The 87,838-nt window shown below is 65.1% G+C and carries 79 protein-coding genes and 3 pseudogenes; 39 read left to right on the top strand and 43 right to left on the bottom strand.

Annotated features, from left to right (window positions below):
• A partial coding sequence (locus AAHS21_RS15610) for a hypothetical protein (RefSeq protein WP_342928511.1) occupies window positions 1-215 on the bottom strand: 215 nt, incomplete at its 3' end.
• Window positions 216-444: 229 nt separating this feature from the next.
• Here AAHS21_RS15610 and AAHS21_RS15605 point away from each other — a divergent pair.
• Complete coding sequence (locus tag AAHS21_RS15605; protein ID WP_342928510.1) at window positions 445-786, top strand: hypothetical protein; 342 nt, start codon at window positions 445-447, stop codon at window positions 784-786.
• Window positions 787-864: 78 nt separating this feature from the next.
• A complete protein-coding gene (locus AAHS21_RS15600; RefSeq protein WP_342928509.1) occupies window positions 865-1,506 on the top strand; it encodes a hypothetical protein in 642 nt (213 codons plus the stop codon).
• Between the two features lie 366 nt (window positions 1,507-1,872).
• On the opposite strand, the gene AAHS21_RS15595 is transcribed toward AAHS21_RS15600, so the two are convergent.
• Window positions 1,873-2,448, bottom strand: a complete 576-nt coding sequence (locus tag AAHS21_RS15595; RefSeq protein ID WP_342928521.1) for a hypothetical protein — start codon at window positions 2,446-2,448, stop codon at window positions 1,873-1,875.
• 344 nt (window positions 2,449-2,792) lie between these two features.
• Between AAHS21_RS15595 and AAHS21_RS15590 the strand changes: the two genes are divergently transcribed.
• Both AAHS21_RS15590 and AAHS21_RS15585 read left to right on the top strand, forming a co-directional pair.
• On the top strand, window positions 2,793-3,401 hold the full coding sequence (locus AAHS21_RS15590; RefSeq protein WP_342928508.1) for a hypothetical protein: 609 nt from the start codon (window positions 2,793-2,795) through the stop codon (window positions 3,399-3,401).
• A 744-nt stretch (window positions 3,402-4,145) separates the two neighbouring features.
• Window positions 4,146-4,601 (top strand): hypothetical protein, encoded by a 456-nt coding sequence (locus tag AAHS21_RS15585; protein WP_342928507.1) that lies wholly within the window; start codon window positions 4,146-4,148, stop codon window positions 4,599-4,601.
• Between the two features lie 988 nt (window positions 4,602-5,589).
• On the opposite strand, the gene AAHS21_RS15580 is transcribed toward AAHS21_RS15585, so the two are convergent.
• A complete protein-coding gene (locus AAHS21_RS15580) occupies window positions 5,590-5,847 on the bottom strand; it encodes a hypothetical protein (protein WP_342928506.1) in 258 nt (85 codons plus the stop codon).
• 214 nt (window positions 5,848-6,061) lie between these two features.
• On the opposite strand from AAHS21_RS15580, the gene AAHS21_RS15575 reads away from it, so the two are divergent.
• Window positions 6,062-6,616, top strand: a complete 555-nt coding sequence (locus AAHS21_RS15575; protein ID WP_342928505.1) for a hypothetical protein — start codon at window positions 6,062-6,064, stop codon at window positions 6,614-6,616.
• Window positions 6,617-6,631: 15 nt separating this feature from the next.
• Here the strand turns inward: AAHS21_RS15575 and AAHS21_RS15570 are convergent, their stop codons facing one another.
• From AAHS21_RS15570 to AAHS21_RS15490, 17 genes are all read right to left on the bottom strand, one after another.
• Window positions 6,632-7,666, bottom strand: coding sequence for an FtsK/SpoIIIE domain-containing protein (locus AAHS21_RS15570; protein WP_342928504.1), 1,035 nt, complete (start codon window positions 7,664-7,666; stop codon window positions 6,632-6,634).
• 226 nt (window positions 7,667-7,892) lie between these two features.
• Window positions 7,893-8,225 carry a hypothetical protein gene (locus AAHS21_RS15565; protein ID WP_342928503.1) on the bottom strand — a complete coding sequence of 111 codons (333 nt, stop codon included), beginning with the start codon at window positions 8,223-8,225 and terminating at the stop codon, window positions 7,893-7,895.
• A 52-nt stretch (window positions 8,226-8,277) separates the two neighbouring features.
• Entirely contained in the window at window positions 8,278-9,006 is a 729-nt protein-coding gene (locus AAHS21_RS15560) for a hypothetical protein (protein ID WP_342928520.1), read from the bottom strand.
• A gap of 2 nt (window positions 9,007-9,008) precedes the next feature.
• The gene (locus AAHS21_RS15555; protein WP_342928502.1) at window positions 9,009-10,901 is read right to left on the bottom strand and encodes a hypothetical protein; all 1,893 of its coding nucleotides are present in this window, start codon (window positions 10,899-10,901) and stop codon (window positions 9,009-9,011) included.
• A gap of 3 nt (window positions 10,902-10,904) precedes the next feature.
• Window positions 10,905-11,195, bottom strand: coding sequence for a hypothetical protein (locus AAHS21_RS15550; protein ID WP_342928501.1), 291 nt, complete (start codon window positions 11,193-11,195; stop codon window positions 10,905-10,907).
• Between the two features lie 81 nt (window positions 11,196-11,276).
• Window positions 11,277-12,059: an HNH endonuclease family protein gene (locus AAHS21_RS15545; protein WP_342928500.1), complete on the bottom strand. Its 783-nt coding sequence runs from the start codon at window positions 12,057-12,059 to the stop codon at window positions 11,277-11,279.
• Between the two features lie 95 nt (window positions 12,060-12,154).
• Window positions 12,155-13,534, bottom strand: a complete 1,380-nt coding sequence (dnaB, locus tag AAHS21_RS15540) for a replicative DNA helicase (protein WP_342928519.1) — start codon at window positions 13,532-13,534, stop codon at window positions 12,155-12,157.
• An 8-nt stretch (window positions 13,535-13,542) separates the two neighbouring features.
• On the bottom strand, window positions 13,543-14,235 hold the full coding sequence (locus AAHS21_RS15535) for a hypothetical protein (RefSeq protein ID WP_342928499.1): 693 nt from the start codon (window positions 14,233-14,235) through the stop codon (window positions 13,543-13,545).
• 1,071 nt (window positions 14,236-15,306) lie between these two features.
• Entirely contained in the window at window positions 15,307-16,386 is a 1,080-nt protein-coding gene (locus AAHS21_RS15530; protein ID WP_342928498.1) for an alpha/beta hydrolase, read from the bottom strand.
• Window positions 16,383-19,442, bottom strand: a complete 3,060-nt coding sequence (locus AAHS21_RS15525; RefSeq protein ID WP_342928518.1) for a Helicase associated domain protein — start codon at window positions 19,440-19,442, stop codon at window positions 16,383-16,385. Before AAHS21_RS15525 ends, AAHS21_RS15530 begins: the two co-directional genes overlap by 4 nt.
• A 277-nt stretch (window positions 19,443-19,719) precedes the next feature.
• Window positions 19,720-20,649: an NUMOD4 domain-containing protein gene (locus AAHS21_RS15520; protein WP_342928497.1), complete on the bottom strand. Its 930-nt coding sequence runs from the start codon at window positions 20,647-20,649 to the stop codon at window positions 19,720-19,722.
• Window positions 20,650-20,677: 28 nt separating this feature from the next.
• Window positions 20,678-21,304: a DUF1643 domain-containing protein gene (locus AAHS21_RS15515; protein ID WP_342928496.1), complete on the bottom strand. Its 627-nt coding sequence runs from the start codon at window positions 21,302-21,304 to the stop codon at window positions 20,678-20,680.
• Window positions 21,301-21,639, bottom strand: a complete 339-nt coding sequence (locus AAHS21_RS15510; protein WP_342928495.1) for a hypothetical protein — start codon at window positions 21,637-21,639, stop codon at window positions 21,301-21,303. Before AAHS21_RS15510 ends, AAHS21_RS15515 begins: the two co-directional genes overlap by 4 nt.
• Complete coding sequence (locus AAHS21_RS15505; protein WP_342928494.1) at window positions 21,636-22,211, bottom strand: transcription elongation factor NusA; 576 nt, start codon at window positions 22,209-22,211, stop codon at window positions 21,636-21,638. The genes AAHS21_RS15510 and AAHS21_RS15505 overlap by 4 nt, the downstream gene beginning before the upstream one ends.
• Window positions 22,212-22,584: 373 nt before the next feature.
• Window positions 22,585-23,241, bottom strand: coding sequence for a WhiB family transcriptional regulator (locus AAHS21_RS15500; RefSeq protein ID WP_342928493.1), 657 nt, complete (start codon window positions 23,239-23,241; stop codon window positions 22,585-22,587).
• Window positions 23,242-23,583: 342 nt separating this feature from the next.
• Window positions 23,584-24,291, bottom strand: a complete 708-nt coding sequence (locus tag AAHS21_RS15495; RefSeq protein ID WP_342928492.1) for a helix-turn-helix transcriptional regulator — start codon at window positions 24,289-24,291, stop codon at window positions 23,584-23,586.
• Window positions 24,292-24,392: 101 nt separating this feature from the next.
• Entirely contained in the window at window positions 24,393-24,701 is a 309-nt protein-coding gene (locus tag AAHS21_RS15490) for a type VII secretion target (protein ID WP_029371741.1), read from the bottom strand.
• Window positions 24,702-24,958: 257 nt separating this feature from the next.
• On the opposite strand from AAHS21_RS15490, the gene AAHS21_RS15485 reads away from it, so the two are divergent.
• The 16 genes from AAHS21_RS15485 (at window position 24,959) to AAHS21_RS15410 (ending at window position 46,814) form a co-directional block, all read left to right on the top strand.
• Entirely contained in the window at window positions 24,959-26,146 is a 1,188-nt protein-coding gene (locus tag AAHS21_RS15485) for a hypothetical protein (protein ID WP_342928491.1), read from the top strand.
• A 640-nt stretch (window positions 26,147-26,786) separates the two neighbouring features.
• Window positions 26,787-27,752, top strand: a complete 966-nt coding sequence (locus AAHS21_RS15480; protein ID WP_342928490.1) for a conjugal transfer protein — start codon at window positions 26,787-26,789, stop codon at window positions 27,750-27,752.
• 63 nt (window positions 27,753-27,815) lie between these two features.
• On the top strand, window positions 27,816-28,067 hold the full coding sequence (locus tag AAHS21_RS15475; RefSeq protein ID WP_029371744.1) for a hypothetical protein: 252 nt from the start codon (window positions 27,816-27,818) through the stop codon (window positions 28,065-28,067).
• A gap of 28 nt (window positions 28,068-28,095) precedes the next feature.
• Window positions 28,096-28,548 (top strand): hypothetical protein, encoded by a 453-nt coding sequence (locus AAHS21_RS15470; protein ID WP_225332286.1) that lies wholly within the window; start codon window positions 28,096-28,098, stop codon window positions 28,546-28,548.
• On the top strand, window positions 28,545-31,106 hold the full coding sequence (locus AAHS21_RS15465) for an ATP-binding protein (protein ID WP_342928489.1): 2,562 nt from the start codon (window positions 28,545-28,547) through the stop codon (window positions 31,104-31,106). The genes AAHS21_RS15470 and AAHS21_RS15465 overlap by 4 nt, the downstream gene beginning before the upstream one ends.
• Entirely contained in the window at window positions 31,103-33,235 is a 2,133-nt protein-coding gene (locus AAHS21_RS15460) for a hypothetical protein (protein WP_342928488.1), read from the top strand. Before AAHS21_RS15465 ends, AAHS21_RS15460 begins: the two co-directional genes overlap by 4 nt.
• A gap of 3 nt (window positions 33,236-33,238) precedes the next feature.
• On the top strand, window positions 33,239-34,471 hold the full coding sequence (locus AAHS21_RS15455; protein ID WP_342928487.1) for a hypothetical protein: 1,233 nt from the start codon (window positions 33,239-33,241) through the stop codon (window positions 34,469-34,471).
• Window positions 34,468-35,889 (top strand): NlpC/P60 family protein, encoded by a 1,422-nt coding sequence (locus AAHS21_RS15450; RefSeq protein WP_342928486.1) that lies wholly within the window; start codon window positions 34,468-34,470, stop codon window positions 35,887-35,889. The genes AAHS21_RS15455 and AAHS21_RS15450 overlap by 4 nt, the downstream gene beginning before the upstream one ends.
• A gap of 38 nt (window positions 35,890-35,927) precedes the next feature.
• Window positions 35,928-36,737, top strand: coding sequence for an ESX secretion-associated protein EspG (locus AAHS21_RS15445; RefSeq protein ID WP_342928485.1), 810 nt, complete (start codon window positions 35,928-35,930; stop codon window positions 36,735-36,737).
• Between the two features lie 162 nt (window positions 36,738-36,899).
• Complete coding sequence (locus AAHS21_RS15440) at window positions 36,900-37,112, top strand: hypothetical protein (protein ID WP_342928484.1); 213 nt, start codon at window positions 36,900-36,902, stop codon at window positions 37,110-37,112.
• Entirely contained in the window at window positions 37,109-39,379 is a 2,271-nt protein-coding gene (locus AAHS21_RS15435) for an FtsK/SpoIIIE domain-containing protein (RefSeq protein ID WP_342928483.1), read from the top strand. The genes AAHS21_RS15440 and AAHS21_RS15435 overlap by 4 nt, the downstream gene beginning before the upstream one ends.
• Window positions 39,380-39,461: 82 nt before the next feature.
• Window positions 39,462-40,898, top strand: coding sequence for a hypothetical protein (locus AAHS21_RS15430; protein WP_342928482.1), 1,437 nt, complete (start codon window positions 39,462-39,464; stop codon window positions 40,896-40,898).
• A complete protein-coding gene (locus tag AAHS21_RS15425) occupies window positions 40,888-42,162 on the top strand; it encodes a hypothetical protein (protein WP_342928481.1) in 1,275 nt (424 codons plus the stop codon). Before AAHS21_RS15430 ends, AAHS21_RS15425 begins: the two co-directional genes overlap by 11 nt.
• Before the next feature lie 2 nt (window positions 42,163-42,164).
• Window positions 42,165-43,409 carry a C40 family peptidase gene (locus AAHS21_RS15420; RefSeq protein WP_342928480.1) on the top strand — a complete coding sequence of 415 codons (1,245 nt, stop codon included), beginning with the start codon at window positions 42,165-42,167 and terminating at the stop codon, window positions 43,407-43,409.
• 406 nt (window positions 43,410-43,815) lie between these two features.
• On the top strand, window positions 43,816-45,261 hold the full coding sequence (locus AAHS21_RS15415; protein WP_342928479.1) for a chromosome partitioning protein ParB: 1,446 nt from the start codon (window positions 43,816-43,818) through the stop codon (window positions 45,259-45,261).
• Between the two features lie 689 nt (window positions 45,262-45,950).
• Complete coding sequence (locus tag AAHS21_RS15410) at window positions 45,951-46,814, top strand: ParA family protein (RefSeq protein ID WP_342928478.1); 864 nt, start codon at window positions 45,951-45,953, stop codon at window positions 46,812-46,814.
• A 454-nt stretch (window positions 46,815-47,268) separates the two neighbouring features.
• Here AAHS21_RS15410 and AAHS21_RS15405 read toward each other — a convergent pair whose 3' ends face one another.
• Entirely contained in the window at window positions 47,269-49,167 is a 1,899-nt protein-coding gene (locus AAHS21_RS15405; protein ID WP_342928477.1) for a DUF87 domain-containing protein, read from the bottom strand.
• Between the two features lie 349 nt (window positions 49,168-49,516).
• Between AAHS21_RS15405 and AAHS21_RS15400 the strand changes: the two genes are divergently transcribed.
• The 7 genes from AAHS21_RS15400 (at window position 49,517) to AAHS21_RS15370 (ending at window position 56,993) form a co-directional block, all read left to right on the top strand.
• Window positions 49,517-49,696 (top strand): hypothetical protein, encoded by a 180-nt coding sequence (locus tag AAHS21_RS15400; protein ID WP_005113661.1) that lies wholly within the window; start codon window positions 49,517-49,519, stop codon window positions 49,694-49,696.
• A 56-nt stretch (window positions 49,697-49,752) separates the two neighbouring features.
• The gene (locus AAHS21_RS15395; RefSeq protein ID WP_342928476.1) at window positions 49,753-50,394 is read left to right on the top strand and encodes a hypothetical protein; all 642 of its coding nucleotides are present in this window, start codon (window positions 49,753-49,755) and stop codon (window positions 50,392-50,394) included.
• Window positions 50,395-50,617: 223 nt separating this feature from the next.
• Window positions 50,618-50,854, top strand: coding sequence for a helix-turn-helix transcriptional regulator (locus AAHS21_RS15390; RefSeq protein WP_029367852.1), 237 nt, complete (start codon window positions 50,618-50,620; stop codon window positions 50,852-50,854).
• Window positions 50,855-51,230: 376 nt separating this feature from the next.
• Window positions 51,231-52,673, top strand: a complete 1,443-nt coding sequence (locus tag AAHS21_RS15385) for a site-specific integrase (RefSeq protein ID WP_342928475.1) — start codon at window positions 51,231-51,233, stop codon at window positions 52,671-52,673.
• Window positions 52,670-54,454 (top strand): hypothetical protein, encoded by a 1,785-nt coding sequence (locus tag AAHS21_RS15380; protein ID WP_342928474.1) that lies wholly within the window; start codon window positions 52,670-52,672, stop codon window positions 54,452-54,454. Before AAHS21_RS15385 ends, AAHS21_RS15380 begins: the two co-directional genes overlap by 4 nt.
• Window positions 54,451-56,592 carry an integrase gene (locus AAHS21_RS15375; protein ID WP_342928473.1) on the top strand — a complete coding sequence of 714 codons (2,142 nt, stop codon included), beginning with the start codon at window positions 54,451-54,453 and terminating at the stop codon, window positions 56,590-56,592. Before AAHS21_RS15380 ends, AAHS21_RS15375 begins: the two co-directional genes overlap by 4 nt.
• A complete protein-coding gene (locus AAHS21_RS15370) occupies window positions 56,589-56,993 on the top strand; it encodes a hypothetical protein (protein WP_105389238.1) in 405 nt (134 codons plus the stop codon). The genes AAHS21_RS15375 and AAHS21_RS15370 overlap by 4 nt, the downstream gene beginning before the upstream one ends.
• A gap of 388 nt (window positions 56,994-57,381) precedes the next feature.
• Here the strand turns inward: AAHS21_RS15370 and AAHS21_RS15365 are convergent, their stop codons facing one another.
• The 11 genes and pseudogenes from AAHS21_RS15365 to AAHS21_RS15315 all read right to left on the bottom strand — a co-directional run.
• Window positions 57,382-58,818, bottom strand: coding sequence for an aldehyde dehydrogenase (locus tag AAHS21_RS15365; RefSeq protein WP_342928472.1), 1,437 nt, complete (start codon window positions 58,816-58,818; stop codon window positions 57,382-57,384).
• A gap of 6 nt (window positions 58,819-58,824) precedes the next feature.
• Window positions 58,825-59,043 carry a 2-hydroxymuconate tautomerase gene (locus AAHS21_RS15360; RefSeq protein ID WP_105389240.1) on the bottom strand — a complete coding sequence of 73 codons (219 nt, stop codon included), beginning with the start codon at window positions 59,041-59,043 and terminating at the stop codon, window positions 58,825-58,827.
• On the bottom strand, window positions 59,043-59,852 hold the full coding sequence (locus AAHS21_RS15355; RefSeq protein WP_342928471.1) for a fumarylacetoacetate hydrolase family protein: 810 nt from the start codon (window positions 59,850-59,852) through the stop codon (window positions 59,043-59,045). Before AAHS21_RS15355 ends, AAHS21_RS15360 begins: the two co-directional genes overlap by 1 nt.
• Complete coding sequence (locus AAHS21_RS15350; protein ID WP_342928470.1) at window positions 59,849-60,235, bottom strand: hypothetical protein; 387 nt, start codon at window positions 60,233-60,235, stop codon at window positions 59,849-59,851. Before AAHS21_RS15350 ends, AAHS21_RS15355 begins: the two co-directional genes overlap by 4 nt.
• Entirely contained in the window at window positions 60,232-61,032 is an 801-nt protein-coding gene (locus AAHS21_RS15345; protein ID WP_105389243.1) for a fumarylacetoacetate hydrolase family protein, read from the bottom strand. Before AAHS21_RS15345 ends, AAHS21_RS15350 begins: the two co-directional genes overlap by 4 nt.
• A gap of 76 nt (window positions 61,033-61,108) precedes the next feature.
• Window positions 61,109-62,176, bottom strand: coding sequence for a 2Fe-2S iron-sulfur cluster binding domain-containing protein (locus tag AAHS21_RS15340; RefSeq protein ID WP_342928469.1), 1,068 nt, complete (start codon window positions 62,174-62,176; stop codon window positions 61,109-61,111).
• Window positions 62,177-62,223: 47 nt separating this feature from the next.
• Window positions 62,224-63,072, bottom strand: coding sequence for an alpha/beta hydrolase (locus AAHS21_RS15335; RefSeq protein WP_342928468.1), 849 nt, complete (start codon window positions 63,070-63,072; stop codon window positions 62,224-62,226).
• Window positions 63,072-63,554, bottom strand: a pseudogene (locus AAHS21_RS15330) (4-hydroxy-2-oxovalerate aldolase); the annotation flags it as partial. The gene AAHS21_RS15335 and the pseudogene AAHS21_RS15330, both read right to left, overlap by 1 nt.
• Window positions 63,530-64,237 (bottom strand): site-specific integrase, encoded by a 708-nt coding sequence (locus AAHS21_RS15325; RefSeq protein WP_342928467.1) that lies wholly within the window; start codon window positions 64,235-64,237, stop codon window positions 63,530-63,532. The pseudogene AAHS21_RS15330 and the gene AAHS21_RS15325, both read right to left, overlap by 25 nt.
• Before the next feature lie 77 nt (window positions 64,238-64,314).
• Window positions 64,315-64,629: an integrase core domain-containing protein gene (locus AAHS21_RS15320; RefSeq protein WP_342928466.1), complete on the bottom strand. Its 315-nt coding sequence runs from the start codon at window positions 64,627-64,629 to the stop codon at window positions 64,315-64,317.
• A 4-nt stretch (window positions 64,630-64,633) separates the two neighbouring features.
• Window positions 64,634-65,137, bottom strand: a pseudogene (locus tag AAHS21_RS15315) (IS30 family transposase); the annotation flags it as partial.
• A 200-nt stretch (window positions 65,138-65,337) separates the two neighbouring features.
• On the opposite strand from AAHS21_RS15315, the gene AAHS21_RS15310 reads away from it, so the two are divergent.
• A complete protein-coding gene (locus tag AAHS21_RS15310; RefSeq protein WP_342928465.1) occupies window positions 65,338-66,543 on the top strand; it encodes an IS110 family transposase in 1,206 nt (401 codons plus the stop codon).
• 14 nt (window positions 66,544-66,557) lie between these two features.
• Here the strand turns inward: AAHS21_RS15310 and AAHS21_RS15305 are convergent.
• The 3 genes and pseudogenes from AAHS21_RS15305 to AAHS21_RS15295 form a co-directional block, all read right to left on the bottom strand.
• Window positions 66,558-67,232, bottom strand: a pseudogene (locus tag AAHS21_RS15305) (helix-turn-helix domain-containing protein); the annotation flags it as partial.
• An 89-nt stretch (window positions 67,233-67,321) separates the two neighbouring features.
• Window positions 67,322-68,176 carry an IS3 family transposase gene (locus AAHS21_RS15300; RefSeq protein ID WP_342928464.1) on the bottom strand — a complete coding sequence of 285 codons (855 nt, stop codon included), beginning with the start codon at window positions 68,174-68,176 and terminating at the stop codon, window positions 67,322-67,324.
• Entirely contained in the window at window positions 68,173-68,463 is a 291-nt protein-coding gene (locus AAHS21_RS15295; protein ID WP_342928463.1) for a transposase, read from the bottom strand. Before AAHS21_RS15295 ends, AAHS21_RS15300 begins: the two co-directional genes overlap by 4 nt.
• Window positions 68,464-68,641: 178 nt before the next feature.
• Here AAHS21_RS15295 and AAHS21_RS15290 point away from each other — a divergent pair, with 178 nt between their 5' ends.
• The 4 genes from AAHS21_RS15290 to AAHS21_RS15275 all read left to right on the top strand — a co-directional run bounded on the left by AAHS21_RS15290 (window position 68,642) and on the right by AAHS21_RS15275 (window position 71,327).
• Window positions 68,642-68,980: a helix-turn-helix transcriptional regulator gene (locus tag AAHS21_RS15290; RefSeq protein WP_342928462.1), complete on the top strand. Its 339-nt coding sequence runs from the start codon at window positions 68,642-68,644 to the stop codon at window positions 68,978-68,980.
• 162 nt (window positions 68,981-69,142) lie between these two features.
• Window positions 69,143-69,808, top strand: a complete 666-nt coding sequence (locus AAHS21_RS15285; RefSeq protein ID WP_342928461.1) for a hypothetical protein — start codon at window positions 69,143-69,145, stop codon at window positions 69,806-69,808.
• A gap of 62 nt (window positions 69,809-69,870) precedes the next feature.
• Window positions 69,871-70,344, top strand: a complete 474-nt coding sequence (locus AAHS21_RS15280; RefSeq protein ID WP_342928460.1) for a hypothetical protein — start codon at window positions 69,871-69,873, stop codon at window positions 70,342-70,344.
• Entirely contained in the window at window positions 70,341-71,327 is a 987-nt protein-coding gene (locus AAHS21_RS15275) for a hypothetical protein (RefSeq protein WP_342928459.1), read from the top strand. The genes AAHS21_RS15280 and AAHS21_RS15275 overlap by 4 nt, the downstream gene beginning before the upstream one ends.
• A 316-nt stretch (window positions 71,328-71,643) precedes the next feature.
• Here AAHS21_RS15275 and AAHS21_RS15270 read toward each other — a convergent pair whose 3' ends face one another.
• Window positions 71,644-72,477: an FCD domain-containing protein gene (locus AAHS21_RS15270; protein WP_342928458.1), complete on the bottom strand. Its 834-nt coding sequence runs from the start codon at window positions 72,475-72,477 to the stop codon at window positions 71,644-71,646.
• 272 nt (window positions 72,478-72,749) lie between these two features.
• Entirely contained in the window at window positions 72,750-72,911 is a 162-nt protein-coding gene (locus tag AAHS21_RS15265) for a hypothetical protein (RefSeq protein ID WP_342928457.1), read from the bottom strand.
• Window positions 72,912-72,999: 88 nt separating this feature from the next.
• On the opposite strand from AAHS21_RS15265, the gene AAHS21_RS15260 reads away from it, so the two are divergent.
• Window positions 73,000-74,121: an adenylate/guanylate cyclase domain-containing protein gene (locus AAHS21_RS15260; protein WP_342928456.1), complete on the top strand. Its 1,122-nt coding sequence runs from the start codon at window positions 73,000-73,002 to the stop codon at window positions 74,119-74,121.
• 131 nt (window positions 74,122-74,252) lie between these two features.
• Here AAHS21_RS15260 and AAHS21_RS15255 read toward each other — a convergent pair whose 3' ends face one another.
• The 5 genes from AAHS21_RS15255 to AAHS21_RS15235 all read right to left on the bottom strand — a co-directional run bounded on the left by AAHS21_RS15255 (window position 74,253) and on the right by AAHS21_RS15235 (window position 79,731).
• Window positions 74,253-75,065: an enoyl-CoA hydratase-related protein gene (locus tag AAHS21_RS15255; RefSeq protein WP_342928455.1), complete on the bottom strand. Its 813-nt coding sequence runs from the start codon at window positions 75,063-75,065 to the stop codon at window positions 74,253-74,255.
• Window positions 75,062-76,231: an acyl-CoA dehydrogenase family protein gene (locus AAHS21_RS15250; RefSeq protein WP_342928454.1), complete on the bottom strand. Its 1,170-nt coding sequence runs from the start codon at window positions 76,229-76,231 to the stop codon at window positions 75,062-75,064. The genes AAHS21_RS15255 and AAHS21_RS15250 overlap by 4 nt, the downstream gene beginning before the upstream one ends.
• Before the next feature lie 11 nt (window positions 76,232-76,242).
• Complete coding sequence (locus AAHS21_RS15245) at window positions 76,243-77,388, bottom strand: acyl-CoA dehydrogenase family protein (protein WP_342928453.1); 1,146 nt, start codon at window positions 77,386-77,388, stop codon at window positions 76,243-76,245.
• Between the two features lie 3 nt (window positions 77,389-77,391).
• Window positions 77,392-78,579, bottom strand: a complete 1,188-nt coding sequence (locus AAHS21_RS15240; RefSeq protein ID WP_342928452.1) for an acyl-CoA dehydrogenase family protein — start codon at window positions 78,577-78,579, stop codon at window positions 77,392-77,394.
• A gap of 273 nt (window positions 78,580-78,852) precedes the next feature.
• Window positions 78,853-79,731, bottom strand: a complete 879-nt coding sequence (locus AAHS21_RS15235) for an SDR family NAD(P)-dependent oxidoreductase (RefSeq protein ID WP_342928451.1) — start codon at window positions 79,729-79,731, stop codon at window positions 78,853-78,855.
• A 389-nt stretch (window positions 79,732-80,120) separates the two neighbouring features.
• Here AAHS21_RS15235 and AAHS21_RS15230 point away from each other — a divergent pair, with 389 nt between their 5' ends.
• From AAHS21_RS15230 to AAHS21_RS15210, 5 genes are all read left to right on the top strand, one after another.
• Complete coding sequence (locus AAHS21_RS15230) at window positions 80,121-81,719, top strand: AMP-binding protein (RefSeq protein WP_342928450.1); 1,599 nt, start codon at window positions 80,121-80,123, stop codon at window positions 81,717-81,719.
• 260 nt (window positions 81,720-81,979) lie between these two features.
• Window positions 81,980-83,134, top strand: coding sequence for an acyl-CoA dehydrogenase (locus AAHS21_RS15225; RefSeq protein ID WP_342928449.1), 1,155 nt, complete (start codon window positions 81,980-81,982; stop codon window positions 83,132-83,134).
• Window positions 83,135-83,271: 137 nt separating this feature from the next.
• Window positions 83,272-84,456 (top strand): thiolase family protein, encoded by a 1,185-nt coding sequence (locus AAHS21_RS15220; RefSeq protein ID WP_342928448.1) that lies wholly within the window; start codon window positions 83,272-83,274, stop codon window positions 84,454-84,456.
• Window positions 84,453-84,857: a Zn-ribbon domain-containing OB-fold protein gene (locus AAHS21_RS15215; RefSeq protein WP_342928447.1), complete on the top strand. Its 405-nt coding sequence runs from the start codon at window positions 84,453-84,455 to the stop codon at window positions 84,855-84,857. Before AAHS21_RS15220 ends, AAHS21_RS15215 begins: the two co-directional genes overlap by 4 nt.
• A gap of 191 nt (window positions 84,858-85,048) precedes the next feature.
• Window positions 85,049-85,765 carry a transglutaminase family protein gene (locus tag AAHS21_RS15210; protein ID WP_342928446.1) on the top strand — a complete coding sequence of 239 codons (717 nt, stop codon included), beginning with the start codon at window positions 85,049-85,051 and terminating at the stop codon, window positions 85,763-85,765.
• A gap of 416 nt (window positions 85,766-86,181) precedes the next feature.
• Here AAHS21_RS15210 and AAHS21_RS15205 read toward each other — a convergent pair whose 3' ends face one another.
• Window positions 86,182-87,369: a lipid-transfer protein gene (locus tag AAHS21_RS15205; RefSeq protein WP_342928445.1), complete on the bottom strand. Its 1,188-nt coding sequence runs from the start codon at window positions 87,367-87,369 to the stop codon at window positions 86,182-86,184.
• Window positions 87,370-87,838 lie beyond the last annotated feature (469 nt).

Genomic DNA, 87,838 nt, shown 5'->3' with positions numbered 1-87,838 from the left:
GCCGGAGGGAGGACCGCCGGCGTTGCCGGCGAGCGCACACGGCGGCTCACGCCGCCTTGCTCGTGTTCTATGGTTGCGTTCTGTTGTGCGCCTTGCGTTTTCGTCGTCACCGGCTTGTTCCCGCTCGGGCTTCGCCCTTCGCTCTGCCGGATCGAATCTCTTTGCATATCAATCACTTTCACTACCCGCATGGTCGCGACTTCGTCGCTATCCAATGTCGTTATTCTACAGTCTAGTTCGTGGCTCCGCTCGTCTTCGCCGCGCTTAACATCAATACTACCAACACTTTTCGGGATATCGCAATGTCTATCCTCATCACTCAATACCCGTTCATACCAACCAAATACGACCACACCAACGCGGCACCAACGCGGCGGGGCTCACGCCCCACCGCCCACCCCTGCCGCCTTACCCCTCAATCCAACAACACACACACCACACCTGATGTTGAATCCGGCGGCCCGCACCCCGCACACTCAACACCATGCGACTGCTCGACTGCTCGTCCTCGCCGACACCGAACCCCCCTGGACCTCCATCCCCCACGCCATCACCACCCACCACGCCGACACCCTCATCACCGCAGGAGACCTCAACCACACCTGGCTCAACAACGCCCACATCACCGACGCACCCGTACCCACCATCGGCATCTACGGCAACCACGACAACGGCACCTACCTCACCACCCTGGACATCACCAACCTCCACCTCACCCCCACCACCATCAACAACACAACGCTTGGTAGACAACATGATTCATGGCAGCGCCTACCGGACTGGTGACACGGTGGCACTCAGACCTTCGCGCCACGCGGGCACTCCTCTTGCAAACACTGAACCGGCGGCCCGACGATAGAACGCGTGATTGACCAGGCCGAAGTGTGGATACAGCGTGCACGGCAGCTCCTAGGCACCTCAGTGCCGCCAGAAGTCACCCTCCCACGCTGTGGGCCGGCTCCGCAGCACCCCGACGCGTGGACCGGTGAGGCCAGCGATCGGGCACGTGACCTTGACGAGACACTCGCGGAGCGGCGCCAGCGTTTACGATCCGCCCACTCCTCAGTCGCGGATACGGTTCGCCAGGCCAATCTGCTCACCCAGAAAGCTCAGAGTGAGCTGGCGGCCGTCGAGCAGGCTTGGCAGCGGGATAAAGCGGCGTTCGCACACATATCGGGCACCGCCGAAGGCCGAGCAGCATTATTGCGGGCTGCGCAGTCACGGATCGATGAAGCGAGCCACGTCGTCAGGGACGCTGCCGCGCAGTTCCAATTGGTCGCCGCCCAGGTGCATACGGCCACAAGCAACGTCACGGCGCTCGATAATTACGTGTCGACCGGCACCTCGCACATTCAGAACGTAGGCGCGGAAGCGCTTGGTGTGCGGTCAATTCCGCCGAAGACCGGCGACGACTGGGATCACATCGAGGAGATCCTGGAGCATTGGAACCGTACGAGCAACGCCGGCCTGCCGGCTATGCCCGATCCTTGGCCCCCCGAATTCTAAACGGCCGCCTGAACCCTATCGTTTGGGTCAGCGGTTAGCGACGCGCATCCGCTCGATGATGTCGCGCCGGACCCCTTCCCCGCCGCGCCAGGCCCGGAGCCGGCCGACGTGGTACTCGTCCTCCCCGCCGCAGGTTAAACCGGCCGGCGCCTCACACACTGGGCACTCGATTCCATATGGAACGCCCACTCCCGGAACCCCCATGTCGTCCACACCCTTTCGCAGCTTCCCGGGCCGACCCTGCTGACCTGCCCCAACACCGTTCATACTAATGAGCCCCACCGACAGAACCGCCCACCGATTCGGGCTACCTCTGCTGCCACACAACGTGATTCACTGGTTTAGCGTCTACCCAGGGCCCGCTGTTCACCACACCGCTGGAGGCGCGAAGTATTCTGCATCCGGATCCTGCTCATCGGCGTCAGTCACCCGAAGCACGCCGCGCTCCACGAACTCGCACCCATCGTCATCCAGGCTTGCCAACTCGTTGGCCAAATCACAGCGCTCCGGCTGGAAATCCCGTGGCACGTTGACCCGAACCTCGTGGTGAGACTCCTCTACAAAGCCAATCACTACTGTCTTCCACGGTGCTGCACCGTCGACGCCGTGGCGAGCACCATCGAGGTAGGCATCCAGGTCTGACAACCTCAACGTAAAGTCGCCCCGGTTATTCAGGCCGCCACCAAACACTCGGCGCGGCAACAATGGAACCGCCACAGCAAGGCTCGCATTGCTATCAACCAATCCACCAGCCGTAGCAAGGTTCCCCGACACATCCACCGACAACCAGCTCCGTTCGTTGACCACCATCCACGACCGCACAAGAACGGCCGCCCGGCGCTCGATTCGCCTAAGTACCCGATCACGATCACCTAGCAGCGCGCTTAACTGCTCGTCGACATCACCGGCATCGTGGCGACGCTCCCCGCCATCGCGAGTCATCACCACGGCACACCCAGCCGCTCAGCCACGATGTCGCGCGAACACGGCCCAATTCCGGCCGCTCCAAAGACTGCTGCCTTCATGACCAACAAACCCTTCTAACTGAACGGGCCCACCCCGGCTGGCGTGCCCTTACAACACCTGATTCTACCGATGACGACCGACACATCACTCCGCTCTCAAACAGGTGTGCCCTCAATGCAATACGGCACCCCCTCCCCAACCCAGCGGCGGGCAGGGGTGCCGTCATCTCGGGATTGCTTGTCGGTGCTCGTTGCGATACTTGAAAGGCAGCCGACGGGAGCCACACCCGAACGAGTTTCAGGAGACAACAGACGAAGCCCATGAGAGGGGATCAGACGATGTGGGACGCGGTGGTATTCCTCGACACCGAGACGACTGGCAAGGGGCCGCGTCGCCGAGCGTGGGAGATCGCCATGATTCGACGCGACGCCACTGGGGACCGCGAGATCACGCTCTACGTCGACGTCGCCGACCTGGACTTGCCTCACGCGGATCCCAAGGCGTTGGCGATCGGCCGCTTCGACCAGCGTCATCCTCAGCGCGATGGCGTCCTGACGACGCCGAACGCTCACCTCCTGCCGGCCTCTACAGCGGCCGCGGTCGTCCAGCGTTGGACCGCCGGCGCCCGGGTATTCGGGGTGGTGCCCTCGTTCGACACCGGCTGCCTGGAAGCGCTGCTGGAGCGCCATGATCGGGCGCCGCGGTGGCACTACCAGCCCTGGGACATCGCTGTCCTGGCCACCGGCTACCTCATTGCCCGCCAGATCCCTGTCCAGCGATCGGCAGAAGCGACGTCGCGGGCCTGCGGAGTCGCCACGCCAGGCCCTCACGAGCGTCACACCGCACTCGGCGACGCGCGGTGGGTCCGGCGCCTGCACGACCGGATCTTCGCGGAAGCGACCTACCCGCAGCCCTGCGTTGCAGCTTGAGCTCGTCGACCACCTCATCACTGTCCGGCGACGGCTGGCTCGGCGTGCTGCTCCCAGCAGCGATCGCAGACGTATGCCCGGTGAGTCGGCAGGAATGGCCGGCGCACTGGGTGCGGGCCGCAACACACCACGCAGGAGTCACCCGAAGCTGCAGCGGCGCGGACAGCCGTTGTTCGGCCCAACCCGGTTGGCGCTCCCTGCGTGACCCCGGTGAATCGGTCGCTCTCACGACTGGGGTCGGCGGTGGCGGAATTGCTCCGGTGGATGGCTTCTTGGCCCGTGGTTGTGCGGCCGTGTGGAGTGCTCTTGTTGGCCCGTTTGGGCAAGAGCCGCAGTCTCGATGCCAAGAACGCCCCTGGGCTGGCGATTTCGTTCGGCCATGACCATCCTCGGGCCCGCATATCGCGGTTGAGTGCTTCGGTGATGGCGCGGGCTGACCAGACAGCCGGGTCGATCCCAGCTGACGCGATTGCATCGCAGATTGCCCCGACATGTCCCTGATCAAGGCCCCGACACAACGGGTCACGACGACCGGCCGGGGTGACGAGCTCGGCCGCAAGGCGCTGCAGGGCCAACGGCCTCGGCGCAGTCCGTGCCGGTGGTTTGTTTTTCTTCGTGGGGGGATGAACTTTCTTGGCGGGCGCGCCCGGGCGCGCCTTTGGTGAGTTCGAACTAACTGGACTTAACCGCCTATCCCTTCGGGATGGCGGTAGGTGGACAAACTCCACAGGCCGGCCGATCTCTGTGGACTCCACTTTGCGGCTCACCAGATGCCAGATCGAGGGCCGGTTGCCGCAGCTTGCCGTCGAACTGGATCCGTGGCCGCGCGCTGCTTCGACTGCCCAACCGGCCGCGCCGAGAACCGTCCACGCCCTGGTAACCGTCCTGGGGTCGCAGCCGGCCGCTGCCGCCACCCGTACTCGCGTCACCGCCGCATTGCGGCCGGTGCCGTGGTCGGCGAACTGCGCCCAGGCCGTCGCCACGGCAGCCAGTGTCGAGCTGGTGATCGAGACGTTCGTCGAGGCACACACAGCCTGTAGTTCATCGCTTTGCGCCCACGCCTTGACGCTGCTGATCCAGCCGGCGCGCGACGTCCACATCGGCGTCGACGGGGCAGTCTCGCCGGCGCGCTGCACCCAGTTCCGCCGTTGCTCGCGGTTCCTGATGCGGCGCAGCCGCTGTTGGACCGCAGCCGACTGACACTGTTCGGCGTAGTCGCCTGCGGCTCGCCCAATCGGGCTCGGGGCAGAGCCAATTCTGAGATCACGGTTTCGCGCGGCGCCTAGACGGTGTCGAGGGTATGCACTACCGTGAGACGAGTCCTGATACGACATCGTCCCTTCCAAGGGGCACTGGGTGCGGACCTGGATCTGAGCGCCAACTCAGATCGAACCCTTGACGCGGCCCCGCTTTCGAGCGGGGCCTTCGTCGTGTCACAGTGGTTGGCCCACACCGATATTCACGTTTTCTGGCGTTGGCCCACTCCGCTCCGAATAGTCGCTGGTGGGCTCTACACGGCTTAGGCGATCACGGGCGCCCCCTCTCGCGCGGCAGGAACTGTGCCGCGGAACGTTCGCCGATCTGTGGACGCAGTCGGGTTGCCGGCCGGCTGGATTGCCTGCGATGGGCGGTGCGTGATGTCAGGGATCTAGTTGGGCGGCATACGTTTCCGCCGTCGATTGCGCCGAACGGCGCAGGCCGGTCAGACACCGAACGAGTGGCACTGTCGAGTATTGCGGACATCATCGACAGATCCGCCGCGTGTCGGCTCGATCTACCAAGATCTGCACGCAGACATGCAGTATCCTGAGACGTGTCATCAGACAGTCCCTTTCCTAGGGGGATGGCACGCATGACAAACCCAAGGGTCGAGTGACAGCCCGACTCCGACGTAGCCCTCGGTAGCCGCCGGGGGCTTGCGTCGTTTTAGTGGGGAATCCGCGTGAAAAGTGTTACGAGAACACCTAATTCGAATGCGGCGTGTGCATCGATGGGCGCTCGCAGATGATGGCCGTTGGCCAGGAGTTCGACTGCCGCGGCATAGGCGGCCTCAGCGCATGGAACCTCCTTTCAGCAGGTGTGACTGCTGGGAATCGTCCCACGCGCATCATGGTTAACCATGATGCGACACGCACATGGTTAACCATTCCCTCGTCAATACGACGAGGGGGTGCTTTATCCGATCACATCAGCCTGCGAGGCTGGTTCCCTCCATGTGCTCGTCGTACTCGTCGAAGACGGGTTGCAAGTAATCCCGGATGAAGTACTGCGCCGACTTCTTCTTGCACTGGTCGGCCTTCCATTCCAGTGCGAGAAGTTGACGTCCGGTTAGGCGCAGCCCCATGAGCTCGTCGAGCTCGCGGCTCTCGACCTTCGACTCCTTCGGAACCGCGGCCTGACGAGGTGCGCGATCCTGGCGCTGTCGAGTCGCTCGCGAGGATGCCATTACCTGCTCCTAAATACGCTCAGTGCTCTACACGCCGCCGCCTGACACTGTAACCCGCACTGCCCTTAACTGCCCTTAGGTGCACAGTGAAGGTTGCCCGTGTCGCACGGGCCGGCGCGTCTTCTAAGATCAGTGAAGTACATATTGGTGCATCTTGGGACGTTGCGGGCTACCTTCGAGGACGATCGACATCCAGGAAGGGGGGTTGTACACCGTGTCCGATAGACTCAAGTACCCCCCTGACGGCGTCGAAACCGCTCCCACCAGCCGTGACGTTGTCGGGCTGAGGGAAGCTGCCAGGCTGCTCGGCAAGGATCCCAGGACCGTACGTAATGCGATCGTCGCCGGCCGGATTCGTGGCGGCGCTGAGCCGTATCCCCAGCGCTTGCGCTGGTATGTCTACCCAGACCAGCTCCCCAACCATCCACAAGAGCAGGTGGGCCAGGCCCCGGGCGGTCTGGCCGAAGCTGCGGGCGCCGGCGCCCCGGAATCGACTACGCGTCTCATCGCCGAACAGCAGGCCGTTATCGCTGATCAACGCGCCCAGATCGTCGCCTTGGAGCACAACAACCGGCTCCTGTCCACGGCCGTCGATGACCTCCTGGACGCACTGGAGGAGTACAAGGCCGGCGGCAACAGCTACCGGGAAGCTGCCGGCCACTTCCAGTCCGCGGCCGACGGAATCGCCTCGTCACTGCGTAAGCATCGTGACGCGCTCGCCCAGTACACCACCCCTGGTCACCTTGGCGACTTGATCACACCGGACTAGCACCTCCGCCGGGCGTTAGTCCGCTGTTGTGGCTGCCACCGTGAGCTGTCGGCCGACGGACTCGATCACCGAGTCGGAGAGCGGCGGAAACATACGGAATGCCACCGGGTCATTGCTGGAAGAGGTAGCGAGGAACCCGTGGCCCGGACCGGTCAGGAAGTATGCTGCGTCGGCACCAAGGAGGTACCGCGAAGCCTGGCCTGTGATCGTTTTGAAGACGATTCTGTAGGTGGAGTTTTCGAGAATTCGCCACATGTAGCCCCGCTGGAGATCCTGCGCGGAGACCAAGACGCGCACGCCCAGCTCTCGTCCGTGGCGTAGCACGTGGAACACGGCCGCGGCCGTTGGCTCGTCCTGGGGTAGCTCGTCGACCATGATCACCGTATAGGGCATCGGCGGCAGCTCGGCGCCGGCGTCTCGTGCCTTGTGGTAGGCGTGGACGTCGCGGAACCTTCGGCCGGTGAGTTCCATGCCGGCGTCGGTCAGCGCCTGGCTGCGCTGCTCGATCAGGCGGTCCAGTGCCTGCGCGATGTCGCCCGCCTTAGGTTCGCTGCCAGCCTCGCCCGCGGGCTGGATGGTGACGTGGGGGTAGTTAGCGAACGCGTCGAGCGCCGATTCTTTGTACCCGCTCACCGGAATTACATGAAGAACCTCGGGTGAATGCAGTGCGCATAGCCCTAATACCATCGTCTGCAGGGCTGTGGATTTGCCGCTTCCGGTCATTCCGATCATCACTCCGTGTGGCCCCTGGCCGCCGAGCGGCGCGTCTTTGAGGTCCAGCCAGATCGGGTTCCCCTCGGGCGTCAGGCCAAGAGGGGTACGTAGCAGCATCTGCCGGGTCGCGCCGGCCGGTCGACGGTGTGGCTCCCACAGCGCCTCGACGTCGAGGCTGTCAGGGTTCTCGATACCAAGCGCAGACAAAAGCGTGTCAGCATTCACCCGGCTTTGTGCGTCGTACTCGCGATCGACCTCGCGCCTGGCGCGGGTGTAAGAGACGCCGTTGGCGATCTGTTGGCGGCGAGCCTTCTTCTTCCACGAGTTGTTCGTCATCGCGAGAGTCACATCCCATCCAAAGTGGTTGTCGCAGCAGCCCACATCTGCGTTGCGACAGTCTCTGAAGGGTTGGTGCGCGGAACCCCGTGGGTCTTGTCCCGATCGCTCGTGAACGAATCGATGTGGGCGATCCGTCGTTTGTCGGGATTCCGGCCGCCACGACAGCGGCACAAGTTTCAGCATAAACACCCCGGATGCCACCTACCAGAGGGCCCGAGGACCGCTATTGGAATCGGTCGGGCTGCCCTTCCCGTTCAGCGACAGCCTGTGTGAACACGCCGGCGGCGTCCGAGGACATCCCGAGCATCTCCCCGAGGGCCTGGTTGCGAGACTCGACCGCTGAGGCGCCGTCGCCCTGCGCGAGCAGCTTCACGGTCTTGCCGCCATCCTGGACAAACATCTTCCAGGAGTCGGCCCAATATTCGGTATAGGTGTTGTCGGCGATGATGACGACCCGGGTGGCATCCTCGAACGCCTGGTCGCCCATGTTTGTGCGGTCGTGTTCCCGCTTCTTGTCGGCAAGAACGTCGTCCCAGTCAGGTACCTGCTCGGCCACGCTGTTTTGTCTCCCTCACCCTTCCGGGGGCGGGCTCATTCCGCCCCAGTGGTTATGTCTCGGGCCTGAATTCCAGGATCTCGTCGACGATGTATCCGACCTGGTAGGTCGCCGGCAAGTTGGACCACGTCGGGATGATGATCTGCATCGCGATCTCCTCCCCGAGCAGCTCCTTCAGCTTGTCCTCGTCCCCGTCGAAGAACGCTTGCATCAGCTCTCCTGCCGGATCAACCGTGATGGTGTCGTACTCGGCGTCGGGGTTGGTTGGGATGTCCTTCGGATATTCCTTGCCGTTGATCACCACAAAACCCTTCACCCTGATCCGTACGACGATCCCGGCGGCTGGGATCGGGGGCGCGCCTCGGCGCTTCCCGATCGGAAGTTCTGCGTCGGGATCTGGTGAGTCCCGCCACCGCCGTACCTGTCCTTCGCTCGCGCCGATCTGGCGGGCGAGGTTTTCGATCCCTCCGGCCCTGTCGATCGCCGCCCACCTGTCCAGCCACGCTTTGTCCACGCCGGGGGGCGGATCATCCTGTCGAGCGCGCCGGGCGATCGTCCGCTCCGATAGCGGCTTCTTACCTGTGTGCTGGGCGACACGACGAGCCATTTCTCGGCGAGCTCGACGAGCGGCTTCGGCCCTCTGTAGGCGCTCCGGTAGCAGCCGCCATCCCGCACCGAGCTCGTTGAACCGGCGCTGCGTCAGGGCATCCAGCGCGTCGCGGAAGCCCTCTCCTTCGGGTTCGGGCTGGGAACTGTCACCAGGCAGATCCCAGAACTCCATGCTCACGAGTCGTCGGCTTCAGCGTCCGGTGGGCCGTCAGGGGTCTCTGCGGCGGGTGGAAGAGCTTTGAGCCGGTAGCTGCCGTTTTTGCGGAGACCAGTCTTCTCGTCGAGCGGATCCTCCAACTGGTGCGGTTTGAACCCTTCTGGCACGCGGTAGAACCACGCGTCGACCATGCACTCGGTGGGGTAGAGGTTGAAGTCACGTGCGATACGGCATGCGTATCGCATCGCGCGCCACCGCGTGAGCCCCTCGATCGCGCCGAACCATGCCGGCTGCTGTAGCTGCAGATATGGATAGCTCCAGGCGCTATCCCCCACAGCGGCGCACCGCCCGAACACGCTCTTGTACAGCGCCTGGCACATCTGCTGATAGTCGAGCCTGTCTACGGCTCTCGCCTCAGCAAGCTTGGTGCGCAACAGGATTGCGAACTGCTTGAGCCACTGGTGCTGTTCTGGCCACACGTAGGCAACGTGGAAGTCGATCTCGGCGACGGTCAGGCCGGCGCCACCGTTTTCCACTGGGGCGAGCAGCTGCTGAATGTCGATGGTGGTCGCGGGGAAGGTTGATTCCTTCGTCCAGGACATACCCGGGTGCGGTACCGGCAGTTTCGGTGAGATCCCGTCGCACTTGTTCGCCGGCGGCACCGTGATCTGGGCTACCAGAAAGGGCGGTCGCTGCTGGTCGAACCACTCGGGATCGGGTGTCACGAATTCTGGTGTCCCCCAACCTAGATAGACGCCCTCAGCGGAGGGCAGGTACGCGGCCTGCTGATCGACCTCCACGTCGACGCCCGGATTGTTGGCCCGGTGCTTGCGGTTCCAGCTGTCTTTGGTCCACCATGCGTACGGCAGATTGCCGCTCTTGGACAGGCGCGACGGCAGTGGGCACGGCACGAGCTTCGCGCCGGGGTCGTTCTTGATGGTTGGGCGGGCCTTGCCCATCCGCACCCTGGCGATCTTGCCTCCGACGCGAGACCATCGCGGCCCCGGCAGTGCGCCTTCAAGCCCGTACAGCCAGGCGATGCGATCACCTAGCAGATGTGCTGCTTCGGATTCATCGGCCGGCAGGATCGTCGGTGTTCCGACAATGCCCAGTATTCCGCGGTCGTCGGGCCGTGACTTCGAAGGTTCGGAGTGCGTGTAGGGCATCAGGACAACGTCGACTTTGCGGTCTGGCCAGTTCGTCGGATCCGGTGTCGGAAACGCGCAGGTGAAGAACCCGGATTTCTGGTAGGTGACCTCGCAGCCGAAGAAGTCCCCCACGATGTCCTCGAGTTTGGCGGTCGAGCCAGCGCCCGGTACCGGGAAGTCGAGCTCGCGCAGCGCCTGCCCGGTGATCCAGATCTGTGGGTCGGCCTCGCCCTCTCCGGATGCCCACGGATACTTGACGGCCAGCTTCAGCAGATTGCCGGGCTCGCCGAGCGGGGGCTTGACCACCGCGCCGGCGGGATTCACGATGCCGAATGTTGTGACGATGAGTACGCGATCGTCGGCGCCGGAGTACTCCACGTCGTCCCACTGCCGGCTGCGTAGTGGCCAGGCATCTGCTCGCCCGGGCGTGTGGTGGCCGGCGGGCTCGTCGACGTCATCAGCAGGTGCGGCCGCGGAGGTGCGCACGCCGGCCAGGTGGTTCTGTACCGTCGTCTCCCACCAACCGCGCACCCCTCCCTGGTCGGGATCACCGGTGACGACGTCGTGTTCTGGGAAATCCGCCGGGATGCCCTTGCCGAGTCGGCTGACGATCTGCTGGCGCGACAGCGCTAACATCGGGCCGTCCGCGCTCTGGTGGCACTTCTCGTCGATAATCCAGTTCAGCAGGTCGGCGAGTTCGCCATCCGGGTCATCGCGCAGCTGCCAGGTTGTCCCGTCACGCGTGATCGCATAGCTACTCATCACTTAGTTGGCCTCTCCTCGTGTGGGGGCGCGTGGTGGTGGTGGCACCTGGTCGGCGAGCCCGGCGGCAAGTTGTCCAAGCCGCCATTTCCTGCGCAGGTTCTCGACGGCTGTCGCGGTGCGCCCTACCTGTACCGCGGCTTCTGGCACGCTGAGTGAGAGATCCAGCGCCACGCGCGCGTCGGTGATTGTCCAGCGCATCTTTGTGTTGTTCGCGGTCGACGCCGTCCGTTCGGCGCGCCGGCTGGTGTAGCTGCGCCGCTCGGCCGGGGTGCGTTTCTGTGCCTCTGGCATGGATGGACCCTCCTGCGGCTGCCACGGTCAACGATGCCCTCACTCTAAGCACGTGGTGACAATGAGGCTTCCGACGGTGGGTCACGTCGCGCCTCCGGTGGTCGCCGGGCACTGTCGGACCGCGATGTCGCGATCGTTCGTGGTGATGTTCAGGTCATAGGTCACCGCCACGGCGAGGTACCGCGCGATGTAGGTGCACTGGAAGTCTCGGTTCGGGGGTAACCACTCAAGCCCTGAATCGGACTTGTCGCGGTTGGCCGGACCTGAGACTGCGAACAGATTCACGGGGTCGTTAGCAAGCGCCACGCGCTTGGCCTCATCCCAGAGGGATGCGCCGGCGTCCCAGCTGCGCCCGAGGGCGAATACGTGGTCCAGCTGCACAGCGGACGGGTCGCGACCGGCGTCGTAGGCGATGATCTGGCCAGTGTAGGGATCATGAAGTGTGCCCGAAAGTACCTTGCAATTATGGGTATTCGGCTTCACGGTGACATCGGTCAACTGAGCCTGCAGGATGCGCGAACGGGTGTCGCAGCCGGAGTGATTTTGCGGATCATTCCAAGCTGGTCCAAACGAGCATGCCTGGCCGCGCTTGCAACCACGTTCGTATCCGGGCACGTTTGGCAAACTGTCCACGACGTGAGCGTGGTCGAGGAGGTCGGCGATGACGTTGCCCGTCTCCGACGGGTCCAGGGGCGTGGCTGCCGGGGCGGTGGAGTCAATCGTTGCCCACATCGACTTCAGTGCCGACGTAAACGACTCGGTCGACCAAGGCTGCCCAACAGCGGCCGCCGTGGCGATCGCTACGACGCTTAAAAATAGCACCCGTCGAGCGACTTTCATACAAACCCCTCGTTCTTCCTTCACGGACTATGCCTGCGTGATCAGGGCGGCGTTCTCAGTTTCTCCGCGGCTCGTCACATAGTGTATCACTCAATCTAAATACGTAAATAGATTGAGGGCTAACCTGGTCGCGCCATGTCGACAAAACGGGATAGATGCAGTTGGTGCGCGACGGTCACCGTCCGCGTGGGCCCGTTTCGATGTTTTGCCAGAATCAGGTCTGCTTCACCGCCGCGGGGATCGTCGCGCTCGAACGCATCGGGGCGATGCAGCAGGATCACCATGTCGGCATCCTGTTCCTGGCTACCACTTTCGCGAAGATCAGACAGTTGCGGCTTCTTGTCACCCCGCTGCTCGGGCCCGCGATTAAGCTGACTGAGCGCCACGACGGGCACCTCAAGCTCCTTTGCCAGCAGCTTGAGCGACCGGGAGAAATCAGAGACTTCCTGCTGCCGGGACTCATAGGCCTTGCCTGAGGTCATGAGCTGCAGATAGTCGATGACGATCATCCGCAACTCGGCCTTCTGCTTGAGTCGGCGCGCCTTGGCCCGGATCTCCATCATCGTCAGATTGGGCGAATCGTCGATGTAGAGGGGTGACTCGCTGATTTCCCCGAGCCGCCGCGCCATCTGGGCCCAGTCGTTGTCGCTCAGCTTGCCCGACCGAATGTCCTGCAGCTTGATACGCGCCTCAGCAGACAGCAGCCGCATCACGATTTCGGACTTACTCATCTCAAGCGAGAAGATGACACTGGCCATCTTGTGCTTGATGCTGCATGATCGCAGAAAATCCAGTGCCAGAGTCGATTTCCCGAGACCGGGACGGCCGGCGACGATTACAAACTGGCCAGGGTGCAAGCCGTTGGTGACGTCGTCCAGGTCAGCGAAACCGGTCGGCACACCGCGGCTGTTCGCGCCCGAAGCGATCGCGTCGATCTCATCAAGAGTCGGCCCCACGAGATCTTCAAGGGCAACGCAGTCGTCACTGCGTCGCTGTTCGGTGACGTCGTAGACTTCGGCTTGGGCGCGGTCCACCACCTCAGAGACGTCCGCTCCGTCGACGCCTGCATATCCGTATTGCACGATGCGGGTGCCCGCCTCGACCAGCCGCCGCAGTAGCGCTTTTTCCGCGACGAGGTCGGCGTAGTAACCCGAGTTCGCGGCCGTCGGCACTGTGGCGATCAGTGTGTGCAGATACGGTGCGCCACCGATGCGTCGGAGGACGCCACGCCGATCGAGCTCGGCGGCCACAGTCACCGCATCCGCCGGTTCACCACGGCCGTAGAGGTCCAAAATCGTATCGAATATCACCTGGTGCGCGGGCCGATACAAGTCTCCCGGCCGCATCCTCTCCAGCACGTCAGCGATCGCATCCTTGCTGAGCAGCATGCCGCCCAGAACTGACTGTTCTGCGGCCTCATCCTGCGGAGGCAGCCGTGTCTCACCCTCAGTTGGCCCGGGCGTCGATCGCTTCCCTGATCGTGCCGGTCTTTCCTGCATGGTTGTCATTACGCGACCGCCTCGAATTCGTCAGCGGCAGAGTCGAACTCGGCCTTGACCCCTTCCCAGCACGCGTCGCACACCGGCAGAGGTAACGGCATACTCGACCGCAACACCCCAGGCTGGGAATCACATTTGACGCAGCAGCCGGCAACAACCAGCTCCGTCACCAGGCCGCTGAGCGCAGGCGTCGGTGCCGACACGTCGATGGGTGTCCCGCCAGCCGCGGCCCTGCTTGCGAGCACATCATCGGCCCACCGGATCAACGCAATCTTGAGATCCACACCAGGAAACAACCTGCTCACACGCCGACCCGCTCCAGCCAGGGCGGCGACGGGCATGTCGACAGCGCTGCATCCGAAGAACGCCGAATGGGCGCGCAGCAGCCGCGACCGTTCGGCGTCGGTGGTGACGGCGCAAACCTGGTCGTACCAGCGTGCGTCTCGTGCGTCGGCGGCGCGGCGGCACGCCTGTGATTCACGTCGGTCCCACGCGGACTGCAGGGGCCGCAGCCGCGGCCCTGAGCCGATCAGGTTCTGCGTCAGGCGCCACATGGCCAACTTCCACGGTCGCTGCAGTTCCGTTGGGGGTTCAGCACCGAGAACAGCAAGGATCTGCTGCGGCGTGAATCCCCGAGATAACCGCAACCGGATCGCAGCACCGAGCTTCCACCGCAGATGCGAAGGAAGCTGCTGCAACATCGTTGGCATTTCGCGAAGGACGTAGCGAACCTCGTCCGGGCGAACGTCTACCTCAGTCGGTCGGGCGGAGTGTTTTGCGGCGGCGCCACGGGAGCTGCGGAGGGTAGGGAGGTTAGATTTTTGGCTTATAGAGGGATGCTGGTCGGAAAAGGTGACGGATTTGGTGATGACGTGGCCCTGGGCGTCCCGCTGCAGGGGCTCAATGTTGTCAAGAAACCGTGGGTGAATTGCGACGCCAGCAAAGCCTCCACGGCCCTGTGCGGGGCGGTAAGTGACAAGTTCAAGGGCGGCCAGTCCAGCCAATGCGCGGCCTACCGTCTTGAGGTGGTAGCAGCGGCCGCCACGCGAGGTGATCTCTTGCGCGAGTTGTGTGAGTCGCATTCTGTCGTCGGTGACCCTGGACCACCGTTCGCACAGCATCGCCAGCACCGCGGCGAGCACCAGTCGCGGCGCACCCCGCAGGCCCTGGGCGGCGGGGTCATTTTGCACTCTGCTGATGACGCGTTGAGCATCAGCGAACAGCACCCGTTCGCGATGGCCACTTGGGCGGCTGAGGCCGGTATTCGGCTTACAGCCGACCGTGGTAATTGCGTGGGAAGGAGTCTGGTGATCGCGGTGTTGGTGTGCAACACACGAGCCTCCAGCTGGTCTTGCCCCTGCTTGAGACAGCAAGCTAGTATGAGAGCTACCTGGCACGGTATTCCCTTCACATTGAGGGGACCCGAGATCGAAGTTGGTCCTTCGGTCTCACGCGAGAGAGAGTCGGAGTTGGTCCTCCGCGGATCTCGTTTCTTCTAAATCAGAGCCCCCCTATTTGGGGGGTATCTCTGCCCTCGTCGAGTCCCGGTATGGAGTTGTCAGCAAACGGCCCTGACGGGCCTGTCTAGGTGGCGATCGGCAGCTCCTCTCCCCCGCCGGCGGTGAACGAGTGGCGGGAATCAGCGCGATGAGGTCGGACGCCGAATGCAGGGGGCCACATAGCTGGCCAGGGGCGCCAGCACGCCATTGCGGCTTGAGCCGTGGCTAGGGCTGGTCGAGGAGCTCGGGTATCTCTCGTGCGGAGTGTTGCCATTACGCACGTGCCTCCGCCAGACGTGGTGATGGTGCGGAAACCATGCAACGGCCCTCGGCGATCACGTCTGTGATGACTGCCGCGATCGCTGCGTCGAGCTCGTCGTGGGCCTGTTGAACCATGTGCCCGCAGTGCGGCAGGTGTAGATGGCGGCTACCGGGGATCCTCGCGGCGATGTCCTCCGCGAGTACGGCCGGCGTGAGGAGATCGGTGCCGCCGCTGATCACGACGGTCTTAGCCCGGATAGAACCCAGCGTGGAGTACTGGTCAAACTGCGCCAGTGCCGGCAAGAATCCAACGGCAGTGCGCAGGGAGGTCGTCGCCAGAGCGTCAGCGGCTACTGCGGCCAACGCGCACCCGGAACGTGAACCGTGCCAATGAGATACACATCGGCAGACGGGACCGGCCAACAGCCTCCGCAACGGCTGCAGCGTCGGGCCTGGAGCGCTCTGAATGAGTCGAAGCAACGTCGACACCCCTGGTGCCGTCAAGAGTTGGCCAAGCCCGAACTGGGTGAGGTGCCCGGCTGCGGTCGCAGCGAGGACAAGTCCGTCGACCCGCCGGGTGTGAGGACTCGCATGGCGGGCGCAATGAGTGAGGGCGGCCATGGCGCCCATGGAGTGACCGATTACCACGACTGAACCGGTTGGGGCTACTGCGTGTAGGACCGTATTGAGGTCATCGGCGAGACGGTCGATGGTATAGCTGTCGGCCGCGGCGGCCATCGAGCGGCCGTGGCCGCGATGGTCGTAGCACACGGCTTGCACCATCGGCCCGAAACTGTCTACTACAGAATCGATCTGGAGTGCCCACGACACTTGGGAGAGGCATAGCCCGTGGAGAAACACCACGGTGCAGGGGGCGCTGCGTGCGCCGTGCACCGTGAGGTGAAGTGTTACCCCGTCGTCCGTTCGCACAGACAGCTGCCGTGGTTCCCGGCGCGACCGCGGCACCTCGGCCGCTGAGCCCACTGCCCTGTCGCCGCGGCTCCTTGCTGGCAACGGTGTGACCGCGGTCTGGACCGGCAGCACTTGAGCCGGCCCGATATCAGTAGTAGTCACCGCCCCTGCTCCTCTCATGATGCGACTTGCGCCTCAGCAATGTCGGTGTCCGCCAACGCAGTAACTACGTCAACCGGTAGACCGCTACGCTGTGCGACTCGGTCGATGCGGTAGCCCTGTTCCAGCAGTGCACGCGCCCAGGAGTAGGAATCCGGATCGACGGTCTGCGTTGAGGTGGCCTCCTGGGCGAGTACTTCACTCAGCGTGGGTACCGGCTGGCGGAACCTCTTGGCGGGCGCGCGACGTGTCCCGAGGCGCTCCGCGAGATTTGCGATGCGCTCGGCGCTAGCGGCTGTGATCGTGTCGCGGCGGAGCTGCAGGGACGTGCCGAGGCCAGCTTCACGGGCGATCCACGACTTTGGCCAGTTCCGTGCGATCATGTCGTCGAGCAGCTCCCAGGTGGGGCCGGCATCGACGCGGCTACCGGGTGCGGCCGCCGTGCGCACGTCGTTCAAAGTGGCCGCCAGAATCACCGTCTCGGTCTCCGGGAGAATGCGTTTCGTCTCCGCGGAGAGGATCTCGACGATCGTTTTGACGTTGAGGTTGCAGGCCCGCGCTAAGGCTTTCTTGGTGGCCCCGGCGGCCACTAGTCGTTCAAGGTGCGTCCGAGCGGATCCTGCATCAACCAGATCTGTGGTAGGTCCGCCGGCGGCGGCGCGGGCGGCACGTTCGGCCTCTTTGGCGCGGTTGGCGTCCGTGCATTCTTGGCATGTGCAGCCCTTGACGTAGCCGGTGCGCGTGCCGTGACGGACATCGCCGATATCACGCAGAACACGCGGGGTGGGCTGACGTTCCCACTGCCAGCCTGGGACTGCGGCGAGCAGGCGGGCACGTTCAGCGACCATATGGCCGTGCCGGTACAGATGCCGTTGCCGCGTGCACCAGTCATATAGCGGGAGGGAGAAATCGGGGAGATCCTCGTAGTGCGAATATGGTGGGCGGCAGTGACCTTCGCGTGCCACAAACTGGCGCAACGCTTCCAAACCGAGCAGCCATAGGGTGGCACCGCGGTACCAACGCAGAGCCCCCTCGGCCGCGCGCGACGGTGTGACGCACTCAATCTCATCGAGCAGACCCTGCGTCAGGGCGCCGGTAACGCGGCGCCTGCGGACGGTATTGAGCCACTGACCGAGTGCAACGCCGTCCTCGACCACATCGGCCGGCGGATTTGCGTGCCCCTTCCACGCCACGTATTCACCGAGCAGGTCAACCGCGCGGGCATCCTCGGCGGAGACGACGCTCCAGGACCAACCGGGGATCTCATCGAGGCGTAAGCGCCGACGGTCATCGAGTTCCCCACGCCGCGCCAACTGCCGCTGCCACGCGCACCACCGGCCAACCGTGGTCACCGCCGAACGATGTTCGACTCGCTGCAGGGCAACCTGAGCGATCTGCGGATCCTCAACGCCCAGACTCTGGCCAGCAACGGCGAGATCGTGGACCTGCCTCCACTGATCTAACCAGCGCTGTTCAGCCAGATCCCATGTCCACCCGGGAAGGGAGGACAGCTGATTTACGCGCTCGGGAGCAAGCATTCCGCGCCGGTAGGCCCGCCGCTGACGTTCGCACCACTCCCCCAGCCGTGTACCACGACCGGGCCGCGCATGGCCGTGCTCGGCAATGAACTGGTGCACCTCAGCGAGCGCCAAATCCCATGCTGGCGAGAGGAATTCGACAACGCGGGCGTGGAACCGCTCCGGTTCGGCCAGAGAATGAAGGTCAAACTCAATGTGAGAGCCGCGCGACCCGTCACAGTCTCCGCGCCTCGACCGTTGCCGTGTGATCTCAGAGATCTCGGCGCGTAGCCGCGAATCCATGCTGCGCAGTCCGCGCAGGATTCGCCAGACCGCGGCGAAATCGCCGCTCGACAGAACCGTGTCATCGTCAAGTCCTGCGGGAACACATACCGGGATCATCACCATCCCGACGGTCTTGGACGGGGCGGTGCGCAGCGCGCGTCCCACCGACTGGATGACGTCGACGTCGGAGTTCTTCGGGTCGGCGAAGAGCACCCCATCGACGGCGGGAATGTCAACCCCGACGCTCAGGCAGCGTGCGCTGCTGATCACGATGAGCTGATCAGGACGCGCCGACGACAGCAACTCCAACGCGTCCTCACGCTGGGTCGTGGGGTCTATCCCGGCGACGGAGCGGGCCACCACGGTGCGGCCGTCTTCGAGACGATGCCCGTCGATAGCATCGGCAAAGGCACGGGCCTTGGCGACGCGGCCGTGAAAGCTCAGCACACTGGCGACACCTTGACGGGCCGCGACTGCCAGGGCAGCGATGGGATCAGGTGTGACCCCTGCCTGGGGTGTTTCATAGACCATTACCCGGTAATCGACCAGGAGGCCGCGCGCGATCGCTTCGGCGAAGTCGAGCCGATAAGCCACTGGCCCGAACAGCGCAGCGTCGTCCATTGACAGGGGTGATGAATCCTCTTGCGCTACACCTCCGTTGGAGGAAACAACAGGGGTGGCGGTCATAAAGACGCGGCGTTTGGCTGGCAATTTGTCGTCGAGAGCGACGCGGAAGTCCTCCCGCGACTGCCCCGCCAGGGTGTGCGCTTCGTCTGCGATCACGATGTCAATGACCACCTTCGCCGAGCGGGCAGCCTCGGCGACGACGTGCAACGAGTGATAGGTCGAGAAGATCACCAATGGCTGCAGGGCGCTGTGCCCGGATAGCCGGGCGGCGACCACCGCAGCGTCGGTTGTCACCCGCGCGCGAAGCCGTGTCCAGAAGGACTCGGAAATGTCTTGTCCGTCACCATCAGCCCGTTCGCTCACGCCGTCTGCGGTGCTCGGATCCGAGCACGTGATGAGTGCTTGGAATGGCCAGCCGCCACCCGATCTCCACTCGCGCACCGTCTGGGCAACCAGACTCAGTGAGGGCACCACCACTACGGAGACGGCGGCGCCAACGCGCTCGGCATACCAGCGGCCGACGAGCGTTTTTCCAGTGCCGCACGCCATCACCAGCTGCGCCCGGTCATGCCTCTGTAGAGTGTTGTCTAATGCCGAGAGCGCCTCGACTTGGTGGCCTCTAGGCGCCCGGATCGCTGATGTCTGCATGGCTTTCATGACCGCGCACCGCGATAAAGCCGGCCAGGACTGTGGTCGACGAGGGGTACCGCAGGTTCACATCCGCAACGCGCAGCGTGGGTCAAGGCATCTAGGACAGCAACCGAGCGCAGCAGGCGTCGGCGAGACGTCCATCGGCGGCATGTGCAGTGGCCGCGCCACCGCCATCCCCATCGCGAAACCGACACCACACCGTCGGAGGGCGAGCTCTTGAAAACCTCATGGGCTTCGTGCCGTTCGACGCCCAGTCGATGGGTGTGAGGCATCGTCATGCCGCCCCCCGGTCCGAGTGTGAGGCCGCGGCGATCGCGCTGTCGAAGAGGGTGCAGATCTGATCCCGCGTCGCACCCAAGTTGAACTCCATCAGGCCTTTTCCGTCAGGAAGGACGGCGTGCAGTGCCTCGATCACCCGACGGTGCGGTAGCCGGAGTCCAGTCGCCTTCCATGCCTCACTGATGCATTCGTAGGCGTTGAAGCGCTGCCAATGCCACGACTGGGCGGCGACCGCGCGTGCGTGGCTTAGTACGTCGACGAGCGCACTTCTGGTGTCGGCGTCGGGAACATCAGGTGCCGCGTTCGGAGCAGCGGGTGGTGGTACTCGCGAAGCGGTGCGACGCTGGGCTAGCAGGGTGCGTGCGGCGTTCAGGCACATCTCCAGATCGGCGACGGAGCCTCCTACCGGAACGGCCTGAGTGGGGATGACCAGAGTCGCCCCGGCGAGATCGACCGCCCAGCCCCGAAATTCGACGCGGGTCACTCGGTGCTTGGTTATCGGGTCCGCGGCCACGCGGACCTGGACGTCACCTCTGGGCGTCGGGGCGGGCCGGTCCATCGGGCCTTTATCTCCACTGTCGAGGGTTAAAGGACCGTTGGTGCGGGGCGCCCACATCAGGTTGGTCAGACGCACGTCGTTGCGCCGGCCATTCTTGGGGCGCGCAACGTGGCCTTCTGGTGCCGGGCCAACGAATGTTTCCAGGACTAGCGCTGCGATAGGGCGGCGTTTCTCGGATCCATTCCGAAACAGCGAGACCTGTGGGTACTCGTCGCTCTTGATCGGTGTCAGTAGGGCAAGGCGTGTAAGAGACCACACCCGCCCGTAGTCGGAGATCTCGTAGAGGCCTTCATATCCGAGGACTGGGCGCCAGATCTCACGGATATTTGTAAGCGGCGGCGGGCATTTCAACGTCTCAACGGTCATGGAATTCGCACCCCTCTTCGGCGACGGTTTAAGCGACCAGATGATGGGTATCGGCGAGTAGGGCCGACCAGCGCGGATCGACATCGCCAAAATCGGTGTGGGCATGCGCGGTGACTGTGGACAGCACGGTGTGAGGACAGGCGAGGCCAGGGCGGTGTCGATCCGGCAAACCACAGGGGTGGCCTTCGGCGGTCCAGCCCACGACTGCGACCGCGGCGCTGGTTTCCTGGCAGATCTGCCAGATCCGGCTGGCTACCGCATTGGCCCTGGCGGCCGCAGCGTCGCCACCCCATGCGAAGACGATGACGTCGTGGCAGTAGGCCGCCCGCTCGATCCACCAGTCGTTGTCCGGGCCCACCGGGTCGGAGGTACTCGTCAACAGGTGCGCGTCGTCAGCCGCAACCGCGGCGTACAGGCAAAGCGATGTGTAGCCGCCGTAGCCAAATCCACGAGCGAACGCTGCCGCGCGGCGGGAGGCGTCGTCGTCGTGGTGCTCGTTGGCCCCCGAGGGCCGCAATTCGATGATCATCAGGGACGGCCCGTCATCCCAGCGTCGGTGCAACCGGTATCGGTAGGACCTATCAGCCGAGAACTGGGCCCCTCCCGCCCCCGTGCCGTGCCACGTCGGTAGATGCAGGTCCAGGGACAGTGTCATGACGCCACCGCCACTGGGGGGAAAACCTGTGGGCAGGCCGGTGCCGCGGGTCCGTGAGAATGCACCTGGGAGCACTTGGCTTCATCGGCGCAGCAGATCGCGCACACATGGAACAGGAGTCCTCGTTCGCAGGTAAGGCCTACCCCGTCGATGACGAAATGGGTTTCCATGTAGTCGATCTCGGCCGGATCGCAGCGGCACTGCTCATAGACGCCGACCGGATCATGAAGTGCCCGAGCCGAGATGCCGTCGATGTGCGGGCCGTAAGTGCCATGCTTTGCTTCCGCGTTCCGACTGATCAACGTCGGTTCGGTCTGAGTGTTTGGGAATGTCACAACGAGCTCCTTGCTGCGTGGCCGGAAAGGGTCGATGACTCCCACACCGACGCTCCAGCTGCGCTGTCGAATCGTGGATGGATGTGCCGGCGGGCGGTGCAGCGCGCCGTACAGATGGCGATGCGCCAGCCGGTCAGATCGCTGGCCAAACGCACGTTGAGCGCGTCGCGTCCGATGGCTGTGGCGAAGTTGTGGACGGACACGATGACGCGGATATCGCGTGAGGCGGTGGAGACAATGTCGGCCGACTCAATCTTGACGGCGAGCGCGTTGACGACATATCCGACGGGGTCCGAGTCGTAGTTGACGACCGAGATGCGTTCACCAGGAATCAGGGCTTCCACTTCGTGGACGCGGACGCCCCGTTGCCCAATGCACGTCGAGGCAGCGTTAATGCCACCAACCGTGGCCGTCACCGCGACCTTTGCGTAGCGCCCGGGGTCGCGAACCGCATCGACCACTCGAATAGCACCGGTGGCGACCTCAGGGATACGGCGTGCGAACAAGGCGGAGAAGAACGCGCGGTCGGATCCGATGCTGTGGCGGTATGCGGGATCTCGGAAACTGGTCATGAGATGAACCTCTCGATAGCCGCGGCGGGGTGGCTGTTCGTGCTGGCGTTGTTGACCCAATAGACCGAACGTCCTCGGCTCGCGACGCGCTGCGCCTGACCACGACGCTCCAGGGTGACGAGGAGCCGATAAGTACCCTCGACAAGCAGGTCGGAGAAGCCGTGTTCGCTAGCCCGGTGGCGAAGCTCTGATGTGGAGACTGCGCGATCAGTGGACCGCAGCTGCACCGCAAGAAAGTCCCGCAACGCTGCGGTCGTTAAACCCATTGGTAGGCACCGTGGTTCGGCGGCGAAGCGCAGATGCGGCGCCGGGTCGTTAGGAGATACGCTCATGAAGGACAGGCCGATCTGTATGGGCGGCGAAGAGGAATGCGTTATCCGGCGTGGGCGGGTGAGAGGTGACCGAATGCCAACGCCAGCTGAACCGGCGAGTTGGAGCACTGGCGCACCAGCGTGTGCCGATTGGTCAGCGAGATGACCGCGGATTGGTCGTCGCGGATGTCGTCATCTTCGTCGAGGTCGTCGTACACGGATTCCGGCGCTGGCGTGATGTCTGGCGTGATGTCGATGTCGTCGCATGCGATTCCGTCGACAGTGGTGCCCTCAAGTGCGGGGTCTTCGACCCGTTCGCCCGCCAGAACAGCAGAGGTTTCAGGGCCAGGCGAGAGGGGAGGGCCCATTTCCTGGCCGGCGATGATAGCTAGCTGCGCCCGACTGACCTCCAGGCCTGGACCGGGGGCGAGCCGGTAACCGGCCCAGATGCCGAACTCGGCGCCGGTCTTCAAAGCTTTGATGGCGCACTGTCTTTGGAAGAAGCATCCCCAGCAGGCGGCCATAGCCTCGGGATTGGGCTTCTGCTCGTCGGGATGCCAGAGTTCTGGGTCGTAATAGCAGGGCGTGGGCCGCTCGGGTTCGTCGTGAAGCTTCGGAAGAACCGCCTGATGAGGACGACCTGGTGGGCGTCCACGGCCTCCGGCGTGTCCTGATGCCCTCGGTGGGGCCTGTTCCGGGGCGAGTCGGGAAATAGACACAGAACTACTCCTCAAAGGTGTGACGAGTGTGGGAACTCACCGGCAGTGGATGAGTGAGCGCAGCAACGACCCACGCAACGGTGGTAGGTGGTTCGCGATGCCGCGAAAAGAAAGGATGTTGCCGTGCGCGCCGGAGGCGCTACAGGGCCGAAAGGTGAAGTTACGGAACCAAAGTGGCGAATTGGGCGCTGTGCGAGTTGTAGTCGCCGGCGCCAGCTCCGCCGGGTGCAGTTACTGGCAAGTCCTCAGGGGTGGCTCCCTTCGTTCCGGGTAGGCCCCAGTGGTAATGCGGGGCGGCCTGACAGAGTCAAAGTAACATGGAGTCACGACTTGCGACAACATTTACTTTGAAATTGCCGCCTCGTGTACTTCTGCCAACCGTCCGACCAGGCGAACAGCCCTCGGACGCGTCTCTGGTGCTAGCTGCGGAATCAAAGTAGACAAAAGCGTCAGTGCTTGTTCTGCGCGTTCGCGGATCTCGGTATCCATCTGATCGCGGGCGGCCGGGGGCAGTGACTCGGCCATGGCTGCCGCGCTGGCGGCGAAGCCTAAGACCGTCTCGGCGAGAGTCTCGGCCAAGGACAAGGTCTCGTTGGCCGAGGTGGTGTTCGGTGCAGCCGCCGCGGGCGGCGCCGATCCCAGCACTGCACGCAGCTGATCATCAGGTATGCCGAACAAATGAGCCATCCGCGGCACAAGAGCGGCCCCCGGCGGGTACTTACCTAGCTCCCACCCGGACACGGCCGACGGCGTAACTCCCAGCTCGTGGGCGAGGGCGGCCTGAGTCAAACCAGCGGCAACGCGGTAGTGCTTGAGCTCCCACTGCTGTCTGGGCGGCATTTCCAGGAAATCAGCCAGACTGCCACCGAAGAAATCCACCATCCGGACCAACAACTTCATCGACGGGGTGGATCGGCCGTTGAGCAGACTGCTCAACGTTGTCGGGGTAACGCCGAGCTCGGCCGCGATGGCCTTCTTTGTCGTCCCAGCCTGCTCGCACGCACGGCGAAACGCCTTGGCGGAAAAGAAGTCTGCGGTGTTGTCAGCCATCGCCATCCGAATCCAGAGGCCGCGGCATTACACACCAGATCGCGCTACCCGCTCGGCAGCGGCCAACCACCGATGGGAGCGCCACGCAGGAATCGCCTACGTCACACCGAAGTGCTGCCGGCTACATCCTCTGCCCCGGCCTGGTCGGCGCCGACATACCGCCCATGCGCGTCGCGCAGATCCTGGGCGTGCGACGAGTAGCGGCCCGCGAGCGCCGTTCCTGACTGGTAAAACGCTGTCTGGAATTCAGCAACGGCGGCGGTGAACTCGGCGCCGACGGGACCGTAGCCGGTCGTCATCTGTTCGAGCAGATCAGGATCGGGCTGGCAGCCTGCCTCGACTTCGCCAGCGACTCGATCGTTGGCGGTAGCGAACTGAAGGATCTCGTCCTCGTTTACCCGTAGTGCCATGTCAAAAGGGTATAGCGGCAGTGGAAGGACGAGCAAGACCACCACTTGATCCACCGCGTACCAGCTGGACCGGGCGGACGACAACCACCGGCGGCACTACCGCCTGGTAACCACCGCTACTACCGAGCTACCAGTGCAGGTCAGCGACGTAAATGAGCCACCGCGCGGCCGTGTGAGCGAACCCACTGCCAGGCGCTTACCGCGGCTCCTACCTCAAGGCTCTGGAGAACAATAAAAGCTGCTGCCAGCATTGATTCATGACCGACTTGCTGGACAAGCTCCTGGCCGACCCGGAGCTGCTTGAATGGCCTCGATTCACCACGCCGGCGGCGGACGACCCCGGTGGGGCGCCCGCTGATGATATGGCGCCCGCGGGAATGGCGTCGCACATGACGGGCGCCGCATCCGACGACCGCGAGTTGGCCGTCGAGAAATTGCGGTCATACATCGATGAGACCGCTCCCGGAGATCCAACAGCCAGCGACGCGGAGTTCGGCCGACTCGGATTCGATGCACCGCCGGCCGGCGACGATGCCGTCGATGCCGCCCAGCGCACCACAGACGACCAATATGCGGCAGAGACGACCGCAGATTCGAAATCCGCGGCACATTCAGGAACTGCCGAAAACAGCGAAGACCACGATCCGGCAGACAACAACGAAACGCCCTTGGCTTTCGACGATATTGCCGCCAAAAACAATGCCCTTTCCTCCGGCGTCGGCGCTGTCGGACAATGGCTCAAAGACCAGAACTGGAAGAGCCCCCGCACACTGGGTATAACAGCGGCCTCAGTTATCGCGGCAGCGGTCCTCGGGCAGTGGATACTGCAAGGCGCTGGCGACCACACCCCGACAGCCCAACTGGCCGCACCATCGACCAGCCATACGGCAGCGCCGGCAGCGCCGGCGGTCCCGGCGGACGGTCCTGTCCAGGTATTGACCGCAACAGCGCGTTGCCCAGCGCCGAGCTCGGACCCGATGAACGCTCTGCGCGTGGAAAGCACCCAGCCATGGATCTGCGTGCGTGCGTGGCAGATCGACGGTCAGATCCTGGAGGTGACCTTCGACAAGGCCTACGTGATTTCAGCGGTGTCGATCATGCCGGGCGCCGACAGCGAAGAGGGCGGCGAGGACCAGTGGGCCAAGTTCCGCACGGTCCAGTTGCTCAACTGGTCATTCAATGACGTCGGGAGGACCAACTGCGACCAGGACACCCGCAACGAGCGCAAGACAGCCACGTTGGAGATCAACGCGGCGAACTGCTACCACCAGGGGCCTTGGCAGCCGGTGGTAGCTAGCTCTGTGACGATCACGATTCGCCACACCGATCAACCGTCTAACCCGAACTCCGTGGGCACACCCGCCGGCGATCCGAGTGCCAATGCGGACTACACCGCCTTCGCGGTAAGCCACCTCGAACTCATAGGGCACCCCTCGGGCGGCTAAAGCCTCCTACCGCAATCGAGATAGCCTGCTACCACGCTGATCTGGTAGCAGGCTATCTCTGTGTGGAAGCCATGTTGGTAACAACCTATCAGTGCTGGTCAGCTAGCTGCATAGCAGCGCTGGAATGCCAGCGGACACCCAAGTTAGGCCCCTGACAACCCCACTTGCAGGCTCAGCTACCTACTCAGAAAGCTAGCAAGTTATCAGCTAATTTTCCTAGCGAACCTCTCGGCGCTCCTTCGCCTGGCGGCTCGTCGCGCCGAGCTTAGCAGGGGTTGTCAACCACAGCAACATCGTGTAGGGGGCCCGACGAACTTGTCGCTTTTCTCGCTAACGTGTCACTCCAGGGCCGTTGCGGTGGGAAACCCCAGGCAGACACCCGATTCCGTCGAAGCGCCCGGCTCACATGCCGCACGACCCAGCCGCGTGCCAGAGGGGCGACCCTTGCCGGCGCCCTGCTCGATGCGGAGCCGATCCTCGACGAGGTTGGGGATGGGCCTGGCCCGGAACGGCTGGTCAGGACAGCGCCGAACCCCGCCGCAGACCCGAACGCCACTCCGGCCGGGTTCGAAACCAGCGTTCCCGCACCTCAGAGGCGGTCCTCTGGAAAACGGGTATTCCCCTCTGCATCGTTTGACCTGTGAGTTTCCGCCCCAGCACCGGCGACCGGGTCCGCCACTGGACCCAACAACACCGCCCTAGTCGACGCACCGTGTCTCGCGCCGGTGTCATCGCCTGCCTAGCCCTCGGCGCCCTCGGCGGCTTCAACGCGATCGCCACAAGCTGCGCCCCCGACCACACGGTCACCGTTGGCCAACTCGACACGACGCTCAACCGCGGGACGTCGGTCAGCGGCTTCGCCGACGCCTACGTCAACGTCTACCTGACCACGACATCGGCGAGCGCCCTGACCGCCTTCACCGGTGCCCGCATCACCCCGACTGCCGTGCCGGTAAGCGTGATCAAGACCGCCCCCTGGTCGGTGACGCGTCAGCCCAGCGGATTCGCCAACGTCGACTACTGGTCAGTGGTCATCGGCGCATTCGTCAAGCCCATCTCGAAGGCACCCGAACTGCGCTTCTATCAAGTCCCCGTCGCCGTCGTTCAGGGAAACCCCCGCATCACCACCGCGCCAGCCATCGTCAACGGCCCCGACATCGGATACGACATCGACCTGGACTACCCGTCCCAGGTCTCGCAGGATTCCGACGCCTATAAAACCGTAGCCGACTTTTTGGACACCTGGCTGAAAGGAACGGCCAGTCATCCTGCAAGCGGCGATATCAGCCGCTACAGCATTTCTCCCCGGATCCGCCCATTCGACAACGCTCCATTCACCAAGATCGGTATCGACTCAATCAACGCGCAGGCCGACATCCCAGCCGACGCGCAAAACGGATTCACCACGAAAATTCTGGTTACCGCGGAAGGGTCGATAAATGACAAGTCAAATCAAACATTGACCTATCCATTAGTCATTGTGCGCCAGAGCGACAAATGGTTTATCTCCGATATCGACCCGGCACCTCAGATTGCAGGCCGCATCGCCAAGCCGACTGAAACGACGCAGCCGCCATCCAGCGCGTCCACCAATGCCCCCGGATGACGAGAAACAACTCGCCCCGGAAAAAGAAACCGCAATTCCGCGAACAGAAAAGGAGGGTAGAAAATGAACTACCTCAACCAGGTGCTCCTGAACACCATCACTCAGGGCAAGACCACCATCATCCTGGTCATCACACTGGTGGCCCTGGGTCTCATCGCCCTGCTCTACGCCAAGCACCACGGCTCGATCACCAAAGTGATCGTGGTGGTCGCCAGCGCCATCGGCGCCGTGATCATCGTCGTCATCCTTCCGGACCTGCTGCGCGGTTCGGCCAGCGACACCGGCGGACTCACCGGTATCACCAGCCGCTACTGACACCCGACACAGGCACCAGAGGGACCGCATGAGCTCTGACGAATCATCCCGCGGCAGCGCCGACGTTGCCGAGCGCCGGGATCCGCCCATATTCGTCTCGATCTACACCCTGGCGCGCAAGTTCCCGAAACTGATCGGGAAATTCCCGAACGGACAGCCCATCCCGTTCGGTCCGTTCACGCGCATCCAATGCGGCGTCTTAGTCGCGGCGGCCGGGCTCATTCTGCTGGTGTTCAAGCTGCTGGACCCGCCGATCCTGCCCACCCTCTTCGTCGGAGCTGCGATCACCATCCCGTCGGTCATCCTGGCTCGCCGGATCGGGTTCTCCATGGCCCGTACCAGTTCACGGCTGATCTGGCTGGTGCGACCCCGCCTGTACCGCGCCCCGTTGAGCACCGGTGGTCGCCCACCGAGTAAGCACCAACGTCCCGCCACTACCGGGAAGAGCGGCCACGTCCTGGACCTGGAGTTCCTTCAATGATCGTGACCCTGCAGCAGCCCACCCTGGCCGTTACCGACAACCTGCGCTGGACCCGAAGCGGAGTCGTCTACGCCGAGTGGCTACTCGGTGCGCTGCCGAACGGTCATGAGGAACGCAGCGAGAAAACCCGGATCGACAACCAGCACCGGCACCTGTTCTCCGACCTCGGTACGACGATTCTGACCAGCGTGGTTGCCCCGATCGCGATCCCGACGATCGCCGAGAAGATCACCTCCTCGGCACGTCGGGCCGCGCACCGCTACGTGGCCGCCCACCGCGCCGCCCCCAGTTCCGGGGCACGAAGCGACTTCCTGACCCTGTTTCCCGACGCCGCCATCGAGGCCTCCGCGCGGCTCGCCGAGATCGAGACCCAGGATCCGCCGCCGGCCGAGCGACTGCACTGGTTGTCAGTCCCGCTGTGCGGTCCCGCCCGTGGCGGAGACCTGCCCGACGGCTATCAGCCCACCGCTAAAGATGTGAAGGCCTTCACCGTCCTCGCCGCCGACACACAGCGCAAGATCCCCGGGATCTTCCGACCCCAACGGGTCAGCGAGCATCAGATGCACTGGCTGTGGGAGCGCAGCCACACCCGTGGCGTCGACTATCGCGCATACTTGCAGGCGCTCAACGGATCCGAACCCAATCCGTCGGCCCCCCGCCCTTTCCCCCACCGCGCCGCCGGCCCGCACTCGGTCCGCCGCCGCCGCGGCTTTCGGCTCGACGGAGAAGTGGACCCACGGCTGTCACGCGCGGTCAAAGTGGGATTTCCCGACAGCGATATTCCCCCGAGCTACCAAACATTCCTGCTCGTGGATGACTTTCCCGCCAAGCTTGCCTGGCCAGGCGTAGCCGACCAGGTGTTCGCGCTGCTCAATCACTTCGAAGGCGCCGGGGTCGATTACACTCTGCACACCTGGGTCCGCAACCGCGCCGACGCTCTGGCGCACAACGCGAGCTCGCTCAAGCAGCTGGCTGAGCAGATGGACGAACGCGACAGCGAAGTGAGCTTCGCTCAGAACTTCCTTGTCACACGCGGCCAGCAGCTCGCCCAGTACAACACCCACCTGGAAGGCAATCCGGCCGAGACCGAGATCCACTTCTGCCCGATCATCGCGGTGTCCGCGCCCAGCTACGAGGAACTCCGCGACCGCGTCCAAGACGTGCACCGCACGTTCAAAGACATCCCGATCAAGCTCGTCGATCCCGCCGGCGCTCAAGAAGAAGCCTGGGCCGCCTGCCAACCCGGGTATGCCACGCAGCGGGTGACCGCCGATTACACCCATGTCACCGCTACCGACTACTTCTCCAAGTTCACGCCGATCACCGCCGCCAAGATCGGCGACGACGCCGGACCCTGCATCGGCGAGTGCCGGCTCTCCGGGTTCCACGAACCCGTGTACTTCGATCTGCTGGGCGTCACAGAGAAAAACAAATCCGCCAGCTTCGCGTTGGTCGGCGACCTCGGATCCGGCAAGTCGGTGCTGCTGAAAGTCTTCGGTGGTCTCACCGTCGATCACGGCGGCCAGGTGTTCGCCATAGACCGCTCCCCCATGGGCGAGTACGTGTCATTCGCCGAATCCGTAGCCAACGCGGTCGTCATCGATCCGACCAACCCCCAGTACACGCTGGACCTGCTGCGGGTGGTGCCCGGCGCCGACGTCGCCGAGCGCATCCTGCCCGTCCTCATGCGCCTCTTCCAAATCAAATCGGGCAGCCCCGAATCCACCCTGCTGTCTGATCTCATCGAGCCGAATTACCGGGCACGGCACAAGATCAAAGGCCTGCCGGAACTGGTCACCCACACCGCCAACCTGGTCCGCAACCCCAGCCTGGCCACCGGAGCTGTCGCTGATGCCGCACCCGCGGTGATCGCGAAAGTCGCTTCCCAACTTCGCTTCTGGTCGCAACGCACCTACGCCCGTGTCCTGTTCGCCAACGACCTGCCACCGCTGCCGCTGGACGCACCGTTCGTGGTGCTGCGCACCAACAGACTCTCCCTACCGGACGAGAAGAGCAGCCTGGCCGACGATCCCACCAAGCTCTTCGGCGACGTCATCTACACACTGTTTGCCACCATCGCCCGGCAGGTGCTGTTCTCAGAGCCCGATGATCCCGATCCGCGCTTCGGCCTCTTCCTGCTCGATGAGGCTCGCCATCTGACCCGGTCGGCCATCGGGGACGGGATCATCGAGGACTTCGTCATCGACGGGCGCAAACACGACTGCGCGATCGGATTGGCCTCCCAGGATCCAGCGCACTTCCGACGGTTCACCCACCTCATCCCGACCCTGTTCCTGTTCCGCCAAGTCGACGAAACACTCGCCACCGAGGAACTGCGCATGGCCAGCAAGGACGCGGCCCGCGACCGCAACCTGGTCAAGCAACTGATGACCGACACCAGTCCCGGGACCGGCGAGGACGGCGAAACCCCTCCAGAGCGTCGCGGAGAATGCCTGATGAAGGACATCCGCGGCCGGCTCGTCGAGATCAAGATCAAGCTGCCGGCGCGCGGCGACCGCGCCGCCGCGGTGAGCACGACTCCTGGGGCGGCCGCATGAACCGCAATCCATTCCGCATCGCCGCCCGAGCCTGGCGCCGCGTTGTGCTGCTGCTGACTCCAGCGATGATGAGCATCATCAACGCGGCCCCCGCCTGGGCCAGCACCGGCGCGACCGCGGCAATCCTGTGGATCGGTGTCACCGACAGCGCGCATGTGCCACTTGGCTCCTACGGCTTATCGCTGAACAACGGCTCGCTGACCGATCCCGCCGCCGCACCGCCAGCCCTGAGCATGCATTGGTTCTACAGCCTGTTCCTGGGCATCATCGCCACGCCGATCTGGCTGGTGAACAACGTGCTGTCCTTCAAGTGGCTCAAGGTCATCTCACAGCCGTTCGACTTCATCGGCCACCAGCTGACCGTGATGGTGCACAACCCTGTGGTGCTGACCGCAATCGGCCTGATCGCCGCGTCCATCATCGCGGTGACGTTCGCGCTCGGCAAAGTCGGGAAAGCGGCAGCGCAGATCACCACGGCCATCCTGCTGGCTTACATCTCGATCGCTCTGGCCAACAAACCGGTCAGCGAACTCCTCGGCCCGAACGGCGCGCTGACGATGGGCCGCGACATCGGCGTGGAAATCAGCAGTGAGCTGTCCGGAAAGCCCCTAGAGGGGCAACAAGCGGTAGATGCCCTGTCGCAGTCGCTCGCCGACCACTTCGCCCGCACCCCCACCCTCATCTGGAACTTTGGACAAGACCTCGACGCACCGCCCTACAACTGCGGTCAAGCATGGTCCACAGCAATCACCAGCGGACCCGTCGACAAGGTCAAAGACGCCGTCGCCCAGAACTGTCCAGGCGGACAAGACCTCCACGACTACGCCATGAGCGATCCCACCAGCAGGAAAATCATCGCCTTCGTTGCGATCATCTTCGCGCTGGCCGTCGCGATCGTCTTCACCTACCTGTGCGTCCAGGTCGTCATCCTCGCGCTATCGGCAGTGTTCTGGGCGATCGTCGGCATCGTCGCCCTCATCACCGGATGGATCCCCGGCGCGAGCCAAAACCTCGCGCTCAAAGCCGCCCTCGATGCGGTGTTCTCCTTCGCCGGCATGACAGGGATGGTCGCCATCGTCGGTCTTACCGGGACACTTGCCGGTGCCATGTTCTCCGCGGCCGGCGGCGATCTCGTCGTCGCTATGCCCCTGGTCTCGCTGATGCTTGTCGCGATCTTCATAGCCCTGCGCAAGGTCCGCAAAGGCATCCTCAAGGCCCGCGAGCGCACCGTCCAGGCCCTGCAACGATTCAATGGATCCCAGGGTGAAATGTCCGGGGCCACAAACATTCTCGAACGCCTCGACCCGCTCACCGCAATCCCGAACGCGACCCACCGAGTCACCAGCCTCGCCCGCCACGGCGCCACCACTGCCGCAAAGCTCGGCATCGCCGCAGCGGCCCCCGAGGCCGCGCCGTTCCTCGGCGCTGCCGACCAACTGCAAAACAGGGCGAGCATCAGGAACCTCAAGGGATCACGCAGAGCCAAGGCCGAAACATCAGCTCAGCAGACCCCTGCTGCCACGGAACTTGAGACGCCTGCTTGGGACGCAGAAACCGTCGAAGTAGGTGACCGGATCCGTTATTCGGGTGGTTGGGACGTCGTTGGCAGGGTGAACGACCAGTCCGTGCGCCTGGTCAACCTGGACGATCGGCTGCCCTTCGATCAGATCGAGGAGGTAAGGACGAGCGCCGGCGCCGGGGTCCGCGTGGTCAGTGGCCAGCGGTCGATCATTGACCAGGTCACCGCCACGGGCGCCCATAACAGCTATTCCCAATCGGGAGCGCCGGCGCCGCCAGTCGGTGGCGGGCAGGCCGCCGAGCCCATCCTGGCCGCCCCTTCTGAACGCCTCTATGGCGCCGAACGCATTCCTGGCCCTACGCTGCCCCACGCTGCGAGCGTCGCCGAGCACCGTCAGCGATTCCCGCACCTGTGCGGAGCACCTACCACCCGCGGCGGCTATTGCATCAACGCGGCTGACTCCTGCCGGCACCACGGCGGCTCGGCGCCGGCGATCCACCCGGCGATCGCCGCGCTGGCTCACCAGAGCGGCGAACCGCGCACCGACGATCCCGACGCCATGCCGGAGTTCTACGCCGACATCCGAGGCGAACTGATGGGACGGCGATAGGTGATGACCACCGCCGTCAAAATGGCCCTGGCCGCGGCGGTTGCCGCGCTTCTGTGCATGCTCGCCCTGCCGATTGCGATCACCATGATGGCCCTGCCAGGTCAGGGAACCCAGCAGTTCTTCGCAACCTGCACCGCGGCGCTCGGCATCCGGGGGGCCATCGTGGCAAACCCCCCCAATGACGCCCCATCTGCGCAGGAAGTCCTGTTGAAGATCGAGCAGACCGCCGAAACACTGGGATTTGGCAGACAGGGGGCAACCGTGACCGTGGCGATCGCTATGCGTGCAACTGGGCTGGCTAACGCCGCAAACGCCAGCGACGCCGACACGCAGCGCTATGCGCATAGCGCAGTTCTCAACGACGGCGGCGCCGGCGCCCTTGGGCTGCCGCTGTCCTGGGGCAGCGCCGCCGATCTCATGACCCCAGAGGTATCCACCGCACTGGCCCTCGACCACATGGTCGACACGGAACCCCGCTGGCGCGATACGGATCCCAGCCAGCTGGCAGCACAAATCACCGGACTGACGGCCGAAGACTTCACCCAGTACATCGCCGACGCCCAAACCCGCCTTGGGGCACTGCCCGCGCCAGCCGAAACCTCCAGCACCGCTGCTACTGCACTGACCTCCGCCGCCCCGACCACCACCCAGCAGACAGCCCAACCCGCACCCCCGACCACAATTGCCGCGACCTCAACGGCAACCACCGTGCTCAACCCGGACCAGGCCAGCTCGGCCATGTCCACCGCGCCCGCCGCCGCGAACTGCCTACACGCACTGACCACGCCGTTGCCGGCTGCTGCACCCGGCCACAACCCCGCCGGACCTGACATCGCTGCCGCCGCCCAGCGCAGTGTGGGCACCGACCAGACCGCCACCACCACCGCCGCACAATCTGCGACCAACGAGCCCATCCCGGCGCAACCGACCACGCAGCCAGCCAACACCGCCGACTCCGCCGGTTACGTCGCCTCGATCCTGTCAAGCACCCTAGGAACCGCCATTCCCACCACCATCGCCGAACAGCTGCAGATCGGATACCGCGTGGTCGCCGACCCCGAACCGGGTGACGCCGTCTACATCGACATCAGCGCGGGCGCGGGCCCACACCTGGCCGGCATCGCCATCGACGCCGACACCATGGTCACGGTGCTGCCCGGGCACTCAGCGCCGGAGTGGACCCGCATCGGGCCGAACCGCGTGATCCGACGCATCGAGGGAGGCCCCGCCGCATGACCCAACCCTCCGCACCCATCGCCACCGCCGAAGATCCGGCCACCAGCGAGGCCGAGAATCATCCCTCCACCGCGAATCCCCCGCACCCCGCGCAGGCCACCGGTCAGTCCGAGGGCCCGGTGCCGGTCAAGCCACCACCGTTGCCCGGCACGTCGGCGCCAGGCACGACACCACCTCCCACCACTACCGCCGCTCCTGCCGCGCCGGGCGCCACGACACCAAACGGCCAGAGCCCCAATGGCACCGGAACCGTCCCGGCCACCACTGCAACCCCCTCGGGCGACACCAAACTGGAAGACGACAAAAAGGATTCGGAAGCCGATCACAAAGGCGACCACAACAACGCCGACAGCGACTCCGACAGCGACGCATCAGCCGACACTCCACCGGATCCAGGTCCGTCACCAGACGCCCTCGGCCAACTGGCCAGTCTCGGCCCCCAGCTGGCGAGCCCGCTCATCAACGCCGCCACCGGCATCCCCGCGGCCGCACTCCAGGGCGCCGGAAGCCTCATCCCGGCACTCGCATCAGCCGTCATGCCCCAACTCGCCGCGCTCGCAAACCAACTCGGCACCGGCGCACCCCCCGGAACCCCCTCGGGCCGCGTCAACACAAGCGGCGCCGACAGTCTCGCCGGCCCCCTAGGCTCCCTGGTCGGCGAAGGCCCCGCCGCCGACGCGGCCCGCAACAAGAACGAGGCCCTGGCCCGCCAAGTCGGCGCGATGCGCGACGTCGAACGCCAACTCGGCGAGATCCTGGGCCTGTCGTCTGCCCGCACCGAAGAAGATCGCGCGAAAATCCAAGGCGTCATCGACGACGTGGAAACTGCCCTCATGTCGGCCGGTGTCCAGGGCGACACCCCCGAGGCGCAAACCGCGGTCATGACGGCAATGCGCAAGGCGCTCGACGAGGCCGGCAGCGTGGTTAGCTCCTCAGCACGCGACAAACTCACCGACGCTCAGTTCGTCCGATCTCTCATCCACAACTACCTGGCAGCAGCCGGCTCGACCGACTCGCTGCACGCGGGAGTCGCCGGTAGCGGCGCTGGCGCCAACGCCGCACGTATCGCCCATGACGCGCTCGGCCTCCCCTACGTCTGGGGCGGCGGCGGCGCGCTAGGGCCCACCGGCGGCGGATTCGACTGCAGCGGTCTTACCCAGTGGGCCGTCGCCCGCGCATCCGGCGGCCGCGTAATCCTGCCCCGCACAACCTACGAGCAGATTCACGCCGGAACCGCGGTACCGCTCAACGCACTCGCCCCAGGTGACCTGGTCTTCTCCAATTGGTCGTCGCCGGGTGTCCCCGAACACGTCGCGATCTACATCGGAAATGGGCAAGTCATCGAAGCCCCGCAGCGAGGTGTACCGGTGCACATCAGCAACCTGCCTTCCGGCGCGCAGGCCCGCCGCGTTCTATAACTGAACAGAATGCATTGACCTCAGGAAAGAGTGTCTAGATGATGGCTAATGACACCACTACGGACGGATTCGAGATCAGCGTCGACGAGGGCGCCTACCTCGTGGAACACCTCGACCTCAGTGGCCGCTTGCCCGAAGTCCTCGCGCTGTACAACCCCATGACCGGCCCCGACCTCGCCGAACCGTGGAAACAGCTGCAACGAGATCGCCTCACCGAACGCGGCATCCTCACTGCCAACGGAACACTGCCCGAAGTCACCAGTCTGGTTCGCACCATCGCGCATGCCGAAGAAACACTCGCTATCCGGATCATCCCGCTCCACGAGCCCAACACCATGTTGCGCGTCGCCATCGCCTCCCGCTTCGGCCAGTACGTCGTCGCCAGCCGCACCCGCCACATCTTTCTGGTCCAACAGGTGCCGGCCGCCGACTGGCTCACCGCCACCACAGCAGTCCTCGCCGTCAACCTAGGCACCATCGAACCGGCCCCCCTCACAGATCTCATCCAGCTCACCGCCGCGGAGGCGGCACGCATCGCCGACACAGCCCCCGGACACGCCACCGACCGACTCATCGAACACGGCCTCGACCCCCACGACGCCGCCATCCTCAACGCCTCGTCCAAACCCGACGTCGTCACAGAAATCACCGCAATGCGCCGCGTCGACGACGTCACCCGCCGCACCAAAACGGCAGTGTCCCTCCTCGACACCGAGAACTACGGACGCGTCCTCGCCTGGCCTCACGTCGGCGTAGATCGCCAAACCCATCTGACCTACGCCCCGATGTCCAACCAACGCCTCGACGGTGCACTGCGGGCACTGTGGGGCTCACTCGACGACCGCTAGCCCGAACATTCGCGTTACCTAAGGGACGTCTTTCTCCTGACCATCGAAGGCGCCTTCCTAACAGCTACCTAGCCTGGGTCAAAACCGCTGCAGGACAACCTATAACGCTCCGGTGAACTGGTCCTCTTGAGAACGGGGCGAACGGCCTCAAAAGTGGATGAGGTGAGATCATCGCTGTTCGCTCGCCTCGCTGCCGTCGCCAACTCGCCGCGTCCGCGGCCCAAGCCGGTCCGCGAATTCCACGTGCCCGCCGAGCAGCTCCCCCAGCAGGTTCTTGATCGGTTGCGCCACCCCAGCGCGCCTACCTATGTGGTGGCCTGGGACCGCACCGCCCATGACGCCGTATTTCGCCCCAGCGAGGTTCCCCTGAGGTGACCAGTGGCCAGACGCGCAAGACCGCAGATGAGGAGAACCCCGCAGCTGTGCTGCTGGGCATCCTGGTCATCGTCGGTGGTGCCGGCTACCTGGGATACCGGTACCTACGCAAGAACACCGACCTGGCGGCCTCCGTGGACATCCCGACTGCGGCCGCGGTCATCGGCGCGACGCTGATTGCCCTCGTTACTGCAGGCATCGTGTGGCACGGCGCACGCCCCGGTGAGCCGTCGGCGGCCGAGCCCGAAAAATGGACGCTTGCACTGCCGGTGGGCCCAGCGACCATCGGCACCGCATCGGCGGCTTTCGCAGTGACAACCGGCGCCGCCCGCTGGCTTCTCGCGATGCCATTCGTCACCGCGATTGGAATCGCCCTGGCCGCCGGCATCGCCACCGCCGGCCTCACCATCGAGCCCTACCGACTGCGGTGCGCCCGCCTGCAATTACGCGGCACCCTAATCCAGGCGCTCTACGCCCCGCTCGGCCACAAGCAACCCTCACTGCAGGTCGTCCCACAGGCGAAATGGGACGCCAAAGCCGCAGCGCCCCAGACGATCACCATCCGAGCAGGCCGCCCGATGACAGCCACACTGCCCTCTAACGACGACCGGCTCGAACTCGACGACGCCATCGGCACGACAACAACCACCACCGCCCGACGCCTCGATCCCGCCACCACCATCCGCCGCGCCCTGCGCACCCATTGTGACGCCCACTATCGCGTCAGCGCCGACCCGTCAGCGCTGGTATTCACCGCCACACAGTTCGTCCCCGAGCAGATGGATGAGGAGCTGGCCGACCTCACCCGCAAGGCCCGCGACATCTTCGAATCGTCTGCCACCGTGACAGGAACTCTCGCCGACGGGTTCACCATCAAGCACGCGATCGCCAAGAAACTGATGGGCGACTTCCGTAAACGGGTCGCCGAACAGAACCTCACCGAACTTGTTGGTGGCACTTGGCGGGTCAAATGGGACATGCCGGCATCGACTGTGACGTTCACCCCCAAACCGGTGCTCCCATTCCCGCTGTTCACCAAGCCAATTCCCGCTGTCCGGACGATCGAAGAAGCGATCGGCCAATACCGCCAGACACGGTTCGCCTACGGTGTCGACCTCGACCTGGGCATCCAGGAATGGGATCCGCTGGATTCGCCCCACACCCTCGTCAGCGGAAAAACCGGCGCTGGCAAGACGGTCTACCTCCGCGGCCTGATCATGATGGCCGCGCTGCGCGGCTGGGCGGTGGTTCTCGTCGACTTCAAGGGCGGCTCGTACTCCGACTTCGTGGGCTGGCCCAACGTGCACATCATCAGCAGCGACCCGTTCGAGTCGATCGCCACCATCCACCGCATGTACATGCTCATGGAGGACCGCAACGCGCGAGCTCGCTGGGACCAATCGCAGTGGGAGCACAACCTGCCGTACCTCATCGTCGTCGACGAGGCAGCCCAGTTCAAAGTTGTACTCGAACGGCTGTGGGCCAACCTGAAACCGAAGAACGGCGCCAAGGAATGCCCGACATTGACAGAGCTCGGCGAACTGGCGCGCCTGGCGCGGACCGCGCGGATGCACCTTGTGGTCGGCATGCAACGGCCGGACCACACCCTGATCGACACCGAGGCCCGCGACAACTTCGGCAACCGCGTGTCGGTCGGCCCGATATCACGGATCGCGGCCGAAATGCTCTGGGACGACAGCTATGTCGGCCGCTACATTCCTCGGATCAAGGGTCGCGGCATGTCCACGGGCACACACCAAGATCCACGGGAGACCCAGTACTACTTCACTCCAGCGGCCAACAGCACGGTCCCCGAGGAGGCCGCCGTCATCGAACAACTCCGGCCCCCCGTGACGCTTGTCCCCCGATACGTGCCGGAGCTACCGCTGATGCTCGACGGGATTTCGTGGAACGAGATCGCGGATGCGCCGTGGTTCGCGCTGTCGGAGCGGCCCGACCTCGATCCCACCAACTTCTTCCGGAAAGTCACCTCGTTCGATGGAGATTCACGTCTCGGATTCGATGTCGCTGAGATCATCCGGGAAGCCGAAAACGAGGGTATGGAAGAACTGATGCTGGCGCCTCGGGATCTGCAGCCCAAGGATGTCGTGTCCTTCGACGATGGGCACGTCGGTGAGGTTGACGGCATCGATGTCGCCGACGATGGCGTGGTCACGGTGATGTGGCAAGACGACAACGATGGCCGCCTCTGCGTGTCCAGCTTGTCGCCGACGAGCCGTCTGGCGGTCCAGCGCAGCTCCTCTTGAGAACAGCCTGCGTACGGCCTTAGCGTCGTAGGCAAACCCGCTGTATTCGCTGGCGGGACCAGGAAAGGGGCGCAAGCAGCTCATGTCTTTTGAGGATCTGCTCGATCCGGGCGACATCTTGAGCGCCGCCGCTGGGGCTCCATTTGGGCCGGCGGGGCTGGTGGTCGGCCCCGTTTTCCGGGAACTGTTTGACATCGGACGCGAACTTTTCGGCTCGGGTGACCATCCGAAGATGCCGCCGCCGCCCCAACCTCCACCGGCGACACCACCGCCCAACGGGCAGGGGCCAACACAGGAGCAGATCGACAAGATCAACCAGGTGCTCGCCGATATGCAGAAGCAGATCGAGGAGATGCACAAGGCTGGCGAGACCGCGGCCGATGAGACCGGGAACAATTCCGATGCCGGCCGGACAGCGCATGATCAAATCCTCAGCGGCGGCGGTGATCTGGGTCCGGCACTCGCGGCACAAGGTGGCACCCCGGAGGCCGACGCGGGCAGGCTCGCCGCGCTGCAGCAGCAACTCGACGAACTGAAGCAGAACGTGCAGGAAAAGGCTGGCAACGCCGACGGCATCGCTGACAGCCTGCGCAACCTGGGAATGGGAATGCCTGGAATGGGCATGCCCAGCCTGGGCGGCGGGCCCGGCCTAGGCATGCCCAGCCTGGGCGGAGGAGGCCTCGGTGCGCCGGCGGGTCTTGGTGCACCGCCTCCGCTGAGTTCCCCCGCGCGCAACAAGGACGATCTGAAGCCAGCGGACCTGTCCAAGCCCAGCGATGCGCTCAAGCCCGCGCCGGTGACCGACCCAGCCGCACCACCGCCGACGGTGGGGACACCAGCCGGTACCGGTGCCGCTCCTCCGCCGGCAGGCGCCCCGCCCGGCCCAGCTGCGGCTCCCCCTGCAGGTGCTGCGCCGCCACCAGCCAAGCCTGCGCCCGATGCTGCGGGGAATGCACCCGCGAGCAAGGACGTCACGCTGCCAAGTGGCCAGGTTGTCACCGCGCGAACACCTCAGGGCGCGGCCGCGGTACGCCAGGCACTCACCCGGACCCCCGACAGCGGCGATGTCGCGACGGCCGCATACGCCGGAACTGGTGTGGAGCTTCCCACCGACGGCGCCGAACTCGGCAAGAAGGTCGACCCCGCCGACGTGAAACCCGGTGACATCGTGGTCTTTTCCGACCACACCGCGATCGTCGCCGGCAATGGCCAATTGATCGGCCCGGACGGAAAGCTGCAGCCGCTCGGCGTGATCAACGACATGCCCGGCTTCAAGGGATTCTTCGATCCGACCGCAACCGCCGATGCACCCGCCCCGGCGACCGGCGCCACACCCGGCGCGCCAGGAAGCCCGCCGGTAACAGCGCCGACGGCCCCGCACGGCTCAGACCCGAGCAGCTCGACTCCCACATCGGCCGTGATGGCCAGCCCGGGAACCACGAAGCCCACCACAGGACCAATCAAGCCGCCGAGCGATCCGGGCTTCGGACTGCCCGCCCAACCCAACCATGACAGTTGAGCAGGTCGTCGACGACTACCTCAAAGGCGTACGCGAAATCGTCGGAACGACACCCGCACCGACTACCCCGACGTCGCCGTCACCATCGGCGCTGCCTGAATTCCCCAGCGCCGACTGGACGGGCAACGCTCACGACGCTGCGATCGCCGCTGGCACCTCGCTGCAGCAGGCGCGACAGAACCTGAACACCGCCGCGGGCGGCGTGGCCACCGCCACCGAATCGGCCAACAGGATCGCCGGGGACGCCACGACCCAGCTCGACGTGATCGCCGTCGAATGGGAACACGCCAAGGCCGCCGCCGGCGTACTGCCCTCCCCCGGCCCGCGCGATGCCGCGCTGATGCCTCAAGCGCAGATGACCATCGGTGAAGCCGTTGTCCTCATCTCAGCGACCACCGCCAAGTACGCCGACGCTGCCGCTGAGGTGCGCAAACACACCGCTACCCTGCCCAATCCCATACCTGTGCAGAAGCAGCCGGATCCTGAAGGCGACGGCGGCGCACCACCCTCGCCCGGCCTGTCGACGACAGCGACCCCCGGCCCAGATGTAGCGCTGGCCGGAGGTGCGCCGATGCCCACTGGCCCGATGGACGGTTCGGTGGGCGCGAATTCAGCACCCACCGCAGCAATGTCCAACATGCTGCCCGCTGCGGCCGGGATGATCCCGGCCGCAATGGGTATGCCCGCAGCGTTTATGCCGATGGCCTCCGCGCTCCCGGCGGGCGCGGCGCCCCTCGGCGGGATGCTCAGCCCGTTCATGCAGGCCGCCGCCGGCAGCCCCTCGCCGTCCACCACCGCCACCGGTGGCGCCGAGGACATCCCGAGCAGCGGTGCTCAACCCTCCAAACACACCGGACAACCGCGCACGATCAGGGAGGCGATCGACGGAGCCCTCGACGCGCTCGGCATCACCGATCCACAAGCGCGCCAGCGCTGGCAAGAGGGCTACCAGACGCTGATTGACCGCGAGTCGAGCGGCAGAGTCCATGCGATCGCCAACGGCGATTCGAACGCCGTTGGTCCGATGATGGCCGACGGGGGGCATCGAGGATCCTCCCGCGGCCTTGCGCAGGTCACACCCAGCACCTTCGAAGCCTTCTGGGTGCCTGGCACCAGCAAGGACATCTTCGACCCGGTCGCCAATATCGCCGCATCCATGAACTACGTCATCAGCGACCCCAAATACCACGTTTCCCCGAGCGGTGTCGACCTCGCTACGAAGATCGCCCAGGCAAACCCCCGTTCCCAGGGCGGAGGTTACTGACCATGACCAGTGTCGTCGAGGCGGTGGACGCCGTCATCCGGGAAGCTCGCACCCTCCTGGGTAGCGGACAAGGAGCGGTCCCCAGCGCCCCAACCCAACCCGGTGCTCCCGAGAATCCTCAGGGCTGGAACGGCCAGGCCGCCGGCGCCGCCGAAACCACTTCCACTCGCCTACTCGGGCTTCGCGGCAAGCTCACCGACGCACACACGGCGGCCATCACCGCTATGTCGGTAGGGCCCGACATCGCCAGGAACGCCCACAACGGTCTGGACGCCATCGAAACCGGTTGGCAGACCGACAAAGAACAGCTCGAACCTTTCGCCGGCACCCCGGAAGGCAAAGTTGCGCTCGCCGTCGCCGGCCAGGGGCGCATCGCAGAAACACAATCGCTCGTATTCGATATCGCTACCCAATACGGCGACGCGGCCGCCAACGTCGACGACGCCACCGCGAACCTCCCCGAGACCGAGGAACACCCCACGGGGACCGACCCCACCGATCCTGAGCACAAGCACCCGAAAGACGGCAGCGATCCGCTGACCGACCAGAGCGAGGACTTGGAAGGCGATCACACCGACGACCTACTGGCCGGCACAGCCTCCCCCGACCCAACCGCAAATCCCCTCTTCGGTCAGGCCAAGATGGCGGCCGAACCTGCCGGCCTGCCCGCGCAGCCGATGATGCCGTCAGGCATGCCCATGGGCATGCCGACAGGTGGCATGCCCACCGGCGCGGGCATGCCCAGCGGCGCAGGACTCAGCTCCCTCCTACAACCGCTGACCCAAGCAGCAACTACTGCGGCCAGCGCCGCCGACACCGCGCCGCAAGGCGACGTCGACGACAACGACCAACCCGACCACGACGCGAGCACCGGCGCGCGCGTGGTGAAGAACGCCGACCGCGCCCTAGGGCTGCCGTACATCTGGGGCGGCGGCGGGGCCGGCGGACCCACCGGCGGCGGCTTCGACTGCAGCGGCCTTTCCCAATTCGCCGTCGCGCAGGCTACTGATGGCCGAGTCCTGCTGCCCCGCACCACTTATGAGCAGATCCATGTCGGTGAACGCATCGACCCATCGAACGCCCGGGCCGGTGATCTGATCTTCTCCAACTTCTCGTCCCCAGGTGTGCCGGAGCATGTACAGATCTATGCTGGCGACGGAAAAGTCATCGAGGCGCAGCAGTCTGGTGTGCCGGTGAAGTACAGCGATGCACCCACAGGGTCCATCGTGGTCAAGAGAGTCGTCTAGGGCTGCATCGCCGCAGCTCACAACCGGCAACGTTCTCACGCCGCCACAGACGGCCTAACAGGCTGCTGGTCGATAGAGCACACCGGGGAATGCGGCACATGCGTCTACGTGCGAATCAAGGGCCAATACGGCGTTTTCGCCATTTCAACGACGCCAGCAACCGCTGATTCACCGTGAATCGACTGCCGCGTGGGCGTGTCCCCTGGAACACGACCCAAACCCCCGATACATTCCCTACATGTACCGATTGCTGAAGGGATAACCTGTGGCCACCAACTCATCAGAGACAACCGACATCCAACTGCCGAAGGCCCGCACGATCAAACGTAGCGCCGGCACCACTTCACGCCGATCCGTCACGCGTGTTCGAGCAGACGCATCCACAACGCCGGCCTCTCGCGCCGGAATGCTTAGCGGACTGACCCCAGACGAGGCGATCGCCCAAGGTTTGAGCGTGGTGCAGATCGAGCCCACCGCCCTCATCCCCCACCCCTTCAACGACGCGAGCCGCTCCATCGTCGATGACGACGATGAAGGCTGGAAAGAGCTTCTTGTCTCTGTCGAGGAAAAGGGTGTCCGCATCGCCGCAGCCGCGGTGACACGCAAGGCATTCACAGCGCGGTGGCCACACTCGCTCACGGGCGACACACACGGCGAGTACGTCCTCATCTACGGACACCGCCGCAGGGCGGCCGCACTGGCCACCGATACCGCCGCAATGCCAGTCATCGTCGACGACACGATCCTCGACACTCCAGACGGTGGACTCCTGGAGATGTTCAAGGAGAACCACGCGCGCGAAGGCCTCTCGCCCCTGGCCGAGGCAGAGTTCCTCGCCAGACTCGCGGAAGAGCTGCACATCTCGCAACGCGAGATCGGCAAAGCGGTCGGGATCAGCCAACCAACCGTGCAGCGCAGGCTATCGCTAATCTTCCTCGAAAAGACACTGCAAGACGCGGTCCGCGACAAGCAGCTCTCCCCCACCGAAGGGTCGACGCTCGGCTCACTCCTGCCCTATGGACCCGTCCGGTCCTTCCAGAACGACCCCGACCCCGACCAAGACACGGATGCGCGCCGAGAAGAACAGTTCCGCGCCTTCGATCTCACCCAGAAGAGCGGCATCCTGATGAGACAGGCCGCAGAACGGGTGATCGCTGAGCGGCGCTCCCGCGCCATGGCCAACGACCAAGGCATCGAACTCATCGACCCCTCGACACACTTCGGAGATGCGGCAACCGCACGCCGTCATCGCATCTACGACACCGTTACGGACCCCAGCACGGTGGTAGCGGCGATCGACGATACCGGCGCACTCGCCTACTACAGCATCGAAGCGCCTACACCAGTCGATCCAGAACCACTCCCCTCCCCCACCGCGCCAACGGGGACCGGGTCGACATCGACCCCCAACGCCCAGGACGGGGCGGAGCCCACCGCGCCTCCGACGCCTACAAAGCAGAAGACCGAGAAGTCGACTGCAGGCCGCGCGGCGGCAACGAAAAGTCGCCGCGCCGCCGCGGAACGTATCGCGCTCGAACCGCCACCCAAGACCGATATGCTTCAGATTTTCGCCGACCTCTATGCACTGAATACCATCGCCGAAGTCGACTGGTCAGCGGTCGATGCCCTCGCGAACAAGTGGGGACTCGACACCATGCCAGCACCGACGAATGCCAAAGCGCGGCTAGCACGAGCGTGGACGACCGCTCTGGCCACCTACGAGATCCACGCGGGGGCAAAGTCGCAGTGGGGCGAGGTCGACAAGCTCTACTACACGCTGCTTCGGGATCGAGCCAAATATGAGCCAGGACCGTGGGAGCGCGAGCAACTCGACAACATCACCGAGAACTGATTCACCGTGAATCACCGACGCTGCTATCAGCACGCGCCTCTTCTTGTCCGCCGTGGCCCGATTCACGGTGAATCAGACCCTGCTGCTGCCGACACGGTGGTGGGTTGGGATGCCGCGCCGATATCGATGTCCCTAGGCCGCCTGATTCACGGTGAATCAACTGAGCGGCGCCCACGGTTCCTGATTCACCGTGAATCGGATGTGGGGGAGGTCGGGCACTCTGCCCGCCGGGACGCCTCCGGTCTCCGTAGCTTGCGGGACCGAACCCGCCGCATGATTCACCGTGAATCATCTCCATCGAGGGGCGAGAATCTGATTCACCGTGAATCAGGCATGGGGGAGTACGACGAGTACGAGCACTCTGCCTGCCTGTGGAACACCTCCCGTCTCCCTGGCTTGCGGGACCGTTTCCGATACCTGATTCACCGTGAATCGCCCATTGGGGACGCCACGGCCATACCCAGGTATGTCGGGCACCCGCAACTCGGGAAAAGCGCGGCTACATCGATCGCGCGTTATCCCCACATCGTCACGCGGCGCCGCCTCTCAGGAATATCGATTCACCGTGAATCGCCTATCCCGCATATCCACCGCACCGCATCCAACAACACCGCGTCGATGCCGACGCATCTACTCACCTCGACACCGATTCACCGTGAATCAGAACATCCAAAGGAAGGCCCTACATCGTGAGCATCTATGCCACTGCGACTATCGCCGGGTCGGCCGGCAAGACAACCAGTGTCACCTCGTTGGCCGTACTGTGCGCCAGTAGAGGTGCCAGTGTCCGCGTGATCGACTTCGATCCACAGGGCAATGCCAGCCGACAGCTCGGATACGCAGACCTCGACGAGAACGAACTGACCGTGGCTGACGTGCTCGCCGAGGCGGCAACGATCGCCGACGTGGAGAGGCCAGCACTAGCGCCGGCGGGAATCTCAGAGGAGGGGCTGCCGATCTTCGACGACGAGTCCGACATCGAGAACCTCACCGTTGTCCCAGCCTATTTCCCAACTCTTGATGAAATGAAGGAACGCTTGGGACACATCACCGGGGGAGTGACGCGGCTACGCCGGGCAATATCCGCAGCGCCTCCAGTAGACGTCACGCTGATCGACGCACCGGGTGTGAAGGGTGCGTTGACACTGTCGGCGATCTTGGCCACCCAGGTCGACCAGACGAACGGTGCCTCCGGTGTCCTAACGTGCACGCTGCCCAAACCCAAGGAGATTGAGGGGATCGGCAAGCTGGAGAACCTTATTGCCGCCGTGAACGAGGATCGCGATCTCGCCATCACGCTGAAGGGAATCATCGTCTGCGACGTCCCCACCAACAAAAGGAAGCTCTACCAGGAGAGCGTCGCAGACCTGCGAGAAGGCTACGGCGACCTGGTGGCCCCGTCGATCGGCCAGGCCGTCGGCGTCCCGGAGGCGTACAGCTTCTACACCCCGGTCCCACTCTTCCGGAACGCCCGTAAGACAACCCTCGAATACATCAAGGTACTCGACCATTTCATCGCCATCGGACTGTTCCCCGAGGTGAAGGCCATCTGATGGTGCGCCCGCACAGTACCGTCAATGTCGACCATGATCGGCATGAGATGGCCCGCGCTGCAGTACGCCTAGTCGCCCGGGAGACCGGGCGAGAATACCCACTCGCACAATTCGTCCGCGATGCATTCGACGCCCAGCTAAAGCTCATCTGGGACGAGTACAACGAAGGCCGGCCAATACGACCCGACGCCACCCGACTTCCAACGCGCCCGGAAACCGACCTCGCTGCCTCCACCGGCGAAAGAGCCGCGGCGCCCTCGGGCACCAATGGCGATGATTCACGGTGAATCGCGACCGGAGACCGGAATACCGTCTGTTGACGGGCGGCATACCGGTGGGGGAGGGGAGTGGTGCAGAACACGATCGGCCGCGCTGCCCTTACTACATGTTTAACATGTAGTAAGGGTCCGCGGGCCCGGACGCTAAGACTTCTCAATGGGGCACCGGACGAGAATCAGCGAACGGACCCCGAGCCATCCATCAGGATGTCGCTGGCCGTCAAGGACGAACCGTTCTGGACGACGAGTCCGTTACGCACCAGTTCGCCCCAGTACGTCGAGAACGTCCCCGAAGACGACACAATCCCGGCGCGGGCACTGATCTCCTCCCGCGACAATCCGGCGGGATACGCGTCGATCACCGCTTGCAGCATTCGGCCGGCACCCGCTCGAAGAATCCCTAGATAATGCTGCCGAAGCTCGTCACCGCTCATCGGCTCCGGCCGGCCACCGAGGAATGCGAATCCCGTCTCGGTAAGCGTGAAACCGTCCGGGGTCTCGTCGATCAGGCCGGCCCGACGCAGCTCACCGAAATATGTCGACCAGGTGCCCGAGGTGTGCCGCATCTTGGCGACCACCGCCCACTGCGCCTTGGTGAGTCGCCGCGGAGCCATCCGCCCGAGAGCCTCAATCATCCGAAGAGCGCCCGCGCGAAACCGCAGCGGCTCATCACCGGCGAGAGTCCGGGGACCGCCGGCTCGCCCGGCGGGAGCCTCGCCAGGGGCCGCAGCAGCGACCTTCGGCTGACCGTCGGCCCGGATCTGCGGCGCCTGATCCGGTGCGGGTCCGGTGGCCTGCCTACCTATGGGCCGCGCCCGCTCGATCACCTGCAGGACATCCGCGATGCGGTTTGCAGCGGCGCGCAGCGACTCGTCGAGCCCCTGCCCAGATACCACCGCTTCCAGTTCGGCCAGGCGGCTGCGTAACGTCGCGATCTCAGCGTCACGTTCACGCACCGTCTGTTCGAGCACCCCAATACGCGCCTGAACAACGTCATCAGCGGGCGCCGGCGCACCACTCTTGCCGCGGGCTGCTCTGCCTCCGCCGTGCTCGGCGGCCTTGGCGGCCGTCGCCGCGATCTCCGCAGTGAGCTTCTTCAGATCGATCTCGGCGCGTGTCTTGGGGATGACGCGCGCCTGGCCCGGCCGCGGAGTGGCGTGTGAGTCGAACGTCTCAAAGAGTGGCAGCTGCACGCGCTGGAGGAGGCTCAAGAATGCCGGGCTCCACACCCAGGCCTCGCCGACCCTCAGTGTCGGTAGGGACTCGACAACCTCACGGGCCCGCGTCCCTGTGGAATCGGCGTTCACGCTGATCCAGTCCTGGGCGGCTTTGATGGAGCGCGGGCCGGTCGTGCGCAGCAGGATCACCGTCTCCATTAGTTCGAGCACAGACTTGGCGACTTCTTGGCCGCGCTGGGTGGCCACCGTCATCCCCAGGCCGCGGCTGCGACCTCGCTTGGCGAGATCCTCCATCGCGCCGAGTAAGCGGGCGGTGTCTGCGGTCGCACGCTGGGGGATGAGAACATCAGCCTCGTCGATCACCACGTGAAGAGGATCCCGGTTGCGGGCATAGAGACGTTCCACGAAAGCGGTCGCGAACGCGCGCGCTTTGGCCTTACGCATGTGCGACAGATCCAGGACCGCCGGTAACCGGTCATCGACGATCAGGTCGGCCAGAAGCTCGCCGGCGGTTGGTTCGAGGGGAACATCGGCGTGATCGCCGCCGAAGATGACGAAAGGCAAGCCCGGCCCGGCGCCGTCGGCGGACGATCGGATGCCCCACCAGTCGCCTTTGACGTCGATGACCACTGTCGGCAGGCCGGCCTGGTAGAGCTGCTCGACAAGGCGGTGCGCGGTAGCGGACTTGCCGCTTCCGCGTGTCGCGAGGATGGCGAAGGTCTCCGTGACCGCCTCCGGCGGAAGGATCAGCGTCTCGGCAAGAACGATGCGGTGACCGTCTTCGATCGATGCGTCCGAAGGCATAGATGCGGTGGGGGAGCGCCCGACGTCGAACGCTGGCGCACTGTTCACTGTCTGCTCCCCGGTTTCGTCCCGTCCCTGGTCAGCGGTGGTCATCAACCAGCTTCGGTGTCGCGGTGATTGGTTGCAAGGGGATTCGCCTGACCCAAGGCTTGATGGAAAGCGAGATAGCTGTAATGCTAGCAAACAAGTAAGACAGCAAACACGTAATATGTTAAGCTAAGACACCAGTGAACTATCTAGCAGATAAATTAGGAAGATATGTTGACTGCTAGATCTGAAACTTGTAAACGAGGAACTAAGTAACCAAGTAGTACAGCAAGAGAGTTAGTAGGAAAGCCAGCGTGTGAGTCCTCTAGCAATCAATCCAAATAGGGAGTACACATGCAGGAAAGCAAGCATTCCGGGAGGGCAACCATCCCGGCCCGCGAAACGAGATGCGCGTATGGCCGACTACGACCAGATCAGCTTCAGGGTGGATCCAGACCTCAAGCGCCAGTTCGAGCTCGCCTTGGTGTATCGATCGGTGCGACAGAAGAGGAAAGCCACCGCCGTCGGCGTCCTCACCCAGAAGATCGAGGAGTTCATCGCCGAAGAGGAAAAGGCGCGGGAGGCTGCACCATGATCCGCCGACCACCCGCAGGAAGCATCACAGCGGCCATCACGCTGATGGTCGCTGTGATGCTGACACTCGTTTCTGCACCCATCGCGGCCGCCAGCGCAGGAAGCCCTCTGGTGTATCCCGGGATGACCATCATCCAGGGCAGCGCCAAGTGCACCCTCGCGTTCATCGACACCATCCGTCGAATCGGCTACTCGGCCGGACACTGCAACGACGGCAGTACCGTGACCGATGAAACCGGCACCCCAATCGGCACCGTGATGGCATCCCACAACAACCGTGCCGGGCAGACCTCCACCGGCCCGGACGACACCGTCATCGACTACGAAACCATCAGCCTCAACGATGATGCGGACCTGACCAGCCAGCTCGGCCCCGCCCTGACCCGACCGATCATCACCCAGCCCGGCGTCACACCAACGGCAGGAATGGTGGTCTGCCACCGCGGCGCCACGACCGGAGCATCATGCGGCGAAATCGACGATGTCCACGACGGCTGGTTCACGATGAAACCCGGCACCCTCACCAGCGACCACGGTGATTCCGGGGGACCGGTCTACACCTACACCGACGCCACCGGATCCACACCGGTCATCGTCGGAATCCTGCGGGGCCGCAACGGTTCCCGCACCGCAGCCGTCAGCTGGCCCGACACCCTGCGCCAGGCAGCCTACGACGCTGCCACACTGATCAACGGATAGGCCGAGGCCTGCGCGCACCACGCCTTCCGACGACGGAAGATGGTGGGCGCTTCGCGACATCAAGACTGGAGCGATCCTCCATCCATGACCGGGTCCGCGAGTTGACCCGAGAACAGCCCGGCTATGTGACTGAGTACCGTCGGAGCGATCTTCACGTGAATCGGCGCAACGGCGTGGATATGCTTAGCGGCAATCACCGACGAGTGAAGGACGCCGCCAACGGATGCCTGGACAGATACACGCCCTCTGCGACGATGTGCGGGCGCAGCTTGCCGAGGCGATCAACCAGCAAATCACCAACAACGGCTGGACCCAGGCCGAAGCTGCAGTGCGACTCGGGGTCAAGCAGCCGCGAATCTCACATCTGGTCAACGGCCAGACTGAACGTTTCACCGTCGACGCATTGTTGAATATGGCCACACTGGCGGGCCTGAAGGTCGAGGTCCGCGTCAAACACTGACCAACCACAGAGGACACCTGGGGATGGCAGGTCAGGAATGCCGTGTCCACCAGTCGTAGAGCTGATCGAGTGTTGGGACTGGATTTCCGCCGTGAATGGTACTGATTAGCAGGTCGCTGTCGGTTGTCCACGCGACCGTTGGCACGCCCGCCTGCATTCCGCACACCACGGTCCCTGCCACCCGGTCGGGAGTGGCCAGGCGACGCCAGGGACCGGGTGTTCTCTGCCCGACAGGCGTGTCGAACGCGTTCGGGGATTCGGGTCGGTGATGATGAGGGCAACGCCCGTGAGGTGAGAGGGAAAACCGGTGATGGCTGGTGACATGGCTGATGGTTGGACTCTTCATTTCTACGATTTCCGGCAGCGGTTTGCGCCCGTGGACGATGTGGTTCCTGGCGTGGGCGATATCCCGGCGTGGGCGAAGCGCAACGGTGCGCGTGACGGCACCCCGTTCTTTCTGGATCCCTGGGGCCGCGCGGATGCGCTGGTGAACGCCTACTGGCGGGATCCGCTGGTGAGGGGACGGGCTACCGCGACTGTGCGCCGTTACGCCTTGTCGTTGAAGGTGTGGCTGGATTTCCTGCACGTCCTGGGCGTCGGATGGGGGCAGGCGACGCGCTCGGAACTGGCTGCCTTCAAGGAGTGGCGTCTATCGGCGCGGGAGAACCCACAGCATGTGAGCGCCGATACTTTTTGCGTCGATCGCGCGGCGATCCGCGGGTTCTACTGGTGGGCGGCCGAGCAGCACGGAATCGACAACCCCATCCGAGCCCGTGCAATAGCGAGATCCGGAGGTATCGGGGGTCACGCCGCGCTGGAGAGCACTCCCGCCGGGATGCGCAGATCCGACGTGAAATGGCTGACGCCGCAGGCATTTCGGTTGTGGCGGAATCTGGGGTTGCGTGGGTTCACGGTGGAAGGCTTGCCGCGCCACGATTGGCGGGGAGTAACTGAGGATCGCGATGTCGCGTTCGTGGAGGGGTTGTTCGGGACGGGTTTGCGAGTCGGCGAGTGGGCTGCAATGTTGACCATTGAGGTGCCGCAGCCGGGATCTGAGGGACTGCTGCGTTCGCGCGTCGCGTCGCGTTGCGCGAAGAATGGGAGCGGTCGCACCTTCTGGATGCGCCGTCGTGTGGTCCAGCACGTTCACTTCTATCTGCAGGAAGGTAGTCGCAGAGCCGCTATCGCTCGCGCGCAGGACGCCGGTCGGTATGAGCACATCGCAGACCGATGGGTCCTTGAGCGTGTGCGGCGGGACGGGCAACTGGAGGTCGTCGCCGAGAATGGATCGCTTCGTAGGGTCCGTCTGGACGCACTGGGGCCATCGACGCGAATGAAACTGTTCCGCCGGGGCACTGATGGTCTGGAACCGATGTGGCTGTGGCTCAATCACGACGGGACACCTCGGCGGAAAGAGGCCTGGTACAAGACGTTCGACCGCGCGAACACCAGAGCCGCGAAAGCGCTTGCCGAAGCTGGAAGTCCGCCGCTGTGGTGTCGACCCCACATGCTGCGGCATTCCTTCGCGCTGCGCTGGTTTTGCATCGCCACGTTCGTCGCGTGGCGCCGGACCGACATGTTGACCAGGGAGGAGCAGCGCGACTTCCGCAACCAGCTTGGTGACGTCTGGTTTCTCCTGGCGACACTCCTCGGACATCGCAGCGGTGAAGTAACGCGCAGCGTCTACCTGGAACCGTTCCAGGTATTGCAGGTCGAGGAGCTCATCGCGCTGATGGACGCCGACGATCGAGAAGCCTTGGAACGTCTCGTCGCAACAGTGGGTATCGGCGAGTCTCGCGTGTTGGCGGTCCAACCATGACGGGTCGCCCCGCGGCGCAGCCGGATCCGTCGTGGCGGCCGGTATCGCGGCGTCGCGGGCTGATCGTGACGTTCGTCAGCGAGGACGGCACGCAGCGCAAGGACTTCGACTTCGGCTCTATGCCGGGCACCCACGGAATCCGCCACGATTTCGCGGTTGCGTTCGAGGACGCCACCGGTGTGCTGGGATCATCCAAGCGATTACGGGGCGCCGCCGCGCTGTGGCAGGCCGCCCGGCATGGCTGCTGCTGGCTGGCCGACAACCGGCCAGGCATACGAGGGCTGGCTGAAATGTCCGCTGCGGATGCCCGGCTTCTCGCTCTGTCGTGTCGGGTACCCAGCGGCCCTGGCTCGTTGCATGGCCTGAAGACTCTGCTGCGCTGCAGTCCTGTTGTCTCCCAGCCGGCGCGTCAGGCGTTCACGCGCGTGCGTCACCCAAAGACGAACACGGCGCGACAACCGTATTCCGCTGATGAGCTTCGCCGCATCACCGTGGTGGCACGGGGAATGGTTCGGCGGGCGCGGACCCGGTTAGAGACTCATTGGGCAATGGTCGCCGATTATCGTGGGGGGCGTTTCGATCACCTTCCCCGCGCCGACCCGCGCCGCAGTCTGGCCGAGGCGCTGGATCATTGCGCTCGTGAGGGTGACTTCCCCCGCACCGCGTCGGGTGCACGGGCGTTCGTGACACGGCGGGCGGTGACCGCAGCCGGTGGATGCCGCCTGATGTCGTTGCTGCATCTGACTCCCGGTGAGGCATGGGCGTTCGGTGTTCTGCTGGCGGCTTTGACCGGGCTGAACCTGTCGACGCTGGACTCGTTGGCTGCCCCGCACCGACATGCCAGCAGTCCTGCCGAACCCGGCATCGTGTTCGTCGGCGCCGACAAGCCCCGCCGTGGGCGGCGGTCGGTGATGACGGTGCCGGTGACCGCGCTGCGCCCCGAACTGCGCCCGCTTGCTGGCCAGGATCGGCGCACCGCGGTGGCCAACACGTCGCTCACCACGGCCTATGGGGTGTTCATGTCGCTGCTGGAGTTGACCGACCCGGCCCGCACGCTGACCGGAAACCAGCAAGCGTTCATCTACTACAGTGCCCAGCCCGACCGCTGCGAACAGAAACTGTTCGGCTACGGAATCAGCAGCACCGCTTCCGGATTCGATGCGCGACGGCGGTGGATGACGCCGTGGCTGACCGGCGATCCCGGACACGACGAGTTGCTCTTGGGGATCAGTATGGATCGGCTGCGCAAGACCTATCTGGAGCAGGTCCGCCAGCCCATCGCGCACACCCCGGCGACGTTGGCCGGTTATCTGGGGCGTATGGAGTCTGTGCGCAACGAGGGGTTCCAGATCGTTCGCGAGGCCCTCGATGCCCAGGTCACCCAAGCACTGGCCCGCCGTGCCATGACGACACATCCAGACAACCAGGACGACGGATCCGGGCGCGACGCGGTGCTGGGCGCCTGCGCTGATTTTGACCACTCACCGGTCGACGGGAAGCGGTGCCGGCAGTCGTTCATGACGTGTCTGGACTGCAGCAACGCCCGCGCCTTCCCGCGGCATCTGCCCGTTCAACTGGTCGTTGCCGACCGGCTTCGCGAACTGCGCACGCAGATGCCGCTGGGGCAGTGGATCGCCGATCACGCGGGTCCGCTCGCGCAACTGGACGACATCTTCACCGAGTACGAGCAGGCCCAGCTGAGGGCGGCGCGCGCCGAGATCACCGACGGCGATCATCGAAAAGTGGATCTTTTGCTGGCCGGACACCTGGAAGCGTCATGACCCGCGCGGCTGTAGCACTCGACGTCGTGGCCGGTATCGGCATCGGCCCAGGAACGGAGGTGCTGCTGAACCGCACCCTGCACGTGGAGGGGGTCCGGAGCCGATTCGGTGACCCGGTGTGGGATCTGTCCGGGGCGATCAAAGACCGGCACAGCGCCCGGCAGGCCGTGCACTGGGGCCGGTTCCCGGCGCCGTTTCGCCACGCTTGCAAGCTCTACCTGTTTGCTCTACTCAACCTCGTTGATGACGCACCTCGGCTCGACAGTGCGCGATCGCTTCATCCGCACGTCAAGACGATCTTGGGCGAGCTGGTGCCGCTGCGGCGGTTCACGACGTGGCTGAGCGACGCGGGTGTGACATCGTTCGACCAGGTCAGCACCGAACACCTCGACGATTACCTGCATTACGTCACCGACGCCACCGGTGAGAGCGCCGGAACCAAACGCTGCGCGCTGCAAGCCATCAAACGGCTACACCTCTATCGGGAGGAGTTGCCCGCCCAGTGCCGGCTCCCCGCGGGCCCGCTGTGGGGCGGTGCGAGTGCACGAGGACTCGCCCACTACGAATCCTCTTGGGGCAAGCCCAACACCACCCCCCGCATCCATCCGGATGTGATGGAACCGCTGCTCTCCGGGGCGATCGCGGTCACCCACACGATCGCAGCCGACCTGCTTCCCGCCGCACGCAACCTGCTCGCGATGCGCCATCTTGCCCACCAGATCGCCCCCGCCATCCGCCGGGCGCCCACGCGCACGGTGTCGGTATTCGAGACCACCAAGGCCCAACTCGAATGCATGCTCGCTGCACTCGACCGCAACGACGCCGCACTTCCCGGGATCCGGACCGGTGAGGTGACCAGTGTCGACCTGATGGGCCTGGCGGTGGGCGGATGGATGCACCACACCGAACTGAAACGCATGAAGGAGACGCCGGTCATGTTGGCGGTATCCGGATTGCCGATAGACGTTAATCTGTTGCGTATCAACACATTCAACCACATCGGCACCAAGCCCTGGCGTGACGAGCCAGTCGATGCGCGAGAACTCGTCGGGCTGCTGCGTCATGTCACGGTTGCCTGTTTCCTCGTGATCGCCTACCTCTCGGGTGTGCGGACCGGCGAGGCCCTGAACCTGCGGCGCGGATGCATCAGCCGCGACCCCACGCTGGAGTTGACGTTCATGTCCGGGCTGCAGTTGAAGGCTGATGATGGGCGCCGACAGCGGTCACCTGCCACGATCCCGTGGGTCGTCACCGACGAAACCGCCCACGCCGTCACCGTCCTGGAACAGATCACGGTCAGCGACCTGCTCTTCCCGGCATTCAGCGTGTGCTCCCAGCAACGGTTCCTCTTCGGGGCCACCCGTACGAGAACACCCGGCTCCATCAACACCGACATCACTCGTTTCATCGACTGGTTCAACCAAGAGGTCGCTCCGGTAGTCGATCATCCGCTGATACCTGCTGATCCGTACGGCAGCATTCAAGTGCCGCGCCTGCGACGGACCCTGGCATGGCACATCGTCCGGCGGCCAGGCGGAACCATCGCTGGCGCAACGCAATACGGCCACCTGCACACACAAATGATCCACGGCTATGCCGGTGGAGCTGATTCAGGATTTCCCGACGACATCACCTTCGAACGATTTCTGCACCGCGCTGAGACCATCCACGACGATGCCCAGCGCCTCGAGGCCGGTGAACACGTCTCTGGTCCGGCCGCCGAGGAATACCGGGCTCGCATCGCGCGGGCACGCACGTTTGCGGGACTGACGGTGACCACCACCGGTCAGGTCAACGCCGCGCTATCGAACCCCGCCCTGCAGATCCACCACGGCGCGGTCCTCACCTGCGTGTTCCGACGCGCCACCGCGGCCTGCCTGCCACCCAGCGATAGTTCCGATGAACCCTCCTGGACCCGGTGCCGGCTCGGTTGCGTCAACGCCGCCCGCACCGACCGCGATGCCGTCAACCTTCGCGAGCACGTCGGCGCACTCCAGCAGGACATGGCGGCGCCCGGACTGCCCGAACCGCTGCGACAACGCATTCAGACGCGTTTGATCGAGCACCTGAAGACCCTCGCGGACCACGAATCCAGCCGCCCGACGCCAAACCCAGACCAGGACGGGGACAACGAATGACCACCGTGCGCGTTAGCGCCGCCCGAAACGAGGAGGAACGCCAACTGGTTCAGGCCGCCATCGGCCGCCTCCGCGACAACCATGCCGAGCGGAGCACCGGTGCACGCACCGTCGTGGCACTGGCGGTCGAATCGGGCGTACCACGGCAAAGACTCTACGAACATCACAGCGATTTACTCAACGAGTTCAAGGCGGCGGTCGGGTGCGGACCCGTTGCCCCGAGCATCGAGGCCGTGCAACGCCAACTCGCACACGCCCGCGATCACAATCAGCAACTGGCCGCCGAGAACACTCAACTACAAGCCAAGATCAGAACACTTGCAGCGGTGATCACCGAACTCACCCACGATGCCGCCGGGACCACCGTCGTTGTTCCGATGCCACGGGGACTGTCCGATTAAGGGCAACCCTCGGGCGACGCACTGGTCGCTGCCGCAATAGACCTGGACGCGACAGTGGTCCACCGACAGGTCATCTCTGGACCGGATGAGGGTGCTGGCGCCCGGGAAGTAGCACGACGCGGGATTCTCCCGGGAGTTGCGCCTCGCAGCACGAATGGACTGAGGCGCCGACGACCCGAGGCAGGACGGCGCTTCGCGCGACAGCGCGCTTCGCCGCGGCGAAAGTGGTTCCGGATGCTCACCCATGAACGTGCGTGCAGCTTTCTTGGTGGGATGAGGGTCTGCGAGGAACCGTCACTGCTGGAGTGGCGGCGGGTACAGGGCGCTGCCGACTATTCAGTACACGGAGAACAGATTATGTGTGCCACGGCGGGCGGCCCGGCCGGGGTCAGCTTGGCTGTATTTGCATGACTACGGCCTTGGGTTCGGTGAAGAATTCGCGGCTGAAGGTGCCGCCTTCGCGGCCGATGCCGGAGTCGCCGACCCCGCCGAAGGGTGCGCGCAGGTCGCGGACGAAAAAGCAGTTGACCCACACGGTGCCGGCCCGCAGGGCGGCGGAGACCCGGTGGGCGCGGTGCAGGTTTTCGGTGAACAGCATCGCGTTTAGGCCGTAGCGGGTGTCGTTGGCCAACCGGATCGCCTCGGCCTCGGTGTCAAACGGGATCACCACCGCCACCGGGCCGAAGATCTCCTCGCGGCTGCAGCGGGCCTGCTGGCCCAGTCCGGTCACGACGGTGGGCAACACACCCCAGCCCTCGCCGAGCCCACCGGTGACGATGGAACCGCCTTCTGACTCGATGGTTTCGACGTAGCCGCGCACCTTGCGGTAGTGCTCTTGAGAGGCCAGCGGGCCGATCTGGGTGGTTTCCTGTTTGGGGTCGCCGACCACCATCGCCTGCGCCGCTTGGGTGAACCGGCGCAGGAACTCGTCGTAGATGTCGCGCTGCACATACAACCGGGACCCCGCCAGACACACCTGGCCGGTGTTGGTGAAGATCGCCTTGACCGACCACTCCACCGCGGTGTGAAGGTCGGCGTCGGCGAACACCACGTTGGCGCCTTTGCCGCCGAGCTCCAGGCTCACCGGTGTCAGGTTGCCCGCCGCTGCCCGGGCGATGATCCGGCCGGTGCCCGATTCACCGGTGAAGGTGATCCGGTCGACGTCGGGGTTCTCGGTGAGCGCCTGCCCGGCAGAGTCGGGCCCGTAGCCGTGCACCACGTTGAGCGCGCCCGGGGGCATGCCGGCTTGGATGGCAAGCCTGCCCAGGATGGTGGCCGAGGCGGGGGTGTCCTCGGCGGGTTTGAGCACCACGGTGTTGCCCCACGCCAGCGCCGGGGCGATCTTCCAGGTCTCCAGCATCAGGGGGAAGTTCCACGGCGCGATGGCCGCCACCACCCCGGCCGGCTCAAACCGGGTGTAGGCGTGGTGGCTGCTGTCCATGGGCAGCACTTCCGCGGTGGCCAGCCGCGCATGGTCGGCGAAAAACCGGAAGTTCGCCGCAGCACGCGCGACGTCGTTGCCGCGGGCTTGGCTGATCGGTTTGCCCATGTCGCGGGTGTCGGCCATGCCGAGTTCATCGGCGTGCGCCTCGATCAGATCGGCCAGCCGGTGCAGGATTCGGCCCCGCTCGCCGTATCCCAGGCGCGGCCACGGCCCTTCGTCAAAAGCGCGTCGCGCCGCGGCCACCGCGCGAGCGGCATCCGTGGTGTCACCCAAAGCGACCTCGGCCCACTGCTGGCGGGTGTAGGGATCAATAGACGCAAACGTCGCATCCGAGGCCGACTTGACCTCATCGCCGTCGATGATGTGGCCGAAAAACTCCATGCCCGGTTAGGCCTCCGTGGTCGTTGTCGATGTCGTGGTGGCGCGTTCGGCCAGGGTCATCCCGCCAGCCGACCAGTGGGTGGCCGGGACCTCCCGCACCACCACCCGGATATTGGGCTCCGGGGCGCCGATCGCCCGGTGCACCGCGGCGTGCACCTCGGCCAGCAACGCCCGGATCTGGTGGGCGTCGCGGCCTTCGGTGAGAGTGATTTCCACCAGTGGCATCACTCACACCTCAATGTCACTGAGCCGAGATGACAGAATTCGGCGCTGACCTGGCTGCCCGGCTCGGCGAACACCGCATCAGTCAGACCGCCCGTCAACACCACCCAGCCCGGCTCCAACGCCAGCTGCCGCGTGGCCAGCGCGTTGGCCGCCAACGCCAGGGCCTCACCGGGATGGCCCTGCACCGCAGCGCCGGTAGCGGAGTCGACGACTTCACCATTCACCGACAGCAGGCACGCCTCCAGCGCGAGGTCTATTTCGTCGGGTTTGCGAGCCACACCCCCGATCACGAACCGCGCCGAGGAGGCGTTATCGGCCACCACATCGGGCAGGGTGAACGTGAAATCGGTGTAGCGGCTGTCAATGACCTCCAACCCGCCGTACACATGCGACACTGCCTCCATCGCCCGCGCCGCGGTGACACCGGGCCCAGACAGCCGCTCGCCGAGGACGAACACGATCTCGGGCTCCACCCGCGGATGAATCAGCTGCTCGACGACCAGCGGCGCGCCCGCGGGCAACACCATCCGGTCGGTCAACCACGCGGTCGACGGCGAGTCCACCCTCATACGCTGCTGCTTGGCCCGTGACGTCAGTCCGAGCTTGACCCCGACGATATGCTCACCGGACTCCACCCTGCGACACACGATCTCGTCCTGCACGCGATAGGCGGTGTCCAAGTCCAGCCCAGCCCACTCGGCCGTGATCGGGCCGCGGTCAACACGCTGCGCCTCCGCGTCCATCAGCACCGCCGCCGCCCGCGCGACATCCCACACGTCCGTTTGCTGGCTTGCGTATTGGTCGGTCATTGGATCGCCACCTCCATGTCTTCCGCGAGCGTGCGGGCACGCGCACGGTCGCGGTCGTGTTCTCGGCCCCAGTTATTGACGCCGACGGGGCAGTGGTCGGCTCCGTTCAACCAGAACCAGACTCCGACCCGGACGCGACTGTTGGAACTTTCGTCGGGTGAATCGAGCGGTGGGTCGGTGCCAAGCGTGATGCCCGACACGAAGCGACAGCCCTCACCCGCCGGCGCCGGGTCGCTGCAATCCCGAACCACCGCGGACGTGTCGTCGCCGTGGATGTGCAGGCGTCGCTGTGATTGGGCCAGTGCGCCGGTATCGGCATTGCCCGGTCTGATGGGCGCCGGCGATGTGCGCGACCAATAGGTTGCGTAAGATGCGCGTGTCATCGAGTTCTGTTGTGTTCTGTGAATCTGGCTGTTACCGAGCCCAGCCCGCCGAACGTCGCGGTGACCACATCTCCCGCGGTCACCGGCACCGCGGCCGTGACCGAGCCGGGCAGCACCACATGACCGGCTTCGAGTACGACCCCGCGGGGCCCGAGGGTGTTGGCCAACCAGACCAGCGCGTTCAACGGCGAGCCCAGCACCGCGCCGCCGGCGCCGCTGCCCACGAGCTCCCCATTGCGGTGCAGCACCCCGCCGACCAGCCGGACGTCCACCTGCGTCAGCGGGACGGCGGTGCTGCCCAGCACCACCGCGCCCGAAGACGCGTTGTCGGCGATGGTGTCGACCAGTTTGATCTTCCAGTCCCGGATCCGCGAGTCGATGATTTCCAGCGCCGGGGTCACGAACGCCACCGCGGCCATCGCCTCGGCGACTGTGACTCCCGGCCCGGCCAGCGGCTTGCCGAGCACGAACGCGATCTCGGGCTCCACCTTGGGCGCCAGAAACGTCGACGAGTCGATCGGCTGCGATTCCAGAAAGAACATGGTGTCGGTGAGGTGACCGAAGTCGGGCTGATCCACCCCGATCTGGCGCTGCATAACTGCCGAACTCAATCCCACCTTGTGCCCCTTGATCACCGCGCCCTCGGCCAGCCACCGCTGCACCTGGCCCACCTGGATCGCGTACGCGTCGTCGACATCAAGGGCGGGAAAGTGTTCGGTCAACGGATCGATCGGCTCGCCGCTGCGATACGCGGCTAGCAGTAGGTCGATCGCGTGGGATCGCGCCTCGGTCGTCATCGTGTGCCTCGCTTGTGGTGGTCGTGGGTTCGGCGGGGCTGGCCGCCTGTTGGTGTTGTGCGCTGGTAGGCGCGGGTCACAGTGTTTGAGCGACCCCGGGGTAGCGGGTGATGAACCGGTCGGCGTAGAAATGTTCGATGTCGGTGCGGATCTCGCCGATAGCGGCCTCGAGTGCGTCGATCATCGCCGGCGGTCCGCAGGTGTAGATGTGGCAGTCGTGCAGGAGCTGGGTGGGGAGCTGGTGTATGGCGTCGGTGACGAATCCACGCGCACCGGTCCAGGCCGATTCCGGTGGCTCTTCCGACAGGACGGCGCGGAACTCGAACTGACCGTTCCAGCCACGGCGTAGGTCGTCGATTTCGGCCAGGCAGTATAGGTCGCGCTGTGTCCGTGCCCCGAACAGCAGGACCGTGGGACGCGCACAGCCCCTGCGGGCGGCGTCTTCGAGTAGCGCCTTGATCGGTGCCAGCCCGCTGCCGCCGGCGACGCAGAGTAGGGGCTGCTCGGCGGGGCGTAGCCAGAGGTCGCCGAACGGGCCGGCTAGTTGTAGACGGGCGCCTTCCCTGTTGCTGTCGAACAGCCAGTCGCTGAATTGCCCTCCGGGTACGTGGCGGACGTAAAAAGTGGCGCGGCGCCGGTCGGCGTCGTCGGGGGCGGTGGCGAAGGAATATGACCGGGGGCCGGTTAGGCCGTCCATCCGTAGTTCGGCGTACTGGCCGGCGGTGTATTCCAGGTCGTGCTCAAGTGTGACGGTGATCTCGGCGATGTCGTGGGTGAGGGCTCGGTGTGCGCTGATTACCGCGCCGGTGTGGACGAGGGGGTGCTCGGGCATGTCCGCCAGCCCGGCGACGTCGAGTTCGATGGAGGTGCGGGCGATGCTTTGGCAGGGCAGGATGTAGCCGTCGCGCAGTTCTTGCGCGGTCAAGGCGATGGCGGAGTCGACGATTTCGCGGACTCTGCCGTGGAGGAGTTTGGATTTGCAGGTGCCGCACGTGCCGACGGTGCAGCTGTGCGGGAACGCGATGCCGGCGGCCAAGGCCTCGTTGAGGATGGAATCTTTGCCGGGCACCTCGAACTGTTTGTTGGTGCCGATGATTGTGGCGGTGCGCGGTCCCTGGTTCTTGCTGCGGGAGAAGAGTTTCACGGTGGGTTGTCCTCGGGGCGGTGGCCGGTTCGGCTCTGGCGGGTGGGTTATTGCTCGTCGGCCAGAAACGCCGCGACCAGACGGTTGAAGGACGCTGCGTGTTCGATTTGGGTCCAGTGCCCGCACCGTCCGAACAGGTGCAGTTCGGCGTTGGGGATCAGCTCGAACAGCCGCCGCGAGGTGTCAGGTGGTATGACCTGGTCTTCGCGGCCGTGCACAATCAACGTTGGACATGGGATGTGACGGATGGCGTCGTCGACGGTGATCATCGCGTCAAGCCAGCGCTGGCGGGGGGCGGGGAACATCGCCGCGTAGGACTCGTGGAAGCCTGGTTGCACGCTGGCTTGATAGCGCGCGGTCGCCAGGTCGTCGGTCATCAGGTCGCGGTTGTAGGCGAAGTAGTCCAGCACGCGGCGCATCGCCGGCACCGAGGGCTGATAGCCCCACACCGCGTCGAGGCCCTCGGTGACCGGGAAGGGCACCCCGGCGCTGCCCATCAGCACCAAACGCTGGACTTGGTTGGGATGTCGGGTGGCGATTCGCAATGCCAGCGCGCCACCGAAGCTGTTGCCCACCAGCGAATACGATGTGAGTCCGAGCCTGTCGAGAAACGCTTCGATGTGGGCGATCCAGGTGTCCATAGTGTAGTCGTGCCCGTCGGGGCGTTGGGTGTAGCCGAAACCGACGAGGTCGGGTGCTAGGACATGGTGGGCCGCGGCTAGGGCGGGGATGGTCAGTCGCCAGTTGGCGTAGGCCGATACGCCCGGGCCGGAGCCGTGCAACAGCACCACCGGTGCCGCGGCGGGGTCGCCGGCATGCAGGTAGTTGGTGGCGATTCCGTCGGCGTCAACCGTTGCGCCGATAGCGGGGTTGGTGGTGTCGGTGTTGGCGGTCATCAAGGCTTTCCGTTCTGTCGTGCGAGGTCGAGGGCGACGTCGATGATCATGTCTTCCTGACCGCCGACGAGGCCGCGGTGTCCGACTTCGAGCAGGATGTCGCGGGTGTCGAGGTCGTATGTCGATGCGGCGTGTTCGGCGTGGCGCAGGAAGCTGGAGTACACCCCGGCGTACCCCAGGGTGAGGGTTTCGCGGTCCACTTGAACGGGGCGGTCCTGCAGGGGCCGCACCAGGTCGTCGGCGGCGTCCTGGAGGGCGAACAGGTCGCAGTGGTGTTGCCAGCCGAGGATGTTGGCCACGGCGATCAACGGTTCGATGGGGCAGTTGCCGGCGCCGGCACCCATTCCGGCCAGGGACGCGTCCACGCGGGTGACGCCGTTTTCGACGGCGGTCACCGAGTTGGCCACGGCCAAAGACAGGTTTTGGTGTGCGTGGATGCCCAATTCGGTGTCGGGTTTCAGGATGTCGCGGTAGGCGCGTACTGTTTGTGTGCGTCGCTGCCGGCGGCGCCGGTGCACAACACCGGTGCCGGGGTGGAGCTGGGCAGCGGACGGGTGAGATGGGCGGTGCGTTCGGTGAGTACCCGCATCGACCAGCCGTCGAGCGTCAGAGTGCGTGCGCGATGCTTGCTTGATCCGTGTGCCCACACGGTCGCTGCCCGTAGGTCGAGATCGGCTGCGGTGATGTGGCCTAGCTCGGAGGTGTGGGCCCCGGCGAGCAGCAGCGCGGCGGTAGCGGCATGCCGGGTGGGGGTGGCGCGTTCGGAGAACAGCCGCACTAGCGCGGCCTCGTCTTCGCTGAGCGGGCGTTGCCCCGAGGATTCGCGGGCGGGTACGGCGATGTCGACGGTCGGGTCATCCAGCGTCAGGCTTAGCCGGCGCGCGGTGCGGAAGAACGCTCGCAGCGCGGCACGCCGGTTGTGCATGGTCGCCACCGCCGCGTCCGATACGACACCGTGGCGGGTACGCCCTTTGGCGGCAACGAATTTCGTGACTAGCGCCCGATCCACCGCCGCGAGGGTGGTGACGTCGTGCACCGCGGCGAAGCGGCTAAATCGGCGGATCAGCAGCCCGAACTTGTTCAGCGTCTGCGCGGCCAGCACGCCATCGGCGATCCACGCACTAGTCACCGCCTGCACCGCCGCGGCCAGGCTTCCGTCAGCCATGGCCGGCCCCCACCGAAGGGGCAGCAGTAGCTGCACTCCGGGCCTCTGTGGTTCCCCCCGAATCGTGGAGGTTTCCTCTATGCGGCTTCCCGGTTGGTGGCCGCGGCTTTCTCGTAGGTGATTGGGCTGACCATCCCGATCGTGGTGTGCCGTCGGACGTGGTTGTAGAAGCCGTAGCACCAGTCAAACACGACAGCGCGGGCTTGGGCAATAGTATCGAACCTATTGCGTGACAACACTTCCCACTCCAGCGAGGAGAAGAACGCCTCCGCGGCTGCGTTATCGAAACACGAACCGACTCGGCCCATCGATTGGCGGATCCCCATCTCGCGGCACAGTTTGGTGAAGGCGTTGGCGGTGTAGGTCCTGGGTTCAACCGGTCGTTGCAACACCGGGTTATTGGAGTGAGCGTAGCTGCTCCTCGAACACCTCGGCAGGCGTCTTCCAGTTGAGGCTTTTGCGGGGCCTGTTGTTGAGCGCGAGAGCGACTGCTTCGAGGTCTTCCGCGGTCCACCGTGAGAGGTCGGTGCCCTTCGGGAAGTACTGGCGCAGCAACCCATTGGTGTTCTCGTTCGTCGGCCGTTGCCAGGGCGAGTGGGGGTCGGCGAAGAACACCTTCGTGCCCGTCTCGAGAGCGAACTGGGCGTGGCCGGAGAGTTCTTTGCCGCGGTCCCAGGTGAGCGTCTTTCGGAGCTGTTCGGGAAGCTTCGTCATTGATGCTACGAGCGCGTCGTTCATCGCGACGGCGCCGTAGCCGCCCAGCGCGGGACCGTTCTTGACCGGCGGTATCTCGCCATAGCCTTGCAGTCGCGGCAGGTGCACCAACAGGGTCGAGCGGCTCTTGCGTTCGACGATCGTGCCGATTGCGGACCGGCCTGTTCCGATGATCAGATCGCCCTCCGTAAGACTGAAGCCGGCCCAGGAGGGTCGGGTGTGGCTGAGATCGCCTTGCGCTGTGGTCGCTTATTGGGAATGTTCGCCCGGCTCTTCGGGGTGCCCTGGCTGCTAATTGAGATCTGCGCTCGGTCGCTTGGTTACGGATGCGTCAGCGGGGTGTTCCACGGGCCGTTGTCAGCACTTGGACCAACGGACGGAGCAGCGTGACCGCACCTCGAGACATCGCCTGGGTGGGCATTGATGTCGGCAAGACCCATCACTGGGCGTGCATGGTGGATGCCGAAGGCAAGACGGTGTCTTCGATCAAAGTCGCCAACGACGAAGCCGACATAGTGGCACTCATCACCGATGCCGGTTCGCAAGCAACACAGCTTGTTTGGGCCATCGACATCATCGGTGCGCCATCGGCGTTGCTGCTGGCGTTGCTGGCTCGAGCCGACCAATCGGTGCGTTATGCATCCGGGCGAGTCGTTGCAGCGATGAGCACGGCCTACGCCGGAGAAGGCAAGACCGACGCCAAGGACGCCTACGTCATCGCTGAGACTGCTCGCCTGCGCCGGGACCTGTCGGTCGTCGACACCGGTACCGATCTGGTGCGCACCCTCGCGGTGCTGACCGGGCATCGCGCCGATCTGATCGCCGACCGGGTGCGCATGATCAACCGGTTGCGTGACCTGATGACCAGTGTCTTTCCCCGCCTGGAGCGGGCCTTCGACTACTCCGCGCATAAGGGAGCGTTGGTACTGCTCACCGGCTACGTCACCCCTGACCAGATCCGCCGCATCGGACAGACTCGGCTGACGGGCTGGCTGCGCAACCGCCGCGTGCGCGGATCGGCCGACGTCGCCGCCCGCGCCATCGCCGCGGCCAAGGCACAAACCGTGGTGCTGCCCGGGCAAGAGCTCACTGCCAGCATCATCACCGAGCTGGCCACCGCCATCCTGGGCCTCGACGACCGACTCAAAGCCCTCGATGCCCAGATTGAGGCGGCCTTCGCTCAACATCCGCAGGCCGCGATCATTCAGTCGATGCCCGGTTTCGGCCCCTTCCTGGGGGCCTCGCTTCTGGTCGGGGCCAACGACTTACGTGCATTCCCCAGCGCCGGGCATCTTGCTGCAGCGGCCGGGCTCGTGCCCGTCCCCAACGACTCCGGCCGGCGCACCGGCAACCTGCACCGACCGTCGCGCTACAGCCGATCGTTACGACATGTGTTCTACCTGTCAGCCCAGACCAGCATGATGCGCGCCGGACCCAACCGCGACTACTACCTCAAAAAGCGTGCCCGAGGCGCTACCCACAGCCAGGCCGTCATCGCCCTGGCGCGCCGCCGAATCGACGTCCTATGGGCACTACTGCGCGAGAACCGGACGTGGAGCGCGGAACCGCCACCGCTCGCTCAGGCGGCTTGACAACACCATTGAGATTCCCAGTGTCCGGGGACGGCGCGGTCTGCTGCTTCTGCGGGGCGCTGGGAGAATACGACGTCGGCGGTGACGTGTCCTTGCGGGCGGTTCTGCGTGCGAGCCCGTGGCTGGCGCAGTGCGCGGCCGGTTCGCAGGCAGGTGACGAGTTCGCGTTTGAGCGCACCACGGCCCTGGATGAACAGCGACTGGTAGATCGCCTCGTGGCTGATGCGCATGGACTCATCATCGGGGAAGTCGACCTTCAGCCGGTGCGCGATCTGCTCCGGGCTCCACGCGGTCGCCCACCGCCGGTCCTGGCGGTGGGGTTTGTTCAGCCCCTTCCACGCGGGCGGCTGCGGCCCGACAACGATGCTCCCGTCCGGGCGGCGTACGTTCCCGGCGAGCCGTTCCTGGACGTACTCGCGCAGCTTGTCGTTAGTCGCGAGCTTTGCCGTTTTCGGCCGTTTCGCCGTCTGCTGGGCCTTCCACTGCGCCACCAGCGCCCGGTACTCCTGCTTGCCGCTGCGCGTGGCCGCGTTGCGGCGCAGTTCGCGGGAGATCGTTGCCGGGTCGCGGCCGATCCTGCGCGCGATCTCGCGAACGCCGATCTGCTTGGCACGGAGCAGCGCGATCTCCTCGCGCTCCTCGAAGGACAGGTAGCGGCCGGTGGGCACGGCAAGCGAGATCGGTGGCATGCCGCCAGCGTGGCGAAACCAACGGGTTCCGACCGGCACGGACACGCCCACGTTCAGCGCCGCTTCGGCCGAGGTGATGCCCGTGGCGATCAGCCGCCAGAACTGCCGCTGCACCGCCCGTGAGGGCTCAGGCCGCCCGGGCGAACGCATCGGAGGCCGCAACGCCCGATCCGCACGCCACTGCCGACGCGCACCCTCGGGCACATCACTCGTCTTCGCCGCCCAGTCCTTCGTCGCCACTGCCGAACACCTCCACGGTCAAGGTGTTGCGACGACCAGTTGAATCCGCCGGTCGAACCCCGGTCACTATGAAAGATCACCCGCGCCGGTTCCTCAGCGCGCCAGATGGCCGCCTTACCGCCCCGGGTAGCCAGCGCCATCTGGATCGCCGCACACGCCAACTCGGCATCGGGGTGGACACTGGTGGCCGCACCCAGCAGCCGGCGGCTGAACAGGTCGATCACGGTGGCCAGATACAGCTTGCCGGCCGCCGTGGGCACCTCGGTGATGTCACCGACCCATTTGAGGTCCGGCCGATCGGCGGTGAAGTTGCGTTTGAGCAGGTCAGGGAACTTCGGCGCGGTTCTGTCCTGTTTGGTCAACCCATTGCGGCGTTTGATCCGCCGGGCCACCAGCCCTTGGCGACGCATCGAATCGGCCACCGTCTTCTGCGACACCTGCCAGCCGGCATCCCGCAGGTCGGCATGCAACCGCGGTGACCCATGCAGGCCCTTGGCGTCGGTGAATGCCGCCGCGACCGCGCGATCGAGCGCATCGCGGCGCCGATCCCGATCGGTGTACAGACCGGCTGCCGCATCCGGGCTGGCCGCGCGGGCGATCCACTTGTAGAACCACGCCACGCTCACCCCGAGCAGGGCGCAGCAGATCGTGTGTGGCACCCGGTAATGGGTCCTCTGGTCGGCGATGAAACGTGCCACGCTCACTTCGTCGCCTCCTTCACCCACAGGACCACTGATCGCTTGAGGACATCACGCTCCATCCGCAGTTCAGCGACCTCGCCACGCAGCCGCTTAAGCTCGGCGAGATCATCGCCACTCACCTGGCCCTGGCCGTCACGCTGGGCCCGTGCCGAAGCCACCCAGTTACCCAACGTGCCCGCGTTGATCCCCAGATCGCGCGCCACCTGCGCGATCGCTTTCCCCGTCTCCTCGACGATCCGAACAGCTCCCTCGCGAAACTCCCGGTCGTACTTCTTCCGCTTCTCTGGCATCGTGCTCCTCATTGTCGATGCCTCTACGGTTCGGGGGGAACCTCACTCAGCATGCGGGGCCGTCGATAGCTGGATCATCTTGGTGACCCCTTCCCGACTGGTGCGTGTATGCACCATTGGAGCAGAGGGGTCCGACACGTCGACCTGAAGTGACGGTGCCGCGGGATATCGTGGGCGTGTGTCGCGCAGCAACGGCGACCGTCCGCCAATCGCCTACGTCATGCGGGGTGTGTGGCCGGACGCCGAACTTGACCCCGACGCGCCACCGTCGGCACCCGCCGCCCAGCGGCTGGCCCGCGCGCTGCGCGGGGCCATGAACGAGACCGCCACCGGTCAGCGAGCGCTCGCAGCGACAAGCGGGGTGGCGCACACCACCATCGGGCGCATCCTGGCCGGCACCGTGTTGTGCGACATCGGCTCGCTGGCCCGCCTGGAACACGCCCTGGGCCGGCCGCTGTGGCAAGAGCGCACTGAGGGCAGAATCCGGCCTCGCTCCAAACGCAGCGTCACCGCCTGACACACTCCTGCCGTCTGACACGTGAGGCAGGCTACAGAAGCCTAATTCGATTCCGGACCAATTGATACTGCGTGTTGCACTTGACTCACGTTACAAGTGTCAGAACACTAGGTGACGCGCGAACGCAACGCGTCAACAACCGATCCGACGGGTGGGCCGACTATGGGCAAGACCAGCAGATCGCTGATCGATTTGATCGACATCGCCGCGCAACGCCACGGCGGCGCGTCCGGACGCAGGCTGGCCGAGCTGGCGCAGCACGCCGGGCACGACATCTCGCACGCGACGCTCAACCGGCTGCGGCAGGGCACCTATGCCACCCGGCCCACTGACGCGTCGATCCGGGCGATCGCCTACCTGGCCGACGTGTCGGAGAACACCGCGTTCACGGCCGCCGGAGTGAAGGCACCGGCCGCGGTGGCGTATGAACCGCCATCTGAGGCGCAGCGCATGAACACCCGGCAACGCAAGGCGGTTGACGAGCTCCTACGCGCCTTCATCGCTGACGAAATCGGCGTGGTAGCGACACACGGCGGCCTGGCCAACCTTGTCGATGCGCGGCAGCGGCTTCGGGCCGCGTTGAGCGCGATTGAGATAGAGCAGCCCACTGCTGGCCAGCTGGTGGCCGCCGCGCGGGATGCGGTGCGCTGCATCGACGAGACGCTGGACATGTTGAGCGACACCAGCGCGATGGTTCCGTCCTGGCACGGCAAGCAGCCGGAGGAGATGACCGACGCCGAGTTGGATGATGCCGCCGCAGCAGGGGATCCCTGGCCTGCGTACATTCGCACCAGGGCGAAGGAGCGAATCGACGTCGACGGGGGGTAGTGATGCTTCCGCGCTGCGTTGGGGAGCACGGAACACTACCTACGGGCATCCATCGCGCGACGTTGGATGAGGTCCGCGCCCGATTCGTCGACGACGCTCCGGATCACACGCGCCAGCGGCGCGGCTTGATTTTGGATGCGGTGCGGATTCACATCACTCTTGTCAGACGGTTGTTCTATCGTCACGAGATCACGATCTGGCTCAGCGGCGGCTTCTGTACCCACAAGGACGACACGCCGCGCGACGGCGATTTCGCGTGTCTGGTGCCAGCTCAGGCGTTGGAGGAGGTACACGGTGATGCCGCACTTCCGCTTTGGGCGCTCGGCTCGGTCACCGGCACCCTGGGACACAGCGACCTGGTCGTGCGGACAGACAAGTTGCATTGCATGGGCGGGCTCACAGATGCCCTGGTGGTGAACCGGGACAACCCGTATGCCGTTGAGCGGCAACGCCGGTGGTGGTCACGGGTGATCGGCCCGGACGGTGAGATAATCGACGGTGTCACAAAGGGCTTCGTGGAGGTGATCGACGAATGACCGATCTCGGCCACCTCTCCGGCGTCAGCGACGACGAGCTGCTTCGGGCCGCCATCCGCTATGAATACGAGCATTTCCCCGAAACGGCGGATTTCGCGCTCGGCCAGATGTATTCGGGCACGGTACAAGGCAATCCGGCCGCGGAACGCGTCTGGTTCGAAGAAACCGCGCCCGAGCAAGTCGAGCTCGACATGCACTTGGAGGGCGCCGGCGTGCGGGGCCACGCCACCCGCGCAGACAAACTTGCATCGTTCGTCGCCGGAGTCAACGACGCCACCAAGGCGATCGTTCGAGACAGGCTTCATCTGAACGCCCTCAATCGAAACCTGCTCGTGCATGGGCTCAGTCCCGGCTCGGTCCGGGTTGTGCTGCGCGCCGACGCACCGCTTGACGGAGATGCGAAGCATGTACCACTCAGCGGCACAAGCCAATTCGCCTCAAGCCCGGATTCGGAGGCGCTGCGCACAATCGCCCGGCTGTTCACCAACGCCAGCTCCAGTGTTCCTGCGGTCGGCAGCGACGTGCGTGACCTACCGATCAAAGCGCGACGAGGCCTGTTGCGGTCCACGTTCGCGATGAGGACAGCGGGTTGGGACATCGCCGGACAGATACGCCAGCGAGGCCTCGGATCTACCGAAGTTGAGTTCACCCAGGCCGGGGCGGCACTGCTTGGCAGCGAACTGAAGAACTACGATTACGACACCGAAACCACTTGGGCGATCGGCACGATCGACGGCTTCCGCCGCAGCCTCGGCAGCCTGTACTTCACACCGTCAGGCACGAAATCCCCTCTGGCGGTCAACGTCAGCGACCCGGACACGCTTGCTGCAGCCGCGCGGTTGGCCGCCGAGGAGGGAGTGGTTGTGCGGGTGCAGATCGAAACTGTTCGTGCGCTCAGCGGTGAGGAATCGACTCGCATGACAACCAGCCGCGGTCTGCTGCAGATCGAGCGTGCCGCCGAGTCGTTGCCCTACTCGGAATAACCTTGCTGTCGGGCAGCCGACACGGCGGGTGGCCGCTGCCGCTACCTCTACCGTCACCACCGGTGCCTCCAAGCACTACAGCGCGGCACCCCGCCAAGCGGCCAATATTTCAGCGGGGTGCCGCGCACTCATCAGTTCCTCGTCACACTGACGGTGCACACGAACAAGATCAACCCCGCCACCACACCGGCAGCCTCAACGGCGAATGGCCACCCCGTGGACGTCATCCAAAGGGACGGTCAACAGACGCCAAGGACATACGTGTAATCGCCGCGATCGCCGGTATGCGAAAGCGTACAGCCAGTGCGGGTCGGGATCACTCGAGCCAACGCTCACGAGGGAGTAGCGGCTCGTCGAGGCGGCCCTGTGTCTCAAGCATTCGCTCGAACTGGTTCAGGTGACGCAGCATTGCGCTCGACGCGCGGTCGGCGTCGCCGGCAGCCACCGCCCGGGCGATGTTCTGGTGCGCGCGGCGGGTGTCCTCCATGTCTGACTCGCTGAGCGCCTCACCGGGGACGTGCCACGACAACTCCTGTTCGAACATCGCGATGACGAGCCGCAAGACCTCGTTGTTGCTGCATACCGCTAGAGCCTCGTGGAACTCCACCGATGGTTCCCATGAGCCGTTTCGAGACGTGGCGTCAGCGACCGCGAGCAGCCAGCCGCGCTGCTCGTCGGTGGCCGATCGGGCTGCCATCGCGGCAATAGAAGGTTCGAGGAGTTTGCGGAACTCGTAGAACTTGCCGGTTGTGGTTTCGGCCAGGGTCAATAGGAGTGCAACGGATCTGCTGATCTGCCGCAGGTCTGGACGAGTTACCCGGATGCCACCGCGTGGGCCTCGGCGGATCTCGATCAAACCATCGGATTCGAGCAAGCGCAACGCCTCTCGCACGGTGCCTCTGCTGAAGCCCTCTGCGGAAATCAACTCTGCTTCTGAAGCCAGTTGGTCGCCAGGCCGCATCGCGCGGCCAAGGATTTGTGCGCGGAGTCGGTCGGCGAGTATGTCTGACGCCTTGGGTACTCTTGGGTGGCGGCGCACTGCATGCCGTGTCTCAGACGTGCTTACCGCGTGGTCTATATTGCCGTTCAATTCCGCTCCTATGTGCTGTTTGACGTGACGTGGGGCGGAGGTTTCAGTTGCAGCCCGCATACACAGTCCTCTACATAGATGATAATGATTTGCACGAGAATCCGCTGAGGCGACTCGCAAGTCATCGCGGGCGTCAACTCAACGGACGGTGAGGAACCGATACGGTTAGCGCGGCTGTGTCGTTTCTGTGGTTTTTCGCATGGTCGACCATGGTGAAGTCGCCAAGCGATGTGGTGCAACTCTACAACGGGTCAGTCGGCATTTTGCCTGGTGGGATTCAGGGATTGCGGGCCTCGCGGTCACCTTCCGCACCTAGCAACAACGGGACTGAGTCACCGTTCGGGACCCCGCGCGGCAGATAGGTCGGCCAGGACGCAACCGGCCGCGGCATCCGACAATGTGGAGATCAGGATGGCCGTGAGTTCATCTGCGTCAGCACCGGTGGCAGTATCGGCGTGCAAACAGCCCAACGATTCGGCGGCACCGTTCCGCATGGGCAGAGGGTGATGTTCGCGAAGGAGTTCGACTTGTCGCGCTGCCAATTGGTGCCGCACGCGACGCATCGAACATTAGGTTTGCGTGATGGCCGCTGACCAGAATTTAGAGGAGTTAGGCATGCTTGATGGCCTTGAGGGCCAAGCCCGCGACGAGCGTGCCGACCTCATCACCTGGCTGATGGGAAGAGGCTACGCACCCGACGAGATTGATAGGTCGCTCGCTACGCCTGTAATGCTGCCTGCGAACACGATCTTCGGCGATGACGGGACCTATGTGTCTGCGCGCGAGGTCAGCGAGTCGACGGGGATCGAATTGGATCTCCTGCAGCGTCTGTACGGTGCTGTCGGCAGGCCGAGGATCGATGATCCCGACGCAGCCGTGTTGCTGCGTGCCGACGGAGAAGCGATCGCGCGCGCCAAATTCTTCCTCGACATGGGCGTCGATCCGGATGAAACGGTTGCCGTGATGCGCGTGCTGATCGAGGGACTGGGGTATGCCGCGGCGACGATGCGCGATGCGGCGCTCAACACCCTCTTGCGACCCGGGACAAGTGAGGTCGAACTGGCGCAGGCGGTCGAGGAGTTGGCGCGGCGGTCCGCGCCTCAGCTCGGCCCGCTGATTCAAGACCTGCTGTTTATGCAACTTCGCACTTCGTTCGAGGTCGAGGCCGTGACCGCCGCTGAGCGGGCTGCCGGAAGGTTGCCTGGGGCGCACCAGGTAACGGTGGCGTTCGCTGATGTCGCGGGCTTTACTCAGTTGGGGGAGGTGCTACCACCCGTGGAACTTGAACGCGTTGCGAGTCGGCTCGCGGAATTGGCCCAGCATGTGGCGGTCACCCCGGTGCAGCTGGTGAAGTCGGTGGGTGATGCCGTGATGCTGATGTGCTTCGATCCGGCGCCATTGCTGCGGGCGATCCTCGACTTGGCTGATGATGCCGCAGTCGATGGCTTGCCGCCCCTACGGATCGGGGTGTCGTCGGGACTGGCGATAACACGCAGGGGAGACTGGTTTGGCAGTCCGGTCAACGTGGCCAGCCGAGTAACGGCAGCGGCACGGCCAGCGACGGTGGTGGTCGCCGAGTCCACGCGTGAGGCCCTCGGTGACGCGTCGGACTTCAAATGGTCGTCCATGGGCGCGCGGCGGCTCAAAGGCGTGAGCGGCAAAGTAAAGCTCTTCAGGGTCCAACGCGCCCGCCAGGTTGAGTAACTGCCGGGTGGTCGGTGACGAATCCTCGCCGGCCATGAAGCTGCCGGCGCCACCGGCGTCGCGGATCGAACCGGCAACATGAGGGCGCCGACAAGCCTGCTGGCCGTAGCGGCTCAGGGGCGCCGCTTAACTTAACTGGTTTCATCGGCGGATCGTCGGGTTTCGGAGAAATCAGGATCGCGCTTCTCGACAAAGGCTGCGCGGCCTTCGGCAGCATCGGGCCCGGTCAGATCGAGGGTGGCCGACAACCATTCGAGTTCGAGGAATCGTTCCAGCGGTACATCGAGCGCGCCGCGAATCATGCCTTTGGTCAAGCGCAATGCCTCTGCAGGGCCGCGGGCAAGGCTTGCGGCGAGGTCGGTGGCTGCGGTCAGCGCTGCTCCAGGCTCGGCGAGTTGACTGACAAGACCCGCGCTGGCGGCCTGCGGAGCGGTAAGGCGTTCGCCGCTCAACAGCAGCGCCGTGGCCCGGTGCCGGCCCAGTGCACGGGTTAAGAACCAGGCGGCTCCGCAGTCGGGCACCAAGCCGCGCGCCACGAACGGGGCTGCGAAAACCGCGTCACGGGCCGCTACCACCAGGTCGCAGGCCAGTGCAAGACTCCAGCCAGCACCCACTGCGGGCCCCTCGACTGCGGCAAGCACTGGTTTGGGCAACTTGAGCAGTGTGTCGAGCACCCGCTGGCCGACCAGCAACCGCGCTGCGGGCGCGCCGAGGCCCGCTCCGCGGGACGGGGAGGTCTTGACGTCGCCACCGGCGCAAAAAGTCCCGCCGGTGCCGGTGAGCACCACCGCGCGACAGTCATCGTCGGCGGCCACCTCATCGATGGCCGCGCCCAGCTGGTGCCAGGTTTGCCAGCCCAGGGAGTTGCGCGCAGCTGGTCGGTTGAGTGTGAGGACTGCGACGCCGGGTTGCGGCCGGTCCAAGAGCACCTCGGGTTCGCTCACTTGCTCGTCCTGCCCGCCTCGGCCAGCCCGCTGTGCGGGGCGGATGGCACCGGACCTTCGGCGGGGCTTAGCCGCGCGGCGAGCGCTGAACGTGCCCCGGCCACATTATCGGCGCCCCGACCGGCAACCGCGGCGCGATACCAGAGGTGCAGGCGCTGGTCCCAGGTGAACCCCATACCCCCATGACATTGGATGGCGGCCTCGGCGGCACCGAGGTAGGCCGCCGAGGCCCACAGTCGGCTGGCCAGAACGTCGCACATCGCGTCATGCGCGCCCGCGGCGACGTTCCAGGCCGCCTGGTAGACGAGTGAACGGGCTCCCTCCACACCGCCGGCGGCGTCGGCGAGCCGATGCCGGATCGCCTGGAACGCCCCGATCGGCCGCCCGAACTGCATTCTCGCAGTGCAATACTCGACACTGCGCACGATCATCTCGGCGCCGCCACCGACCGCCTCCGCGTCGAGAAATACGCTGTACAGCATCCCGCAGCGCTCCTCAAGCGCCGACAGCCCAGGATCGGTGTACAGCGCCGCCGCCTCCAGGCTGGTCCGGTGCAGGCGGACATCTGCGACGGGCCGACGCAAGTCCACGCCAGCTGGCGCGCCGACTTCGACTCCCGCCTGGTCGCAGTCCACGAGCGCGATCCCCGGTTCGCCATCCAGGCTGACCGGTACCACGACCGCCTGGGCGTCGGCGACGGCGGGAACCCGCGCCAGCACCCCGCTGACGCACAGCCGGTTTGCTTCGCGCACGGCGCTCAGACGTCGCTGCCGCCACCGCGGAGCCCCATTGCGCACGGATGTGTCCGGAACCGGGGGCACCGCGGTGATGACGCTGCCGGTGCGCAGTCGTTCGAGCAGCCCGCTCATGCCGGCAGCGTTCGCCAGCGGTATCAGGTAGCCGGCGACCACGTCAACGGGTCCGGGCACCGGGACCGCTCCGAACGCTTCGGCCACGTGCACGGCGCCGACGAAGTCCGCTGGTGCACTGGTTTCTGCAATTGCCGTTCCGAAGTGCTCCAGCCAGCCGGCCGACACCAGCTCCCGCCACGCAGTCGCCCGGGAGTCCCGGGCGGGCTCCCGGATCAAGTCGGGCATCCGCGCCTGGAGAAACTCCCGCAGCGAGGCCTGCAGCATTGCCAATTCGTCATCGATCCGATAGTCCATTGCGCCCTCTCTCACTGGCGGTCGCTCGGAAGGCCGAGCGCCTTCGCGATCAGGTTGCGCTGGATCTCGGTCGTGCCGCCGTAGATCGTTTCAGCGCGAGCAAACAGCAACGATCGAGTCCATTCCGACCACCCGGCACCGGCCCCGGTCACTTCTGGCCCGGCCGCCTCCAGCAGGGTGGCCAGTTGCTTCTGGTGGCTTTCGCTCCACAGAACCTTCGCGATGGGTGCGAGCATCCCGGGCTCGGCGCCATCAGCATCGAGCGCGAACACCCGGCGCACGATGCTGTCCACCACTCGGGTGCGCACGAACGCATCGACCAGGGCATTCTCGGCGCACGCGTCGCGATGACCATCGCCTAGCGCGCTGAGCATCCGCGTCAGCTCACGCGTCAGCTGCAGCGACCGCTGGGCCAGGGCGCTGGAGCGTTCCCGAGCCAAGGCGTAGGTGGCGACCTGCCACCCGCCGCCGATCCCGCCGACCACGTCGGTGGCGTCGACGACCACATCGTCGAAGAACACCTCGCAGAATTCGCTGCTGCCCGTGAGATTGCGCAGCGGGCGCACGCTGATACCGGGGCGGTCCATGTGCACCACGACCAACGTCGTGCCGGGCGAGTCGGCAACCTTGACCAGCGCGTAACACCTTTGAGCGGACAGTGCAAAAGACGTCCACACCTTCTGGCCCGACACGAGCAATTGGTCTCCGTCAAGAACCGCCCGGGTGGACAACGACGCCAGGTCGCTGCCGGCTTGGGGCTCGGAGAACCCCTGACACCAGATGTCGTCGTGGGACAGCATCGGCCGCAGGTACTGTTTTCGCTGCTCGTCGGTGCCGAATCGCATCAGCGCCGGGGCGAAGATGCCCATGCCGTTGGTGTTCATCGGCTCCGGCGCGCCCGTTTCGACCAGCGTTTCGGCGAATACCAGCTGTGCGTCTACCCCCAGCCCGCGGCCGCCGTACTCCAGGGGCCAGTGCGGGGCAAGCCATCGGGCCTCGAACAGGCGCCGACCCCACTCCCGGCGCATCGCGACGTAGGACTCGTCGTCCCCGGTCCCGACCGGGATGTCACGCCACTGCGGCGGCAGGTTCGCCGAAATCCAGTCCCTGAGCCCGGCCCGGTACCGCTCGGCGTCGGCGCTCAGCCCCAAATCCACGACTCAGCACCTTCGCTGGCTCGTGCGCACACCGGTCACCTCGGCAGCGATCATGTTGCGCAGGATCTCGGTGGTACCCCCGCCGATGCCCATCCCGCGTACGTCGCGGAAATAGCGTTCCACCGGGTAGCGGGTGAGGTAGCCCTTATGGCCCAGCAGCTGGATCGCCTCATTGCACACCCGCACCGCGGTCTCGTTGGCGTACAACTTGGCCATCGCGGTCTCGCGGATGCCCGGGAAGCCGCCGACATCGGTGCGCGTCGCGCGCCACAGCAGCAACCGCGCGGCATCCAGTTCGGTTGCCATGTCGGCGATCTTCCATTGGATACCCTGAAATTCCAGTATCGGGCGGCCGAACTGCTCACGGTCCTTGGTGTAGTCGACGGCGTCCTCGAGGGCGGCGCGCGCGACCCCGATGGACATCGCGGCGTTCCCGCACCGCTCGGGGTTGAACTGGCGAATCAGGAACGACGCGCCTTCCTTTGAGCCGGGCCGCGGTTCGAGGATCACCTGATCACGTCGAACGGGGGCGTCCGTGAACCGCAGCACCCCCTCGGCCACGCCTCGACCGCCCATCTTCTCCTCGGTCTCGATCGGCCCCAAGCCCTCGACATCGGCGTCCACCAGCACGGCGCCGATCCCGTCGGGACCGGTCGTTCCGGGCGCTCGACAGAACACCAGGAAGGTATGGGCCTGCAGCGCGCTGGTGATGTGGCACTTGGTGCCGGTCAGCCGAAAGTCATCGCCATCCGGGACGAGTGTCGTAGCCAGCGCGGTGCCGTCGGATCCGGCCTGCGGCTCGGTCATCGCGACGGCGAACCGTCGAGTGCCTTCGACCACATCGGGCAGATACTGCTTGCGCTGCTGTTCGCTACCCATCCGGGCGATCACCCGCGGGGGTCCGTTGAGCTGCATCTGAATCGTCAGAGCGCTGGCCATGCACCCCACGGCCAGCTCCTCCAAAACCAGACAGGCCTCGAACACACCCCAACCCCGACCGCCGTACTCGGTCGGCACGGTGAGCCCGGTGAAGCCGTTCTCGCGCAGAATCTCATAGGAGCGCTCGGGGAATTCTTGGCGGCGGTCCCACTCAGCAGCATGCGGCCGAAGCTCGGTGCGCGCGATGACGCGGGCGCGTTCGACGAGCTCCTGTTGGGCGTCAGTGAGCTGATCAAGGGGTGGGGTGGTCACTGACGTGTCCTTTCGTCCGCGGAGCAGGTGGCGCCAACCTCGGCGCAACAGAAGGACCTGATGCGGCTGAGGTGATCGCCGTCCACCATCATAAAGTATAACGATTATCAGGTAAATGCTGAAGAATCGATGCCCGCGGGGAGGGAGCTCGTCAGCGCCACGGCCGGCACCTGCAATGCGTCACGGAGTCACCGACAGCGGTCGACCGGCTGAGCCGTCGACAGATCCATCAGCGCTGCCCCTGGCAAGCGCCGACGGCGGTGGCAGGTCGACTCATCCCGAGCCGGCGTGGCGCGCAGCTACCGCTGTCTGTCCCTCCTTTGCCTCCGACAGGTCGGCGATATCCGCCCAACGGGCGGCGAGTTGTTCATCGGAGGGCGGGGAGGGGAAGTCCACGCCGCGCGATTCGACGATCCGCACGCGGCTGAAATGGCGACCGTAAACCCGCACGATCTCAGCTGTCAGATCACATTCCTCGCCGCACAACCACCCGACAGCGGCCGATACCCAGGCGGGTTCGAGGTCGGTGGCATCGTCGAGCAGGCCGGCGGTCATCCGGGTGAGCGCGACCGGAGCGACGGCGTTGACCCGAATCCCATAGCGGGCACCCTCGAGTGCCAGAGTATGCATCAGCCCGACCACGCCCAGCTTGGCGGCCGCGTAGTTGGCCTGTCCGAAGTTGCCGAACAAGCCAGCGCCAGAAGAGGTTACGACGACCCTACCGTAGCGTTGCTCGCGCAAATGGGGCCAAGCCGCGCGCGTCATCAACACGGTTCCGTCCAGGTGCACCTGGCGGACGGCCTCCCACTGCTCCACCGTCATCTTGTGAAACGTCGCATCCCGCAGGATGCCCGCGTTGTTGACCACGATGTCCAACCGGCCGAAGGTCTCCAGCGCTGACTGGACCACCGCCCGTGCGCCGGCCTCGGAAGCGATGTCGTGGTCATCGGGCACAGCGACACCGCCGGCGGCCCGGATCTCCGCCACGACGTCCTGCGCCGCCGTAGCGTTCTCGCCACCGCCTTCTTTCCTCACCCCAAGGTCGTTGACAACGACCAGACCACCACCGGCCGCCAGTCGTAGGGCGTGGCTTCGACCGAGGCCACCACCCGCCCCGGTCACGATTGCCACCCTTCCGTCCACTCCAGCCATGTGTCCGCCCTCTGCTGTCAATCCGTGTCTTCAGTTCCATTTCACGTCGTGGCTCACCTGGCACCCGCACTTGCCAGGCGGTCGCGCCTGGGCGTGCAGGCCAGGGAAGTCAAGCCCCTACGCATGACATAGGATAATCATTACCCTATGTCCATGTTTGTTGGCGATACGATTCCCCAGGGGCTACCCAATCACTGCATTGGCGGCCCGACACCCATCACCGTTCCGGGACCGAGCATGACGCACGCGAGCGAGGACCCGAAGCCACAACCTGGTTGAGTGAGGGGCGCAACCCCGACAGGCTTGCCACCCCAAGCAGACCCAACTGACCGCAGTTCTCCCGGGTATGCACCCAGGCGATAACTTCCCTCGGCGGAAAGGAGACGCTGATGACCGCCTCGGACCTGCAAAAGAACCTCGTGACACGCCTCAATGTCGGCGACATGCTCACCCGCACCGCGTGGCGGCGCCCCGAGCACGAAGCCGTGATCGAAGGCGAGCGCCGGCTCACCTATCGTGCGCTGAACGCGGCGGTGAACCGGCTGGCCAACGCGCTTTTGACCGCGGGCTACCAGCGGGGCGACGCGCTCGCACTGGCCTGCGGCAACAGCATCGAGTTCCTTCTTACCTATTACGCGTGCGCCAAGACCGGAGTGGTGTGTGTCCCGATTAACCTCGCTTGGGGGGCGTCTGAGACGGCCTACGTGCTTGAGCACTCCCGCGCCCGGGGGGTGGTTGTGGAGAGCCAGCTGACCGAACTCGTCGGGGCTGCGTTAGACCGCCTCGAACAGCGCAAGGCGACCGATGTGATCGTCGCACCCGGCACCGGCACACAATGGGAATCCGCCGGTCGGCACTCATGGCGGGCGCTGAGCGAGTTCGTCGGCGACGCCAGTCCCGCCGAACCGGAATGCTTCGTCGATGACCGTGACGCGCTCAGCTACCTCTACACCAGCGGAACGACGTCGGTGCCGAAGGGGGTGGTGAGCAGCCATCTCGCGGTCTACATCGAGTCACTCACGGCCCCCCTGGTGTTGCGGTTCAGCGAGGACGACCGCTCAGCGGTCATGATGCCGCTGTTCCACACCGCCCAGCTCAACGGGTTCACCACGGGGCTGATCTACGTCGGCGGCACCGCGGTGTTGATACGTGCGTTCGACCCAGCCGCCCTGCTGGCGACCATCGAGGGCGAGCGGATTACCCAGATCTTCGGGCTGCCGATGATGTATCGGGCGATGATGGACCACCCCGACATTGCCGAGCATGACTTGTCGAGCCTGCGCCTGGCGTTGTATGCGATGGCACCGATGCCCGACACCGACCTGCGTAGGGCCATGGAGGTATTCGACTGCCAGTTCGCGCTCGGTTTCGGCCAAACCGAGATGAACCCGCTGACGACCGTCTTTCCGCCTGAGTACCAGCTCTCACATCCCGGCTCGGTCGGCCTGCCGGTTCCCAATGTCCAGGTGGGGATCATGGACGACGCCGGCAATCTACTCCCCGCCGGTGAGGCCGGCGAAATCGTCTATCGCGGCCCACACGCGATGGAAGGGTACCTGCGCAACCCCGAGGCCACCGCGGAAGCATTCGCGCACGGCTGGTTCCATTCCGGCGACATCGGACGCTTCGACGCCGACGGACTGCTATGGTTCGCCGACCGCAAGAAAGACGTGATCAAGACCGGCGGCGAGAACGTGGCCTCGATCGAGGTCGAAAAGGCGCTCTACGAAGGGGAACCCCGAATCCACGAAGTGGTCGTCGTCGGACTGCCGCACCAGCGATGGACCGAGGCGATCGCAGCGATCATCACCCCCAAACCAGGCGCCGACCTCACCGAGGACGACGTGCTGGCTGCGGCGCGCGACCGACTGTCGGGGTTCAAGGTCCCCAAAGCGGTGATCTTCACCGACAAAATGCCGCGCACCGCGACGGGCAAGGTGCAAAAGAATGTGCTGCGCGACCAGTACCGAGGATATTTTCAGACCTGACTATCAGTCGCTCGCCTTGGGACGCGTCGAAGACAACGCCGGCAGCGGGGCCCCGTGGTGACGCCGCCTGTCAGGAACTTGCGCCCCGATGTTAATCGCCGCTAACGTGTGATCGCTGACTGCACACAAACGCGCTGCATGACCGGACGATTGGCCGGCGGACTCCGCTGTGAACGCCATTTCGGTTGCGCCACACCCGTCGTTCACTGGTGCGGGCACCGTCACAGTGAGCGTGGGCGGAACGGAAAGGAGTAGGTGGGATGGAGCTTTGCGAGAGCGAGGAACGGCGGGACTTGCGGGCTGCGGTGGCGGCGATTGCGCGGTCATATGGCCACGAGTACTACCTGAGCAAGTCGTTGGCCGGCGAGAAGTCGACCGAGCTGTGGCGGGAGGTCGGTAAGCAGGGTTTTTTGGGGGTTAACATCGCCGAGGAGTACGGCGGCGGGGGCGGGGGGATCTATGAGTTGCATGCCGTGGGTGAGGAGTTGGCCGCCGCCGGCTGTCCGTTGCTGATGACGGTGGTGTCGCCGGCGATCTGCGGCACGATCATCCAGGCGTTTGGCGCCGAGGACCAAAAACAACGGTGGCTGCCCGGGATCGCCAGTGGCGAGACGATCATGGCGTTTGCGATCACCGAACCCGATGCGGGTTCGAACTCGCACAACATCGCCACGACGGCGACCCGTGACGGCGACGAGTGGGTGTTGCGCGGAACCAAGTACTACATTTCCGGGGTTGACGAGGCCGATGCCATCCTGGTGGTGGCCCGGACCGGCACCGACGAGCGGGGCCGCGGGCGACTCTCGCTGATGGTGGTGCCCACCGACGCCGCCGGACTGCAGAAGACACTCATCCCGGTGCAAGCGGTCACCCCGGAGAAGCAGTTCACGCTGTTTTTCGACGACGTGCGGGTGCCTGGCGGCAACCTCGTCGGCGCGCAGGACGACGGCCTGCGCCAGGTGTTCATGGGGTTGAACCCGGAGCGGATCATGGGCGCGGCGCTGGGCACCGGCATCGGCCGCTACGCCCTGGACAAAGCGTGCGCCTACGCCCGGGAACGCCGGGTGTGGGACATTCCGATCGGGGCGCATCAGGGGGTAGCGCATCCGCTGGCGCACGCCAAGATTCAGGTCGAATTGGCGCGGTTGATGACCCAGCGGGCGGCTGAGCTGCATGACGCCGGGGATGCCGGTGCGGGGGAGACCGCCAATATGGCGAAGTACGCGGCCGCGGAGGCGGGGATCTTGGCGCTGGATCAGGCGATCCAGACTCATGGGGGCAACGGGATGGCCACCGAGTATGGGCTGGCCACGCTGTGGGGTCCGGCGCGGCTGATGCGCACCGCGCCGATCAGCCGGGAAATGATCCTCAATTTCGTCGCCCAGCACAGCCTGGGCCTGCCCAAGTCCTACTGACGGCGGGGGCCCCGGCGGGTGTCAAGTTCTGGGTGTGCACACACGGTGCCCGGTGTTGGGCGAGGGCCCGATGACGTTGGACAGGCTGCTTGTACGGGCTGGCGACGTGTTGGTTTCTGGACGGTTGCGAGGTGGTCATGAGTTCGGGCGCCCTTGCTGGCTGTCCTGCCGTGGCGGCGGTCGAAGAACTGCGCCCGGGGCGATATCCCGACGAGGACTCGGCGGGCATGCCGGAATTGGTGCTGCGCCGGTTCTTGGACGGCGCCGAGCTCGGGCCCGCCGATGTCGATGGTCTGCTGGTGTGCCCGGCGGGCATGGCCGCCGGCAGCGGCGCCGATATCTTCGTCCACGAGCGGCTCAACGACGCGCTGGGGATTCGTCCCCGATTCTGCGAGACGGTCAATGTCGGTGGTGCCACCTACACGATCATGTTGTCGCGTGCTGCGGTGGCGATCAGCGCGGGTCTGGCCGACGCGGTGTTGTGCGTGGGCGCGGGCAAGTTCCCGAAGGTGGGCAAGGGCGGCGCGGATGCGATGGCGCGCATGATCAGCCACCCCGATTTCGAGTATCCGTATGGAAGCTTCATTCCGGCGCTGTACGCGCTGGCGGCCACCCGGCACATGGCCGAGCGTGGCACAACGCGGGAAGCCCTGGCAGCAGTCGCGGTTTCCAGCCGTGAGTGGGCGTTGCGGCACCCGGAGGCGCTGATGCGTGACGGCGGCCCGCTCAGCATCGAGATGGTGCTGGACTCGCGCCCGATTGCGTGGCCGTTCAACTTGCTGGACTGTTCGGTGCCGTGCGAGGGAGGTGCGGCGTTCCTGGTGACGCGCGGCGAGCGGGCTCGCGAACTGACCGAACAGCCCGCCTATCTGCTCGGCTTTGGGGAGTTTCACGACCACGGCAACATCAGCCATGCCAGCGACTTCGCCACCATGGGTGCCGGCGTTTCCGCGCGCGCCGCGTTCGACATGGCGGGGGTGTCCCCATCCGACGTGGATCTCGCCGAACTGTACGACGCGTTCACCATCAATCCGATCTTGCTGGTGGAGGAGACCGGGTTGGTCGGGCCGGGCAAAGGGGGCCAATTCTTCCTCGATGGCCGTGGCGCACCTGGCGGTGATCTGCCGGTCAACACCTACGGGGGGTTGCTGTCGTTCGGGCACACCGGCGACGCTTCGGGGATGTCGATGCTCATCGAGGGCGCGCGGCAAGTTATGGGTCAGGCGACCGAGCGCCAAGTCGACGCTGAGATCGCGCTGGTGCACACCTACGGCGGCATGATGGCCGACCACTCGACCGTGCTGCTGGGAAGGACGCCATGACAGCCCCACCGGTTCCCACCCTGACTGCGAGCACCGCGGTCTACTGGCAGGAGGCGGCCGCGGGCCGGTTCGTGCTGCCACGCTGCCGCGCCTGTGGACGGTTTCACCACCATCCCCGCCGTTGGTGTCCGTACTGCTGGGCAACCGATCTGGTATGGGAACAACCCTCGGGCCGCGGCACGGTGCTGGCCTACACCGTGGTGCACCAGCCCCCGTCGCCGGCCTTCGCGGCGCCCTATGTGCTGGCCGTCATCGAGTTGTCGGAAGGTCCGCAGATGATGGCCAACGTGATCGACTGTTCACCGCAGCATGTTGAGGTTGGCACACCGGTCGAGGTCACGTTCGAACCGCGGGGCCAGCTCGCGATTCCGCAGTTCCGCCCGATCGGGGCCACGAGTTGACGGGCGCCGACGCGCTCAGCTGTTAGGCATACTGCGGGTCACCGTGCGGCTATTCGGGCATGTCGCCAGGTGTGGCTGACCGGTGACAGGCCTTCGGCACCCTCGCGGGTGCAGCCGCCGATCACAACCGCGAACGTGCGCGCATACTGATTGGCGGTGACCTCCGTTACGCTCGATGGTGTGTGGCGTTAATGGCTGATAACGTGCTGTTCGTGCACTCTGTTGCCCGATCGGCATCGGTGGCCGATCCTGATCGACATCTGTCGGCCTTCTTGGCTCCGACCCGGTTCATCGACTCTGCCCATCCCTGCGTAATTGCTTTCGCGCGCGCCGCCGTTCGTGGAGCTGAGTCCGACACGGCTCGCGCCGCACAGCTGTTCAACGCCGTGCGGGACCGTATCCGATACAACCCGTACACGATCCGCGCTGACGAACAGAGTTTTCGCGCGAGCGAAGTCGCACAAGCAACGGATAGTTGGTGCGTGCCGAAGGCGGTGTTGCTGACGGCCACGGCCCGCGCGGTGGGCATCCCTGCGCGACTGGGCTTCGCCGACGTGCGAAACCATTTGTCGACCCCAAAGCTGCGCGAAGTGATGGGTACCGATCTGTTCGTCTACCACGGATACACCGAGATGTACCTGAATGAGTGCTGGGTGAAGGCATCCCCGGCGTTCAACAGCGAGCTCTGCGCCCGTTTCGGTGTGCCGCCGTTGGAATTCGATGGCAGGACAGACGCGCTATTGCATGCCTACGACGGTCGGGGTCGGCGCCACATGGAGTACGTGAATGACCGTGGCTGGTACACCGACGTGCCGCTCGACGAAATGATGACCGCATTTCGAGAAACCTACCGATGGGATCGCATGCCCACCGCGGTGTCGGACACGGGCTTTCAACACCCTCAATAGGGTTTCCCAAACCCTCAGTTTCGGTAGCGTCTCGCCGGACGACACCGGCATTCACGTTCCTTCTGCCACGCGAAGTTGAACGCGCGTTCGAATCCGCATCGGCTCGCTGCTATTCAGGGCCGGGCTGGGGGTCGCCCGCTTGCGCCTGAACTGCTGGTAGAGCGCTCTCTTCCTGGTGTTCCCGCGCAGGATACGGGCACACTCCATACGATTCCGATGGGGAAGGTGAGCTGGCCTGGCTGTTCGAGGCTGGGTTGCCACGAGATACGGCGGTCGAACGGTGTCGAAAGACGCTGGCAGCGTCGTGGTCGACGTCGACGGCATCCATCTTCCCAGCAGTTTGGCGCAGGAGCTCAGCCCCGTCAGCGTCATCGTCGCTAACTCATGGCGCATCGGCGGCCCTCCACCGGGACATGTCAACGCAGCTTTTCGTAGAGGGTGACGACCGCGGCGCCGCCGAGACCGATGTTGTGTTGCAGCGCGAGGTTGACGTCGTCCACCTGGCGGTCCGCGGCCTGACCTCGCACCTGCCACACCAGCTCGGCGCACTGTGCGAGGCCCGTTGCCCCTAGCGGATGCCCTTTGGCAAGCAGCCCGCCGGAGGGGTTGGTCACCACCTGTCCGCCGTAGGTGTTGTCGCCGTCAGCGATGAACCTTTCCGCGGTGCCCTCCGGGGTGAGTCCGAGCGCCTCGTAGGTCAGCAGTTCGTTGGAAGTGAAGCAGTCGTGCAACTCGACCACCCGGATGTCCTTGGGGTCAACGCCGGCTTGTTCGTAGACCTGCCGTGCCGCCGACTGCGCCATGTCATAGCCCACCAGCTTGGTCATGTCGGCGTCGGCGAAGCTGCTGTCGGTGTCGGTGGTCAATGCCTGCGCGGCCATGACCACGGTGGTGTCGAGGCCGCGGTTGCGGGCGAACTCCTCGCTGCACAGCACAGCGGCCGCCGCCCCGCAGGTGGGCGGGCAACACTGCAGCCGGGTCAACGGGCCGTAGATGTGCGGTGAGGCCAGCACCTCGTCCACGGTCAGCGGCTCACGGAACACCGCGTAGGGGTTATTCGCCGCGTGCCGGCGCGCCTTCACCGTGATTTTGGCGAAGGTCTCTGGGCGGGTTGCGAACCGGTCGGCGTACTGGGCGCCGGCGCCGCCGAACCACAGTGCTGGCATGGGTACACCGTCGGGGCAGTCTTGGGCCTTGCTGGCTGCCTCGGCGAACCGCCCAAATGGTGTCGGCCGGTCATCCCAGTGCGATTTCAGCGCGCCCCGTTGCATTTGCTCGAACCCGAACGCGAGCACGCAGTCGGCGCTACCGCCGGCTACCGCCTGGCGAGCGAGCCAGAGCGCCGACGAACCGGTGGAGCAGTTGTTGTTCACGTTGATCATCGGCACCCCGGTCATGCCGACTCGATACAGCGCGTTCTGTCCACACGTCGAATCGCCGTAAACATATCCGGCATAGGCCTGCTGCACGTCGCCGAGTTCCACGCCGGCATCGGCCAGCGCCGCTTTGACCGCGCCTTCGGCCATTACGTCATAGGGATCACTCTTGCTCGGGGTGGCGAAAGGCACCATGCCGACCCCCGCCACAACGATCCGCCCTGTCATCGGCCTCCAGTCCTCAGTTCTCATCGGTGATGTCACTAAACACTCACTCGTCGGCTGGTGGGTCCACTGTCTTGTCGAGCTAGCTCGCGGACGCATTGCCCCCACACGGGGGATTGGCGTTGCGAAACGATCCCAGCCAGATCGCCTCCGATACTTTCACACCATATCGTCATAAAGATCCCTATGTATACCCGGCCGAACCGATCCGGCCTTCCGCGTTCCTCAGCAAACTTCATGGATATCCGCGACCTCGACCTTCGCGGGGACCGCGCGGTGGCCGGGCCGCACCGGCGCACCAACGAGCGATCGATCCATTAACAACGCAGCCGGCAGCGCCGACGTCGGCGTTTAACTCAGCGGATCGAGCTGAATTGCAGATGAGTCACATCGCAAGCGCCGGTGAAACCGGCCGCAGGTCGGCAAGCCGGTGCAACACAGCGCGGCTTGGCAATCTCACGCAAGGATGGCG

This window comes from Mycobacterium sp. 050272 (assembly GCF_039023525.1).
In the GTDB taxonomy this organism is placed as follows: domain Bacteria; phylum Actinomycetota; class Actinomycetes; order Mycobacteriales; family Mycobacteriaceae; genus Mycobacterium.
This window is presented reverse-complemented; position numbering and strand designations above follow the sequence as displayed.

What these genes read in the sequence shown, in the direction of transcription:
- AAHS21_RS15595 (WP_342928521.1), bottom strand. Translation starts at nt 2,448, where the DNA reads ATGACTCGCGATGGCGGGGAGCGTCGCCACGATGCCGGTGATGTCGAC.
- AAHS21_RS15355 (WP_342928471.1), bottom strand. Translation starts at nt 59,852, where the DNA reads ATGACCGACCAATACGCAAGCCAGCAAACGGACGTGTGGGATGTCGCG.
- AAHS21_RS15285 (WP_342928461.1), top strand. Translation starts at nt 69,143, where the DNA reads ATGGGCAAGACCAGCAGATCGCTGATCGATTTGATCGACATCGCCGCG.
- AAHS21_RS15465 (WP_342928489.1), top strand. Translation starts at nt 28,545, where the DNA reads ATGATCGTGACCCTGCAGCAGCCCACCCTGGCCGTTACCGACAACCTG.
- AAHS21_RS15450 (WP_342928486.1), top strand. Translation starts at nt 34,468, where the DNA reads ATGACCCAACCCTCCGCACCCATCGCCACCGCCGAAGATCCGGCCACC.
- AAHS21_RS15530 (WP_342928498.1), bottom strand. Translation starts at nt 16,386, where the DNA reads ATGAGAGGAGCAGGGGCGGTGACTACTACTGATATCGGGCCGGCTCAA.
- AAHS21_RS15555 (WP_342928502.1), bottom strand. Translation starts at nt 10,901, where the DNA reads ATGAGTAGCTATGCGATCACGCGTGACGGGACAACCTGGCAGCTGCGC.
- AAHS21_RS15270 (WP_342928458.1), bottom strand. Translation starts at nt 72,477, where the DNA reads ATGCGGGCTGCAACTGAAACCTCCGCCCCACGTCACGTCAAACAGCAC.
- AAHS21_RS15215 (WP_342928447.1), top strand. Translation starts at nt 84,453, where the DNA reads ATGACAGCCCCACCGGTTCCCACCCTGACTGCGAGCACCGCGGTCTAC.
- AAHS21_RS15220 (WP_342928448.1), top strand. Translation starts at nt 83,272, where the DNA reads ATGAGTTCGGGCGCCCTTGCTGGCTGTCCTGCCGTGGCGGCGGTCGAA.
- AAHS21_RS15205 (WP_342928445.1), bottom strand. Translation starts at nt 87,369, where the DNA reads ATGACAGGGCGGATCGTTGTGGCGGGGGTCGGCATGGTGCCTTTCGCC.
- AAHS21_RS15325 (WP_342928467.1), bottom strand. Translation starts at nt 64,237, where the DNA reads ATGGCTGACGGAAGCCTGGCCGCGGCGGTGCAGGCGGTGACTAGTGCG.
- AAHS21_RS15335 (WP_342928468.1), bottom strand. Translation starts at nt 63,072, where the DNA reads ATGACCGCCAACACCGACACCACCAACCCCGCTATCGGCGCAACGGTT.
- AAHS21_RS15605 (WP_342928510.1), top strand. Translation starts at nt 445, where the DNA reads ATGTTGAATCCGGCGGCCCGCACCCCGCACACTCAACACCATGCGACT.
- AAHS21_RS15430 (WP_342928482.1), top strand. Translation starts at nt 39,462, where the DNA reads ATGTCTTTTGAGGATCTGCTCGATCCGGGCGACATCTTGAGCGCCGCC.
- AAHS21_RS15425 (WP_342928481.1), top strand. Translation starts at nt 40,888, where the DNA reads ATGACAGTTGAGCAGGTCGTCGACGACTACCTCAAAGGCGTACGCGAA.
- AAHS21_RS15490 (WP_029371741.1), bottom strand. Translation starts at nt 24,701, where the DNA reads ATGGCACTACGGGTAAACGAGGACGAGATCCTTCAGTTCGCTACCGCC.
- AAHS21_RS15365 (WP_342928472.1), bottom strand. Translation starts at nt 58,818, where the DNA reads ATGGAGTTTTTCGGCCACATCATCGACGGCGATGAGGTCAAGTCGGCC.
- AAHS21_RS15230 (WP_342928450.1), top strand. Translation starts at nt 80,121, where the DNA reads ATGACCGCCTCGGACCTGCAAAAGAACCTCGTGACACGCCTCAATGTC.
- AAHS21_RS15390 (WP_029367852.1), top strand. Translation starts at nt 50,618, where the DNA reads ATGCCTGGACAGATACACGCCCTCTGCGACGATGTGCGGGCGCAGCTT.
- AAHS21_RS15235 (WP_342928451.1), bottom strand. Translation starts at nt 79,731, where the DNA reads ATGGCTGGAGTGGACGGAAGGGTGGCAATCGTGACCGGGGCGGGTGGT.
- AAHS21_RS15380 (WP_342928474.1), top strand. Translation starts at nt 52,670, where the DNA reads ATGACGGGTCGCCCCGCGGCGCAGCCGGATCCGTCGTGGCGGCCGGTA.
- AAHS21_RS15250 (WP_342928454.1), bottom strand. Translation starts at nt 76,231, where the DNA reads ATGGACTATCGGATCGATGACGAATTGGCAATGCTGCAGGCCTCGCTG.
- AAHS21_RS15420 (WP_342928480.1), top strand. Translation starts at nt 42,165, where the DNA reads ATGACCAGTGTCGTCGAGGCGGTGGACGCCGTCATCCGGGAAGCTCGC.
- AAHS21_RS15470 (WP_225332286.1), top strand. Translation starts at nt 28,096, where the DNA reads ATGAGCTCTGACGAATCATCCCGCGGCAGCGCCGACGTTGCCGAGCGC.
- AAHS21_RS15395 (WP_342928476.1), top strand. Translation starts at nt 49,753, where the DNA reads ATGCTGACACTCGTTTCTGCACCCATCGCGGCCGCCAGCGCAGGAAGC.
- AAHS21_RS15295 (WP_342928463.1), bottom strand. Translation starts at nt 68,463, where the DNA reads ATGCCAGAGAAGCGGAAGAAGTACGACCGGGAGTTTCGCGAGGGAGCT.
- AAHS21_RS15495 (WP_342928492.1), bottom strand. Translation starts at nt 24,291, where the DNA reads ATGGCTGACAACACCGCAGACTTCTTTTCCGCCAAGGCGTTTCGCCGT.
- AAHS21_RS15405 (WP_342928477.1), bottom strand. Translation starts at nt 49,167, where the DNA reads ATGACCACCGCTGACCAGGGACGGGACGAAACCGGGGAGCAGACAGTG.
- AAHS21_RS15345 (WP_105389243.1), bottom strand. Translation starts at nt 61,032, where the DNA reads ATGACGACCGAGGCGCGATCCCACGCGATCGACCTACTGCTAGCCGCG.
- AAHS21_RS15475 (WP_029371744.1), top strand. Translation starts at nt 27,816, where the DNA reads ATGAACTACCTCAACCAGGTGCTCCTGAACACCATCACTCAGGGCAAG.
- AAHS21_RS15375 (WP_342928473.1), top strand. Translation starts at nt 54,451, where the DNA reads ATGACCCGCGCGGCTGTAGCACTCGACGTCGTGGCCGGTATCGGCATC.
- AAHS21_RS15520 (WP_342928497.1), bottom strand. Translation starts at nt 20,649, where the DNA reads ATGACCGTTGAGACGTTGAAATGCCCGCCGCCGCTTACAAATATCCGT.
- AAHS21_RS15580 (WP_342928506.1), bottom strand. Translation starts at nt 5,847, where the DNA reads ATGGCATCCTCGCGAGCGACTCGACAGCGCCAGGATCGCGCACCTCGT.
- AAHS21_RS15515 (WP_342928496.1), bottom strand. Translation starts at nt 21,304, where the DNA reads ATGACACTGTCCCTGGACCTGCATCTACCGACGTGGCACGGCACGGGG.
- AAHS21_RS15445 (WP_342928485.1), top strand. Translation starts at nt 35,928, where the DNA reads ATGATGGCTAATGACACCACTACGGACGGATTCGAGATCAGCGTCGAC.
- AAHS21_RS15570 (WP_342928504.1), bottom strand. Translation starts at nt 7,666, where the DNA reads ATGACGAACAACTCGTGGAAGAAGAAGGCTCGCCGCCAACAGATCGCC.
- AAHS21_RS15590 (WP_342928508.1), top strand. Translation starts at nt 2,793, where the DNA reads ATGAGAGGGGATCAGACGATGTGGGACGCGGTGGTATTCCTCGACACC.
- AAHS21_RS15275 (WP_342928459.1), top strand. Translation starts at nt 70,341, where the DNA reads ATGACCGATCTCGGCCACCTCTCCGGCGTCAGCGACGACGAGCTGCTT.
- AAHS21_RS15460 (WP_342928488.1), top strand. Translation starts at nt 31,103, where the DNA reads ATGAACCGCAATCCATTCCGCATCGCCGCCCGAGCCTGGCGCCGCGTT.
- dnaB (WP_342928519.1), bottom strand. Translation starts at nt 13,534, where the DNA reads ATGCAGGAAAGACCGGCACGATCAGGGAAGCGATCGACGCCCGGGCCA.
- AAHS21_RS15505 (WP_342928494.1), bottom strand. Translation starts at nt 22,211, where the DNA reads ATGACCAGTTTCCGAGATCCCGCATACCGCCACAGCATCGGATCCGAC.
- AAHS21_RS15350 (WP_342928470.1), bottom strand. Translation starts at nt 60,235, where the DNA reads ATGACACGCGCATCTTACGCAACCTATTGGTCGCGCACATCGCCGGCG.
- AAHS21_RS15415 (WP_342928479.1), top strand. Translation starts at nt 43,816, where the DNA reads ATGCTTAGCGGACTGACCCCAGACGAGGCGATCGCCCAAGGTTTGAGC.
- AAHS21_RS15260 (WP_342928456.1), top strand. Translation starts at nt 73,000, where the DNA reads ATGGCCGCTGACCAGAATTTAGAGGAGTTAGGCATGCTTGATGGCCTT.
- AAHS21_RS15455 (WP_342928487.1), top strand. Translation starts at nt 33,239, where the DNA reads ATGACCACCGCCGTCAAAATGGCCCTGGCCGCGGCGGTTGCCGCGCTT.
- AAHS21_RS15360 (WP_105389240.1), bottom strand. Translation starts at nt 59,043, where the DNA reads ATGCCACTGGTGGAAATCACTCTCACCGAAGGCCGCGACGCCCACCAG.
- AAHS21_RS15265 (WP_342928457.1), bottom strand. Translation starts at nt 72,911, where the DNA reads ATGCGGAACGGTGCCGCCGAATCGTTGGGCTGTTTGCACGCCGATACT.
- AAHS21_RS15370 (WP_105389238.1), top strand. Translation starts at nt 56,589, where the DNA reads ATGACCACCGTGCGCGTTAGCGCCGCCCGAAACGAGGAGGAACGCCAA.
- AAHS21_RS15550 (WP_342928501.1), bottom strand. Translation starts at nt 11,195, where the DNA reads ATGCCAGAGGCACAGAAACGCACCCCGGCCGAGCGGCGCAGCTACACC.
- AAHS21_RS15485 (WP_342928491.1), top strand. Translation starts at nt 24,959, where the DNA reads ATGACCGACTTGCTGGACAAGCTCCTGGCCGACCCGGAGCTGCTTGAA.
- AAHS21_RS15560 (WP_342928520.1), bottom strand. Translation starts at nt 9,006, where the DNA reads ATGGAGTTCTGGGATCTGCCTGGTGACAGTTCCCAGCCCGAACCCGAA.
- AAHS21_RS15535 (WP_342928499.1), bottom strand. Translation starts at nt 14,235, where the DNA reads ATGTTGCAGCAGCTTCCTTCGCATCTGCGGTGGAAGCTCGGTGCTGCG.
- AAHS21_RS15210 (WP_342928446.1), top strand. Translation starts at nt 85,049, where the DNA reads ATGGCTGATAACGTGCTGTTCGTGCACTCTGTTGCCCGATCGGCATCG.
- AAHS21_RS15225 (WP_342928449.1), top strand. Translation starts at nt 81,980, where the DNA reads ATGGAGCTTTGCGAGAGCGAGGAACGGCGGGACTTGCGGGCTGCGGTG.
- AAHS21_RS15525 (WP_342928518.1), bottom strand. Translation starts at nt 19,442, where the DNA reads ATGCAGACATCAGCGATCCGGGCGCCTAGAGGCCACCAAGTCGAGGCG.
- AAHS21_RS15400 (WP_005113661.1), top strand. Translation starts at nt 49,517, where the DNA reads ATGGCCGACTACGACCAGATCAGCTTCAGGGTGGATCCAGACCTCAAG.